This window comes from Enterobacter cloacae complex sp. 2024EL-00227 (genome assembly GCF_043945315.1).
Lineage (GTDB): Bacteria > Pseudomonadota > Gammaproteobacteria > Enterobacterales > Enterobacteriaceae > Enterobacter > Enterobacter roggenkampii.
This window is the reverse complement of sequence record NZ_JBIMQP010000014.1, coordinates 1-103,562: the sequence shown is the minus strand read 5'-3', so window position 1 is coordinate 103,562 and position 103,562 is coordinate 1. Positions and strand designations below refer to the sequence as shown.

The 103,562-nt window shown below is 56.1% G+C and carries 91 protein-coding genes, 1 rRNA gene and 1 riboswitch; of the genes, 45 read left to right on the top strand and 47 right to left on the bottom strand.

Annotation, left to right across the window (positions count from 1 at the left end):
• Positions 1-156 precede the first annotated feature (156 nt).
• Positions 157-660 (bottom strand): molybdopterin-guanine dinucleotide biosynthesis protein MobB, encoded by a 504-nt coding sequence (gene mobB, locus ACHH0Z_RS20805; protein WP_045408667.1) that lies wholly within the window; start codon positions 658-660, stop codon positions 157-159.
• Positions 657-1,241 carry a molybdenum cofactor guanylyltransferase MobA gene (mobA, locus tag ACHH0Z_RS20800; protein ID WP_045408670.1) on the bottom strand — a complete coding sequence of 195 codons (585 nt, stop codon included), beginning with the start codon at positions 1,239-1,241 and terminating at the stop codon, positions 657-659. Before mobA ends, mobB begins: the two co-directional genes overlap by 4 nt.
• 68 nt (positions 1,242-1,309) lie before the next feature.
• Between mobA and ACHH0Z_RS20795 the strand changes: the two genes are divergently transcribed.
• The 3 genes from ACHH0Z_RS20795 to dsbA all read left to right on the top strand — a co-directional run bounded on the left by ACHH0Z_RS20795 (position 1,310) and on the right by dsbA (position 3,291).
• On the top strand, positions 1,310-1,579 hold the full coding sequence (locus tag ACHH0Z_RS20795) for a YihD family protein (protein ID WP_008501866.1): 270 nt from the start codon (positions 1,310-1,312) through the stop codon (positions 1,577-1,579).
• A gap of 75 nt (positions 1,580-1,654) precedes the next feature.
• Positions 1,655-2,641 (top strand): serine/threonine protein kinase, encoded by a 987-nt coding sequence (locus tag ACHH0Z_RS20790; protein ID WP_045408673.1) that lies wholly within the window; start codon positions 1,655-1,657, stop codon positions 2,639-2,641.
• A gap of 26 nt (positions 2,642-2,667) precedes the next feature.
• Positions 2,668-3,291: a thiol:disulfide interchange protein DsbA gene (dsbA, locus tag ACHH0Z_RS20785; protein WP_008501864.1), complete on the top strand. Its 624-nt coding sequence runs from the start codon at positions 2,668-2,670 to the stop codon at positions 3,289-3,291.
• A gap of 23 nt (positions 3,292-3,314) precedes the next feature.
• Here dsbA and ACHH0Z_RS20780 read toward each other — a convergent pair whose 3' ends face one another.
• A complete protein-coding gene (locus tag ACHH0Z_RS20780) occupies positions 3,315-4,223 on the bottom strand; it encodes an acyltransferase (RefSeq protein ID WP_045408676.1) in 909 nt (302 codons plus the stop codon).
• Between the two features lie 440 nt (positions 4,224-4,663).
• Here ACHH0Z_RS20780 and polA point away from each other — a divergent pair, with 440 nt between their 5' ends.
• A complete protein-coding gene (polA, locus tag ACHH0Z_RS20775) occupies positions 4,664-7,456 on the top strand; it encodes a DNA polymerase I (protein ID WP_021242776.1) in 2,793 nt (930 codons plus the stop codon).
• Between the two features lie 311 nt (positions 7,457-7,767).
• Here polA and yihA read toward each other — a convergent pair whose 3' ends face one another.
• Positions 7,768-8,397 carry a ribosome biogenesis GTP-binding protein YihA/YsxC gene (yihA, locus tag ACHH0Z_RS20770; RefSeq protein ID WP_008501861.1) on the bottom strand — a complete coding sequence of 210 codons (630 nt, stop codon included), beginning with the start codon at positions 8,395-8,397 and terminating at the stop codon, positions 7,768-7,770.
• A 580-nt stretch (positions 8,398-8,977) separates the two neighbouring features.
• Here yihA and yihI point away from each other — a divergent pair.
• The gene (gene yihI / locus ACHH0Z_RS20765) at positions 8,978-9,493 is read left to right on the top strand and encodes a Der GTPase-activating protein YihI (RefSeq protein WP_008501860.1); all 516 of its coding nucleotides are present in this window, start codon (positions 8,978-8,980) and stop codon (positions 9,491-9,493) included.
• Between the two features lie 188 nt (positions 9,494-9,681).
• Positions 9,682-11,055: an oxygen-independent coproporphyrinogen III oxidase gene (gene hemN / locus ACHH0Z_RS20760; RefSeq protein ID WP_045408678.1), complete on the top strand. Its 1,374-nt coding sequence runs from the start codon at positions 9,682-9,684 to the stop codon at positions 11,053-11,055.
• Between the two features lie 100 nt (positions 11,056-11,155).
• Here the strand turns inward: hemN and ACHH0Z_RS20755 are convergent, their stop codons facing one another.
• The 4 genes from ACHH0Z_RS20755 to glnA form a co-directional block, all read right to left on the bottom strand.
• Positions 11,156-11,266: a YshB family small membrane protein gene (locus tag ACHH0Z_RS20755; RefSeq protein ID WP_032622955.1), complete on the bottom strand. Its 111-nt coding sequence runs from the start codon at positions 11,264-11,266 to the stop codon at positions 11,156-11,158.
• 110 nt (positions 11,267-11,376) lie between these two features.
• Entirely contained in the window at positions 11,377-12,789 is a 1,413-nt protein-coding gene (gene glnG / locus ACHH0Z_RS20750) for a nitrogen regulation protein NR(I) (RefSeq protein WP_008501858.1), read from the bottom strand.
• An 11-nt stretch (positions 12,790-12,800) separates the two neighbouring features.
• Positions 12,801-13,850 (bottom strand): nitrogen regulation protein NR(II), encoded by a 1,050-nt coding sequence (gene glnL / locus ACHH0Z_RS20745; protein WP_008501857.1) that lies wholly within the window; start codon positions 13,848-13,850, stop codon positions 12,801-12,803.
• A 170-nt stretch (positions 13,851-14,020) separates the two neighbouring features.
• A complete protein-coding gene (gene glnA / locus ACHH0Z_RS20740; protein ID WP_008501856.1) occupies positions 14,021-15,430 on the bottom strand; it encodes a glutamate--ammonia ligase in 1,410 nt (469 codons plus the stop codon).
• A gap of 376 nt (positions 15,431-15,806) precedes the next feature.
• Here glnA and typA point away from each other — a divergent pair, with 376 nt between their 5' ends.
• Complete coding sequence (gene typA, locus ACHH0Z_RS20735; RefSeq protein ID WP_008501854.1) at positions 15,807-17,630, top strand: ribosome-dependent GTPase TypA; 1,824 nt, start codon at positions 15,807-15,809, stop codon at positions 17,628-17,630.
• A gap of 80 nt (positions 17,631-17,710) precedes the next feature.
• Here typA and ompL read toward each other — a convergent pair whose 3' ends face one another.
• The 7 genes from ompL to yihU form a co-directional block, all read right to left on the bottom strand.
• Positions 17,711-18,397: a porin OmpL gene (ompL, locus tag ACHH0Z_RS20730; RefSeq protein WP_032637905.1), complete on the bottom strand. Its 687-nt coding sequence runs from the start codon at positions 18,395-18,397 to the stop codon at positions 17,711-17,713.
• A 74-nt stretch (positions 18,398-18,471) separates the two neighbouring features.
• Positions 18,472-19,896 carry an MFS transporter gene (locus ACHH0Z_RS20725; RefSeq protein WP_045408680.1) on the bottom strand — a complete coding sequence of 475 codons (1,425 nt, stop codon included), beginning with the start codon at positions 19,894-19,896 and terminating at the stop codon, positions 18,472-18,474.
• A 42-nt stretch (positions 19,897-19,938) separates the two neighbouring features.
• Positions 19,939-21,321: an MFS transporter gene (locus ACHH0Z_RS20720; protein WP_025912315.1), complete on the bottom strand. Its 1,383-nt coding sequence runs from the start codon at positions 21,319-21,321 to the stop codon at positions 19,939-19,941.
• Positions 21,322-21,366: 45 nt separating this feature from the next.
• Positions 21,367-23,391, bottom strand: coding sequence for an alpha-glucosidase (locus ACHH0Z_RS20715; protein ID WP_045408682.1), 2,025 nt, complete (start codon positions 23,389-23,391; stop codon positions 21,367-21,369).
• A gap of 16 nt (positions 23,392-23,407) precedes the next feature.
• Positions 23,408-24,649: a sulfoquinovose isomerase gene (yihS, locus tag ACHH0Z_RS20710; protein ID WP_045408684.1), complete on the bottom strand. Its 1,242-nt coding sequence runs from the start codon at positions 24,647-24,649 to the stop codon at positions 23,408-23,410.
• A 14-nt stretch (positions 24,650-24,663) separates the two neighbouring features.
• Complete coding sequence (gene yihT, locus ACHH0Z_RS20705) at positions 24,664-25,539, bottom strand: sulfofructosephosphate aldolase (RefSeq protein WP_045408686.1); 876 nt, start codon at positions 25,537-25,539, stop codon at positions 24,664-24,666.
• Between the two features lie 17 nt (positions 25,540-25,556).
• A complete protein-coding gene (gene yihU / locus ACHH0Z_RS20700) occupies positions 25,557-26,447 on the bottom strand; it encodes a sulfolactaldehyde 3-reductase (protein WP_045408688.1) in 891 nt (296 codons plus the stop codon).
• 155 nt (positions 26,448-26,602) lie between these two features.
• Between yihU and ACHH0Z_RS20695 the strand changes: the two genes are divergently transcribed.
• Together ACHH0Z_RS20695 and ACHH0Z_RS20690 are read left to right on the top strand one after the other, a co-directional pair.
• On the top strand, positions 26,603-27,499 hold the full coding sequence (locus tag ACHH0Z_RS20695) for a sugar kinase (RefSeq protein ID WP_045408691.1): 897 nt from the start codon (positions 26,603-26,605) through the stop codon (positions 27,497-27,499).
• A 34-nt stretch (positions 27,500-27,533) separates the two neighbouring features.
• Positions 27,534-28,328: a DeoR/GlpR family DNA-binding transcription regulator gene (locus ACHH0Z_RS20690; protein ID WP_045408694.1), complete on the top strand. Its 795-nt coding sequence runs from the start codon at positions 27,534-27,536 to the stop codon at positions 28,326-28,328.
• Between the two features lie 40 nt (positions 28,329-28,368).
• Here the strand turns inward: ACHH0Z_RS20690 and ACHH0Z_RS20685 are convergent, their stop codons facing one another.
• Positions 28,369-31,233 carry an autotransporter outer membrane beta-barrel domain-containing protein gene (locus ACHH0Z_RS20685; RefSeq protein ID WP_045408697.1) on the bottom strand — a complete coding sequence of 955 codons (2,865 nt, stop codon included), beginning with the start codon at positions 31,231-31,233 and terminating at the stop codon, positions 28,369-28,371.
• A gap of 71 nt (positions 31,234-31,304) precedes the next feature.
• The gene (locus ACHH0Z_RS20680) at positions 31,305-31,922 is read right to left on the bottom strand and encodes a hypothetical protein (RefSeq protein ID WP_045336247.1); all 618 of its coding nucleotides are present in this window, start codon (positions 31,920-31,922) and stop codon (positions 31,305-31,307) included.
• Positions 31,923-32,468: 546 nt separating this feature from the next.
• Between ACHH0Z_RS20680 and ACHH0Z_RS20675 the strand changes: the two genes are divergently transcribed.
• From ACHH0Z_RS20675 to fabY, 6 genes are all read left to right on the top strand, one after another.
• Positions 32,469-33,212 carry a winged helix-turn-helix domain-containing protein gene (locus ACHH0Z_RS20675; protein WP_045408700.1) on the top strand — a complete coding sequence of 248 codons (744 nt, stop codon included), beginning with the start codon at positions 32,469-32,471 and terminating at the stop codon, positions 33,210-33,212.
• The gene (locus ACHH0Z_RS20670) at positions 33,176-33,679 is read left to right on the top strand and encodes a hypothetical protein (protein WP_239519680.1); all 504 of its coding nucleotides are present in this window, start codon (positions 33,176-33,178) and stop codon (positions 33,677-33,679) included. The genes ACHH0Z_RS20675 and ACHH0Z_RS20670 overlap by 37 nt, the downstream gene beginning before the upstream one ends.
• Before the next feature lie 88 nt (positions 33,680-33,767).
• Positions 33,768-34,367, top strand: a complete 600-nt coding sequence (yihX, locus tag ACHH0Z_RS20665) for a glucose-1-phosphatase (RefSeq protein WP_008501839.1) — start codon at positions 33,768-33,770, stop codon at positions 34,365-34,367.
• The gene (locus tag ACHH0Z_RS20660; RefSeq protein WP_021242790.1) at positions 34,361-35,242 is read left to right on the top strand and encodes a virulence factor BrkB family protein; all 882 of its coding nucleotides are present in this window, start codon (positions 34,361-34,363) and stop codon (positions 35,240-35,242) included. Before yihX ends, ACHH0Z_RS20660 begins: the two co-directional genes overlap by 7 nt.
• Positions 35,239-35,676 carry a D-aminoacyl-tRNA deacylase gene (gene dtd / locus ACHH0Z_RS20655; protein WP_008501836.1) on the top strand — a complete coding sequence of 146 codons (438 nt, stop codon included), beginning with the start codon at positions 35,239-35,241 and terminating at the stop codon, positions 35,674-35,676. Before ACHH0Z_RS20660 ends, dtd begins: the two co-directional genes overlap by 4 nt.
• A 44-nt stretch (positions 35,677-35,720) precedes the next feature.
• Positions 35,721-36,662, top strand: a complete 942-nt coding sequence (gene fabY, locus ACHH0Z_RS20650) for a fatty acid biosynthesis protein FabY (RefSeq protein WP_023326334.1) — start codon at positions 35,721-35,723, stop codon at positions 36,660-36,662.
• Between the two features lie 8 nt (positions 36,663-36,670).
• Here the strand turns inward: fabY and ACHH0Z_RS20645 are convergent, their stop codons facing one another.
• The 5 genes from ACHH0Z_RS20645 to fdnG form a co-directional block, all read right to left on the bottom strand.
• Complete coding sequence (locus ACHH0Z_RS20645) at positions 36,671-37,591, bottom strand: alpha/beta hydrolase (RefSeq protein ID WP_045408703.1); 921 nt, start codon at positions 37,589-37,591, stop codon at positions 36,671-36,673.
• A gap of 219 nt (positions 37,592-37,810) precedes the next feature.
• Positions 37,811-38,740 carry a formate dehydrogenase accessory protein FdhE gene (gene fdhE, locus ACHH0Z_RS20640; protein ID WP_008501833.1) on the bottom strand — a complete coding sequence of 310 codons (930 nt, stop codon included), beginning with the start codon at positions 38,738-38,740 and terminating at the stop codon, positions 37,811-37,813.
• Positions 38,737-39,372: a formate dehydrogenase cytochrome b556 subunit gene (gene fdoI / locus ACHH0Z_RS20635; RefSeq protein ID WP_008501832.1), complete on the bottom strand. Its 636-nt coding sequence runs from the start codon at positions 39,370-39,372 to the stop codon at positions 38,737-38,739. Before fdoI ends, fdhE begins: the two co-directional genes overlap by 4 nt.
• A complete protein-coding gene (fdxH, locus tag ACHH0Z_RS20630) occupies positions 39,369-40,271 on the bottom strand; it encodes a formate dehydrogenase subunit beta (protein ID WP_008501831.1) in 903 nt (300 codons plus the stop codon). The genes fdoI and fdxH overlap by 4 nt, the downstream gene beginning before the upstream one ends.
• Before the next feature lie 12 nt (positions 40,272-40,283).
• Entirely contained in the window at positions 40,284-43,334 is a 3,051-nt protein-coding gene (gene fdnG / locus ACHH0Z_RS20625; protein ID WP_088728449.1) for a formate dehydrogenase-N subunit alpha, read from the bottom strand.
• A 371-nt stretch (positions 43,335-43,705) separates the two neighbouring features.
• On the opposite strand from fdnG, the gene fdhD reads away from it, so the two are divergent.
• Both fdhD and ACHH0Z_RS20615 read left to right on the top strand, forming a co-directional pair.
• Entirely contained in the window at positions 43,706-44,542 is an 837-nt protein-coding gene (fdhD, locus tag ACHH0Z_RS20620; protein ID WP_021242794.1) for a formate dehydrogenase accessory sulfurtransferase FdhD, read from the top strand.
• A gap of 114 nt (positions 44,543-44,656) precedes the next feature.
• The gene (locus tag ACHH0Z_RS20615) at positions 44,657-44,869 is read left to right on the top strand and encodes a DUF1471 domain-containing protein (protein ID WP_021242795.1); all 213 of its coding nucleotides are present in this window, start codon (positions 44,657-44,659) and stop codon (positions 44,867-44,869) included.
• A 40-nt stretch (positions 44,870-44,909) separates the two neighbouring features.
• On the opposite strand, the gene ACHH0Z_RS20610 is transcribed toward ACHH0Z_RS20615, so the two are convergent.
• Positions 44,910-45,233 carry an AzlD domain-containing protein gene (locus tag ACHH0Z_RS20610; RefSeq protein ID WP_045408705.1) on the bottom strand — a complete coding sequence of 108 codons (324 nt, stop codon included), beginning with the start codon at positions 45,231-45,233 and terminating at the stop codon, positions 44,910-44,912.
• On the bottom strand, positions 45,233-45,892 hold the full coding sequence (locus ACHH0Z_RS20605) for an AzlC family ABC transporter permease (protein WP_008501825.1): 660 nt from the start codon (positions 45,890-45,892) through the stop codon (positions 45,233-45,235). Before ACHH0Z_RS20605 ends, ACHH0Z_RS20610 begins: the two co-directional genes overlap by 1 nt.
• Before the next feature lie 102 nt (positions 45,893-45,994).
• On the opposite strand from ACHH0Z_RS20605, the gene ACHH0Z_RS20600 reads away from it, so the two are divergent.
• The 6 genes from ACHH0Z_RS20600 (at position 45,995) to yiiM (ending at position 52,622) form a co-directional block, all read left to right on the top strand.
• Positions 45,995-46,543: a helix-turn-helix domain-containing protein gene (locus ACHH0Z_RS20600; RefSeq protein WP_021242797.1), complete on the top strand. Its 549-nt coding sequence runs from the start codon at positions 45,995-45,997 to the stop codon at positions 46,541-46,543.
• Positions 46,544-46,560: 17 nt separating this feature from the next.
• Positions 46,561-47,556: a LacI family DNA-binding transcriptional regulator gene (locus ACHH0Z_RS20595; RefSeq protein ID WP_045408707.1), complete on the top strand. Its 996-nt coding sequence runs from the start codon at positions 46,561-46,563 to the stop codon at positions 47,554-47,556.
• Between the two features lie 103 nt (positions 47,557-47,659).
• On the top strand, positions 47,660-49,783 hold the full coding sequence (locus ACHH0Z_RS20590) for an alpha-galactosidase (protein ID WP_045408709.1): 2,124 nt from the start codon (positions 47,660-47,662) through the stop codon (positions 49,781-49,783).
• A gap of 44 nt (positions 49,784-49,827) precedes the next feature.
• Positions 49,828-51,093, top strand: a complete 1,266-nt coding sequence (locus tag ACHH0Z_RS20585; RefSeq protein WP_021242800.1) for an MFS transporter — start codon at positions 49,828-49,830, stop codon at positions 51,091-51,093.
• 162 nt (positions 51,094-51,255) lie between these two features.
• Entirely contained in the window at positions 51,256-51,876 is a 621-nt protein-coding gene (sodA, locus tag ACHH0Z_RS20580) for a superoxide dismutase [Mn] (RefSeq protein WP_003861999.1), read from the top strand.
• A gap of 71 nt (positions 51,877-51,947) precedes the next feature.
• Entirely contained in the window at positions 51,948-52,622 is a 675-nt protein-coding gene (gene yiiM, locus ACHH0Z_RS20575; RefSeq protein WP_045408711.1) for a 6-hydroxyaminopurine reductase, read from the top strand.
• A gap of 119 nt (positions 52,623-52,741) precedes the next feature.
• Here the strand turns inward: yiiM and cpxA are convergent, their stop codons facing one another.
• Positions 52,742-54,115: an envelope stress sensor histidine kinase CpxA gene (cpxA, locus tag ACHH0Z_RS20570; RefSeq protein WP_003862003.1), complete on the bottom strand. Its 1,374-nt coding sequence runs from the start codon at positions 54,113-54,115 to the stop codon at positions 52,742-52,744.
• Positions 54,112-54,810 carry an envelope stress response regulator transcription factor CpxR gene (gene cpxR, locus ACHH0Z_RS20565; protein ID WP_006179159.1) on the bottom strand — a complete coding sequence of 233 codons (699 nt, stop codon included), beginning with the start codon at positions 54,808-54,810 and terminating at the stop codon, positions 54,112-54,114. The genes cpxA and cpxR overlap by 4 nt, the downstream gene beginning before the upstream one ends.
• A 150-nt stretch (positions 54,811-54,960) precedes the next feature.
• On the opposite strand from cpxR, the gene cpxP reads away from it, so the two are divergent.
• The 6 genes from cpxP (at position 54,961) to ACHH0Z_RS20535 (ending at position 61,087) form a co-directional block, all read left to right on the top strand.
• On the top strand, positions 54,961-55,467 hold the full coding sequence (gene cpxP, locus ACHH0Z_RS20560) for a cell-envelope stress modulator CpxP (protein WP_045336228.1): 507 nt from the start codon (positions 54,961-54,963) through the stop codon (positions 55,465-55,467).
• A 152-nt stretch (positions 55,468-55,619) separates the two neighbouring features.
• Positions 55,620-56,513 carry a CDF family cation-efflux transporter FieF gene (fieF, locus tag ACHH0Z_RS20555; RefSeq protein ID WP_008501817.1) on the top strand — a complete coding sequence of 298 codons (894 nt, stop codon included), beginning with the start codon at positions 55,620-55,622 and terminating at the stop codon, positions 56,511-56,513.
• 174 nt (positions 56,514-56,687) lie between these two features.
• Positions 56,688-57,650, top strand: a complete 963-nt coding sequence (gene pfkA, locus ACHH0Z_RS20550; protein ID WP_008501816.1) for a 6-phosphofructokinase — start codon at positions 56,688-56,690, stop codon at positions 57,648-57,650.
• A 218-nt stretch (positions 57,651-57,868) separates the two neighbouring features.
• Entirely contained in the window at positions 57,869-58,858 is a 990-nt protein-coding gene (locus ACHH0Z_RS20545) for a sulfate ABC transporter substrate-binding protein (protein WP_021242803.1), read from the top strand.
• A 107-nt stretch (positions 58,859-58,965) separates the two neighbouring features.
• Positions 58,966-59,709 carry a CDP-diacylglycerol diphosphatase gene (locus ACHH0Z_RS20540; RefSeq protein WP_025912303.1) on the top strand — a complete coding sequence of 248 codons (744 nt, stop codon included), beginning with the start codon at positions 58,966-58,968 and terminating at the stop codon, positions 59,707-59,709.
• A gap of 73 nt (positions 59,710-59,782) precedes the next feature.
• A complete protein-coding gene (locus ACHH0Z_RS20535; RefSeq protein WP_045408712.1) occupies positions 59,783-61,087 on the top strand; it encodes an SLC13 family permease in 1,305 nt (434 codons plus the stop codon).
• Positions 61,088-61,168: 81 nt separating this feature from the next.
• Here the strand turns inward: ACHH0Z_RS20535 and tpiA are convergent, their stop codons facing one another.
• The gene (gene tpiA, locus ACHH0Z_RS20530; RefSeq protein WP_003862019.1) at positions 61,169-61,936 is read right to left on the bottom strand and encodes a triose-phosphate isomerase; all 768 of its coding nucleotides are present in this window, start codon (positions 61,934-61,936) and stop codon (positions 61,169-61,171) included.
• Positions 61,937-62,047: 111 nt separating this feature from the next.
• A complete protein-coding gene (locus ACHH0Z_RS20525) occupies positions 62,048-62,644 on the bottom strand; it encodes a DUF1454 family protein (protein ID WP_045408714.1) in 597 nt (198 codons plus the stop codon).
• A gap of 112 nt (positions 62,645-62,756) precedes the next feature.
• On the opposite strand from ACHH0Z_RS20525, the gene ACHH0Z_RS20520 reads away from it, so the two are divergent.
• Positions 62,757-63,176, top strand: coding sequence for a DUF805 domain-containing protein (locus tag ACHH0Z_RS20520; protein ID WP_023293600.1), 420 nt, complete (start codon positions 62,757-62,759; stop codon positions 63,174-63,176).
• On the opposite strand, the gene fpr is transcribed toward ACHH0Z_RS20520, so the two are convergent.
• The 4 genes from fpr to ACHH0Z_RS20500 all read right to left on the bottom strand — a co-directional run bounded on the left by fpr (position 63,177) and on the right by ACHH0Z_RS20500 (position 67,529).
• Positions 63,177-63,923, bottom strand: coding sequence for a ferredoxin--NADP(+) reductase (gene fpr, locus ACHH0Z_RS20515; protein WP_008501810.1), 747 nt, complete (start codon positions 63,921-63,923; stop codon positions 63,177-63,179). It lies immediately after the preceding gene.
• A gap of 96 nt (positions 63,924-64,019) precedes the next feature.
• Positions 64,020-65,030 carry a class II fructose-bisphosphatase gene (gene glpX / locus ACHH0Z_RS20510; RefSeq protein WP_008501809.1) on the bottom strand — a complete coding sequence of 337 codons (1,011 nt, stop codon included), beginning with the start codon at positions 65,028-65,030 and terminating at the stop codon, positions 64,020-64,022.
• 123 nt (positions 65,031-65,153) lie between these two features.
• Positions 65,154-66,662, bottom strand: a complete 1,509-nt coding sequence (glpK, locus tag ACHH0Z_RS20505; RefSeq protein ID WP_008501808.1) for a glycerol kinase GlpK — start codon at positions 66,660-66,662, stop codon at positions 65,154-65,156.
• 21 nt (positions 66,663-66,683) lie between these two features.
• On the bottom strand, positions 66,684-67,529 hold the full coding sequence (locus tag ACHH0Z_RS20500; RefSeq protein WP_014885705.1) for an MIP/aquaporin family protein: 846 nt from the start codon (positions 67,527-67,529) through the stop codon (positions 66,684-66,686).
• 410 nt (positions 67,530-67,939) lie between these two features.
• Between ACHH0Z_RS20500 and zapB the strand changes: the two genes are divergently transcribed.
• The gene (zapB, locus tag ACHH0Z_RS20495) at positions 67,940-68,179 is read left to right on the top strand and encodes a septal ring assembly protein ZapB (RefSeq protein WP_008501806.1); all 240 of its coding nucleotides are present in this window, start codon (positions 67,940-67,942) and stop codon (positions 68,177-68,179) included.
• Between the two features lie 583 nt (positions 68,180-68,762).
• Here the strand turns inward: zapB and rraA are convergent.
• The 7 genes from rraA to priA all read right to left on the bottom strand — a co-directional run bounded on the left by rraA (position 68,763) and on the right by priA (position 76,722).
• A complete protein-coding gene (rraA, locus tag ACHH0Z_RS20490) occupies positions 68,763-69,248 on the bottom strand; it encodes a ribonuclease E activity regulator RraA (RefSeq protein ID WP_008501805.1) in 486 nt (161 codons plus the stop codon).
• Between the two features lie 92 nt (positions 69,249-69,340).
• Positions 69,341-70,261 (bottom strand): 1,4-dihydroxy-2-naphthoate polyprenyltransferase, encoded by a 921-nt coding sequence (gene menA, locus ACHH0Z_RS20485; RefSeq protein WP_008501804.1) that lies wholly within the window; start codon positions 70,259-70,261, stop codon positions 69,341-69,343.
• 68 nt (positions 70,262-70,329) lie between these two features.
• Positions 70,330-71,664 (bottom strand): HslU--HslV peptidase ATPase subunit, encoded by a 1,335-nt coding sequence (hslU, locus tag ACHH0Z_RS20480; protein WP_008501803.1) that lies wholly within the window; start codon positions 71,662-71,664, stop codon positions 70,330-70,332.
• 9 nt (positions 71,665-71,673) lie between these two features.
• On the bottom strand, positions 71,674-72,204 hold the full coding sequence (hslV, locus tag ACHH0Z_RS20475) for an ATP-dependent protease subunit HslV (protein WP_008501802.1): 531 nt from the start codon (positions 72,202-72,204) through the stop codon (positions 71,674-71,676).
• A gap of 94 nt (positions 72,205-72,298) precedes the next feature.
• Positions 72,299-73,288 carry a cell division protein FtsN gene (gene ftsN, locus ACHH0Z_RS20470; RefSeq protein ID WP_032622950.1) on the bottom strand — a complete coding sequence of 330 codons (990 nt, stop codon included), beginning with the start codon at positions 73,286-73,288 and terminating at the stop codon, positions 72,299-72,301.
• A 93-nt stretch (positions 73,289-73,381) separates the two neighbouring features.
• Positions 73,382-74,407, bottom strand: coding sequence for a DNA-binding transcriptional regulator CytR (gene cytR / locus ACHH0Z_RS20465; RefSeq protein WP_023293597.1), 1,026 nt, complete (start codon positions 74,405-74,407; stop codon positions 73,382-73,384).
• A gap of 119 nt (positions 74,408-74,526) precedes the next feature.
• On the bottom strand, positions 74,527-76,722 hold the full coding sequence (gene priA / locus ACHH0Z_RS20460) for a primosomal protein N' (RefSeq protein ID WP_025912299.1): 2,196 nt from the start codon (positions 76,720-76,722) through the stop codon (positions 74,527-74,529).
• Between the two features lie 200 nt (positions 76,723-76,922).
• Here priA and rpmE point away from each other — a divergent pair, with 200 nt between their 5' ends.
• Positions 76,923-77,135, top strand: coding sequence for a 50S ribosomal protein L31 (gene rpmE / locus ACHH0Z_RS20455; RefSeq protein WP_003862040.1), 213 nt, complete (start codon positions 76,923-76,925; stop codon positions 77,133-77,135).
• 48 nt (positions 77,136-77,183) lie between these two features.
• Here rpmE and metJ read toward each other — a convergent pair whose 3' ends face one another.
• Positions 77,184-77,501 carry a met regulon transcriptional regulator MetJ gene (gene metJ / locus ACHH0Z_RS20450; RefSeq protein WP_003862042.1) on the bottom strand — a complete coding sequence of 106 codons (318 nt, stop codon included), beginning with the start codon at positions 77,499-77,501 and terminating at the stop codon, positions 77,184-77,186.
• Between the two features lie 276 nt (positions 77,502-77,777).
• On the opposite strand from metJ, the gene metB reads away from it, so the two are divergent.
• The 4 genes from metB (at position 77,778) to katG (ending at position 84,815) form a co-directional block, all read left to right on the top strand.
• Positions 77,778-78,938, top strand: coding sequence for a cystathionine gamma-synthase (gene metB / locus ACHH0Z_RS20445; protein ID WP_021242813.1), 1,161 nt, complete (start codon positions 77,778-77,780; stop codon positions 78,936-78,938).
• Positions 78,939-78,940: 2 nt separating this feature from the next.
• A complete protein-coding gene (locus ACHH0Z_RS20440) occupies positions 78,941-81,373 on the top strand; it encodes a bifunctional aspartate kinase/homoserine dehydrogenase II (RefSeq protein WP_032654099.1) in 2,433 nt (810 codons plus the stop codon).
• A 226-nt stretch (positions 81,374-81,599) separates the two neighbouring features.
• On the top strand, positions 81,600-82,487 hold the full coding sequence (metF, locus tag ACHH0Z_RS20435; RefSeq protein ID WP_008501796.1) for a methylenetetrahydrofolate reductase: 888 nt from the start codon (positions 81,600-81,602) through the stop codon (positions 82,485-82,487).
• A 147-nt stretch (positions 82,488-82,634) separates the two neighbouring features.
• A complete protein-coding gene (gene katG, locus ACHH0Z_RS20430; protein WP_023293593.1) occupies positions 82,635-84,815 on the top strand; it encodes a catalase/peroxidase HPI in 2,181 nt (726 codons plus the stop codon).
• Between the two features lie 91 nt (positions 84,816-84,906).
• Here katG and ACHH0Z_RS20425 read toward each other — a convergent pair whose 3' ends face one another.
• The 5 genes from ACHH0Z_RS20425 to argE form a co-directional block, all read right to left on the bottom strand.
• Positions 84,907-86,010: a glycerol dehydrogenase gene (locus ACHH0Z_RS20425; RefSeq protein ID WP_045408719.1), complete on the bottom strand. Its 1,104-nt coding sequence runs from the start codon at positions 86,008-86,010 to the stop codon at positions 84,907-84,909.
• A gap of 12 nt (positions 86,011-86,022) precedes the next feature.
• Positions 86,023-86,685 (bottom strand): fructose-6-phosphate aldolase, encoded by a 663-nt coding sequence (fsa, locus tag ACHH0Z_RS20420; protein WP_021242818.1) that lies wholly within the window; start codon positions 86,683-86,685, stop codon positions 86,023-86,025.
• Between the two features lie 128 nt (positions 86,686-86,813).
• The gene (locus tag ACHH0Z_RS20415; RefSeq protein ID WP_008501792.1) at positions 86,814-87,578 is read right to left on the bottom strand and encodes an AraC family transcriptional regulator; all 765 of its coding nucleotides are present in this window, start codon (positions 87,576-87,578) and stop codon (positions 86,814-86,816) included.
• Between the two features lie 94 nt (positions 87,579-87,672).
• Complete coding sequence (gene ppc, locus ACHH0Z_RS20410) at positions 87,673-90,324, bottom strand: phosphoenolpyruvate carboxylase (RefSeq protein ID WP_045408721.1); 2,652 nt, start codon at positions 90,322-90,324, stop codon at positions 87,673-87,675.
• 246 nt (positions 90,325-90,570) lie between these two features.
• Positions 90,571-91,722 carry an acetylornithine deacetylase gene (gene argE, locus ACHH0Z_RS20405; RefSeq protein ID WP_008501790.1) on the bottom strand — a complete coding sequence of 384 codons (1,152 nt, stop codon included), beginning with the start codon at positions 91,720-91,722 and terminating at the stop codon, positions 90,571-90,573.
• A gap of 88 nt (positions 91,723-91,810) precedes the next feature.
• On the opposite strand from argE, the gene argC reads away from it, so the two are divergent.
• The 4 genes from argC (at position 91,811) to oxyR (ending at position 96,289) form a co-directional block, all read left to right on the top strand.
• Positions 91,811-92,815, top strand: a complete 1,005-nt coding sequence (argC, locus tag ACHH0Z_RS20400) for an N-acetyl-gamma-glutamyl-phosphate reductase (protein WP_045408723.1) — start codon at positions 91,811-91,813, stop codon at positions 92,813-92,815.
• Positions 92,816-92,821: 6 nt separating this feature from the next.
• Positions 92,822-93,598 carry an acetylglutamate kinase gene (argB, locus tag ACHH0Z_RS20395; protein WP_102046713.1) on the top strand — a complete coding sequence of 259 codons (777 nt, stop codon included), beginning with the start codon at positions 92,822-92,824 and terminating at the stop codon, positions 93,596-93,598.
• A 105-nt stretch (positions 93,599-93,703) separates the two neighbouring features.
• Positions 93,704-95,077 carry an argininosuccinate lyase gene (gene argH, locus ACHH0Z_RS20390; protein ID WP_025912294.1) on the top strand — a complete coding sequence of 458 codons (1,374 nt, stop codon included), beginning with the start codon at positions 93,704-93,706 and terminating at the stop codon, positions 95,075-95,077.
• 294 nt (positions 95,078-95,371) lie between these two features.
• Entirely contained in the window at positions 95,372-96,289 is a 918-nt protein-coding gene (oxyR, locus tag ACHH0Z_RS20385; RefSeq protein ID WP_023326303.1) for a DNA-binding transcriptional regulator OxyR, read from the top strand.
• On the opposite strand, the gene sthA is transcribed toward oxyR, so the two are convergent.
• Positions 96,272-97,672 carry a Si-specific NAD(P)(+) transhydrogenase gene (sthA, locus tag ACHH0Z_RS20380; protein WP_008501785.1) on the bottom strand — a complete coding sequence of 467 codons (1,401 nt, stop codon included), beginning with the start codon at positions 97,670-97,672 and terminating at the stop codon, positions 96,272-96,274. The two genes, oxyR and sthA, sit on opposite strands and share 18 nt — an antisense overlap.
• 196 nt (positions 97,673-97,868) lie before the next feature.
• Here sthA and fabR point away from each other — a divergent pair, with 196 nt between their 5' ends.
• Complete coding sequence (gene fabR / locus ACHH0Z_RS20375; RefSeq protein WP_008501784.1) at positions 97,869-98,507, top strand: HTH-type transcriptional repressor FabR; 639 nt, start codon at positions 97,869-97,871, stop codon at positions 98,505-98,507.
• A 9-nt stretch (positions 98,508-98,516) separates the two neighbouring features.
• Positions 98,517-98,876, top strand: coding sequence for a YijD family membrane protein (locus ACHH0Z_RS20370; RefSeq protein WP_008501783.1), 360 nt, complete (start codon positions 98,517-98,519; stop codon positions 98,874-98,876).
• An 86-nt stretch (positions 98,877-98,962) separates the two neighbouring features.
• Here the strand turns inward: ACHH0Z_RS20370 and trmA are convergent, their stop codons facing one another.
• Positions 98,963-100,063 carry a tRNA (uridine(54)-C5)-methyltransferase TrmA gene (trmA, locus tag ACHH0Z_RS20365; protein ID WP_045408727.1) on the bottom strand — a complete coding sequence of 367 codons (1,101 nt, stop codon included), beginning with the start codon at positions 100,061-100,063 and terminating at the stop codon, positions 98,963-98,965.
• A gap of 104 nt (positions 100,064-100,167) precedes the next feature.
• Positions 100,168-100,344: riboswitch (cobalamin riboswitch) on the top strand.
• A gap of 65 nt (positions 100,345-100,409) precedes the next feature.
• Between trmA and btuB the strand changes: the two genes are divergently transcribed.
• From btuB to ACHH0Z_RS20350, 3 genes are all read left to right on the top strand, one after another.
• The gene (gene btuB, locus ACHH0Z_RS20360; RefSeq protein ID WP_045408728.1) at positions 100,410-102,257 is read left to right on the top strand and encodes a TonB-dependent vitamin B12 receptor BtuB; all 1,848 of its coding nucleotides are present in this window, start codon (positions 100,410-100,412) and stop codon (positions 102,255-102,257) included.
• Positions 102,202-103,053, top strand: coding sequence for a glutamate racemase (murI, locus tag ACHH0Z_RS20355; protein WP_045408730.1), 852 nt, complete (start codon positions 102,202-102,204; stop codon positions 103,051-103,053). The genes btuB and murI overlap by 56 nt, the downstream gene beginning before the upstream one ends.
• Positions 103,054-103,437: 384 nt before the next feature.
• A 16S ribosomal RNA gene (locus ACHH0Z_RS20350) occupies positions 103,438-103,562 on the top strand; the annotation flags it as partial.

The window sequence follows — 103,562 nt, the reverse complement described above, 5'->3', positions numbered from 1 at the left end:
ATGCCGAACTCAGAAGTGAAACGCCGTAGCGCCGATGGTAGTGTGGGGTCTCCCCATGTGAGAGTAGGGAACTGCCAGGCATCAAACAAGTGAAGAGGCCATCCGAAAGGATGGCCTTTTTGCGTTTATGCGCCAAAAAACGGTAGCCCGGGCAAGTCAGACCGCACTCCACGCCACAATAAACTGCGCAATCCCGTCCACATCATTTAAATCCAGCACCGGAACCTCAAGTTCCACTGCCACATCGCTAGCCACCGCAATGACATGCTCATCCAGCGTTAACTCGCTCAAATCATGCCCGGCATCGCTTCTGAAAAGTAGGATCTTAGGCACAGCCTCATGCTTAAACCCCTCAACCAGCACCAGATCCAGCGTGGAGTGATCCATCCGGTTAACCAGATAAGCGAGATTCAGCGGCGCCTCATCCGGCGTTTCTGTCATTAACGCCCAGCGCTGAGGACTTGCTACCATCGTTTGTGCTGCTCCGGCCTTACGCAGCTCATAGCTGTCTTTTCCGGGCGTATCAATGTCCATGTTGTGATGACTATGCTTAATCAAACCAGGGCGAAGCCCTCTGGCACAAAGCGCAGGAATGAGCTTTTTCAGCAGCGTGGTTTTCCCGGTCCCACTCCATGCGGAAATGGCTAAAAGGGGTATCATTTTTTCTCCTGCATCATCTGCAAATCTTCACTCGTATTTACGTTCACAAACGCTGATTTCACATCGCTAAAATCAACGGAATGGCCGCCAGACTCACGCATAAAGACCATCACTCTGCGCTCTCCCGCGGCCAGGTAGGCCAGCAGAGCAGGTGCAAGCGATCGATGCATCAACGCGACAGCAGGATGGTCACGTTCGCCGTCATGCACCCAAACCACAGGCGCTGTACCACGAAGCAGGAACAGACGCTCGACAAGACAGGACGGAATAAACGGGGTATCGCAGGGGCAGAAGATAAACCACTCACCCTGCGACTGTTGCATGACCGAAAGCATACCGGCAAGCGGGCCCGGGTAATTCTCAAGGCTATCCTGATAAACGGCGTAGCCGCTGCGCCGGTAAGTGTCGATATGCCGGTTAGCGCTGATGGCTATAGTCGTCACCTGACCTGCGAGCGTATCGGCGACATGCTGCCACAAGGGTTTTCCATTAAGAAGCTGAAGCCCCTTATCTTTTCCGCCCATTCGCGTTGCTCTGCCGCCTGCCAGAACGACCCCGATGATTTCCTGGCTAACATTCACGAATATCGCCTCTTTTATTGTGGGATTGACCCTGCTAACGTGTCACTCTAAATGAAAGGAGCACCACCATGAAATGTAAACGTCTGAATGAAGTTATTGAACTCCTCCAGCCCGCCTGGCAAAAAGAGCCAGAGCTCAATCTGATGCAATTTTTACAGAAACTGGCAAAAGAGTCAGGTTTTGACGGCGATCTGGCAGACCTTTCTGACGACATCCTGATCTACCACCTTAAAATGCGCGACTCTGCCAAAGATGCTGTTATTCCTGGTATTCAGAAAGATTATGAGGAAGATTTTAAGACTGCATTGCTGCGCGCCCGAGGCGTAATTAAAGAGTAAAAGCTTGTAAGCGGCGGCACCGAAATCGCCACAAGATGATATCCTGAATCATTCGTATAATTTCCGGATGATCGGATGAACGACCAGGCTTTTACTTTCCAGACATTACACCCGGACACCATTATGGATGCCCTGTTTGAACAGGATATTCGGGTGGATTCCGGGCTAACACCGTTAAACAGCTACGAAAACCGCGTCTATCAATTTCAGGACGAGGATCGTCAGCGCTATGTCGTAAAATTCTATCGTCCTGAACGCTGGTCCGCTGAACAAATTCAGGAAGAGCATCAGTTCGCTCACGATCTGCTGGATGACGATGTCCCCGTTGCCGCACCGCTAAAATTCAATAACCAAACGCTCCTTACGCACGAAGGGTATTACTACGCAGTATTCCCAAGCCTGGGGGGACGTCAGTTTGAAGCGGATAATATCGATCAGATGGAGTGGGTTGCCCGCTATCTTGGGCGTATACACCAGACGGGACGCAAAAAAGCCTTTATTGCCCGCCCGACTATGGGGATTCAGGAATACCTTCTTGAACCGCGCACAATATTCGAAACGTCTGCAATGATCCCCGCAGCGCTAAAGTATGATTTCCTCAACGCCACCGATAAGCTTATTGCTGCAGTGAAAACCTGCTGGCGCGATGATATTTCCGTCCTGCGCCTGCATGGCGATTGTCACGCCGGGAATATTCTCTGGCGTGACGGCCCGCTGTTTGTCGATCTTGATGATGCGCGTATGGGGCCAGCGGTTCAGGACCTGTGGATGTTGCTCAATGGCGACAAAGCCGAGCAGCGCATGCAGCTTGAAACCATTATTGAAGCTTATGAAGAATTTAGCCCGTTTAATTCAGACGAAATTGCCCTGATTGAGCCTTTACGTGCGATGCGTTTTGTTTATTATCTCGCATGGTTAATCAGGCGTTGGGACGATCCGGCATTTCCTCGTAATTTCCCGTGGCTTACCGGAGAGGATTACTGGCGTAGCCAGATATCTACATTTACTGAGCAGGTTAAGGTTCTTCAGGAGCCCCCTCTGCAATTAACGCCGATGTATTAATGGACACACCCAGGAGAGAGTTAATCATGAAAAAAATTTGGCTGGCGCTGGCAGGTATGATTCTGGCATTTAGCGCTTCTGCTGCACAGTTTACCGACGGCAAACAGTACATCACGCTGGAGAAGCCGGTCGCTGGCGAGCCACAGGTACTGGAGTTCTTCTCGTTCTATTGCCCACACTGTTACCAGTTCGAGCAGGTGCTGCATGTCTCTGACAACGTGAAGAAAAAGCTGCCGGAAGGCACCAAAATGACCAAGTACCACGTCGAGTTCCTGGGCCCATTGGGTAAAGACCTGACTCAGGCATGGGCGGTGGCGATGGCACTGGGCGTAGAAGATAAGATCACTTCGCCAATGTTTGAAGCCGTACAGAAAACCCAGACCGTTCAGACCACTGCGGATATCCGTAAAGTGTTCGTTGATGCCGGCGTGAAAGGTGAAGAGTACGATGCCGCATGGAACAGCTTCGTGGTGAAATCACTGGTTGCCCAGCAGGAAAAAGCGGCTGCTGACCTCCAGCTTCAGGGCGTTCCGGCGATGTTTGTTAACGGCAAATATCAGCTGAACATGCAGGGCATGGACACCAGCAGCATGGATATTTTCGTACAGCAGTATGCAGATACCGTGAAATACCTGGTTGAGAAGAAGTAATTTCGCTGATGTAAAAACGCCGGTCACTGACCGGCGTTTTTGTATGAAGACTTTATCTTGTCTATCTGTTCGTCTTTCTCTTTCCAGAGCGTATTAAGCCACTGCTGGAAACGACGTTTGAAGTTCTTATCGTTTACGTAATCACCGTGCAGTTCAGCGTCAATCGGGACCAGGTCGACGTGCACGACAATACGCGTCAGTTTGCCGCTGAGCATATCGAAGAACGGCGTCTTATCGTTTTCCGGATAGCAGAGCGTGACGTTAAGAAGTTTATCGAACTGTGCTCCCAGCACGTTAAGCGCCATCGCAATCCCCGCTGCCTTTGGCGGCAACAGATGCTGATAGGGAGAGCGCGTTTGCTGGCGCTTCTCTTCCGTAAACCGGGAGCCTTCAACAAAGTTCACGATGGTCGTTGGATGCGCACGAAACTTTTCACAGGAGCGGCGCGTGGTCTCCACATCCTTACCGCGACGTTCCGGATGACGAATCAAATAGCTGCGCGAATAGCGTTTCATAAACGGCATATCGAGCGCCCAGCAGGCCAGCCCGATAAAAGGCACCCAGGCGAGCTGCTGTTTCAGGAAATATTTGTTCATCGGGATGTGTTTGCGAAAAAGCACGCATAACACCACGATGTCCGCCCAGCTGTGGTGATTGCAGATCAGCAGGTACCAGTTCTTTTTGTTAAGGTTCTCCAGCCCTTTGACATCCCACTTCAGGTGCGGGTTAAGGCGCAACAGGATCGCCAGTCCTTCGCACCAGCAATACATCATGAAATTACAAAATGCGGACACGGCTCGCCACACCACGGATACAGGCAGCAGCAATTTAATGATCCCGGCGAGAATGATCGGTACGGAACAGGCGATCGTCACCAGGATAGTTAAAATGATGCTTAGCAGTAATGTTATTGCAGCGAGAAATCTCGACATGATGAGCTTTTTCAGGTAGTTAGCTGTAAGTGAGCGACCGGCTAGTCGACGCTGGGCGCTGATTTTACCAGAAAACAGACAAATGAATGGCGCTTTCACAGGGTGATTTGGCGGCTTTTACCCCGGCGCAGAAGATTTCGCTGTCGTTCTGCGTAAATCAAGGCTTATATCCACATAGACCAAACTGCCATCAGTTGGCCATATAGAGGCGATCTCATATCATAACAATCTGATAATTAAGATCTAAATATTGCCTTATATGTAATTTTTACGTCTGTTATTCATATGAAGTGAAAATACTCACAAACTTATCCACAGTTTGATTTTTACGAGCGATCCTCACGATCGCAAAATCTTTTCCTGTATCGGGCCTGAATAACTGATGTTTTCATCCTTCTGTGGCATCCTTTACGCATAAATTGATTAAAGGCACGGACATTATGGTTCAGATCCCAGAAAACCCTCTTATTCTCGTCGATGGCTCTTCTTACCTGTATCGGGCGTACCATGCGTTTCCTCCTCTGACCAACAGCGCAGGGGAACCTACCGGCGCAATGTATGGCGTGCTGAATATGCTGCGCAGCCTGATCCTTCAGTATCAGCCAACCCATGCGGCCGTCGTGTTTGATGCGAAAGGCAAAACGTTCCGCGACGAGTTGTTTGAACATTACAAATCCCACCGTCCGCCAATGCCTGACGATCTGCGTGCGCAGATAGAGCCGCTGCATGCGATGGTGAAAGCGATGGGTCTGCCGCTGCTGGCCGTTTCTGGGGTTGAAGCGGATGACGTCATCGGTACGCTGGCGCGTGAAGCTGAAAAGATGGGTCGTCCGGTACTGATTAGCACCGGTGATAAAGATATGGCGCAGCTGGTGACGCCAGGGATTACCCTGATTAACACCATGACCAACACCATTCTTGGGCCGGAAGAGGTGGTCGCAAAATATGGCGTGCCGCCAGAGCTGATTATCGACTTCCTCGCGTTGATGGGCGACTCCTCGGATAACATTCCTGGTGTCCCTGGCGTCGGTGAGAAAACCGCGCAGGCGCTGCTTCAGGGGCTGGGCGGGCTGGATACGCTCTACGCGGAATCAGACAAAATCGCCAGTCTCTCCTTCCGTGGTGCCAAAACCATGGCTGGGAAGCTGGAAGAGAACAAAGAGGTGGCTTATCTCTCCTATAAGCTGGCCACAATCAAAACCGATGTTGAACTTGAACTGGGCTGTGAACAGCTGGAAGTGCAGCAGCCTTCTGCGGACGAGCTTCTAAGCCTGTTTAAGAAATACGAATTTAAGCGCTGGACCACTGACGTGGAAGCCGGTAAATGGCTGCAGGCAAAAGGGGCAAAACCTTCCACAAAGCCGAAGGAGACGATTGTCGTTGATGCAGAAGAGCAGGCGGAAGAAGAAGCCGTGGCGCTTTCCTTCGACAATTATGAAACTCTTCTTGAAGAGTCACAGCTCATTGCCTGGATCGAGAAACTGAAAAAGGCGCCGGTCTTTGCCTTTGACACCGAAACGGACAGTCTCGATAACATCTCTGCCAATATGGTAGGCCTGTCATTTGCGACAGAGCCAGGTCATGCGGCCTATGTTCCCGTGGCGCACGATTACCTGGATGCGCCGGAACAGATCTCCCGTGAACGCGTGCTTGAACTGCTGAAGCCGATTCTGGAAGACGAAAAGGCGCTCAAGGTTGGGCAAAACCTCAAGTACGACCGCGGCATTCTGCAAAACTACGGCATTGAACTGCGCGGGATCGCCTTCGACACCATGCTTGAATCCTACATTCTGGACAGCGTCGCGGGCCGCCATGATATGGATTCTTTATCTGACCGCTGGCTCAAGCACAAAACCATCACCTTCGAAGAGATTGCCGGCAAAGGGAAAAATCAGCTCACCTTTAACCAGATCGCTCTTGAAGAAGCAGGGCGCTACGCGGCGGAAGACGCTGACGTTACGCTGCAGCTGCACCTGAAGATGTGGCCAAAACTGCAAAAGCACGAAGGTCCGCTGAATGTGTTCCAGCATATTGAGATGCCGCTGGTACCCGTGCTGTCCCGCATTGAACGCAACGGCGTGAAAATCGATCCAACGGTGCTGCATAACCACTCCGGGGAGCTGGCGCAGCGCCTGACCGAGCTGGAGCAAAAAGCGCATGAGCTTGCAGGCGAGCCGTTTAACCTCTCTTCACCGAAGCAGCTGCAAACCATTCTGTTTGAAAAGCAGGGCATCAAGCCGCTGAAGAAAACCCCTGGCGGTGCGCCTTCAACCTCTGAAGAGGTGCTGGAAGAGCTGGCGCTGGATTACCCGCTGCCAAAAGTGATTCTGCAGTACCGTGGTCTCGCGAAGCTGAAGTCTACCTACACTGATAAGCTTCCGCTGATGATCAACCCGAAAACGGGCCGCGTGCACACCTCATATCATCAGGCTGTCGCGGCGACCGGTCGTCTCTCGTCAACCGATCCCAACCTGCAGAACATCCCGGTACGTAACGAAGAGGGCCGCCGTATTCGCCAGGCTTTCATCGCACCAGAGGATTATCTGATTGTCTCTGCTGACTACTCGCAAATTGAGCTGCGCATTATGGCGCATCTGTCCCGCGACAAAGGCCTGCTGACCGCGTTTGCCGAAGGGAAGGATATCCACCGGGCAACCGCGGCGGAAGTCTTCGGCTTGCCGCTGGACAGCGTGACCAACGAACAGCGCCGCAGCGCTAAAGCGATCAACTTCGGTCTGATCTACGGCATGAGCGCGTTCGGCCTTTCACGCCAGCTCAATATTCCGCGTAAAGAGTCGCAGAAGTATATGGATCTCTACTTCGAGCGCTACCCGGGCGTGCTGGAATATATGGAACGTACCCGCGCGCAGGCGAAAGAGAAAGGTTACGTTGAAACCCTGGACGGCCGCCGTCTCTACTTACCGGACATCAAATCCAGCAACGCGGCGCGCCGCGCGGGCGCAGAACGTGCCGCGATCAACGCCCCCATGCAGGGGACCGCGGCGGACATTATTAAGCGTGCAATGATCGCCGTGGATGCCTGGCTCGAGAAAGAGAAACCGCGTGTGAAAATGATCATGCAGGTACACGATGAACTGGTATTTGAAGTGCACAAGGACGACCTCGACGCCGTGTCGAAGAAGATCCACGAACTGATGGAAAGCAGCATGACGCTGGACGTGCCGTTGCTGGTGGAAGTGGGAAGTGGTGAAAACTGGGATCAGGCTCACTAAGGGTTCTTCGCATAACGCGCTTTTTATGTAAGTTTGCAACATGGCAACGCGCTTTTTGTGACGATCATTAGAATTCCCTATGTAAAGAATGAAAAAAAACTACAAAAAGTGCTTTTTCTGCAACACAAAAAGGGGTAGAGTTATCGGCGTAGGGTACAGAGGTAAGATGTTCTATCTTTCAGACCTTTTACTTCACGTAATCGGATTTGGCTGAATATTTTAGCCGCCCCAGTCAGTAATGACTGGGGCGTTTTTTATTGCGGCAAAGAAATGTTCAGGCAAAAAAAGCGCGGCCATTGCCGCGCTCGGTATTACTCTTCTTCCGCTTCCGTCGCGGGTTCCAGCTCGCTAAACCAGGTGTCGAGCTTCTGACGCAGCTTGTCCACGCCCTGCTTTTTCAGCGAGGAGAACGGCTCAACCTGCACATCGCCGTTGAACGCCAGCACCGCTTCACGAACCATATTCACCTGCGCTTTACGCGCACCGCTTGCCAGCTTATCGGCTTTCGTCAGCAGCACCAGCACGGCGATATCGCTTGCCACCGCCCAGTCGATCATCTGCTGATCGAGATCTTTCAGCGGGTGGCGAATATCCATCAATACCACCAGACCTTTCAGGCACATGCGTTTTTCGAGGTATTCACCCAGCGCACGCTGCCATTTGATTTTCATCTCTTCGGGTACCTGCGCATAACCGTACCCCGGTAAGTCGACCAGGCGTTTGCCCTCTGCGACTTCAAACAGGTTGATCAGCTGGGTACGGCCAGGTGTTTTTGAGGTACGCGCCAGGTTCTTCTGATTGGTCAGCGTATTCAGGGCGCTGGATTTCCCCGCATTAGAGCGGCCAGCAAAGGCCACTTCAATACCGGTATCAGAGGGGAGGTGGCGAATATCGGGCGCACTGGTGACAAAATGCGTCTGTTGGTAGTTCCAGGTAGTCACGTGGTCGTCTCCAAAAATCGTAATCTGAGGGGGATTATACCTGAATGCGGGCAAAAGACTTTTTTCATTGCACTCAGCCTGTAGGCTTAAACCCTGGCCGCTGTGAGAGATTGGCTATACGTACTATGGGAGATTTCAGAGAAATCGCAGGAGCAAGAAAAAGGCAAACTGTTTTAAATCATCATCTTATTTCCAGGTAATTATCTGAAAATCCGTTTTTGTACCGTTTCGTTGCTTGTTAGTTTAAGCGAACACGGTAAAGTATGCGGCAAGGCGAGGAAGCCAACAGGATGATGACTTAAGGATAAGGGTCAGGAGCGCCAGGAGGCGAAGACGCAGGATTGTCAGGACGACCAGCGCCTGGAGGCGTTTTAACAGGAAATGGAACCGTATCACGGACGGTATTAGCCAAGGGATAAACAGGGTTTGTTGTTGGCAAACATGGAATGTCTGACCCGTTAAGGGTTGTGAGTCAGGAAAAAAGGCGACAGATTGCTCTGTCGCCTTTTTTCTTTGCTTGCTTTCTGCTAGATTTCGCCGCAATTCTATACTGAAGAAAACGACTTAAAGATAAAACATCATGAAAAAACCAACCTCCGCTGCGGGCGCGAAACGCCCTGCAAAAGCACGCCGCAAAACGCGCGAAGAACTGAACCAGGAAGCGCGCGACCGCAAACGCGACAAAAAACATCGCGGTCATGCTGCGGGTAGCCGTGCCAACGGTGGTGGTGCAGCGGGCGCTTCTGCAAAAAGCAAGCAGCAGAAAGATCCTCGTATCGGCAGTAAAACTCCCATTCCACTGGGTGTGACAGACACCCCGGTCACTAAGCAGCACAAACCAAAGAGCGAGAAACCTATGCTTTCACCGCAGGCTGAGCTGGATTTGCTGGAGAACGATGAGCGCCTGGACGCGCTGCTGGAACGTCTTGAAGAGGGTGAAACCCTGACCGCTGAAGAGCAGTCATGGGTGGATGCCAAACTGGATCGCATCGACGAGCTGATGCAGAAGCTGGGTCTGTCTTACGATGACGAAGACGACGAAGAAGAAGACGAAAAGCAGGAAGATATGATGCGTCTTCTGAAGGGTGGAAACTAACATTTGCACCCGGCAGGCACGATAGTCCTGCTTATAACCCTTCCGGTTATATGTTATCTGGTGTGGTTATTCGTTAAACTACGGCGGTTGTCGCGGCGACAGAAGTGGCTGCGCACCCGAATGATGTCCCGCAATGGGGTCAGAACGGGCCGCCGTATACGAACGCGACACCAACGGAAGGAGTGAGCATGTCAGCACCAACTATCGACTGGGATTTGGCCCTAATCCAGAAATATAACTATTCCGGGCCGCGTTATACGTCATACCCCACCGCGCTGGAGTTCTCCGATGCCTTCGGCGAGGAGGATTTTCAGCAGGCTGTCGCGCGCTATCCTGAGCGTCCGCTGTCGCTCTATGTCCATATTCCGTTCTGCCACAAGCTTTGTTACTTCTGCGGCTGCAATAAAATCGTGACCCGCCAGCAGCATAAAGCCGACCAGTATCTTGACGCGCTCGAACAGGAAGTTGTGCATCGCGCGCCGCTGTTTAAAGGCCGTCACGTCAGCCAGCTTCACTGGGGCGGCGGTACGCCAACCTATCTGAACAAAGCGCAAATAAGCCGCCTGATGACCCTGCTGCGCGGCAATTTCAGTTTTAACGTCGACGCTGAAATCTCGATCGAAGTCGATCCGCGTGAAATTGAGCTGGATGTGCTGGATCACTTACGCGCAGAAGGCTTCAACCGCCTGAGCATGGGCGTGCAGGACTTCAATAAAGAGGTTCAGCGCCTGGTGAACCGCGAGCAGGACGAAGACTTTATCTTTGCCTTACTCAACCATGCGCGTGACATCGGTTTCACGTCGACCAACATCGACCTGATTTACGGCCTGCCAAAGCAGACGCCGGAAAGCTTCGCCTTTACGTTGAAGCGCGTGGCTGAACTCAGTCCGGACCGCCTGAGCGTCTTTAACTACGCGCATCTGCCGACGCTCTTTGCCGCCCAGCGCAAAATCAAAGATGCCGATCTGCCTTCTGCCCAGCAGAAGCTGGATATCCTGCAGGAAACCATCACCTCGCTGACCGACACCGGCTATCAGTTTATCGGCATGGATCACTTTGCCCGTCCGGACGACGAACTGGCGGTCGCTCAGCGCGAAGGGGTCCTGCACCGCAACTTCCAGGGCTACACGACCCAGGGCGATACCGATCTGCTCGGCATGGGCGTCTCCGCCATCAGCATGATCGGCGACTGCTACGCGCAGAACCAGAAAGAGCTAAAGCTGTATTACCAGCAGGTGGATGAGACCGGCAACGCGCTGTGGCGCGGCATCGCATTAACCCGTGACGACTGCATCCGTCGCGATGTGATTAAGGCGCTTATCTGCAACTTCCGTCTCGATTTCAGGGACGTGGAAGCGCAGTGGGCGCTGAACTTCAGCGATTATTTCGCGGAAGACCTGAAGCTGCTGGCGCCGCTGGCGAAAGACGGGCTGGTGGACGTGTCGGAGAGCGCGATTGAGGTCACGCCGAAAGGGCGTCTGTTGATCCGCAATATCTGCATGTGCTTTGACGCATATCTGCGTCAGAAAGCGCGTATGCAGCAGTTCTCGCGGGTGATTTAAACGGTAATGCCGGGTGGCGGCTTCGCCTTACCCGGCCTACAAAAGTGCGAAATGTAGGCCGGGTAAGCGAAGCGCCACCCGGCTTTTCATCGCCAACTCGCTAGCTAAACAGCCCAACCAGCGCCGCACACAGCACCGCCGCAACGGCGGTTTGTGGCGTGTGGCTTTCAGCGGCTCCGCTAGAGAGCATATTCACGAATGTTTCCAGCATGATGTTCACCCCCAATTTCCGGGCACGATCATACAAAACTCATCGGAACAGTAAAGCGCAAAATAACGGCAATTTGCGCTCAATTAATAACCTTTACAAAAGCGCGGATATTACTCCATTCCCAGCTCTTTCAGCTTGCGCGTCAGGGTATTGCGTCCCCATCCTAACAGGCGAGCGGCTTCCTGCTTATGACCCTGGGTATGACGAAGCGCGGTGGTCAACAGCGTACGCTCCATCTCAGGCTGAGCCTCTGACAGCAGGTTTTGATGACCGGAACGCAGCGCGCGGTCAGCCCACTGCGCCAGCAGCGTCGCCCAGCTGTCCGGCAGCGCGTGTCCGCTACTGCTTTCCGGCGCGGTCGCCTCAAACAGCTCGGCCGGTAAATCCTGAATCAGCACTTCCTGACCGGCAGCCATCACGGTTAGCCAGCGGCAGGTATTTTCCAGCTGACGCACGTTGCCTGGCCACGCCAGACGCGTCAGAGCGGCATCGGTTTCGGGATGAAGCTGCTTAGCTTCCACACCCAGCTCGCGGGCAGCCACCTGCAGGAAATGACGCGCCAGGCGGGGAATATCTTCCCGGCGTTCACGCAGCGGCGGCAGATGAACGCGAATGACGTTCAGACGATGGAATAAATCCTCACGGAATTTGCCTTCCTGCACGCGCTGCTCCAGGTTCTGGTGGGTCGCGGCGATAATACGCACGTCCACCTTCACCGGCGCATAACCGCCCACGCGATAAAACTGCCCGTCGGCCAGCACGCGCAGCAGACGGGTCTGAACGTCCAGCGGCATATCGCCGATCTCATCCAGGAACAGCGTGCCGCCGTCAGCCTGTTCGAAGCGCCCCTGGCGAATGGTATTTGCGCCGGTAAACGCCCCTTTTTCGTGCCCGAACAGCTCGGATTCAATCAAATCCTTCGGGATCGCCGCCATATTCAGGGCGATAAACGGCGCTTTTGCCCGCGGGCTGTGGCGATGCAGGGCATGGGCCACAAGCTCTTTACCGGTCCCCGATTCGCCGTTAATCAAGACGCTGATGGAGGAGCGGGACAGACGGCCAATAATGCGAAACACGTCCTGCATCGCCGGCGCTTCGCCGATGATGTCGGTGGTTGGCCCAAAATCGGGCGCGTGGCGCGGCTGCTGCTGCTCCTGGTAATGGCTAATCGCGCGCTCAACCAGCGCCACCGCTTCGTCGATATCAAACGGTTTGGGCAGATAATCGAATGCCCCTTGCTGGTAAGCGCTCACCGCGGCATCCAGATCGGAATGAGCCGTCATTATGATGACCGGAAGCATAGGGTGGCGTTGTTTGATCTGCTTTAACAGCGCCAGCCCGTCCATGCCCGGCATACGGATATCCGACAGCAGAACATCGGGCGTTTTAGTGGTGAGTGCGTCGAGCACTTCGCTGCCGCTCTCAAACGTCGTGCAGCTTAATCCTGCCCCTGTGAGCGCGCGTTCAAGCACCCAACGGATGGAGCTATCGTCATCGACTACCCAGACTATCCCTCGTTGCATAAACGTCACCTTTATTTTTTAATCGGCAGGAAAACCGAAAACTCGGTATGTCCCGGCCAACTGGTAAATTCAATTTTTCCAGAGTGTTGGTCGATCAAACTGCGGGCAATGGATAAGCCCAGGCCGGTTCCGCCTTCGCGGCCGCTGACCATCGGGTAGAACAGAGTGTCCTGAAGATGCGATGGAATACCGGGGCCGTTATCCTCGACGTCGATACGGGCCGCAAGCCGATAGCGCACGCCGTGTAACGTGAGCTGGAAGGCGGTTCGGGTGCGCAAAATAATCTCGCCCCCTTCCGGTCCAAGCGCCTGCAGGGCATTGCGCACAATGTTCAACAGGACCTGCTCAATCTGATCCGGGTCATGGGCCAGTTCCGGCAGGCTTGGGTCGTAATCACGCACCAGCGTGACGTTCTCTGGCAGCTCCATGGAGACGAGCTTCACCACCCGCTCGGCCACTTTATGGATGCTTTCTGTGACGTGCATTCCCGGCTGCTGTGGCCCGAGAAGACGGTCAACCAGATTCCGCAGGCGGTCCGCCTGCTCGATGATGACGTTGGTGTACTCCGCCAGCGCAGGGTCGGGCAGCGCCTTGGTCAGAAGCTGCGCCGCGCCGCGTAACCCACCCAGCGGGTTTTTGATTTCATGCGCCAGGCCGCGCACCAGGTCTCGGGCGGCAATTTGCTGCGCATGCTGAAGCTGCTCCTGGCTCAGGCGACGCTGATTATCCATCGGCGCCATTTCCAGCAGGATCAAGCCTTCGGGAAGACGTTGCGCGGTCAGCGACAGAATGTGCGAGCGCCCGTCGATCACCAGCGTCACTTCGTTATCGGTGAAACCCTGGCCCGCCTGTAAACTTTCCTGCATCAGGCCAATATTCAGCGAAAAATAGCTCAGAAGTTCCGGAAGCGGGGTGCCGAACAGTTTGCGTGCGCTTTGGGCGAGCAGCTGCTGTGCCGCCGGGTTGGCGTAATGAACGGCCAGCTCGTCATCCACCAGCAAAATGCTGTTAATCAAAGAATTGAGGATCTGCCCAGCATCGGGCAGCGTGCCAGTTGCCATTCAGCAGTCTCCTGGAGTCGTTTGCACTAATTTAGTGCAGTATAGCGTTTTCGGCGTCAAAAGCGCGTGAGATCAGGTTGTTGGTGGAGAAAAAAGCCCATCCGGAGATGGGCTAAAAGTTTCCACGGCAACTACTCCCGGCGCTTGTCACGCCGGGTAAAACAACTTAATTAAACGCTGTAGTACAGTTCGAACTCAACCGGATGCGGCGTCATACGCACGCGGTCGTTCTCTTCAGTACGCAGGGCGATGTAGGCATCGATAGCGTCGTCAGTGAATACGCCACCTGCGGTCAGGAACTCGCGGTCTGCGTCCAGCGCCTGCAGGGCTTCTTCCAGAGAGCCAGCAACCTGTGGGATCTCTTTCGCTTCTTCTGGCGGCAGGTCGTACAGGTTTTTGTCCATCGCTTCGCCTGGGTGGATCTTGTTCTTGATACCGTCCAGACCGGCCATCAGCAGTGCTGCGAAGCACAGGTATGGGTTAGCCGCTGGATCCGGGAAGCGAACTTCGATACGACGCGCTTTAGGAGACGCCACCACCGGGATACGGATAGAAGCAGAACGGTTACGCGCAGAGTAAGCCAGCATCACTGGCGCTTCGTAGCCCGGGACCAGACGCTTGTAGGAGTTGGTGGTTGGGTTCGCCAGGGCGTTGATCGCTTTAGCGTGTTTGATTACGCCGCCGATGTAGTACAGCGCCTGCTCGGACAGACCGGCATATTTGTCACCAGAGAACAGGTTGGTACCGTTCTTGGACAGAGACATGTGGCAGTGCATACCGGAACCGTTGTCGCCAAACATTGGTTTTGGCATGAAGGTCGCAGTTTTACCGAAACGGTGCGCAACGTTGTGCACAACGTATTTGTAGATCTGAATTTCGTCCGCTTTTTTGGTCATGGTGTTGAAGCGGGTAGCCACTTCGTTCTGACCCGCAGTCGCCACTTCGTGGTGGTGAGCTTCAACAACCAGGCCCATCTCTTCCATCACCAGACACATGGTGGAACGAATGTCCTGTGCAGAGTCGACCGGAGGAACCGGGAAGTAACCGCCTTTCACGCCTGGACGGTGACCTTTGTTACCACCTTCGTATTTGGTGGAGGAGTTCCATGCGCCTTCGATGTCGTCGATAGCCACGTGGGAGCCAGAGATAGAGGCACCAAAACGGATGTCATCGAACAGGAAGAACTCTGGCTCTGGCCCGAACAGAACGGTGTCCGCGATGCCGGTAGAACGCAGGTACTCTTCAGCGCGTTTCGCGATAGAACGTGGGTCGCGGTCGTAGCCCTGCAGCGTGCCTGGCTCGAGGATGTCGCAACGGATGATCAGGGTAGGTTCTTCGAAGAACGGATCAATGACCGCAGTGGTTGCATCTGGCATCAGAACCATGTCGGATTCGTTAATGCCTTTCCAGCCACCAATGGAGGAGCCGTCAAACATTTTGCCTTCTTCAAAGAATTCGGCGTTCACCTGATGAGCAGGGATTGTGACGTGCTGTTCTTTACCTTTGGTGTCGGTGAAGCGGAGATCAACAAACTTCACTTCATGTTCGTTCAGCATCGTCAAAACGTGTTCAGCGGACATACTTAACTCTCCAGATTGGTCATTGTCGTCGTGGTAACGAGGTCTTCAGTTTCTGTTTGTACTGGCTGTTGCCATGTAATTTTTATAAAGCGAAATCTGTGCCAACTTTTAAAACACCCCAAAAAGGCGTTATCATGCGCACCATAGTGCAAAAGGGCTGCACCACAATGGTAATGTTGCACCAGTATAGTGCTTCAGTGTGAACACCGAGCACCATATTGGTGCAATTTTCGTTAAAGTGCCCTTTTTCGCTCCGTGAAAGCGATCACAAAGCATCTCTGCGATACTTGTTTGCGGAGGATGTTTGTGATCCTGTTTTGTAGTGCGATTAATCCGTGTACAATAACGCGCTATTTCTAATGCCTGAGGCAAAGTTGTGATCGAAAATTTGCGTAACATCGCCATCATCGCGCACGTTGACCATGGTAAAACTACCCTGGTTGATAAGCTGCTGCAGCAATCCGGTACGTTTGATGCACGTGCCGAAACTCAAGAGCGTGTGATGGACTCCAACGATTTGGAGAAAGAGCGTGGGATTACTATCCTCGCGAAAAACACCGCTATTAAATGGAATGACTACCGTATCAACATCGTTGATACCCCAGGGCACGCCGACTTCGGTGGTGAAGTTGAGCGCGTGATGTCCATGGTGGATTCCGTGCTGCTGGTGGTTGACGCATTTGACGGCCCAATGCCGCAAACGCGCTTCGTGACCAAAAAAGCATTTGCCCATGGCCTGAAACCAATTGTTGTTATCAACAAGGTTGACCGTCCTGGCGCACGTCCTGACTGGGTTGTTGATCAGGTATTCGACCTGTTCGTTAACCTCGACGCGACCGACGAACAGCTGGACTTCCCTATCATTTACGCTTCGGCGCTGAATGGTATCGCGGGTCTGGACCACGAAGATATGGCGGAAGACATGACCCCGCTGTATCAGGCGATTGTCGATCACGTACCGGCACCGGATGTTGATCTGGATGGTCCACTGCAGATGCAGATCTCCCAGCTGGACTACAACAACTACGTTGGCGTCATCGGTATCGGTCGTATCAAACGCGGTAAAGTGAAGCCAAACCAGCAGGTTACTATCATCGATAGCGAAGGCAAAACCCGCAACGGTAAAGTTGGTAAAGTGCTGACTCACCTGGGTCTGGAGCGTATCGACAGCGATCTGGCTGAAGCGGGCGACATCATCGCGATCACCGGTCTGGGCGAGCTGAACATCTCTGACACCATCTGCGACCCGCAGAATGTGGAAGCGCTGCCAGCCCTGTCTGTTGATGAACCAACCGTTACCATGTTCTTCAACGTCAACACCTCTCCGTTCTGTGGTAAAGAAGGTAAGTTCGTTACCTCTCGTCAGATCCTTGACCGCCTGAACAAAGAGCTGGTGCACAACGTTGCGCTGCGCGTTGAAGAAACCGAAGACGCTGATGCCTTCCGCGTATCCGGTCGTGGTGAGCTGCACCTGTCTGTTCTGATCGAAAACATGCGTCGTGAAGGTTTCGAGATGGCGGTTTCCCGTCCGAAAGTTATCTTCCGCGAAATCGACGGCCGTAAACAAGAGCCGTTCGAAAACGTGACGCTGGACGTTGAAGAGCAGCACCAGGGTTCTGTGATGCAGGCGCTGGGCGAGCGTAAAGGCGACCTGAAAAACATGAATCCAGACGGCAAAGGCCGCGTACGTCTCGACTACGTGATCCCAAGCCGTGGCCTGATCGGCTTCCGTTCTGAGTTCATGACCATGACCTCTGGTACCGGTCTGCTGTACTCCACCTTCAGCCACTACGACGACGTGCGTCCGGGCGAAGTGGGCCAGCGTAACAACGGCGTACTGATCTCCAACGGTCAGGGTAAAGCGGTTGCGTTTGCGCTGTTCGGTCTGCAGGATCGCGGTAAGCTGTTCCTGGGTCACGGCGCTGAAGTTTACGAAGGCCAGATCATCGGGATTCACAGCCGTTCTAACGACCTGACCGTAAACTGCCTGACCGGTAAGAAACTGACCAACATGCGTGCGTCCGGTACTGACGAAGCAACGGTTCTGGTTCCACCGATCAAGATGACCCTGGAGCAGGCTCTGGAATTCATCGATGACGACGAACTGGTAGAAGTGACTCCGCTGTCTATCCGTATCCGTAAACGTCACCTGACCGAGAACGATCGTAAACGTGCTATGCGCGGTGCGAAAGAAGAGTAATTCGGTTATGCCGTAGGCCGGGTATGCGCATGCGCCACCCGGCAACGAAAAAGCCGCTGAGCGATCAGCGGCTTTTTTTATTAGAACGAATACCGTAGCCCTAAACGGATCCGGTACTGCTCCCGGTTGTAATCATTCCATCGGTCCAGCCACTGCAGTTCGAGGTACGGCAGCCAGTTTCTGTCGATCTTATAGCTAAACTTATTGGTAATTTCCCAGTGATGGTCTTTGCCATTTTTGCTGTGATAATCATTCACCCGCTGGAAAAAGTGCGGTTCAAAGGTGTAGAAAAATGCATCCGTTACTTTGAAATTCCAGTAGTTGGCAAATTCATGCGTGTCGTTCTTATCCATCTGCCCGTTATAGTCCGGCGTATCGTAATTGTTATGGTTATAGCGATAGCGGAACGTCAGGTTAAACCAGTCTGTAAATTTGTAGTTGGTATCTAAATAGACCGCGCCACCCGAACCTGCGCTGCTGTCGTTAATCAACCCGCCGGGCTGGAAGGTGAGTTTATCGGTCGGCTTAAAGAGCGGATACCACCCCTCGATTTCGTTATAGCTGTGCTTAAGTTCATCCCATTTACCCACGTTATAGGCGTTGGTGAACATCAGTCCCGCGCCCATATCGAAGTTATAGCCCGCACGCAGGATCACCTCGTGCATCTCTGAGGCCGTATTGTAGGCTTCACGCGTTTCGACATAGGCCCCGGCAAATACCGGGCAGGACACAGACGACACGATCAGTACAGTGATGATTCTTTTCATAATTTGTCCATGTATCAGGTACAGAAAGGCCTCCCTCCTGATAAACAGGAAGGACATAGTGGCCGGATTTATTGTTATAAAGTGACTGCTGACGCTTTATTGTTGGCGGTTATCTCAGGGGTATTCGCGGTTTGTTTCTTCCGTTTTCCAATCTCCTCGATAATAAAGGCGAAGCGCGCTTCGTTGAGTTTATAAAACAGCCCCATGGTCACGGCAGCAACAATCGCCAGGCCGCACGGCCAGAGGAAAATCAGCTGACGCAACCCAAGCAGCGTGCCCGCGCTCTGCACGGCATGGGGAACGTAGCCAATCTGGGTCAGCATAATTCCAGGCAGGAAACCGGCGAGCGCGGCGGAGATTTTGCGCGAGAAGGTATAGCCGGTATACACCGACCCTTCGGCGCGAATGCCGGTTTTCCACTCGCCGTAATCAACGGTATCCGGCACCAGCGCCCAGTTCAGGCTATTAACAAACGCCGTGCCGAAGAAGGCCATGCAGGAAAACAGCACGAACAGCAGGGAACTGGTCCCCCAGAAGAAATTCAGCACGTCGCCCACCGCCCACAGCGCCAGCCCGCCCAGATAGACCTGTTTCTTGCCAAAGCGCTTTACCGCGCCGGGCACCAGAAACACGCCAATCAGAATGCAGCCCATGCTGAAAAAGCCCATCCACGACAGCAGATGCAGATCGTTCAGCACGTACTGGGTGTAATAGACCTGAATCGCCAGCTTGATGTTGAAGGCGGCGAGGGTACACAGGTTGGCGATGCACAGCACCAGCAGCGGCGGATTGCGGAAAATCGCGCAGAATGATTTCAGAATGCCGGGCTTATGGTGATCGGGCGTAAGCTCGACGTAGCGTTCTTTCACCCCGCTGTAGCACCACCACATGCAGAACAGGCCGCCGGTAACGAACACCAGCGCGGCCACCAGATAGCCAAGTGAGGGCTGGTGGACGAACAGCGCCTGAATGGGCATAAAGCCGACGGTGCAGAGCAACAGCCCTACCGTTGCGCCGCCCTGACGCCACGCCGCAAGCTGCGCGCGCTCGTTCGGGTTTTTGGTGATGGCCGGGACCATCGCACCGTAGGCGCAGTTCATCAGGCTATAGCAGAGGCCAAACATCATGAAGAGCACGGTGGCGAGGGCCGTTTTCACCGTCAGGCTAAAGTCGTTGGCCATAAACTGCGCCGTCGCGACCAGCGCCACCGGGACGGAGGCATAAAGAATAAACGGCCGGAACTTCCCCCGCGCGCCGATATTACGCCGTGAGTCGAGCAGCACTCCGGTCAGCATGTCGGTAAACGCGGTAAAAAACTTTGCCACCAGGAAAATAATGCCGCCATAGAACGCGGGCATGCCCAATTCATCGGTGTAAAACTTCAGCAGATACAGCGTGCCAATACACAGCATCAGGTTCGAGCCAAAATCGCCCATCCCGTAGGCGCACTTCTCTCGCAGGCTCAATTTGAGGGTTAACGGATCAGTATTATGTGTCATGGTCGATCCTCAAAGCGCCCCGCAGGGCGCTCTATCACGTCATTATGCCGTACGTTTGCGCAGTTCGATCTCTTCGACGATGCGCACATACATCTTCTCGTTGAGGTTGTAGAAGCAGCCCATCGCCACGATGGTGATAACCGCCAGCAGGCTCGGGTAGATAAATATCAGCTGCCGCAGCCCTTCAACCGTGCCACTCGATTGCACCACGTTGGGCACATAGCCGATCTGCGTGAGCATGATCCCCGGGAAGAAGCCCGCCAGCGCCTGGGAGACCTTCCTGAAGAAGGTAAAACCGGTATACACCGTTCCTTCGGAGCGCACGCCGGTGCGCCACTCGCCGTACTCCACGGTATCGGACACCAGCGCCCAGTTCAGGCTGTTCACGAACGCGGAGCCGAAAAAGGCCAGGCAGGAGAACGCCACAAAGCTCACCGAGCCGCCGCCGAAGAAGTAGTTGAGCAGATCGCCCGCCACCCAAATCATCAGCCCGCTGATGTAGACCTTTTTCTTGCCGAAGCGCCGCACCGCGCCGGGCATCATAAAGACGCCGATAAAAATACAGCCCATGCTGAAGAAGCCCATGTACGACAGCAGGATCGGGTCGTTCAGCACGTACTGCGTGTAGTAGACCTGAATAGCGAGTTTGACGTTAAAGGCGCCCAGCGTGCACAGGTTGGCGATGCACAGGATAAACAGCGGGCGGTTTCCGGCGATGGCGCGAAACGACTGCAGCAGCCCCGGTTTTTGCGCCGGGTTGGCGGGCTGCGCCTCGACGTAACGCTCGGTCACCCCCTTGTAGCACCACCACATAAAAAACAGTCCGAACAGCGAGAAGAGGGTGGCGGCAAAGATATAGCCAAGCTGGTCATTACCTTCAATCAGGTTCATCACCGGAACAAAACCCACGGTACAGAGCAGCAGGCCCAGCGTAGCGCCGCCCTGGCGCCAGGCGGCCAGCGAGGCGCGCTCGTCCGGGTTTTTGGTAATGGCGGGCACCATCGCGCCGTAGGAGCAGTTCATCATGCTGAAGAACAGGCCGTACAGCATGAACAGCACCGTCGCCATCACCGTTTTACCGGTGATTTCAAACGGCGTGCCAACGAAGTTGGCAATCGCCAGTAAGGTCACCGGGAACGCCGCATAGAGCACGAACGGGCGGAATTTTCCTTTCGGGCCGATCTTGCGCCGGGAGTCGAGCATGATCCCGGTGCCCATATCGGTGAAGGCGGTAAAGAACTTCGCAATCAGGAAGATAATTCCGCCGTAGGTGCCCGGCAGCCCCAGCACGTCGGTGTAAAACTTCAGCAGATAAAGCGTGCCGATATCCAGCAGGATGTTTGAGCCGAGATCGCCCATCCCGTAGGCGAGTTTTTCTTTAAACGGCAGGCGTAGGGTTGCCGGATCGGAAGTATGTTGACTCATTATTGTTCTCCGTCTGCCCGCAGGTGGCCCCGCGGGCGAGCCTTATCAGATATGACGTAAGGTGCTAAACAGATCTGCCCATTCGCTGTGCTGGCGGTAGAAGACCGGCGGCTTGCCGAGCGGGGCATCTACGGTCACGTCACCGCCCCGGCAGATTTCCCCGGTCCACGCATTCACCCAGCTGTCCTGCGGCAGATAGAGCGACCAGTCGCGGCGCCCCTCTTCATGAACCGGCGCCACCAGCAGGTCGCGGCCAAACAGGTACTGGTATTTCAGCGTGTAGGCGCGCGCGTCGTCCTCGTAGTGCAGGAACAGCGGACGCATCACCGGCAGGCCGCTTTTCGCGTTCTGCGCGACCGCAGCTTTGATGTACGGCTTTAGGGTGGTGAAGACGGTTGTCATGCGCGCGAAGTGCGCGATGGTTTCCGCGTCGCCGTCGAACTGCCAGTTGTCGCCGGGACGGTTGCCCTCATGGGTACGCATCATCGGCGTAAAGGCGCTGAAGTCGCACCAGCGCAGCAGCAGCTCTTTGCTGCGCTTCATCTCGAACAGGGTCGTATAGCCGCCGATGTCGCTGTGGTGCAGGCCGTGCCCGGTCATCGCCAGCGACAGCGCCGCAGGGATGACGGACGCCAGACCGTCGTCCAGGCTCCAGTCGACGTTCTGATCCCCCGCCCACATCATCACCGAGTGCTTCTGGCTGCCGGTATAGCCCGCGCGCATGAAGAACAGGATCTCGCCGAGCTTGCCGGTCTCCTGAAGCGCTTCGTAGTTACATTTGGCCCACAGGGCAGGCCAGGCGTTATGCATGATCTCCGCGCTCACGCCGTTGTGCAGGAAGGTATCGGTCGGCAGGTACTCCCCGAAATCGGCCATCCAGCCGCCGCAGCCCAGTTCGATCAGGTTCTTTTTGATGACCTCTTTGTACCAGTCGTAGGCTGCCGGGTTGGTCAGATCGATTACGCCCGCGTAGAACTCGCCGAACTCGACGTGGTAGTCCTTGCCGTCGGCGTTTTTGGTCAGATAGCCGCGTTTCGCGGCCTCTTCGCAGAGATCTTTATCGCTGGCGACGTACGGGTTGATATAGGAGAGGAACTGCACGCCTTCCTCTTTCCACTTCGCAATCCGCGCATCAAGCTGCGGATAGAGCGCGCTGTTCCACTTCCAGTTCCACATCACGCGCTTGCCGAAGGAGGTCATGCGAATGCCGGACCAGTCCTGCGCCCAGATGCCGTTGACCTTTACGCCGCCGTTACGCATGGCGTCGAGCTTCTGCTGGCACACCTCGGTGCCGCCCTGAATGCCCAGCGTCACGCCGTCGTACACCCAGTCCGGCAGCTCCGGCTGACGCCCCAGCAGGCCGGTCAGTTTTTCCAGCAGATCGACGTACGTTTGCGCACATTCGAAGCGCAGCGTGGCGTTATCTTCCCAGAACGCCAGCTCGTGGAACTCCGGCGCGCTGAAGTCGAAGTTCATATAACAGCTGTTATCCACGTGGCAGTAGTACTTCTGGGTGCTCACGAAGGTAGGCTGCGGGAAGAAGGTCCAGTAGTAGTCACCGCCCGCGTTCTCTTTGCAGTCGGCCTGCCAGGTGACGTAGGTTTGCTTATTGCGGCCCACGCCCTGCTCGCTGGTCCACAGCGGGAACGGCTTGCCGCGCAAATCGAAATACGAGAACTGCTCGCCGCAGCCGTAAATATGATCTTCCGGCTGAGCTGCCAGCCGCAGCCAGATGCGGTTATGGCTGGCGGCGTCATTTTTCAGCTTCAGCTCCAGACGGCCTTCCGCATCCACGCCCACCAGCAGCGTCGCGCTTACCGCATCGCCGCGGGTAAAGCGGATCGCCCAGCCCGCGCTTTGCTGCGTGACGGTCGCGTCCGTCAGGGCAATCTTTTCGTTGAGCTTGTCTTTGATGCTGAAGTTGCCGCGAAACATCTCGATATCCGCCTCGCCTGCGCCAATCCACAGGCAAGGGGCATCCGCGGTGTGGGATAAAATCAGACGGTCCTGCCAGCGCAGGGTGAAGCCACTTTCGTTATTTTTCAGGTCAATATTGTGTAGGGTACGCATAAACACTCCGTCTTTATTATTTGGCCAGGCTATCCAGTAATCCGGCGGCGACGGCAGGGGCTAAGCCCGGGGCCAGCGGCAGGCGGGGGATCACCAGGCAGTGCAGCAGGTGGTAAATATCCTGCTTGCCGTCCCAGACTTTGGTGGTCACTTCGTTGTTGGTGTCCAGCTCCTGCCACCAGGATCCGTTCTCGTAATCCATCAGGTATTTGATGCAGTAATCCCACCACTTCTGATACCAGGCTTCGTACTGCGCTTCGCCGGTGACGGTATAGAGGGCATAGGCCGTGCCCATCGCCTCGACGATTGGCCAGCGCACGCGTTCGCGGACGATTGGCTTGCCGTCCCAGCCCACGGAATAGACAAACCCGTCGGCGCCGTCGGGTGCCCAGGCGTCGCGGATGGTGGCGTGGAACAGGCCTTTCGCATCTTCCAGCAGCCATTCCGGCGGGGTCTCAAAGCGCGCTTCCAGGGCGGCGCGCAGGTGCAGCATCAGGCGGCCCCACTCGATCCAGTGTCCCGGCGTGCCACCGTAGGCGCGGAAGCGGTGGGCGGGGTTATCGATGTTGTAGTCGCGGATCGGGTTCCAGTCGGTGTCGAAATGCTCGTTAACGCGGTACTCCCCTTTGCGCGCCACGTCGTGAATAATCACCGAGGCGATGCGCAGGGCGCGGTCGAGCCATTTACGGTCGTGGGTCACGTCATAAACGATCAGGAAGGCTTCCACGGCGTGCATGTTGGCGTTACCGCCGCGATAGTCTTCCGTTTTGCTGAAGGCTTCATCCCAGGACTCCAGGCACATCTGCTCCTGTTCGCTCCAGAAGTAGCGCTCAATCACCTCGATGGCATCGTCCAGCAGCTTACGTGCCTGCGGGTGACCCGTGGTCACGGCGCTCGCCGCGCCCAGCAGGACGAAGAAGTGCTGATAGCCCTGCTTGGAGGCGTCAATGACGCCTTCATCGTTTACGCAGGCGTACCAGCCGCCGTGCTGCTTGTCGCGCAGCGGGCCGTTGAGGGCATTAATGCCGTGCTCAACCAGCGCATACGCGCCGGGACGGCCCATGTTCGCCGCCACCGCGTAAACGTGCAGCATTCGCGCGGTGATCCACAGGTGGGTGCCCATATCGCTGCGCACCTGGCCGTTATTGCCCAGCCAGCCAAAGCCGGTCGGTACGGCGGCGTTTTTACCGAAATCGAGAATGCGGTCGGTCTCTTGCTCGAGCCAGCGGTTATGGCTCAGGGTGTTAAACCATTTCATGTTCGGGTCCTTTCTTAACGGCGAGCCATCATTTCGTCGACGATCTCACCCAGACGCTGAAGTTTGGGGACGGAGATATCACGCAGCATCAGCTCGGTGTCCGGCAGGCCAATCACAGAGGACCAGACGGCGCGACCGGCTAAAAAGCCCGATGCCCCCGCCTGCATCGCCACGCTCACGGCGCGCGGGAAGAGCTTATCGTCCACGCCGGACGAGAGGATCACCCACGGCATGGCGATGTTCTCGTTCAGCTTTTGCGAGGCCGCCAGCAGCGCCTGCTGCGTGCCCTTGCCAAACAGCGGCATCTCCACCTTATAGAGGTCGGCACCGCTGTCGCCCAGCTCTTTCGCCGCATCGATAATCGCCTGTTCGCGGTTAAATTCGGCACCGCGACGCGGCGGACGCACCACCGGCTCGATAATGCTCAGCAGACCGTTATCGTGGCACAGCGTATTGAACGCTTTCACCATCTCCAGGCGCTGCTGCGGATCTTCATCGCTGCGCCACAGCACCAGCAGCTTCAGTGCTTTGCCGCCATCGCGTTTGACCGCCTGCGCGTCGACGTTCTTGTCGATCGCCACGCTGTCGACCGGAATACCGTTCCCCGGAATAAACTCGTCGGCGGCCACAATCATCGCGCAGCTGTTGGCCACGGCCTGCTGCTCGACAATCTGGCGATAGCAGAACTGCTGGTCGACGAGAATGGCAGAGGCGTACGGTGACAGAATTTTTGCCGCGTTGACCTTAAAATCGGTCAGGTGCTGGTCGGTTACCGGCACCGGCGCGCCTGCGGCGGCAAACATCAGGCGCATCGCTTCGCGCTGATCCACGGCCAGCATCGCAAAACCGCCGGAAGGTCGGGTGATATCTTTCAGGGTGTACATCGTCATTCCTCAGTCCTTTCGTATCAGTGTGATTTTTTCAGCCCGGCAGAAGCGCGAACCTGTTCAAGAATGGCCGTCCAGTCTTCGCGCCCGCGCCCGGCGGCGCGTGCCTGGTTGTAAACTTCGCGGGAGGCCGCGCCCAGCGGCATCGGAACGTGGAGCTGGTTGGCCACGTCGAGGGCGATCCCCAGGTCTTTATGCGCAAGGTCGATCATGAAGGCGGGAGAAAGATCCCCTTTCAGCACCTTGTTCGGCCAGGATGTCGTGAAGTGGCCTTTACCCGCAGGCGTACCGCTCATGACCTTGAGCGCCACGTCAAAGGAGAGGCCAAGCGCTTCGCACAGCACGGCGGCCTCGGCGGAAAGGGCGTTCAGGGCAATGCTCATGTAGTTATTGATAAGCTTCACGCGGATGCCCATGCCTGGCCCGCCGGCGTTAATCAGCTCATTGCCCATCGCCATTAAGACCGGGGTGGCGCGCTCAACCTGCTGCGCCGTGCCGCCTGCCAGCAGGAGCAGCGTGCCGGCGATGGCATGGTCTGAGGTGCGCCCGACGGGCACGTCCATCAGGCTGAAGCCACGCTCAGCCATGTCGCGTATCAGCTCGTCGGTTTGCAGCGGGTGAATGGTGGACATATCAATGACCAGTGCGTCGCGGGATAACCCTTCGCACACGCCGTGCTCGCCGAACAGGACGCTGCGTACCAGGTCGCCGTTTGGCAGCATGGTGATCACGAATTCGGCGTCCGTTGCTGCCTGCGCGGGCGTTGCCGCCGCCCGAGCGCCGCTTTCAACCAGCGCCTGAATCGCCTGCGGGTTTACGTCAAAGACGTTAAGCTGGTGACCTTGTTTCAACAGATTCTTCGCCATTGGCGCGCCCATCTGCCCTAAGCCGATAAATGCGATTGCTGACATGCCTTTCTCCTGTCACATCGTGTCAATTTTTGCGCGTTTATGTTGTCTGTTTTTGATCGTATTTGTAATTTATAGTCAAAAAATTGACACGGGTCACTTTTTAAACATTTGGTGAAATTAAAATGAAGGCATCAGAAATCGCAGAAGGAATCACCATGTCTCGCATCGTTTGTGTCGGCATTACCGTGCTGGATCGCATCTGGTATCTCGATGATTTACCAAAAGAAGGTGGGAAATATGTCGCAAAAGACTATACGGAGGTGGGCGGCGGCCCGGCGGCAACGGCGGCAGTGGCGGCGGCGAAACTGGGCGCGGAAGTGGATTTTATTGGCCGGGTGGGTGATGACGATACCGGCAGACGGCTGCTGGCGGAGCTGGAATCCCTGGGGGTGAAGACCCGCTACACGCGCGTGTTTAAGGGTGCCCGATCGTCACAATCGGCGGTGCTGGTGGACGCAGGCGGAGAGCGCGTGATTGCCAACTACCCCAGCCCCGATCTCCCTGCGGCGGCAGACTGGCTGCATGAAATCGACTTCTCTCAGTGGGATATTGTCTTAGCCGATGTGCGCTGGCATGACGGGGCAAAACAGGCATTTACCCTGGCCCGTCAGCAGGGCGTTCCGACGTTGCTGGATGCGGATGTCACCCCGCAGGACATCGCGGAGCTGATCGCCCTAAGCGATCACGCGGCTTTCTCCGCGCCGGGGCTGCGGCGCCTTACGCAGCGGGACGAAACAGAAAATGCCCTGAAAAAAGCACAAACGCTCACAAATGGACATGTGTATGTTACGCAGGGGCGAGACGGGTGCTTCTGGCTGGAAAACGGCGCATTGTGTCATCAGCCGGGCTTTGAGGTGAACGTGGTGGATACCACGGGGGCGGGCGACGTGTTCCACGGTGCGCTGGCGGTCAGCCTGGGGCAGCAATGGCCCGCCGCAGACGCCGTGCGTTTTGCCAGCGCCGTCGCAGCGCTGAAATGCACGAAGCCCGGTGGACGCGCGGGTATACCTGACTGTGATCAAACCCGCTCTTTTTTGTCACTTTTTGTATAAAATGCGGGGCGTGATGGTTTTCAGAGGACAGCCCATGAGCCTTACCGAACTGACCGGCAACCCGCGTCACGATCAGCTGCTGACGCTGATTGCCGATCGCGGCTATATGAACATTGATGAACTGGCGCAGCTGCTGGATGTCTCCACGCAAACCGTGCGCCGGGATATCCGTAAGCTCAGCGAGCAGGGGCTGATCACGCGTCATCATGGCGGGGCGGGCAGGGCATCCAGCGTGGTGAACACGGCGTTCGAGCAGCGTGAAGTCTCGCTTACCGAAGAGAAGCGGGCGATTGCCGAAGCCATTGCGGACTATATTCCCGATGGCTCGACTATTTTCATCACCATCGGCACGACCGTAGAGCACGTTGCCCGGGCGCTGCTCAACCATAACCACCTGCGCATTATCACCAACAGCCTGCGGGTGGCGCATATTCTGTATAAAAACCCGCGTTTTGAAGTGATGGTGCCTGGCGGCACGCTGCGCCCGCACAATGGCGGGATTATCGGGCCTGCGGCAACGGCGTTTGTGTCTGATTTTCGGGCGGATTATCTCGTGACCAGCGTGGGGGCAATTGAGCACGACGGCGCGATGATGGAGTTTGACGTCAATGAAGCCAGCGTGGTGAAAACCATGATCGCCCACGCTCGCCACATTCTGCTCGCGGCCGATCATACGAAATTTACCGCATCCGCTGCGGTAGAGATTGGCAACGTGGCGCAGGCCACGGCACTCTTCACCGATGAGATGCCTGGCTCGGCTCTGCAAACTCACCTGAAATCCAGTAAGGTTGAAATCATCCTGGCCAGTACCAGCGATGATATTGCCTGAAGCAAAAAAAGCCGCTGAGCAAACAGCGGCTTAAATATTGTTATTTAAAGCTGTATTTCACCCCTAACATCCCCTGCGTATCGCTGTAGCCTTTATCGCCTATCTGCTGAGCCACGTTGCCCCATACGCTAAGCTGCGGCGTAATCTGCCCCTCTACGCCGGTCTTGAGTTCACCGATATTGCGCGTACCACGCATGTCATTGCTGACGTCATCCATGCGGATACGCGTGGTCTGGGTGTTGTGGATCCAGTTCGCTTCGATAAACGGCTGGAAGGTCCGTGATTTACCGTCGTCAATCGCGTTATGTCCGCTGATGTAGGCCTTCACGCCGAGACGTGTCATCAGGTTGCCCTGAGTCTCGTCTTTCACCCGCGTGCCGTTGCGCTCGCGATGATCGTCAGCCTGCACGTCCATCCAAACGGCCTGCGCTTTCGGCTGGATCCAGTAGCTGTTGCGGCTGCTTTCGCCCACCTTAACGCTATAGCCCGCTTCGACAGAGGCGGTCACGCCGCTGGAACGATAACTCTCAGTGGCCTGATCCTGTCCCATTACCTTATTGTCGAACCAGTTATACAGCACCCAGCTATCAACGTAGGTGCCACTTTTATCCGCCTCGTTTGCGTACCAGGTACCATACAGACCGACGCTATAGCCATTCACTTCACCGCGTGAATGGTATCCGGTCAGGCTGGAAGCGCTCCGGCTCTGGCTGTTGCCGTAGCCCACCATCAGGCCGAGATGCCAACGGTCCAGGCCATCGGCGCTCCACTGGGCGACATCGCCACCCAGCTGCAGCACGTAGCGATTGGCGGTGGTTTTTAGCTGGCCGCTGCCGTCGTTAAAACGCGTATGACCGCCGACGTTACGCATCCACAGGCTCGTCACTTTCTGCTCGCCCGTAAGCATGTCGGTGTACTGCGTTTCACCCAGACGATCGTGCAGACGGGTCATAAACAGCGTATTGGCCGCATAGCTGTTTGCCAGATAGCTGCCAAATTCCGGGCGATACTGGTGCTCGCTTTTCGGTGGTGCGGCTGGGGGGACCGGCTCTTGCGGCGGGATCACCGGGTCAACGGGCGGATCTACCGGGTCCACTGGGTCAACAGGTGGATCTACGGGGTCGACCGGTGGGTCTACAGGATCAACGGGCTCGACCAGGCTGGTCAAAAACCAGTTTTTACCTTTTTGCACCACGTTATAGTCATATCCCCCCGCCACGATACGGCTGGCCTTCTCAAACGTCCCCTCAGAGTTGCCGCCAACGCTGACAATTTCAATCCCTTCTACGGTTTGCGCGCCGGCACCGCCAATGTTGTTCACTTCCACCCCGGTATGACCGGAGGTGTTGCCTTCAACGATCAGTTTGTCCGTTTCCGAAGTGTCGTCAAACAGCACGGTATTGAAGACCAGCTTGCCGCCGTTGCCGATAAAATCATCCTTGATGGTCAGCGTTTGCCACGCCGCATCCTCTGCATGCTGGAAATTAATCGTGCCGCCCGCATTCAGCGTCAGGCTGGTCAGCGTGGAGCTGTCGCGCAGATTCCAGACGGCATCATTCATCGTCAGTACGAGAGTACCGGTACCCGCGGCGTTGCTCTCAATGAAGGACGCTCCGTTCCACAGGGAGTTGTCATCCATAGTCAGCGTAATGGTACTGTTTTGTGCCGGAAGCGCGCTGGTGGCCGCGACGCCGCCTGCGGAAAGGATATCGCCGTTGAGGATGAACTTGCCTCCTGCGGACGCATCAATCACCCCGCCGTTACTGGCGTTCAGGGCATAGCTACCGCTGTCGCGCTGGCCTGCGGTGGTAATGGTTGCACCACCCGCGAGCGCTATCACGCCGCGCGACCAGGCATACATCCCATGCGGCGCCTGCGCGGAGCTGTTGGTTTTCTCGCTGCTGTTTACCGCAATGGTGACGTTATCTCCCAGATTCACCGCACCGGTGTACGCGTAGACGCCGTGCGCACTGGCACCGTTGGTCGTGATGGTGACGCCTTCATCAAGGGTGATGGTTGACGAGCCGGTAGAATAAACCCCGGAGGCACTGGCCGCGTCGGTGGTAATCGTCGCGCTTTCGCCTAGCTCAATTTTTGACGCAGAGCCCGCGTACAGGCCATAGGCCGATGTGCCGTACGTTTCGATGGTCGCCTCATCGCCCAGCCGGACGTATGAGCCGCTCTGGTTGGTACGAATGCCCTCAGCGTAAGTCCCGCGCGTCACAATATGCGCACGATCGCCGACGATAACGTTATTTTTTGCCTTTGAGGCATCATTCAGTGCATAAGCGCTAATCCCGCGCCCGGTGCTGCCCGTGGTTTCGATATAGAGATCGTCACCCACATAAATATTGGCGGAGCCGAGAGAACCCTGACTGAAGGAGCTGTACCCGGCATTGATGCCGTCACCGCTTTGGCCGTTAACGTAGATATGGGTGCGGTCGCCGGTAATGATAAATACCGGGTTGGCCGGCGTGTTCATCCCGTGGGTACGAATACCGTCGACGTCTTTACCATTATTGGCAGCCACTTTTGACTGGGTGCGAATAGTCAGATCGTCACCAAATATCACCCCCGGGCTGCCGGACGTGGAGTTCTGAATAACGGTAACGGAATGCTCAAAGGCTTCCGCCCCAGGCCCTTCGAGAGTGATCCCATCTCCGTAAATCGGGATATTCCCCGGGCTGTACTGGTAGACATAGTTAGGATCGCCGGTATTTTTGCTAAAGTTCGCGTTTGCCGTTGCGGGTATCAGCGCCTGTATTTCTGCAGGCAAATCCGTTACCGCTCCGGAGGCAGGTAAATTAGCAAAATCTATTACCGCTGCATGTGCGGTAAATAGCGCTGACGTTAACGCCAGCGAAATCGCAGCGGCGACTGGTGAGTGTTTCATTAAATATGGCATGACTGCCCCCTTTCTTTCAGGCGTAGAACATCCTCCACACCATTAAATGTGGGTAGGTAAACAGGTTGAAATTACAAAATAGAAACGAGAACTTTATGAATACTGGTGCCTAACTTCCTCTCAAGTCGTATTTTATGAACATAAATTTTTTTAACATCAATGCCGTCTGATTTTATAATCTCCTGGAGGCAAGCACCTGACAAAAATCTGTTCAGTAACGTAAATTCAACAGCGTTCAACATGCTGCCGCGTCTGCTATTTAACCGTCTCCCGGAGAAAAGATGGCTGATTTTTTCCTTTAATATAATGTCGTTGTCATTCGAATAAATAATTCCCTTTATTTCACTGCGCTGCATGAAAAAATAATTGGCCAATGCTTCCAGCTTGCGGTCTGTGATAATCACGATGTTCATGTTAGTTCTCACCAGACGTTCAATCCATTGCGGATCGGCAAGTACACGCAGGTTGCAAAACGAAAAGTCTACAAATATAAAGCCGCGTAATAAGTGATTCTTGTTTCCTTGCAATATTTTATTTTCTACTGCAATCTGCAGGAAATGGTTACCACCTGGCCAAACTGCGAATGAGGCATTTCCACAATATTGTGAACGTACTGCGTTATCTGGAAATAACTGACAGGACAATTCACAGCTCATACAGCGGACAACCTTATGCGACGATGTCATCATCCAGTCCACTCCTGTCTTATTTTCACTGTCAATATTTCACTGCCATCCAAATGTGTCAATCTTGAAACATATCCCGTGCCCCTCTCTTGTTTATGATAAATAGTGATGAAGAATATAAATTCCTGGTGATGTCTATTTTTTCAGGCCGTAGCCATAGCGAAAGGACATACTTTGGCCATCGTATTCCAGGACTATTCTTCAGCCCCTTAAGATTATTCAACAAAAAAATCCCGGAGGACGATTTACGAAATAGCACTAATAGCTAAAGATTCGTTTCTTAAATCGGCCGTAACGACAGTCTTTTCGCGACTTGGGGCTCAATATAATGAGTGGGCCAGGCGAAGTGTAATGAAATCTCATTATGTCGTTTTAGATGAGAGAAACCTAAGAAAACCGTCTTTTAACTGATTGAAAAATAATGTGTTATTTTTAATCTTAGTTGGGGTGGTATCGCGTCCTGATCCTTCTGACCTATACTGTTGTTAAATATACGTATATCTTTCTGGTGTATATAGTTAAGGGTTGTTATTGCTGAGGAAAGGAAAATTGTATCTTATTAACAAATTGGTCGAGTATGATCCAGAAAACAAAAACCTGGTAAATCATATTACCGGGCGCTCGATACAATTGCAGCTTCCTGCCAACCTCTGTTTTCTTTATCTCATCACCCATCCCGGAGAAATAATTTCGCAAAACCAGTTAATGGTGGTGGGATGGGGGGAGCGCAATGACGTCACTACGCCGAATACCTTTTACCAGGCTATTTTGACATTACGCAATGCCCTCGCTGAGGTGGGCTTACCGCGCGATACGGTAAAAACGATTTCGCGTCGCGGGCTTATGCTTTCCGAGGCTACCGAGGTTGAATTATTTGTCCCAACCGCTGAGCCAGTCATAGCCAATAAAGACGTGCTCGTTGCCAATGGCGCCGCGAGGCAGAGGCCAGCCTGGCTGATAATAACGACCGCAACGCTTTTGTTGATCGCGCTTATCAACGGGGGAATATTATATAAAAAGCACCAGAACATGCCGTTTAGTCACTACATTCCCCTTTCAACGGGCAGCACGACCCAGGCCTGCCAACTTTTTTATGCACCTAACGAACATATTCAGGATCATTACGTGCGCCTGCTAAACAATAATCCCGGTCTGTGTGCCAAAAAACGATACGTTTTTCTCGTCGGCTATAGTAAAACGGAGCGAATCGCGGCGTTTGTCTGTAATAACGATGCGCGAAGGGACGCGACGGCGTTATGTACTACCCATTATTTTTGGGCGCACGAAAAATGATGACTCTCCGGAACCGTATCATTTTGCTGGCGGCATTTCTGGCGGCCGCTGTCAGCAGTGGCTGGTTAGCTTATTCGCATTTATCGAGTACGCCGATACGCTGTACGGGAGATGTGGAATGGACGATTGGTAAAAACCGATTTGTGGGTACGGTTTCCTGGCGGATGCAGCATCGGGAGGGGTCTACGGTTATTAACGGTAAATTATTTGGTCAGACGGTTACTGAAGTTAATCGAACCATCTATTTTCACTACAGTGACCATGAGAACGCGCGCGTGTTAAATAATAATCGTATTGTTAAAACCTTTGCCGATAATGCGGATGAGGCTGATATCAACGCAACGCTACCGGGTTTTTACCGCACGCCGGGTAGGGAGCTGAGCCTGATGATCGATGAGTATCGGGGGGCCTGGATTTTTGCCGCGTCAAACGTCCCTTCGCTTTACTGTCGTAAAAACGCGCCGTAAAAATCGATCGCACACCTTAGACCGCATGCATAGTCAAATCTCTTTATTCCCGCTACAGTTACCTCTCCACGGCGAGCAGGAGATAAACATGCTTTATATCTTTGATTTAGGAAACGTCATCGTCGATATCGATTTTAATCGCGTGTTGGGTGCATGGAGCGATTTTAGCCGCGTGCCGCTGGCGACCTTAAAGCAGAACTTCGCGATGGGCGAGACCTTCCACCAGCATGAGCGCGGTGAAATCAGCGATGAAGCATTCGCTGAACGTTTCTGCCAGGAGATGGGGCTTTCGTTAAGCTATGAACAGTTTTCCCACGGCTGGCAGGCGGTATTTGTGGCGGTTCGCCCTGAGGTGATCGACATCATGCACAAACTGCGCGAGCAGGGGCATCGGGTCGTTGTGCTGTCAAATACCAACCGTCTGCACACCACGTTCTGGCCTGAGGAGTACCCTGAAGTTAAGGCGGCGGCGGATAAGATCTACCTCTCGCAGGAGATGGGGATGCGTAAGCCTGAAGCGCGAATCTATCAGGCTGTTCTGCAGGCAGAGGGATTCACCGCGGCCGATGCGGTCTTTTTCGACGACAACGCCGATAATATAGAGGGAGCTAACCAGTTGGGTATTACGTCAATTCTGGTGACCGGAAAAGAGACGATACCAGACTACTTTGCGAAGCAGCTATGCTAAAAACCGTTCATCAAAAAGCCACGCACCATACTCGCCCGCTGCGGGCCTGGCTGAAACTGCTCTGGCACCGGATTGATGAGGATAATATGACCACGCTGGCGGGTAACCTCGCCTACGTGTCGTTGCTCTCATTAGTGCCTCTGGTGGCAGTCATCTTTGCCCTGTTTTCCGCCTTTCCGATGTTTGCGGACGTCAGCCTGCAGCTTCGTCATTTTGTCTTCGCGAATTTCATTCCGGCAACCGGGGATGTCATCCAGAACTACATTGAGCAGTTTGTTGCTAACTCCAGCAAGATGACGGCAGTGGGGGCATGCGGTCTTATTGTCACCGCGCTGCTGTTGATGTACGCCATCGATAACGCGCTGAACACGATCTGGCGGAGTAAAAAAGCGCGGCCAAAGGTCTATTCCTTTGCCGTGTACTGGATGATCCTCACGCTGGGGCCGCTGCTGGCCGGGGCGAGCCTCGCGATCAGTTCGTATCTGCTCTCCCTGCGCTGGGCGAGCGATTTAAACGGCGTGATTGATAATGTGCTTCGCATCTTTCCGTTGATCCTGTCGTGGCTCTCGTTCTGGCTGCTCTATAGCGTGGTGCCGACCACGCGCGTGCCTAACCGCGATGCGGTCGTGGGGGCGCTGGTGGCGGCGTTGCTCTTTGAGCTCGGTAAGAAAGGGTTTGCCCTTTACATCACCATGTTTCCGTCCTATCAGCTGATTTACGGCGTGCTGGCGGTGATCCCCATTTTGTTTGTCTGGGTCTACTGGACCTGGTGTATCGTCTTGCTTGGTGCTGAAATAACTGTCACTCTCGGTGTATACCGCGAACTTAAAAAAGCAGCAGAAGCTGAAAAACAACAAGAAGCAGACCAACCATGATTGCATTGATACAGCGCGTAACCCGTGCCAGCGTCACCGTGGAGGGAGAGGTGACGGGTGAAATTGGCCCAGGACTTTTGGTGTTGTTAGGTGTCGAAAAGGATGATGACGAACAAAAAGCCAACCGCTTGTGTGAGCGCGTGCTGGGCTACCGTATTTTCAGCGATGCGGAAGGCAAGATGAACCTGAACGTCCAGCAGGCGGGCGGCAGCGTGCTGGTGGTTTCCCAGTTTACGCTGGCAGCGGATACCGAGCGCGGCATGCGCCCGAGTTTCTCGAAAGGCGCCGCGCCGGATCGTGCAGAAGCACTTTACGAGTACTTTGTTGAGCGTTGTCGCCAGCAGGAAATGAATACGCAAACCGGACGATTCGCTGCAGATATGCAGGTATCGCTGGTGAACGATGGCCCCGTCACATTCTGGCTCCAGGTATGAGCATACTTACGGCGTGGCCGCGGGTAACAAGAGAGAGTACAGCTATGTATCACCTTCGAGTACCGCAAACGGAAGAAGAGTTAGAAGCCTATTACCAGTTCCGCTGGGAAATGCTACGCAAGCCATTACATCAGCCAAAAGGCTCTGAGCGCGACGCCTGGGACGCGATGGCCCACCATCAGATGGTGATGGACGAAGAGGGCAACCTTGTGGCCGTCGGGCGTTTGTATATCAACGCCGATAACGAAGCGTCTATTCGCTTTATGGCGGTTCATCCCTCCGTGCAGGACAAAGGTCTGGGGACGCTAATGGCGATGACCCTGGAATCCGTCGCCCGTCAGGAAGGCGTTAAGCGCGTCACCTGTAGCGCCCGCGAAGATGCCGTGGAGTTCTTCGCTAAACTCGGTTTTGTGAATCAGGGTGAAATCACAACCCCGCAAACCACCCCGATTCGTCATTTTTTGATGATCAAACCCATCGCCACGCTAGACGATATTCTGCATCGCGCCGACTGGTGCGGACAGCTGCAGCAGGCCTGGTATCAGCACATTCCGCTCAGCGAAAAAATGGGCGTACGCATTCAGCAGTACACCGGACAAAAATTTATTACCACCATGCCGGAAACCGGCAACCAGAATCCGCACCACACCCTGTTTGCCGGAAGTCTTTTTTCACTGGCCACGCTCACCGGCTGGGGGCTTATCTGGCTGATGCTGCGCGAGCGCCATCTGGGCGGCACCATCATTCTGGCCGATGCCCACATTCGCTATAGCGCGCCGATAAGCGGCAAGCCGACCGCCGTGGCCGATCTGGGATCACTGGGTGGCGATCTTGACCGTCTGGCACGCGGTCGCAAGGCGCGCGTACAAATGCAGGTCGAACTGTTTGGCGATAAAACGCCGGGCGCGGTGTTTGAAGGCACCTACATTGTTCTTCCGGCGAAGCCTTTTGGCGCGTATGAAGAGGGCGGGAACGAGGAGGAGTAATCTCCTGTTTACGCTCCCCGGGCGTGCTGAATCCGCCCGGCGATATCCCGCATAACATCTCGCGCTGATTGGCTAATTCCACCAAGCTGGAAGAAGCCATGTATTACTCCCAGCCATCGCTGAGCGGTACACGTCACTCCTTGCTCCGTGAGGCGTTGAAACAGCGCCTCACCTTCATCGCATAACGGATCGTACTCAGCGGTAACGATATGGACAGCTGGCAGGCCGCTGAAGTCTTCTCGCCACAGCGGGCTAACCTCAGGATGCTTACGGTCGGCTCCAGCCAGATATATTTCATAGCCGCTCAGCAGGGTATCGCGAGTAATTACGTAATCCATGCCGTTGAGGGTATAGCTTTCAAAACTGGCCGTGGCGTCGAGCATGGGGTAGATAAGAATAAGCTGTACAGGCTGCCAGAGCCCTTTAGCCTTAAGCCGCAGCGCCGTTACCAGCGCCAGATGTCCCCCCGCGCTGTCTCCGCAAAAGGTGATCCGGTTTTTATCCACGCCCAGTTTATCCGCATATTGCCAGACCAGATCTGCACCTCTTTCCGCATCGTCATGTGCGGCGGGGAAGGTATGCTCCGGCGCCAGCCTGTATTGAATCGCAACCACCCGGCAGTTACTGTAGCAGGCTAACTGACGGAGCTGGTTGTCATGGGTATCAAAGCCGCCGCTGATAAAGCATCCGCCGTGGTAGTAGATGGCAGCAGGCAATAGTTCAGGCGCATTGAGAGGTGAAAATACCCGAATAGTAAGACCCTCAAGAACAAGCGTCTCCACCTGAACGCGCGTTTCGGTCTCCCCGGCAAGCCCTGTGCTGGCAATATAGCCTGCTCGTCGCACCTCAATGCTCTGGCGACGTGACGAGGGCCGCCCTGCAGCGATAAATCCCTGAACCAGCTGTGCAATACCCTTTTCCAGCGCCATGAATAATCCCTTTTACTGTATGGATGAACAGTTTTATAGCCTGGTTTGATTCAAAAGAAAACAAGAATAGTGTTGAAGGCAACAACCTGGAAAGCGGCTCGCAAAGGCGATAACGCGTCTCTCAACGAGAATGGAGAGTATCTGGCATGAAAGGCGGCGGGTATTGCTGTCGAATTACAGGCCGGGCAAGCACGCGCCGCCCGGCACTGTCACAGGGAATTACTCCCCTTCACCCGGGAACAGGAACGGGTTGATCGAGCTGCGGGCAAAGCCCTCCTGCTCCATCTTCGCGTCCAGAATCAGCGAGGCGAGATCGTCGGCCACCGCTTCGACTTTCGGGTCCTTTTCCTGATAGAGAATCTTCAGGTAGGTGCCGCAGTCGCCGCAGCTTTCGGCTTTCACCGCCGCGTCTTCATTCTCCAGCGACCAGTAGTTCAGATCGCGGGTCTGCTCGCAGTTGCTGCACTTAATGCGCACCACGTGCCACTCGGTTTCACACAGGTTGCAGTGCAGGTAGCGCAGCCCCTGAGTGGTGCCGATTTGCACCATGCTCGATACCGGCATAGAGCCGCATACCGGGCAGAACTGGCGCGCCTCGCCGTATTCGGCGCGAGCTTTGCCCGGGATCAGGCTTGCCATTTGTGCCCAGTAGAGCGACAGCGCAGCCCAGATAAACGGCGCTTTATCGCTGCTGACCAGCGAGAAGTCGGACGCGAACAGCGCGCTCGCCATCTCTTCAAGCTCTTGTTCGGACGCTTTTTCCAGATTCTCAATGACCGCCAGCGCGGTTCCGCTCATTTCCGGCTTCAGCTCGGCAATCAGCGAATGCAGCAGCTTTTGCCAGTGCTTGTCGCGCGGCAGGACGTGAATGTCCAGCGGCGGCTTACCCTGCGCGTTGGCTTCTTTGATCCGCGCGGTCAGGTCCATTTGCAGCGGGTGGTCGTACAGCACCACTTCCTGCGCGTGGGCGACCAGCGCGGCAAAGCGCAGAAAATCACCCAGCGGGTTGTTCTCTGCCAGCTCGCGCAGACGCTCTGCGCGGCGGTTGTAGAGGTTCTTGAGTCTGGGGAATAACAACGGCGGAATATAATCCGCCGTGCGTTTCTCGCTCGACCCCAGCTCATCTTGCGGGATTATGCGAATACTCATTCAGATGACTTTTCCTGTTTCTGGCGGACTTCACGGTACCAGCGCGGGTGATGTTTCTTCGCCCACGTGCTGGTGACCCATCCCTCCACCATCGCGGTAATGGTGCCTTTCACCCAGAGGGCGGCGTAGATATGCACCATGATAACCACAATTAACGCCACTGCGGCAAATGAATGCAGCATCAGCGCGAATCGGATCACCGGGATTGAGAAAGCAGGCGCAAAGTACGGACGCCAGATGATCACGCCGCTCACCAGCAACAGGACCAGGAAGATAATCGCCGCCCAGAATACGCATTTCTGGCCGAAGTTATAACGCCCGGTGTCACCCACTTCCTCGTTGACGACGATCTTACGAATATTCTTCGCCCAAAAGATATCATCCCGATTGATTAGGTTATGGTGCCAGTAGCGGAAAAACATGATGATGAACGACGCGAACATGATGACGCCCACAAACGGGTGCAGGATGCGCGCCAGCTGTGGTGTCCCCATGATCTGCATCAGCCAGTTGAAGGACGGGAAGAAGAACCCCAGCCCGCTTATCGCCGCCAGCATGAAGCAGAAGGCGGTGACCCAGTGGTTGATGCGTTCCGGCGCGGTGTAGCGCACGATGGTGTCACGTTTTCTCATTTGCGCACCTCGTCTTTCTCTTCATGCAGGTTGTCGTCTTCCTCTTCCGCGCGGTTCGGACCGACGCCGACGTAGTGGAAGATGCTCGCTGCGAAGGTGGCAGCAAAGCCCACCGCTGCCAGCGGTTTCCAGATGCCTTTCCAGAACTTCACGGTAGCGCTGATTTCCGGGTTCTCCGGCAGACCGTGATACAGATTCGGCTTGTCGGCGTGGTGCAGCACGTACATCACGTGCGTACCGCCCACCCCGGCCGGATCGTACAGGCCCGCGTTGTCGTAACCACGGGTCTTCAGCTCGCCCACGCGCTCTGCCGCCAGCGTTTTCATATCCTCTTTAGAGCCAAAGTGAATAGCACCGGTTGGACAGGTTTTCACGCATGCAGGCTCCTGGCCGACGGTAACGCGGTCCACGCACAGGGTGCATTTGTAGACGCGGTTGTCTTCCGGGTTCAGGCGCGGTACGTCGAACGGACAGCCCGCGATGCAGTAGCCGCAGCCAATGCACTGCTCGGACTGGAAGTCGACGATGCCGTTGGCATACTGAATGATAGCCCCTTCTGACGGACATGCCTTCAGGCAGCCCGGATCCGCACAGTGCATACAGCCGTCTTTGCGGATAAGCCATTCCAGCTTGTCGTTCTGCTCCACTTCCGAGAAACGCATCACCGTCCAGGACTTGGCGGTCAGGTCCGCCGGGTTGTCGTACACCCCGACGTTGTGGCCCACTTCGTCACGCAGATCGTTCCACTCAGAGCAGGCCACCTGACAGGCTTTACAGCCGATACAGGTGGTCACGTCGATAAGCTTCGCCACTTCCTGCTGGTGGTCCCGCGCCTGAGGCGCGGGCGTGAAACCGTTAGTCGCGGAACGACGGATGATGTCTTGAGATTGATAAGCCATAAGTCGTCTCCGTTACACCTTTTCCACGTTCACGAGGAAGGCCTTAAACTCCGGCGTCTGCGTGTTCGCATCACCGACGAACGGCGTCAGGGTGTTCGCAATGAACCCTTTCTTCGCCACGCCCTCATAGCCCCAGTGAATTGGAATGCCGATGGTATCCACCTGCTGACCGTGAACGTTCAGCGTGCGAATACGCTTGGTCACCACCGCCTTGGCCTTGATGTAGCCGCGGTTAGAGGAGACCTTCACGGTATCGCCATGGGCAATGCCGAGCTTGTTCGCCAGCTTCTCGCCGATCTCCACAAACTGTTCCGGCTGCGCGATGGCGTTAAGCAGCGCGTGTTTGGTCCAGTAGTGGAAGTGCTCGGTCAGACGGTAAGTGGTGCCCACGTACGGGAACTTGTCCTTTTTACCCAGCGCTTCAAAATCGCTCTTGAAGATACGGGCTGCCGGGTTAGAAACCACGTTCGGGTGCAGCGGGTTGGTGCCCAGCGGCGTCTCAAACGGCTCATAGTGTTCCGGGAACGGACCTTCCGCCATCTTATCAATAGCGAACAGACGTCCCATCCCTTCAGGCTGCATGATAAACGGCCCGACGTCGCTGCCTGGTGCGGCAGTGCTGTAGTCCGGAATATCCACGCCGCCCCATTTCGCACCGTCCCACTTCAGCAGCTGACGCTTCGGATCCCACGGGTTGCCCTGCGGGTCAGCGGACGCGCGGTTATAGAGGATACGGCGGTTGAGCGGCCATGCCCATGCCCAACCCAGCGTATTGCCCAGACCCGACGGGTCGGCGTTATCGCGGTTGGCCATCTGGTTGCCTTTCGGCGTCCAGCTACCGGCAAAGATCCAGCAGCCGCTGGAGGTGGTGCCGTCGTCACGCAGGTGCGCGAAGGTACTGAGCTGATCGCCTTTCTTCGCCAGCACGGTGCCGGTGGCCGGGTCGATAACGTCCGCCAGCGCCTTACCGTTGCTCTCCATCGCCACTTCTTCCGGCGCTGGGTTTTCCGGCGTCGAGTAGTTCCAGGTCATGTTCAGCACAGGCTCAGGGTTCGCGCCGCCTTCAGCCGCATACATCTTACGCAGGCGTAAGAAGATACCGGCCAGGATCTCGCCGTCGTTCATGGCGATGCCCGGGGCGTCCGCGCCTTTCCAGTGCCACTGCAGCCAGCGCCCGGAGTTGACGATAGAGCCGTTCTCTTCCGCAAAGCAGGTCGATGGCAGACGGAACACTTCGGTCTGAATCTTCGACGGATCGACGTCGTTCGATTCACCGTGGTTCTGCCAGAAGGTCGAGGTTTCGGTATTGAGCGGGTCAATCGTCACCAGGAACTTCAGTTTCGACAGCGACTCAACAACCTTGTTCTTGTTCGGGAACGAGGCAACCGGGTTAAAGCCCTGGCACAGATAGCCGTTCACTTTGCCCTGGTGCATCATCTCGAAATACTGCAGAACGTCGTAACCTTTATCCCACTTCGGCAGCCAGTCAAAGCCCCAGCTGTTTTCCGCCGTTGCTTTGTCACCGAAGAACGCTTTCATCATCGAGACGAAGAACTTCGGATAGTTGCCCCAGTAGTTCACCTGGCCTTCAAGCAGCGGTTTAGGCGTGCTGGCCGTCAGGTAGGTCTGCAGGTCGGTCTGTTTCTCGCTTGGCAGGTTCATGTAGCCCGGCAGGCTTTGGGACAGCAGGCCGAGGTCGGTCAGACCCTGAATGTTGGAGTGACCGCGCAGGGCGTTCACGCCGCCGCCTGCCATCCCCATGTTGCCGAGCAGCAGCTGCACCATCGCCATGGTGCGGATGTTCTGCGCGCCGATGGAGTGTTGCGTCCAGCCGAGGGCGTACAGGAACGACGCGGTTTTGTCTTTCGCGCTGGTTTCGGCGATCAGCTCGCACACCTTCAGGAAGTCCGCCTTCGGCGTACCGCAGATGTTTTCGACAACCTCCGGCGTGTAGCGGGAGACGTGCTCTTTCAGCAGGTTCCACACGCAGCGCGGGTGTTGCAACGTGGTGTCACGCTTCGCAAAACCTTTCTCATCCAGCTCGTAGTTCCAGCTGGTTTTGTCGTACTTGCGTTTTTCAGCGTCGTAACCGCTAAACAGACCATCTTCGAAGTGGTAATCCTCACGCACGATCAGGCTGGCGTTGGTATAGGCTTCGGTGTATTCGCGGTTGTATTTTTCGTTGGTCATCAGGTACAGCAGTACGCCTGACAGGAAAGTGATGTCAGTACCTGAACGAATAGGGGTGTAGAAATCCGCCACTGACGCAGTACGCGTGAAGCGGGGATCGATCACAATCAGTTTCGCACCGTTGTGGATTTTGGCTTCCATCGCCCAGCGGAACCCGACAGGGTGCGCTTCAGCGGCGTTACCGCCCATCACCACAATGAGGTTGGCGTTCTTGATGTCGACCCAGTGGTTGGTCATCGCACCGCGACCAAATGTTGGAGCAAGACTTGCTACCGTTGGTCCGTGTCAGACACGCGCCTGGTTGTCGACCGCGAGCATACCGAGTGCGCGCGTAAATTTCTGGGTTAAATAACCGGTTTCGTTGCTGGAAGCAGAGGCACACAGCATCCCGGTGGAGAGCCAGCGGTTGACCGTGACGCCGTCGGCGTTCTTCTCAACAAAGTTGGCATCGCGGTCTTCTTTAATCAGTTTAGCGATGCGGTCAAACGCCTCTTCCCAGCTGATTTGCTGCCATTTGTCGGAACCCGGCGCGCGGTATTCAGGGAATTTCAGGCGGCTTTCGGAGTGGATAAAGTCCACCAGACCGGCCCCTTTCGGGCACAATGCGCCGCGGTTAACCGGGTGATCCGGGTCGCCTTCGATATGGAAAATAGACGCTTTGGCGTTTTTAGCACCGTCGCCGAGGCTATACATCAACAGCCCGCAACCGACAGAGCAGTACGTACAGGTATTACGGGTTTCACGGGTGCGCAGCAGTTTATACTGCCGCGTTTCCGCCAGCGCTACGCCGGGCGCAAAGCCCAGTGCCGCTGCCGTGGTGCCTGCCATACCGCCAGCGCAGATCTTAAAGAACTGCCTTCTGCTGACCTGCATGGGTCACTCCTTGTTTCGACATTGCTTACATATGTAGTTTTGACTTCGCGGTTGAAGAATGACCGCAAAGGAAAAAATTTGCGTTAATCCCTCAATTCCACGAGGGATATCATCAGAATACCACATTGTCGGTACAGCTGTTCTAATGGCGTTAATACAAAGTGAACGTATTATCACCATGTTGATTATAAAGTGTGATATTGATCACGTTAACAGCTCTGCATGTTAAAGCGGTGTAGCCGGTGGCAGGTTGCACCCCTGCTAAATGAGTAGGAGAATGGTTGTCGAAAAGTTGATCCATACTATGCGTACAGCCTGTGGTTTATGCTGCAATAGCACGCTCGCTTCCGTGGTTGTTCAGGAATACCGCTGTGTCTAAACAAAACCGTGATCCCCACTCGTCACCCCTGCCTGCCGGCATTGTGGAACTGTCGGTACACCGACCGCCCCACATAACCGATGCCATACCCGATTTTCTGGCCGAAGAAGTGCCCGTTGCGCTCGTTTACAACGGCATATCGCATGTGGTGATGATGGCGTCTCCGAAAGATCTTGAGCTGTTCGCCATCGGTTTTTCCCTCTCGGAAGGCATCATTGAGCATCCGCAAGATATCTATGGCATGGACGTGGTGCAGGCCTGCAACGGCCTGGAAGTGCAAATCGAGCTCTCCAGCCGCCGCTTTATGGGGCTGAAAGAGCGTCGTCGCGCGCTGGCCGGGCGTACCGGCTGCGGCGTGTGCGGCGTTGAGCAGCTCAACGATATTGGCAAACCTGTTTCACCACTGCCGTTTACTCAGACCTTTAATCTGGCGCACCTCGACCCTGCGCTTGAGCACCTCAACGATGTACAGCCTATCGGCCAGCTCAGCGGCTGCACGCACGCGGCGGCGTGGGTATTGCCGTCGGGAGAGATTGCCGGTGGGCATGAAGACGTGGGCCGCCACGTGGCGCTGGATAAGCTGCTCGGTCGTCGTGCGCGTGAAAGTCAGATCTGGCAGCAGGGCGCGGCGCTCGTTTCCAGCCGGGCCAGCTACGAGATGGTGCAAAAGTCCGCCATGTGCGGTGTGGAAATTTTGTTCGCGGTGTCGGCGGCGACCACGCTGGCGGTAGAGGTAGCGGAGCGCTGTAACCTGACGCTGGTGGGTTTCTGCAAGCCGGGAAGGGCGACGATTTATACCCATCCTCAGCGATTAATAGTTGATCAGTAATTTTGAATGATAATAGCAAATCCTTCCGCTTTTAGTTGTTCGCGATGAGGTCTAGTATTTATCTCATCAAGGCACGGTGCCTTACCTAAACAACTTAATGAAAGGGTTTATATTATGAAAAGCATCAAAACTTTTGTCGCTGTAATCGCTCTGGCTGCTTCTTTCGGTTCTTTCGCTGCGCAGACTGTGACCGCAACCGCCTCTACCATTGATGGTGCAGAAGCGAAAATCGCGGCTCAGGCTCAGGAAGCGGGCGCGTCATCGTACAAAATTACCCAGGCATTCTCCGGTAACCGCGTACACATGACTGCTGAACTGAATAAATAAGCGAGTCACACCGTCGAAAGAGCGCCCCCGGGGCGCTTTTTTAGTTTATGCCCGCCACGCGCAGCAATGCCGTCACCACTGCCGCGGCCACAATGACCACGATTAACGGCATTTTCCGCCAGGCCAAAAACACCGCAAACGCCACGCCCAGCACGCGCGCCATGCCCGCGAAGTGGTCTCCCTCATAAAAGGTGGTCGCCAGCGCCACGGAGAACAGCAATACCGTTGCCGCATCTGACAGCAGCGCCTGAGAACGCTCCGACAGCGCCAGCCGGTTGCCGAGTTTGGCGCCGCCAAGGCGCATTAAATAGGTTCCGGCAGAAAGAATGGCGATGCCGAGAATAAAGATCGTCATGTTTTCCATTATTTTTTCCTCGCGGCAAGACCGAGTAAAGAGAGCAGTACCGGTAATCCCACCGGGGCAAACGGCACGGCGGCCAGCGATAACACGGCGCCGCTGCAGGCGCGGATCAGCGTGGTACGGTTTTTAAATGCGGGAACCACTAATGCCAGCAGAATGGCCGGAAATACCGCATCCAGCCCGATGGTCTCCGGGTCGGGCAACAATTTGCCGACCATGGCCCCCAGCAGTGCGCCAAGCGGCCAGACGATGGCGACGCCTAAGCCGCACAGCCAGTAGGCGGCTTTACGCTGCTCGGCGGTTTTTTGCGACAGGCCAAACACCACGCTTTCATCGTTCATGATGTGGCAGCCCAGCAGGCTCAGACCGCGCTTGCCCACCAGCTCTCGCACCGTCACGCCAAACGGCACGTGCCGGGCGTTGACCAGCAAACCTGCCGCCGCGGCCGCCAGCGGATTGCCGCCGCTCGCCACGATGCCGATAAACATGAACTCAGACGCGCCCGCCAGCACGGTAATGGAGAGCACAAACGGCACCCAGACCGGGAAACCGTAGGCCATCGCCAGCGAGCCGTAGGACATCCCGACCACGCCCACCGCCAGGCAGACCAGAATGATTGCTTTTATGGTGTCGCCTTTCAGACAAGAGAGATGATGCTTCATACAATTTTAGCCATATCGAACGTGTATCCATTATAATGAACGCAACGAAACTGATTTTCAAGACGAACGATTTGTTCGTTTTATAGAACGCGAGGCCGTTATATGACGCAGCCGATCAGCCTGATCGCCAAAAGTCTGGTGCGAGAACGCCTGCGAACCGGGCTTTCACTGGCGGAAATTGCCCGCCGTGCCGGGATCGCAAAATCCACGCTTTCCCAGCTGGAGTCCGGCAACGGTAACCCTAGCCTGGAAACGCTGTGGTCGCTCTGCGTGGCGCTGGATATTCCTTTCGCCCGTTTGCTTGAGCCGCAGCTACCGACCACGCAGGTGATCCGCCGTGGAGAAGGGACAAAAGTGGTCGCCGGAGAGGCTAACTATGAAGCCATTTTACTGGCGGCATGCCCTCCCGGCGCGCGCCGCGATGTCTATCTTCTGATGACCCAACCGGGCGCAGACCGTCTTTCTCAGCCGCATCCGCCGGGCTCGGTTGAACATATTATTGTGACGCAGGGGCGGGCGCTGGTCGGCCTGCTCGACGCGGCGGAAGAGCTCGGCGCAGGGGATTACATTTGTTATCCCGCCGACCAGCCGCATATCTTTAAGGCCCTGGAGCCAGACACTTACGCGCTGCTGGTGGCGGAACAAAACTAACAGAGATACGGAAACTCATGTCGCTTAAAGCCATTGCCAAAGAACTGGGGCTGTCAGTCACCACCGTCAGCCGCGCCCTCAACGGATATGACGACGTCTCCGCCGAGACGCGCGCTCGCGTGGAAGCAGAGGCCCAGCGCCGTGGTTACCGACCGAACACCTTCGCCCGCCGCCTGAAGATGGGCAAAATTGACGCCGTTGGGCTGGTGTTCCCGGTCCATCCTGTTCCGCTCAATAACAGCGTATTTATGGACATGGTCGGCGAAATTAGCCACGAACTGGCGCGACATGAAATCGATTTGTTGCTGATTGCCGATGACGATCTGGCCGATAAACACAGCTATATGCGCATGGTGCAAAGCCGCCGCGTGGATGCGCTGATCGTGGCCCACACGCTGGATCGCGATCCGCGACTTGAGCAACTGCAGGCCGCCGGTTTTCCTTTCCTGGCGCTTGGTCGCAGCCAGCTGCCGCAGCCGTACGCGTGGTTCGACTTCGACAACTATGCCGGTACGTACAATGCGACCCGCTGGCTGATCGGAAAAGGCCATCAGCGCATTGCCCTGCTGGGCGAAAGCAACAATCAGGCATTCATCACCCAGCGTCGTCAGGGCTATCTGGACGCGTTGCGGGAAGCCGGGCTTTCCAGCGAATGGCTGCGCGCCATGCCCCCTTCACGCCGGGTGGGGTATGGCACCACGAAAGAGCTTCTCTCGCTGTCGCAGCCGCCCACGGCCATCATTACCGACTGCAACACCCACGGCGACGGCGCGGCGATGGCGCTGGCGGAGCTGGGCCGCCTGACCGGCGAGAACGCCGTTGCGCTGGTGGTTTATGACGGGCTTCCGCAGGACAGCATCGTCGACGCTGACGTGGCGGCAGTGATCCAGTCCACCCGTCAGGGCGTCGGGAAACAGATTGCCGATATGGTTCGCCAGCTGATCAACGGCGAGGCGATTGAGCAGCTCCAGGTACTCTGGCAGCCCGAATTCTCTCCCGGCCAGACGGCCTGAATCTCTCCATTTTCTAAACCCGATCACAAATCCGAAACGTTTTGGTTTGTATCCGAAACGTTTCGGATCAAAACTCAAGGCATCCCATGACAGGAGATGTCTGATGCAAGATTCCATTTTACGACTCGAAAGCGCGACGGTGGATGTGGTGATAAAAACGCACCCGTTCGCCGAAATTATCTACTGGGGGCCGCATCTTCAGTACTTTTCGCCGCAGAATGTTGAAACCCTTTCCCGGCCAGTTGCCAACGGCAGGCTGGATGTTGATTCTCCGGTCACGCTGATGACCGAGTTGGGGCACGGCCTGTTTGGGTCGCCCGGTATTGAAGGGCATCGTCTGGGCCTGGACGGTTCGCCTGTCTTTGGCACCACAGACGTCCAGCAGCAGGGGCAAACCCTGACGATTACGGCAGAAGATGAACATGCGGGCCTGCGGCTGACCAGCGAGCTGGCGCTGGACGCCAGCGGCGTGCTGGCGGTGCGTCACGGCTTAACCAACCTGAAAGCGCAGGCGTGGCAGGTGGACCGTTTTGCCATAACGCTACCCGTGGCCGAACGCGCACGGGAGGTTATGGCCTTCCATGGACGCTGGATCCGGGAATTTCAGCCGCACCGCGTGACGCTTGAGCACGACAGCTTTGTGATTGAAAACCGCCGGGGTAAAACCTCCCACGAGCACTTCCCGGCGCTGATTGCCGGTACGCCGTCATTCAGCGAAATGCACGGCGACGTCTGGGGCGTGCATCTGGGCTGGAGCGGCAACCACCGCCTGCGTGCGGAAGCCAAAACCGACGGCCGCCGCTATCTGCAGGCTGAAGCCCTCTACCTGCCGGGCGAAATGGCGATTGAGGAGGGCGACACGCTCTGGACGCCGCGCCTGTATGCAAGCTACTCCGCACAGGGCCTGAACGGCATGAGCCAGCAGTTTCACCAGTACCTTCGCGACAACGTTATCCGCTTCCCCGAAAACAAACCGCGCCCGGTTCACCTCAATACCTGGGAAGGCATCTACTTTAACCACGACCCGGACTACATCATGCGCATGGCCGACGAGGCGGCCGCGCTGGGCGTGGAGCGCTTTATCATCGACGACGGCTGGTTCAAAGGTCGCAACGACGACTACGCCGCGCTGGGTGACTGGTATCTGGACGAGAAGAAGTACCCGAACGGCCTCACGCCGGTCATCAGCCATGTGAAACAGCTCGGCATGGCGTTTGGCATCTGGGTTGAGCCGGAGATGATTAACCCGGATTCCGATCTTTATCGTGCGCATCCCGACTGGGTGCTGGCGTTGCCCGGCTACAGGCAACATACCGGGCGGCACCAGCTGGTGCTTAACCTGAACATTCCGCAGGCGTTTGATTATCTGGTGGAGCGCATGAGCTGGCTTCTGGGTGAACATGAGGTCGACTACGTGAAGTGGGACATGAACCGTGAGCTGGTACAGCCGGGTCACGACGGGAAGGCCGCCGCCGACGCGCAAACCCGCCAGTTTTATCGCCTGCTGGACGTGCTGGGCAAGCGTTTCCCGCACGTCGAATTTGAATCCTGCTCCTCCGGCGGGGGGCGAATTGATTATGAGGTGCTGACGCGCTGCCACCGCTTCTGGGCCTCGGACAACAACGATGCGCTGGAGCGCAACGCTATCCAGCGCGGCATGAGCTACTTCTTCCCGCCGGAGGTGATGGGGGCGCATATCGGTCATCATAAATGTCACGCCACCTTCCGCCAGCACAGCATTGAATTTCGCGGTCTGACGGCGCTGTTTGGCCATATGGGGCTGGAACTGGATCCCCTCACCGTTGATGAGCAGGAGCGCGAAGGTTATCGCCGTTACGCCGCGCTGTATAAGCAGTGGCGCGAGGTTATCCATCAGGGCACCCACTGGCGCGTGGATATGCCGGATGCCACTACGCTGGCACAGGGTATTGTGAGCGAAGATAAAACGCAGGGACTGTTTATCGTGAGCCAGCTCGCCATGCCGGACTACACGTTGATGATGCCGCTGCGCATGCCGGGGCTTGAGGCCAGCGCGCAGTATCGTATTTCGCTGCTCGATCACCCTGAGATTCGCATCACCGGTGAGGGAGGCCATACCATGCGCAAGCTGCCGGCATGGATGGAGGCCCCGCAAACGGCGAGCGGTGAGTGGCTGATGCAGGCGGGCATTGCGCTGCCGATTCTCGATCCGGAAAGCGCCATCCTGATTGGCGTGGAACGCGTGTAAAGGTGACGGGCCGGGAAACTGGCCCTCCGTTGAGGATAAAAATAATGAACACAACAACCTGTACCCACAAAGACAACCCTAATTTCTGGATTTTCGGGCTGTTCTTCTTTCTCTACTTTTTCATCATGGCCACCTGCTTTCCGTTCCTGCCGATCTGGCTGTCGGATATCATCGGCCTCAATAAAACCCATACCGGCATCGTCTTCTCCTGCATCTCACTCTCGGCCATTGCCTTCCAGCCGGTGCTGGGGGTGATCTCGGATAAACTGGGGCTGAAAAAACACCTGCTGTGGATCATCTCCGTGCTGCTGTTCCTGTTTGCCCCTTTCTTCCTCTACGTCTTTGCGCCGTTACTGAAAGCTAACATCTGGCTGGGCGCGCTGAGCGGCGGCATTTATATCGGCTTTGTCTTTTCGGCGGGCTCAGGGGCCATTGAGGCCTACATTGAACGCGTGAGCCGTAACAGTTTCTTTGAGTACGGCAAGGCGCGCATGTTTGGCTGCCTCGGCTGGGGGCTGTGCGCCTCAACGGGCGGGATCCTGTTCGGCATCGATCCGTCGTATGTTTTCTGGATGGGTTCGGGGGCGGCGCTGCTGTTGATGCTATTGCTGGTGGTCGCAAAGCCAAGACCCAACCAGACGGCGCAGGTGATGAATGCGCTGGGTGCCAACCAGCCGCAGATCACCGCGAAAACGGTCTTTAGCCTGTTCCGCCAGCGCAGAATGTGGATGTTTATTCTGTACGTGATTGGCGTGGCCTGCGTCTACGACGTCTTCGACCAGCAGTTTGCTACCTTCTTCAAAACGTTCTTCGCCACGCCGCAGGAGGGCACTCGCGCCTTTGGTTTTGCGACCACTGCCGGGGAAATCTGCAACGCGATCATCATGTTTTGTTCACCGTGGATCATTAACCGCATCGGCGCGAAAAACACGCTGCTGATCGCCGGGGTGATTATGGCGACGCGCATTATCGGCTCGTCGTTTGCCACCACCGCCGTAGAAGTGATTGCCCTGAAGATGCTGCACGCGCTGGAGGTGCCGTTCCTGCTGGTGGGGGCCTTCAAGTACATCACCGGGGTGTTTGATACGCGTCTTTCGGCGACTATCTATCTGATTGGCTTCCAGTTTGCCAAACAGTCGGCGGCAATCTTCCTCTCCGCGTTTGCCGGGAATATGTATGACCGGATCGGTTTCCAGGAGACGTACCTGATGCTGGGCTGTTTCGTGCTGGCGATTACGGTGGTGTCGGCGTTTACGCTCAGCAGCAGGGAGGAGATTGCGGCAGGCAATAAGGCGCTAGAAGTCCATTAACACCCTGAACCCATTCACTATTCCGGCGTTGGTCAAAAAATGAATAACCTTATAAAAACTACGGCATTGATAATCATTTTCAATATCATTTAATTAACTATAATGAACCAACTGCTTACGCGGCATTAACAGCTGTGCCGCCCGACAATAATGGAGAGGATTATGAGTTATACACTGCCATCCCTGCCGTATGCCTACGACGCACTGGAACCGCATTTCGACAAGCAGACGATGGAAATCCATCATACTAAACACCACCAGACCTACGTGAACAACGCGAACGCCGCGCTGGAAAGCCTGCCTGAGTTCGCTAACCTGCCTGTTGAAGAGCTGATCACCAAGCTGGACCAGCTGCCAGCGGACAAGAAAACCGTGCTGCGCAACAACGCGGGCGGTCACGCTAACCACAGCCTGTTCTGGAAAGGCCTGAAAACCGGTACTACCCTGCAGGGCGACCTGAAAGCGGCTATCGAGCGCGACTTCGGTTCCGTTGACAACTTCAAAGCGGAGTTCGAGAAAGCCGCTGCAACCCGCTTCGGCTCTGGCTGGGCGTGGCTGGTACTGAAAGGTGACAAACTGGCCGTGGTTTCTACCGCGAACCAGGACTCCCCGCTGATGGGTGAAGCGATCTCTGGCGCATCCGGCTTCCCAATCCTGGGTCTGGACGTGTGGGAACACGCTTACTACCTGAAATTCCAGAACCGTCGCCCGGACTACATTAAAGCGTTCTGGGACGTGGTGAACTGGGACGAAGCAGCAGCGCGTTTCGCCGCTAAAAAATAAGGTTGCATTGACGCCTGTGAGAAGCGAGTCTGATGGCTCGCTTTTTTTGTATCTGCGTAATGGAGGCAGCGATGCATTATCCGGTGAATGTATTTACAGGCAAGGTAAGGGAGTACGACGGCAGCCGCCCGAGCGCCATCGCCAAAATTCAGGTCGACGGTGAGCTGACGTTAACCGACCTCGGGCTTGCGGGTGACGAGCAGGCCGAAAAGAAGATCCACGGCGGGCCGGAGCGCGCGCTGTGCCACTATCCGCGCGAGCACTATCAGCACTGGAAGGCGGAGTTCCCCGAGCAGGCGGATCTCTTCGTTGCTCCCGCGTTTGGTGAAAATCTCTCCACTGAAGGGCTCACCGAAAAGAACGTGTTTATTGGTGATATCTACCGCTGGGGCGATGCCCTGATTCAGGTGACGCAGCCGCGCTCGCCGTGCTTCAAGCTCAACTACCATTTCGGCATTCATGACATGTCGGCTCAGATGCAAAGCGCGGGTAAAACCGGCTGGCTGTACCGGGCGGTGCTGGCTGGGCAGGTTTCAGCGGATGCGCCGCTTGAGCTGGTATCACGCCTGAGTGAGGTGTCTGTTTACGACGCCTGCGCCATTGCGTGGCATATGCCGTTTGATGACGAGCAGTATCATCGCCTGCTGTCGGCGGCGGGGCTGTCGACCAGCTGGACAAGAACGATGCAGAAACGGCGTTTAAGCAGCAAGATCGAGGATAATTCGCGGAGGTTGTGGGGGAAATAGACCTCCGTAAAAAGTAGGCCGGGTAAGGCGAAGCCGCCACCCGGCTTTTTTGCCTCTGCGCCTGTTATTGCCCGGTGGCGCTGCGCTTACCGGGCCTACAATAGGATGCCAGAGGAAAACTAAGAACGCTTATACAACGGTAGCCACAGCGTTAACCGCAGCCCACCCAGCGGGCTGTCGTCGGCTTTCACCCAGCCGCGGTGCTGCTGCATGGCGGTTTCCACAATCGCCAGCCCCAGTCCCGTACCGCCCGATTCCCGGTCGCGCGCCTCGTCGGTGCGGTAGAACGGACGGAATATCTGCTCGCGGTCTTCCGGGCTGACGCCAGGACCGTCGTCGTCGACAATGACGGTGATCCCGTCTTTATCCACCGAGAACGCCACCTCAATCTTCGTGTGCGAGTAGCGCAGGGCGTTACGCACGATATTTTCCAGCGCGCTTTCCAGCGCGTTGGGGTTACCGTACAGCGGCCATGGACCCGGCGGGAAGTTAACGGTGAAGGATTTGCCCATCTGCTCCGCTTCGAACGCCGCGTTATCCAGCACTTCATGCCACAGATGATTGGCTTTCACCGTTTCGCTCACCAGCGCGTTTTTCTGCTGATTGCGCGACATGACCAGCAGATCGTTGATCATGCTGTCCAGACGATGCGCTTCGGTTTCGATGCGCTCCAGCTCTTTGCTTTCTCCGCTGCGGCGGCGCAGCAGGGCGGTGCCAAGCTGTAAGCGCGTGAGCGGGGTACGCAGCTCGTGCGAGATATCCGACAGCAGGCGCTGCTGGGCCGTCATCATGCGATCGAGCGCGCTCACCATCTGGTTAAAACTGGTCCCGGCGGCCAGGAACTCCTGCGGTCCGGACTCCAGTTCCGGGTGCTGCCTCAGGTTGCCCTGCGCCACTTCGTCGGCGGCGTTTTTCAGCTTACGTGCGGGTTTTGCCAGGCTCCACGCCAGCCATAACAGCAGCGGCGAGCTGACCAGCATCGTGACAATCAGCAGCAGGAGAGGGCGGTCAAACAGCAGGTTGATAAAATCGGACTGGGAGCTGCTCGCGGGGCGAATCAGGTAGAGCTGATAGTTATCCTCGCCATCTCTGACGGAGAACGGCCCCACCATCTCTACGCGGCCATATTTTTTCTTCTGGGGGTGATCGGCATTATCTGCCTGGCCAATGAAGTTGCGGATGATCTGCATTTCATTGCGATCGGCGCCAATCACGCGGCCTTCGCTGGTCACCAGCAGCAGGCGTTGTCCGGGCGGCGCCCACTTGTCGATAGCGCGAAATAGCCTGCGCCACCACATCAAATCGTTTGGCGGATCGTTTGCCAGCTCGGCTTCCACGTGCTGCTCGATCATCACGCCCTGACGTTGCTCGCTGTCGAGCAGCTCCGTCATCTGGCGTGAGTCGAGTTTTGGCAACATCAGTACGAGCATTAAAACCAGTGCCAGCGTCAACCAGAAGATGGCGAAGATGCGGGCGGTTAAGCTTCCTATCATGAAGCGGAAACCATCAGATAACCGCGACCACGCAGGGTTTTAAACCATGGGTGACCGTCTTTACGCTCCGGCAGCTTACGGCGCAGGTTAGAGATGTGCATGTCGATGGCGCGGTCAAACGGGGTAAGACGCTTGCCCAGCACTTCCTGACTTAAATGTTCACGCGATACCACTTGGCCGAGGTGCTGTGCCAGCAGATACAGCAGGGTGAACTCGGTGCCGGTGAGTTCGAGCGTCTGGCCATCAAAGCTCGCTTCCTGGCGGCCCGGATTCAGGCTCAGGGAGTCGACTTCAAGGGTCGGTGAACTGTTGTCTGTATTCTGCTGCTGCTCGCTCCAGTGGGAACGACGCAGGATCGCGCGAATACGGGCGACCAGTTCGCGGTCGTTAAACGGCTTCGGTAAATAGTCATCCGCGCCCAGCTCAAGGCCGAGTACGCGGTCGAGTTCGCTGCCGCGCGCGGTCAGCATGATAACGGGAGTCTGGTGTGTCTGGCGAAGCTCTTTCAGCGTATCAATGCCGTTTTTCTTCGGCATCATCACGTCGAGCAAAAGTAAATCGATGCTGTCGTCAAGGAGACTCAGCGCCTGCTCGCCATCATGGGCAACCAGGACGTTGAAACCTTCCATGTCGAGCAACTCCTTTAAAAGGGATGTGAGCTCTCGGTCATCATCAACTAACAGGATTTTATTCATTGTTTAAATACCTCCGAGGCAGAAATTACGACATCAAGGCTGTCTAATCCATGACTTTACGTTGTTTTACACCCCCTGACGCATGTTTGCAGCCTGAATCGTAGACTGTCTCTCGTTGAATCGCGACACGAAAGATTTTGGGAGCAAGTGATGCGCAAAGTTACCGCTGCCGTCATGGCCTCAACGCTGGCGTTCAGTGCGTTTAGCCAGGCTGCTGTAGCTATCATCAGCGATAACGGTTCCTCACAAGAGGACACAACGCAGCACAGTAGCCAAAGCCATATGTTTGACGGCATAAGTTTAACCGAACATCAGCGTCAACAGATGCGAGATCTGATGCAGAGGGCGAGACACGACCAGCCCCCTGTTAATGTTAGCGAAATGGAGACAATGCATCGCCTTGTCACCGCAGAAAATTTTGACGAAAGCGCTGTGCGCGCTCAGGCCGAAAAAATGGCACAGGAACAGGTTGCTCGCCAGGTAGAAATGGCGAAGGTCCGCAACCAGATGTTCCACCTGCTAACGCCGGAGCAGCAAGCGGTTTTGAACACCAAACATCAGCAGCGTATGGATCAGCTGCGTGAGGTTGCACGGATGCAGCGAAGCTCAGAAACCTCGTTTTTCAGTAGCAATAGCAGTACCCGTAGTAACCAGTAAACCCTGTTTTCCTTGCCATAGACACCATCCCTGTCTTCCCCCACATGATGTGGGGGTTTTTTTTGCCCCACATTCTGTTTGTTAACCGTTTATTCATCCTTCGACTCCACATGCTTCCGTTATACTACCGGCATGACATGACAGGAGCGTTTATGAATCAATCCTATGGAAGACTGGTCAGCCGGGCCGCCATCGCGGCGACCGTCATGGCATCCAGCCTGTTACTGATTAAAATCTTTGCCTGGTGGTATACCGGCTCGGTCAGTATTCTGGCGGCGCTGGTGGATTCGCTGATGGACATTGCCGCCTCATTGACCAACCTGCTGGTCGTGCGTTACTCGCTGCAGCCAGCGGATGAAGAGCACACCTTTGGGCACGGTAAAGCGGAGTCGCTGGCCGCGCTGGCGCAAAGCATGTTCATATCCGGTTCTGCGCTGTTCCTGTTTCTCACCGGCATTCAGCATCTCGTCTCGCCGACGCCGATGAACGATCCCGGCGTCGGCGTCGTTGTGACGGTCGTTGCACTTATTTGCACACTTGTTCTGGTAACGTTCCAGCGCTGGGTGGTACGCAAAACGCAAAGTCAGGCCGTACGGGCGGATATGCTTCATTATCAATCTGATGTTATGATGAATGGGGCTATTCTTATTGCGCTCGGTCTGGCCTGGTATGGCTGGCATCGGGCCGATGCGTTGTTTGCGTTAGGGATTGGTATCTATATTTTATATAGCGCCCTGCGGATGGGGTATGAAGCAGTGCAATCGCTGCTTGACCGCGCCCTCCCGGACTCAGAACGTAATGAAATTTTTTCTATCGTGACCGCCTGGCCCGGCGTCAGCGGTGCACACGATCTTCGAACGCGGCAGTCAGGGCCGACCCGCTTTATTCAGATTCATATTGAAATGGAAGACAACCTGCCACTGGTTCAGGCTCACGTGATTGCTGAGCAGGTCGAGCAGGCGATTTTGCAGCGTTTTCCTGGTTCAGACGTCATCATTCACCAGGATCCCTGCTCGGTTGTACCCGGACATGTTGGGCTTTCGTAATTCGTTGTAAAAAAGTGAGCCAGGCCAGCATTTTGTGTATAAATTACCGCCATTTGGTCTGACCTGAATCAATTCAGCTGGAAGGGATTGATATACTATTTGCAGTATTCGTTGGTCGATAAGTTTCTTCCGGCAACAGATTTCAATTTTGCATTCCTAAGTTCAGAGGTAGTCATGATTAAGAAAATCGGTGTGTTGACAAGCGGCGGTGATGCGCCGGGCATGAACGCGGCAATTCGTGGGGTTGTCCGCGCGGCGCTGACGGAAGGTCTGGAAGTTTTTGGTATCTATGATGGTTACCTGGGTCTGTATGAAGACCGTATGGTTCAGCTCGACCGTTACAGCGTGTCTGACATGATCAACCGTGGCGGTACCTTCCTTGGGTCTGCGCGCTTCCCGGAATTCCGTGATGAACACGTTCGTGAAGTGGCTATCGAGAACATGAAAAAACGTGGACTGGACGCCCTGGTGGTTATCGGCGGTGACGGCTCGTACATGGGTGCAAAACGTCTGACTGAAATGGGCTTCCCGTGCATCGGCCTGCCGGGCACCATCGACAACGACATCAAAGGCACCGACTACACCATCGGTTACTTCACCGCGCTGGGCACCGTTGTGGAAGCGATTGACCGCCTGCGTGACACCTCTTCTTCCCACCAGCGTATCTCTATCGTTGAAGTGATGGGACGTTACTGCGGTGACCTGACCCTGGCTGCGGCAATTGCGGGTGGCTGTGAGTTTGTCGTGGTTCCGGAAGTGGAATTCAGCCGTGAAGATCTGGTAGCTGAAATCAAAGCGGGCATCGCGAAAGGCAAAAAACATGCGATCGTGGCTATCACCGAGCACATCTGTGACGTTGACGAGCTGGCGAAGTACATCGAAACCGAAACCAAGCGTGAAACCCGTGCAACCGTACTGGGGCATATCCAGCGTGGCGGTTCCCCTGGCCCGTACGACCGTATTCTGGCGTCCCGTATGGGTGCGTATGCAATCGAACTGCTGCTGCAGGGCCACGGCGGCCGCTGCGTCGGTATTCAGAACGAGAAACTGGTTCACCATGACATCATCGACGCGATTGAAAACATGAAGCGTCCGTTCAAAGGTGACTGGCTGGACTGCGCGAAAAAACTGTACTGATTGGCGTTTGGTTTGTGCCGGGTGGCGGCTACGCCTTACCCGGCCTACAAAAGCACGGTTCGTAGGCCCGGTAAGCGAAGCGCCACCGGGCTTTTTTTGTCCGCGCCATTTGCCTTTTTATTCCACTACGTTATAGCCAATCTTTTTTTATTCTTTAATCCTCGATTCGCTTTCTGGCACGCTGCATTCATCAAAACACTACACAAGAGAGCTGGGCGATGAATAAATGGGGCGTGGGTTTAACATTATTGCTGGCATCGACCAGCGTTCTGGCTAAGGATATCCAGTTACTGAACGTGTCATACGACCCGACGCGTGAACTGTATGAACAATACAACAAAGCGTTTGCGGCACACTGGAAGCAGGAAACCGGCGACAATGTCGTGGTTCGCCAGTCTCACGGTGGTTCTGGCAAGCAGGCGACCTCCGTCATCAACGGTATTGAAGCCGACGTGGTGACCCTGGCGCTGGCCTACGATGTTGACGCGATCGCCGAGCGTGGCCGTATCGACAAAAACTGGATCAAACGCCTGCCGGATAACTCCGCGCCCTACACCTCGACCATCGTTTTCCTGGTACGTAAAGGCAACCCGAAACAGATCCATGACTGGAATGACCTGATTAAGCCGGGCGTGTCAGTTATTACCCCTAACCCGAAAAGCTCCGGCGGCGCACGCTGGAACTATCTGGCCGCCTGGGGTTATGCATTGCACCACAACAACGGTGACCAGGCTAAAGCCCAGGAGTTCGTGAAAGCGCTGTACAAAAACGTCGAAGTGCTGGACTCCGGCGCGCGCGGTGCAACCAACACCTTCGTGGAGCGCGGCATTGGTGACGTGCTGATTGCGTGGGAAAACGAAGCCCTGCTGGCGACCAACGAACTGGGTAAAGATAAGTTTGAGATCGTGACCCCAAGCGAATCTATTCTGGCTGAGCCGACCGTCTCTGTTGTCGATAAAGTGGTTGAGAAGAAAGACACCAAAGCGGTGGCGGAAGCCTACCTGAAGTACCTCTACTCGCCGGAAGGTCAGGAGATTGCAGCGAAGAACTTCTACCGTCCACGCGATGCGGCTGTGGCGAAGAAATATGACGGCGAATTCCCGAAACTGAAGCTCTTCACCATTGATGATGTTTTCGGTGGCTGGACGAAAGCGCAGAAAGAGCACTTCTCTAACGGCGGCACCTTTGACCAGATTAGCCAGCGCTGAACATAAATAAACGACACGGTGACCCGGCGTGAGAAATCCGCCGGGTTTTTTATTTGGTCATCATTTTGCGTTACTCTTTTGCCTCTATTGAAAACAGGGAACGCGTTGTGAAAAAAATTATCTTATTGATCCTCATTGTCATCGCCCTTGCCGCTGGCGGCTGGTACTGGATGAAAGCGGGTAATCCGAATGCGTTGCGACATATCGTTCTCGACCAGTGCCTGCCGAATCAACTGCAACACCGTAACCCGGCACCGTGTGCGCAGGTGAAGCCTGACGCAGGCTATGTAGTCTTTAAAGACCGCAACGGGCCGCTGCAATACCTGCTGATGCCGACATATCGCATCAACGGCACCGAAAGCCCGCTATTGACCGAAGCGCATACGCCGAACTTTTTCTGGCTGGCCTGGCAGTCGCGTAGCTTTATGACCCTGAAGCGTGGAAGCGAGGTGCCCGACAGCGCCATTTCACTGACGATTAACTCGCCGACAGGGCGCACGCAGAACCATTTTCACATTCATATCTCCTGCCTGCGCCCGGACGTGCGCGAGAAGCTGAACGCGGCACAGGGAGACATCAGCACCCAGTGGCTGCCCCTTCCTGGCGGCCTGGAAGGGCATGAGTATCTTGCTCGTCGGGTGACGGAGAATGAACTGGTGCAGCGCAGCCCGTTCATGATGCTGGCTGAAGAGCTGCCGGAAGCGCGCGACCATATGGGGCGCTTCGCGCTGGCAATGGCGCAGCAGTCAGATGGTTCGTTTGTGTTGCTGGCCACCGAGCGCAACCTGCTGATGCTTAACCGCGCGTCGGCTGAGGAACTGCAGGATCATCAATGCGCTATCCTGAATTGACCCCACCATAAATAGCGTTTACTCGCCCTGCCTGTCGCCGTAGACTTGCTGAAAAATTCTACAGGAGACAGGTATGTCGCTCTGGTCAACGTATCCTCTGTTGCTGCCTTCACTGATTGTGGGCGTCACCATCGTACTATGGGCGACGTCGCTATTGCCGGAGTTCATTACCGCGCTGCTGTTCTTCACGGCGGCAATGACTGCGAAGATCGCCTCGCCGGAGGTGATTTTCGGCGGTTTTGCCTCGTCGGCTTTCTGGCTGGTCTTCAGCGGATTCGTGCTCGGCGTGGCGATACGTAAAACCGGGCTGGCGGACCGGGCCGCCCGGGCGCTGTCAGCAAAGCTCACCGACTCCTGGGTATTAATGGTAGCGAGCGTGGTGCTGCTGAGCTATGCGCTGGCGTTTGTGATGCCGTCGAATATGGGACGTATTGCGCTGCTGATGCCGATTGTCGCCGCAATGGCGAAACGCGCCGGTATCGCTGACGGCTCCCGCGCCTGGTTTGGTCTGGCGCTGGCGGTAGGGTTCGGGACGTTCCAGCTTTCGGCGACGATTCTGCCCGCTAACGTGCCTAACCTGGTGATGAGCGGTGCGGCAGAAGGTTCGTACGGCATCCACCTGAACTATGTCCCGTATCTGCTGCTGCACACGCCGGTGCTGGGCATTCTCAAAGGCCTGATCCTGATTGGCCTGATCTGCTGGCTTTTTCCCGGCAGCCCAAAACCGCCTCAGGAACAGGTGCCGTCTGAACCCATGGGCCGGGACGAAAAGCGTCTTGCCTGGCTGCTGGCGGTGGTGCTGGGGATGTGGGTGACGGAGAGCTGGCACGGCGTGGGGCCCGCCTGGACCGGGCTGGCGGCGTCGGTCATCGTTATGCTGCCGCGCATCGGTTTTATCACCGGGGAGGAGTTTTCTGCGGGTGTGAATATGCGCACCTGTATCTACGTTGCCGGTATTCTGGGGCTGGCGATCGTCGTGACGCAAACCGGTATCGGAACGGCGGTGGGCGAGGCGTTGCTCCGTATTATGCCGCTCGATGCAGACCGACCGTTCACCAGCTTCCTGGCGCTGACCGGTATTACCACCGCACTCAACTTCATCATGACCGCCAACGGCGTTCCGGCGCTGTATACCACCCTGGCGCAGAGCTTCTCGGATGCGACCGGCTTCCCGCTGCTGTCGGTGATCATGATTCAGGTGCTGGGCTATTCTACGCCGCTGCTGCCGTATCAGGCGTCGCCGATCGTGGTGGCGATGGGGTTAGGAAAAGTGCCTGCCAGGGCGGGGATGGTGCTCTGTCTGGCGCTGGCGGTGGCAACGTATCTGGTGCTGCTGCCGCTGGATTATCTGTGGTTTAGCCTGCTGGGACGGCTGTAAAAAAGCCCGGTGGCGCTGACGCTTACCGGGCCTACAGAACCGTAGGGCGGGTTAGCAAAGCGCCACCCGCCACAAAGGCAATTACGCCTGTTTAGCCGCTTCTGCCGCTTTAACGATCACCGCGAAAGCGTCCGCTTTCAGGGATGCACCGCCAACCAGCGCGCCATCGATGTCTGGCTGGGTGAACAGCTCAGCAGCGTTAGACGCGTTAACGGAACCACCGTACTGGATGATCACTTGCTCAGCCACTTTGGCGTCAGCTTTCGCAATGTGGTCACGGATGAATTTGTGAACCGCCTGAGCCTGCGCAGGGGTGGCTGATTTGCCGGTACCGATCGCCCAGACTGGCTCGTAAGCGATAACCGCGCCTTCGAACGCTGCTGCGCCCTGCGTTTTCAGCACTGCGTCGATCTGACGTGCGCACACTTCTTCAGTTTTGCCCGCTTCGTTTTCTGCTTCGGTTTCACCGATGCACAGAACCGGGATCAGACCCTGCTCTTTCAGCACGGCGAATTTCTTCGCGATGAACTCGTCGGATTCTTTGTGATAGGTGCGACGCTCGGAGTGGCCGATGATGATGTATTTCGCGCCGATATCTTTCAGCATTTCAGCGGACGTTTCACCGGTGAACGCGCCAGACAGGTTAACGTCAACGTTCTGCGCGCCCAGAATGATGTGGCTGCCGTCAGCGGCACGTTTAGCCAGATCCAGGTACATATCCGGCGGAGCGATAGCAACCGCGCAGCCGGTCACGCCAGCCAACTCTTTACGCAGGTTCGCAACCAGTTCGTTTACCATGTGGCGGCTGCCGTTCAGTTTCCAGTTACCCATCACTAAAGGATGTCGCATTTCAATTCTCCACGCTCAATAAGCGAATTAAGGAATATGGCCACCCTGTCGGGCAGCATGGTCTGTGAATCAGTATAGAGATTTTCCCTCGAAAGGCTTTGCTTTTTGTCATTAATTCGCCCCGCCGAGGGTGTCAGATAGTGCCAGCTTAATCGGTTCAACAGCGAAGGTCAGTCCTTTTTCGCCGTTGTCCGCCACCACATAGCGGATCGCGCCTTCGGTATCGGCGTAGTAACGCTTATTTTTACCGGCGGTGAGGAGTTTTTGCAGCTTTTGCTGGCTTTGCTTTTTCGTCAGCGCAGGGGTAAACGCCTGCAGGACCGCGCCCATGTACTCCAGCGCTTTCGCCTTCGCGGCTTTCTGCTCTGGCCCTTGTATCGGCAGCCAGGTGATTTGCATGCTTTTGATTTTTAACGTCCCGCGCTCCAGCGCCGTGGAGGCATACAAATTCTCGTTAATCTTGCTTGCCGCACGGGTCAGGGTAGGCGTGTCGCGGGGGCCATCAATGGCACGAAACTCATCCAGTTGCAGCGTGGGGTTGGCCTGATTGAAGGCTTCGCGAAACTGGCTGATGGACTGATCGAACGACGGTGCGCCCGCCAGCAGGTACGGTGCTGTGGTCGGGGCTGTGGTTTCGGCGGCGTGCAGGGTAAAACCCGCGCTGAGCAGCGCTAAACACAGGAAAAGAGAATGTGCCGAACTTTTCATCAACATTGCCCCTGGCCGTAAGTGCTCATGATTAAAACGATATCTGGTCGGCTTGTCAAAAGGTCACAACTCCAGGGTAAAATGCGGGCTAAACGATAATAAGGAACCTTACATGACCATACAGCAGTGGCTGTTTTCATTCAAAGGGCGTATTGGACGCCGTGATTTCTGGATCTGGATGGTGACGTGGGTTGTCGCCATGCTGCTTCTGTTTTTCGTCGCCTATAACGCGTGGCTGAGCACGCAAACGGCGGCCTTCGCGCTGGTCTGCCTGCTCTGGCCAACGGCGGCTGTCGTGGTGAAACGCCTGCACGATCGCGGTCGTTCCGGCGCGTGGGCATTTCTGATTATTCTGGCGTGGATGCTGGTGGCGGGAAACTGGGCGATGCTTCCATCCATCCTGCCGTGGGTGGTGGGCAGGCTGCTGCCGTCGGTCATCTTCGTGATGATGATTGTCGATCTGGGCGCGTTTATTGGCACCCAGAGCGAAAACAAATACGGTAAAGACACCGTTGAGGTGAAATACCGCTGATCACCAGTAGTGTTCGGCGGTCATATGGCCCGGTCGGCGGCGAAGATGTTTCGTCATCTGCCGGGTATCCTTCAGAAGCTGCTGCGTGTCGCGTACCATCTGCGGGTTGCCACACAGCATGACGTGGCTGGTTTCAGCCGTCATCGGTAAACCCACCGCCTCTTCCAGGGCACCATTCTCAATTAACGCCGGCACGCGACCGGTCAGCGTTCCTGCTACGGTTTCGCGGCTGACCACCGTCTGAATCTTTAACTTTCCGCCGTACTGCTGTTCCAGCGCCTGCATCTGCGGCAGGTAGCTCAGGTCTGCGGCGTAGCGCGCAGCGTGAACCAGCACGATGTTTTTAAAACGCTCCAGGTCTTTGCCGTACTGCAAAATAGAGAGATAAGGGCCGATGGCCGTACCGGTTGCCAGCATCCAGAGCGTGTCACAATCCGGGATCTCTTCGAGCACAAAGAAGCCTGCTGCTTCACTCACGATTTGCACCTCGTCGCCGGGCTTTAGGGCGGCAAGGCGCGGGCTGAGTTTACCGTCAGGAACGGTGACCAGATAGAACTCGAGATCCGGGTTATCAGGCGCGTTAACGTAAGAGTAGGCGCGCTGCACGCGCTCGCCGTCGACATCCAGCCCCAGCTTCGCAAATTGCCCGGCTTTAAACGGGTGGACGGGAGCATGCAGGGTGAGACTAAATAGCGCATCGGTCCAGAACTGTATCTTTGTGACTTTACCTGTTACCCAGTCCGCCATGATCTTCTCCTGTGCTGTTTCTCTGTTCTATCTTCCGTACTTAACGGGGAGATTTCCAGCCCATTTGGGCCGGAAAGCTCTATCGATCAAACGGTTTTACAGAATGTGCGTCTGTACGTCCGGGTCTTTGCGGTCGAGATAGTGGATAGACTGGATGCGGCGAATGGTGCGTGATTTTCCGCGGATCAGCAGCGTTTCAGTGGTGGCCATATTGCCCTTGCGGCTGATACCGTCCAGCAGATCGCCTTTGGTGATACCTGTCGCCGAGAAGACCACGTTATCGCTACGGGCCATATCATGCAGCGCCAGCACTTTGTTGGCCTCGATGCCCATCGCTTCGCAGCGTGCCAGCTCGTTTTCTCCGATACGGCGGTTCTCTTCGCTGTCGCCTTTCACCTCGTGGCGGGGCAGCAGACGAGCCTGCATATCGCCGTCCAGCGCGCGGATCACTGCCGCAGAGACTACGCCTTCCGGCGCGCCGCCGATGCCGTACAGCACGTCTACTTCGCTGTCCGGCATGCAGGTCAGGATCGAGGCGGCAACGTCACCATCCGGAATGGCAAACACGCGCACGCCGAGCTTTTGCATCTGCGCGATGGTGGCGTCGTGGCGCGGTTTGGCCAGAATAGTGACGGTGAGTTCGCTCAGCGGTTTGTTCAGCGCGCTGGCGACGTTACGCAGGTTCTCTTCCAGCGGCAGGCTGAGGTCGATTGCGCCTTTCGCGCCGGGACCGACAATCAGCTTTTCCATGTACATATCCGGCGCGTTAAGGAAGCAGCCCTTATCGCCCACGGCCAGCACCGCCAGGGCGTTGGCCTGACCCATCGCCGTCATTCGGGTGCCTTCGATCGGGTCGACGGCAATATCCACGGCATCGCCGTTGCCGGTACCGACTTTTTCACCGATATAAAGCATCGGCGCTTCGTCGATCTCGCCTTCGCCGATCACGATGGTGCCGTCGATGTTGACCTGGTTAAGCACAATGCGCATGGCATGGACGGCTGCGCCGTCTGCGGTATTTTTGTCACCACGACCCAGCCACTTATAGCCTGCAAGGGCAGCCGCTTCGGTGACGCGGGAAAACTCGATAGCAAGTTCACGTTTCATGAGGTACTCGTACAATCAAAAGGAATTGCACGAAGTTTATCACAGAGTGGGGAGGGGCGAGGGGACCGGTGCGGTCCGGGCCCCTCACCCTGACCCTCTCCCCAGGGGAGAGGGAATATATGATTACTCTTCGTGCTCTTCCCACGCCAGTGCGCGTTTCACCGCTTTCTTCCAGCCGCTGTAGCGGAAATTACGCTCGGTGGTTTCGATGCCAGGGCGGAATTCGCGTTCGATCACCGCTTTTTCCTGCAACTCGTCCAGGTTCTGCCAGAAGCCTACCGCCAGACCGGCAAGGTATGCCGCGCCCAGCGCCGTGACTTCACGCACTTCAGGACGCTCAACGCGGGTACCCAGAATGTCGGACTGGAACTGCATCAGGAAGTTATTCGCGACCGCACCGCCGTCCACGCGCAGGGCGTGCAGACGAATGCCGGAGTCCGCCTGCATCGCTTCCAGCACGTCGCGCGTCTGGTAGGCGATGGATTCCAGGGTGGCGCGAATAATGTGGTTAGAGTTAACGCCACGCGTCAGGCCAAAAATTGCGCCGCGTGCATACGGATCCCAGTACGGCGCGCCCAGACCGGTGAATGCAGGCACCACGTACACGCCGTTGGTGTCTTTCACTTTGGTCGCGAAGTACTCGGAGTCGAACGCATCGCTGATCAGCTTCATCTCGTCGCGCAGCCACTGGATAGACGCACCGGCCATGAACACCGCACCTTCCAGGGCATAGTTCACTTCGCCGCGTGGTCCACAGGCGATGGTGGTCAGCAGGCCGTTTTCTGATTTCACCGCTTTCTCGCCGGTGTTCATCAGCATAAAGCAGCCGGTGCCGTAGGTGTTCTTCGCCATCCCTTCTTTGACGCACAGCTGGCCGAACAGCGCCGCCTGCTGGTCACCGGCAATACCGGCGATAGGAATACGGGTGCCGCCTTTACCGCCGATGTTGGTCTGGCCGTAAACCTCAGAAGACTTGCGCACGTCAGGCAGCATCGCACGTGGGATATCCAGCGCGTCCAGCATCTTGTCATCCCACTCCAGGGTGTTGATGTTGAACAGCATGGTACGCGAGGCGTTGGTGTAGTCGGTGACGTGGACGCGTCCCTGGGTCATCTTCCAGATAAGCCAGGTGTCGACGGTGCCGAACAGCAGCTCGCCGCGTTTTGCACGCTCGCGTGAACCTTCCACGTGGTCGAGGATCCACTTCACTTTGGTGCCGGAGAAATACGGGTCAACCACCAGACCGGTGGCGCTGCGCACGTACTCTTCCATGCCGTCGCGCTTCAGCTGCTCGCAGATCTCAGAGGTACGGCGGCACTGCCAGACGATGGCGTTGTAAATAGGCTTACCGGTTTCACGTTCCCAGACAATCGTCGTTTCACGCTGGTTAGTGATACCAATCGCGGCAATCTCGTCGGAACTGATATCGGCTTTTGCCAGCACTTCGACCAGCGTGGAGCTTTGTGACGCCCAGATCTCCATTGGGTCGTGTTCGACCCAGCCTGGACGAGGATAAATTTGCTCAAATTCGCGCTGTGACACGCTGACGATGTTCGCGTCATGATCCATTACGACAGCGCGGGAGCTGGTAGTGCCCTGGTCGAGCGCAACGATATATTTTTTTTCGGTCATGGTATGTGTCCCGTAGTCAGATTACAGCGAAGCTTTTTGTTGTGCGGTAGAAGTCGTTTCCTTCTCCTCTTCCACACAGGTATCGCACGGTAAATGGCGACCAATTAATTTGCGGTAGCTGAACGCACCCAGCGCAGCCCCGACAACTGGCGCAAACAGCGGTACCAGGAAGTAAGGAATGTCTTTGCCACCGGTGAAGGCGACGTCGCCCCAGCCTGCGATAAAGGCGAACGCTTTAGGTCCGATATCACGCGCCGGGTTCATCGCGAAGCCGGTCAGCGGGCCCATGGAGGCACCAATCACCGCAATCAGCAGGCCAATCAGCAGTGGGGCCAGCGGGCCGCGCGGAATGCCGTTTCCGTCGTCGGTCAGCGCCAGGATAACGCCCATCAGAATAGCGGTAATCACCATTTCAACTGCGAACGCCTGCACAAAATTGATATGCGGGTTTGGATAGGTTGAGAAGATGCCTGCCAGATCCAGACTTTCGACGCTGCCGCGCACCATATGATGCGTCTGTTCGAAGTCGATGAAAAGATTGTAATAAAGCCCGTAAACTAACGCCGCTGCGCAAAACGCGCCGGCAAACTGAGAAAGAATGAAAGGAACTACTTTGCGTCCGTCGAAGCACGCGAACAGCCACAGTGCGATAGTCACCGCCGGGTTAAGATGTGCACCAGACACTCCTGCAGTCAGGTAGATGGCCATCGCCACGCCCAGACCCCAGATGATACTGATTTCCCACTGACCAAAACTGGCACCCGCCACTTTCAGTGCAGCGACACAGCCCACTCCGAAGAATATCAACAACCCGGTACCAAGGAACTCGGCAATGCACTGGCCTTTTAAGGTTGATGTCTGACTCATAATCGGAATCCTGAAGAAATTGATGTTTATTGTTAGCATGGCCGCCCGTGACAGCCACGATGCCCTGTAGACATAGTGTTAATTTATCGTTAACGAGCAAAAACGAGAAATATCGAAATCGAAATGTGTGGTCTGCGTCAATAAAATGAGCGTTTTCGCGCCATAAAGCACATTTTTGCAGCAGTACAGGATCAGTACAGGAATGTGAGCTGAATCATTTCATTAACGAATCAGTTAACAATTTAGGGGTATATGACGCGAACGCACCAGGACCAGACCTAAAAGTGTTGCAAACCGCGATCTGCGCGGTGTGTCGCTGGACACAGAGCGCCGCGCTCCATACAATCGACGGTATATGTCGTGCGCGTTTATGTTAAAGCGTCGCCTTGCAATTCAGGAGAGGTAGCATCATGTCTTTAGAAGTGTTTGAGAAACTGGAATCGAAAGTACAGCAGGCGATTGACACCATCACCCTGCTGCAGATGGAAATTGAAGAGCTGAAAGAGAAGAACAACAGCCTGGCGCAGGAAGTACAGAACGCGCAGCACAGCCGCGAAGAACTGGAGCGCGAAAACAACCAGCTGCGCGAACAGCAGAACGGCTGGCAGGATCGCCTGCAGGCGCTGCTGGGACGTATGGAAGAGGTTTAATTCCCATTGGGATTAATGAGTAGGCCGGGTAAGGCGAAGCCGCCACCCGGCTTTTTTTATGGTTTGATGTCAGTCGGCGATCACCATAAAAAAGGCCGCCAGAGGCGGCCTTAACGCTACTTGTCCTGCGCTATCATAGTAAAAGCAACGAACACATTCGGTTCATCACTCTTTACAACGAGTACGCTGGCGACAATGAACGCGATACATAAATAGCGTTTCATTATGCGGTCCCTGCAGCTAACCGCTCCACCGTTCACCACCGGTGATAAGTCGGTGGACACAAGCCTGATCAAGGGTTGCTTTACGGTTGTGAAGACACCTTTCCCTGGACCGATGCCCATGTGCGAGATGGCGGAAAGGGACGCAGCATCATAGTCAGCAACAGTAGCGTAGTTAAGGTCTGTATAGATAATTAGGAATTTATAAAGGGTCGAGGGGATTACCTGAGATTTGAATCAGGGTAAGATAAAAACCCTGGTCAAAGGTTGCAAGCCTTCCCAACGGACCGCGAATCCCGAGGGACAAAAAAACCGCCACATTGCTGTTGGCGGTTTTTTTATGGTCCACGCTTACGGTTTTATTACTCGATATCCAGCGGATCTTCGGAAAGGATAATGCCGGTATTATCGGCGTAGAGATGGTCGCCGGAGAAGAAGGTCACGCCGCCGAAATTGACGCGCACGTCGCTTTCGCCGATGCCGTCACCTGCCGCCCCTACCGGTATGGCTGCGATGGCCTGAATCCCGATATCCAGGTCTTCCAGATCGTCCACCTGACGCACGGAACCGTACACCACAATGCCTTCCCACTCGTTTTGTGCGGCAATACCGGCCAGCTCAGCATCAATCAATGCGCGGCGTACGGAACCACCGCCATCGACCACCAGTACGCGGCCACGGCCGTTCTGTTCGAGCAGATCGTACAACAACCCGTTATCCTCGAAACATTTCACCGTGACGATCTGTCCGCCAAACGACGACCGCCCACCAAAGTTGGAGAACAGCGGTTCAACGACGTTGACATCTTCCTGGTAGATGTCACAAAGCTCGGAGGTATCGTATTTCATAGGTTTAACGCTCAGTTGCTGCGAATGTGTTCAGTATATCGTGCGAAATGCGTTGTTGGCAAAATCATCAATTGTTAATTGATATTTGTCAGCTAACTGAGCGTCTGGCTTAAGACAATCCCGATGACGAACAACAGGTTAGTCAGCAGCGCGCCTTTTACCGTGCGTTCCAGCATTGGCGGCATGGCGGCCGGGCTGCGTTCGCGCATTACAAAACGGGCCTGCTTAATCAGCAGCGGCGCGGCAAGCACAAACAGCCAGCCCCACAGACTGTGCAGGGAAATAAGGTTAAACAGCGCCAGGCAGACCAGGGCACCCATCAGCAGGCAGGCATGGTAGCGACGCGCATTCACCGGCCCCAGACGGACCGCCAGGGTGTTTTTGCCGTTCTCCCGGTCGCTGTCGATATCGCGCAGGTTGTTGATGTTGAGCACCGCGGTCGCCAGCAGACCGCAGGCGGTCGCAGGCAGGAACAGCGCAGGGATCACCGTATGCGCCTGTAAGTACCAGCTTCCCATCACGCTCAGCCAGCCGAAGAACACCAGTACGGAGATATCCCCGAGCCCAATGTAGCCGTAAGGACGCGTGCCGACGGTGTAGGTGATGGCTGCGATAATGGCCAATAAACCCAGCACCAGGAAGCCAATAAAATCGCTGGGGGTCTTAGACGCCACTGTCACCAGCGCCAGACCCGATAAACAGATCAGCACCACGGTGATAATCAGCGCGCGCTTCATCTGCGCCTGAGTAATCACCCCTTTTTGCATCCCACGCAGCGGCCCGATACGGTCAGGTTTGTCGCTGCCTTTCACCGCGTCGCCATAGTCGTTGGCGAGGTTGGAGAGAATTTGCAGCAGGCCGGCGGTAATCAATGCCAGCGCGGCAACCAGCGGATCGAAATAACCCTGCCACCAGGCAAGCGCCGTACCGACGATAATCGCGGCAAAGGCCAGAGGGAGTGTTTTAGGGCGCAGACTTTCGAGCCACGCCTGAGTACGGCTGATGTCAGTCATAAGTATTTAGCCAATAAAAATGGGGGCATTAGCCCCCATTAAACGTGATGAGAATCCAGTAACCGCGATTATAGGATAAAACGGCTCAGATCTTCATCTGCCACTAACGCATCCAGATGTTTACTCACATATTCTGCGTCAATGGTAACGGTTTGACCGTTCAGATCGCTCGCGTCGTAAGAGATATCTTCCACCAGGCGTTCCAGCACGGTATGCAGACGACGCGCACCGATGTTTTCGGTGGTTTCGTTCACCTGCCATGCAGCCTGGGCAATACGTTTGATACCGTCTTCAGTGAACTCGAGGTTCACGCCTTCGGTCGCCATCAGCGCTTTGTACTGAACGGTTGCAGAGGCGTTTGGCTCGGTCAGGATACGTTCGAAGTCTTCGGTCGTCAGCGCCTGCAGCTCAACGCGGATAGGCAGACGGCCCTGCAGTTCCGGGATCAGATCCGACGGGCTGGCAACCTGGAAGGCACCTGATGCGATAAACAGGATGTGGTCCGTTTTCACCATGCCGTGCTTGGTGGAGACGGTGCAGCCTTCTACCAGCGGCAGCAGGTCGCGCTGAACGCCTTCGCGGGACACGTCCGGGCCGGAGCTGTTGCCGCCGCGCTTACAAATTTTGTCGATTTCGTCGATAAACACGATACCGTGCTGCTCAACCGCGTCGATAGCGTCCTGCTTCAGCTCTTCCGGATTCACCAGCTTCGCCGCTTCTTCTTCAATCAGCAGCTTCATCGCGTCTTTGATTTTCAGCTTACGTGTTTTTTGCTTCTGACCGCCCAGGTTCTGGAACATGGACTGCAGCTGGCTGGTCATCTCTTCCATGCCCGGAGGTGCCATGATTTCCACACCCATTGGCGCGGCAGCGAGATCGATCTCAATCTCTTTATCATCCAGCTGGCCTTCACGCAGTTTTTTGCGGAACGCCTGACGCGCAGCGGACGGTTCCGCCTGCTGTTCAGCCTGACCCCAGTTGTTTTTTGCCGGTGGGATCAGCACGTCGAGAATGCGCTCTTCGGCCATCTCTTCCGCGCGATAGCGGTTTTTCTCAATGGCCTGGACGCGCACCATTTTGATCGCCGAGTCGGTCAGATCGCGGATGATGGAGTCCACTTCTTTACCCACATAGCCCACTTCGGTGAACTTGGTGGCTTCAACTTTGATGAACGGTGCGTTAGCCAGCTTCGCCAGACGACGGGCGATTTCGGTTTTACCGACGCCGGTCGGGCCGATCATCAGAATGTTTTTCGGCGTCACTTCGTGGCGCAGCTCTTCGTCAAGCTGCATACGACGCCAGCGGTTACGCAGGGCGATAGCCACGGAACGCTTGGCGTTATCCTGGCCGATAATGTGTTTGTTCAGTTCGCTGACAATTTCGCGTGGGGTCATTTCAGACATGGGAGATCCTTACGCTTTGGAGGTCAATTCTTCGATGGTGTGGTTGTGGTTGGTATAGATGCAGATATCACCTGCAATATCCAACGCCTTCACCGCGATATCACGCGCGTTCATGTCGGTATTTTCCAACAGTGCGCGGGCAGCAGCCTGGGCATAAGGGCCGCCAGAGCCGATGGCAATCAGGTCATTTTCCGGCTGAATTACGTCACCGTTACCGGTGATGATAAGCGAAGCGGTTTCATCGGCGACCGCCAGCAGCGCTTCGAGCTTGCGCAGCATGCGGTCGGTACGCCAGTCTTTCGCCAGCTCAACGGCGGCTTTCACCAGATGACCCTGGTGCATTTCCAGTTTACGTTCAAACAGTTCAAACAGCGTGAAGGCATCTGCCGTGCCGCCTGCAAAACCGGCGATCACTTTGTCGTTGTAGAGACGACGCACTTTCTTCACGTTGCCTTTCATGACGGTATTACCCAGCGTGGCCTGGCCATCACCGGCGATTACCACATGGCCGTTACGGCGTACACTTACTATTGTTGTCACGAGCAGACCCCCTGGTTACAGAATCGGGAAACAGAAGCCCTGAGCCTGTGCCCAGGGCTGAATTAAATGATAGATGGGGGGGATTTTGGGGGTTTCAACCCCCGGAGGCGAGTCGAATGCAGTTTGTGTGACCGGCGATTTTCAAACGAGAAAGGGTGCCATCGGCATTTTCTTTGCCTTTGACCGGACCAATCACCACGCGATTCCAGCCGTTATTGGTGGTAATACGCGAATCAAACCCTTCAAAGGCCAGCTGCGCGCGCACCGTTTCCGCCTGCTCCGCACCTTTGAACGAACCGCACTGTACCATCCAGCGACGTTCGTCTTTTTTCTCCGCCGTCTGCTTCGGCGCTTCGGTCTCTTTCGTGACCGGCGCGGCCTGCTGCGTTTTCGGCTGCTGCGCAGTGGTATGCGCTGGCGTCTGGAGCAGATCCTGATACGGCTGAGCCGCCTGCTTCTGCTGCTGCGCTTTAGGCTGCTGCTGGACAGGCTGAGACTGCACCGTACGCGTCGGCTGCTGATACGGCTGTTCCGTTACCCGCGGCTGTGCCTTCGGCTGCTGTACCGGCTGGGTTTGCGCCCACTGCTGTTGCTGCTGAATCTGCTGTTGTGCCTGGCGACGCTGCAGCGTTTGCTGACGCTGTTCCGGCGTCTGCTCATTCCACGGCACTTCGTTCAGCTGCGTAGGCTGCTGGCGCATATCGGCCTGCATTTGTGCCAGCAGCTGACGCTGTTCATCCGTCAGCTGATTCGCATTCTGTACTTCACCACCCGCAGAAGGTTCCGTTGGCGCACGTACCCCAGGCTGACGGCTTTCCAGCTCTTTGATATAGCGCCAGCGCTCTTCAGGCTTCGGAGGGAGGCCATTTCCGGCGACTTTACTGGCCTGAAGCGCCTCAGACTCTTCTTTTTTATGGTGCGTGATAAAGTACAGGCCACCAATAAAGGCGACGACTACAGCCGCAGCAATAGCGACCATTGCTGGCGAGACAGCAGGCAGGTTACGTTGCTTTTTTCTTGAGCTACTCTTTTTGCGTCGCGAAGGTGCCGGCTGGCCGCGACGTACATAATCTCGTTGTGCCACTATCGTTTCGCTGTATTTATTCGTTCGTCAGTCCGCCATGTTACTTAAGCGGCGGGGCTTTGACCAGATAAGGGTATCCGAAAGACGTTTACTTTAAGTCAATGCCTGGGTCGTGCCGCGGACGATCAGTTCGCAGTCCAGCAACCGTGAACCGCTGCTAACTGTTTGACCGTGAAGCTGATCCAGCAGAAGCAGCATCGCTTCGCGACCGATTTGATAGCGCGGCTGAGCGACCGTTGAGAGCGGTGGATCGCAAAACTCCGAAAGCGAAATATTATCGAAACCGATGATGGATAAATCTTTCGGTATGCGAAGGCCGCGGCGTTTGGCATACGATAATGCGCCCAGCGCCATCACGTCGCTGTGGCAAAATACGGCGGTTGGCGGCTCAGGCAGGTCCAGAAGTTTCTCCAGCGCCTGTCCACCGGCTGCGAAGGTAAAATCACCGCGCGCAATGTAATGCGGATCGACGGTCACGCCGGTACGTCGCAGCGCCTGAACGTATCCCTGCAGGCGGTAGTGACACAGCGGCATCTCTTCCGGTCCGGCGATGCAGCCAATACGCTTATGCCCCAGCTCCTGGAGATAGTTTACGGCGTTGAACGCGGCGGTAAGGTTATCGATATGGACCGTCGGCAGCTCCAGCTCTGGCGCAAACTCGTTGGCCATGACCATCGGCGGTAAATTACGCTGCTCTTCGATGCTGGCATCAAACGGCAGGCGAGAGCCAAGCAGCAGCATGCCGTCGATCTGCTTGGTGATAATGAGGTCGATGAAGGTTTTTTCCTGTTGGTTCTGATGGGCGCAGTCGCCAATCAGCACCAGGTACCCCTGTTCCGCCGCCGTGACTTCTATGCCGCGGATAATCTCGCTAAAGAAAGGGTCACAGATGTCCGGCACAATCACCAGGATGGTGCGCGACTCGTTGCGTTTGACGTTACGTCCCATTGCCTGCGGAAAATAGCCCACTTCAAGCGCAGCCTGCTCCACCCGGTTACGGGTCGCCTGGGAGACTTTATCCGGGTTCATTAATGCGCGGGATACTGTTGCCGTAGAGACCTGTGCTTTCTGGGCAACGTCTTTCATGGTCGCAGCCGCAACCTCTTTCCTGGACTTCAACGTCTTCTCCTCGCCTGAACACCGAACTTCTGACATCACCATTTTTACAGATAGTTAATGGAATCGGTTACAGAATTTTCATAAAAAGTGTGAGGAGCGTTAAATTTTTCGATCCAGCTTCAGCCTTCGATAGGGTCGACGTCCAGGACCCACTTCACTTTTCGCGCTTCGGGCAGGGTGTTAATCAGCACCAGCGCGCCGCTAACAATATGCTGAAGACGAATACGCGAGGGGTGCTGGAGCAAGATCTGCCAGCGGAAACGGCCGCCGCGTTTTGGCGCGAGGGCAGGCACCGGGCCCAAAATCCACAGCTGACTATCCACCAGCGGGCTGGCCTGCAGGAGGTTTCTCAGCTGCTGCAGGAAAAGTGGCGCCTGCTGATTGTTATGATCTTCCGCGCGGATGATGACGTGGCTGGTCCACGGCGGTAGCTGCATGGTCTGGCGTTCGGCCAGCGCCTGCTCGGCAAAGGCGTCATAGCCTTTGTGCAGCAGGGTTTGCAGCAGCGGGTGCTCCGGGTGGTGCGTTTGCAGCACCACTTCGCCCTGTTTACCGGCGCGTCCTGCACGTCCGGCAACCTGGGTGTAAAGCTGGGCGAAGCGCTCGGCGGAGCGGAAATCTGCCGAGAACAGCGCGCCGTCCACGTCCAGCAGGGCGACCAGCGTCACGTCCGGGAAGTGGTGGCCTTTGGCCAGCATCTGGGTGCCAATCAGGATGCGCGCGCCACCGCGATGCACTTCCGCCAGCTGCTGTTCGAGTGCGCCTTTGCGGCTGGTGGTGTCCCGGTCGATACGCGAAATCGGCACGTCCGGGAAAAAGGGCCCAAGCGCCTGCTCCAGCTGTTCCGTCCCCAGACCGACCGGCACAATATGCGTTGAGCCACACGACGGGCACTGGCGCGGCACCGGACGCTGGCTGTCGCAGTGGTGGCAGCGCAGATGACGCTGGGCCTGATGGAAGGTGTAGTAGTGATCGCAGCGCGGGCATTCGGCAATCCAGCCGCAGTCGTGGCACAGCAGTGCAGGTGCAAATCCGCGACGGTTGAGGAACAGAATGACCTGATTCCCCGCCTGCAAATGCTGGCGCATGCGGGTAATAAGCGCGGGCGCTAGCCCCGCCTGGACCTGCTGACCTTTCAAATCCAGCACGTGCTGAATGGCCGGACGGGCATTCCCCGCGCGACGCGTCAGGCGCAGCATGTGGTATTTACGCTGGCGCACGTTGTGCAGCGTTTCGAGCGCAGGCGTGGCGGATCCCAGAACAATAGGAATTTGCTCGCTGTGCGCGCGGTAGACGGCCAGATCGCGGGCGTGATAGCGCCAGCCTTCCTGCTGTTTATAGGAGCTGTCGTGCTCTTCGTCGATCACGATAACGCCAAGATTTTTAAACGGCGTGAACAGCGACGAGCGGGTGCCGATCACAATCGCCGCTTCGCCGTTTTTCGCTTTCAGCCAGGCGCTGAGTCGCTCGCTGTCATTCAGGCCGGAGTGCAGAACCTCAACCGGCGCGTTAAAGCGCTCGCGGAATCGGGCGATGGTTTGCGGCGTCAGGCCAATTTCCGGCACCATCACCAGCGCCTGTTTCCCCTGCGCGAGCACGTTTTCCAGCACGCTCAGGTAAACTTCGGTCTTGCCGGAACCGGTGACCCCCGCCAGCAGCCAGGCAGAGAAACGATCGGAGGCGCTATGAATCGCGCCTACCGCGGTGGCCTGCTCGGTATTCAGACGCAGGCGATCCCCTGAAACGGAGAAACTCTCCCGCCAGTCGTTAAGGGCAGGCGCCTCGCTTGCCAGGTCGCTCAGCCCTTTTTTTCTTAATGCCTGTAGCGCCGTTTCGCTGACCTCAAGCTCGTCGACCTGATGCCGCCAGATTTTCCCCTGACGCAGCGCCGCCAACGCCTGCTGCTGTTTCTGCGAGCGCTTCAGGCTGTTGATGTCGACGGCCTGGCCTTCCTCCGTGGCAAACCAGTACCACATTGGCGCATGGCTGGCGCTCTTGCCCTGACGCAGCATAATTGGCAGGGCGTGGAACAGGACGTCGCCGATGGGGTGATGATAATAATCCGCCGCCCACAGCAGCAGTCGCCAGGTGCTGGTGGAGTAGACGGGCTCGCTGTCCAGCACCTCAACGACCGATTTCAGTTCATTAAGCGGCAGTTCGCTCTTATCGCTGACGGAGACGACGATCCCCACGCGCTGCTGTTTGCCAAACGGCACGGTCACGCGACAGCCCGCTTTGGCGCTCATGCTGTCGGGCAGCAGATAGTCAAAGGTGCGGGGAAGCGGAACGGGCAGGGCAACGTGAGCGACGGGCATCGAATCTTCCTGACTTGAAAAGTGGCGCGTTAGTATACACATTAGTAAAAGCGGCGTGCGGATCAGTTTGCATACGTTGGTCAAATTCTGTATGATTCGCCGCCTTTGGTGTACTTTACGCCAAAGAACTTACAATCAACATCGCGTGGTGTCTGGCGTTAGGGCTGGAAGAGCGACGCGGCCTTAACTGAGGTTCTCCCATGAAAAAAGATATTCACCCGAAATACGAAATGATTACTGCAAACTGTTCTTGCGGTAACTCTATCCAGATCCGCTCTACCGTGGGTCACGATCTGAACCTGGACGTGTGCGGCAAATGCCACCCGTTCTACACTGGTAAGCAGCGTGATGTTGCAACCGGTGGCCGTGTTGACCGCTTCAACAAGCGTTTCAGCATCCCGGGCGCTAAATAAGTTTCCCGAAAAAAAGGCACCGCAAGGTGCCTTTTTTGTATCCGCTTCTCAGTATTCCCACGTCTCCGGGTCAATACCCAGTTCACGCATGATCACCTTCGCCTCTTCCGGGATTTCGTCACTACGCTCTTTGCGCAGATCGTCATCGTTCGGCAACGGTTGACCGGTAAACGCATGCAGAAACGCTTCGCACAGCAGTTCGCTGTTGGTTGCGTGGCGCAGGTTGTTCACCTGACGACGCGTACGTTCATCGGTGAGGATCTTCAACACCTTCAGAGGAATGGAAACCGTAATTTTCTTTACTTGCTCACTCTTCTTACCGTGCTCAGCGTATGGGCTGATATATTCGCCGCTCCATTCAGCCATGAGATACCTTTAATCCTCTCAGTCATTTATCTAAAGGTGCAAAACCGTTAACCACCCGTTTTGAACCGCAATCTTGCCTAGTTTACCGTAGAGACGATACCGTGGCACGGATATTGCCGCTGCAGCGTGCACTAAAGCATATAATTTTAACGGCTATTTGCGCATTGCTCAATCTATACGCAAAGAAGTTTAGATGTCCAGATGTATTGACGTCCATATTTTCAATGTTTACTCTGGTGCCTGACTTTTCACCTCATTCGCCAGGAAGCCCTCACCATGACGCGTAAACAGGCCACTATCGCAGTGCGTAGCGGATTAAATGATGACGAGCAGTACGGCTGCGTTGTCCCGCCCATTCATCTTTCCAGTACCTACAATTTCACCGGATTTAATGAACCCCGTGCGCATGACTACTCGCGTCGTGGCAACCCTACGCGTGACGTGACCCAGCGCGCGCTGGCCGAACTGGAAGGTGGCGCAGGGGCAGTATTAACCAATACCGGCATGTCTGCCATTCATCTGGTGACCACGGTGTTCCTGAAGCCTGGCGACCTGCTGGTTGCGCCGCACGACTGTTACGGCGGCAGCTATCGCCTGTTTGATAGCCTGGCAAAACGCGGCTGCTATCGCGTGCTGTTTGTCGATCAAAACGATGAACAGGCGCTGAAACAGGCGCTGGCAGAGAAACCGAAGCTGGTTCTGGTAGAAAGTCCAAGCAATCCATTGTTGCGCGTTGTCGATATTGCGAAAATTTGTCAGCTCGCAAGGGATGCGGGAGCGATAAGTGTAGTGGATAATACGTTCCTCAGTCCGGCCCTTCAGAACCCACTCGCACTGGGTGCCGATCTGGTATTGCATTCATGCACTAAATATCTGAACGGCCATTCTGACGTGGTAGCAGGCGTGGTGATTGCCAAAGATCCTGACGTTGTCACCGAACTGGCATGGTGGGCCAATAATATTGGCGTCACCGCAGGCGCCTTCGACAGCTACCTGCTGTTGCGCGGCATCCGTACGCTGTCGCCGCGTATGGACGTGGCGCAGCGTAATGCTCAGGCGATTGTCGACTTCCTGAAAACCCAGCCGCTGGTGAAGAAGCTGTATCACCCGTCGCTGCCGGAAAACCAGGGGCACGAGATTGCCGCGCGCCAGCAGAAAGGGTTTGGCGCGATGTTAAGTTTTGAACTGGACGGTGACGAGCAAACGCTGCGTCGCTTCCTGAGCGGGCTGTCATTGTTTACGCTGGCGGAATCCTTAGGTGGGGTTGAAAGCTTGATCTCCCACGCCGCGACCATGACGCACGCAGGTATGGCACCCGAAGCACGTGCCGCCGCCGGGATTTCTGAGACGCTGCTGCGGATCTCAACCGGTATCGAAGATTCTGAAGATTTAATTGCCGATCTGGAAAATGGCTTCCGGGTCGCAGCCAAGGGGTAATCATGAGTGTGATAGCGCAGGCAGGGGCGAAGGGTCGTCAACTGCATAAGTTTGGTGGTAGTAGTCTTGCTGATGTGAAATGTTACCTGCGTGTCGCAGGGATCATGACGGAATATTCACAGCCGGGTGACATGATGGTTGTCTCGGCGGCGGGCAGCACCACCAACCAGTTGATTAGCTGGCTGAAACTGAGCCAGACCGATCGCCTTTCTGCGCATCAGGTGCAACAGTCATTACGTCGCTATCAGAGCGAATTGATTGCCGGCCTGCTGCCTGCGGACGTGGCGGACGGGCTGATCAGCGCCTTCACGCACGATCTTGAGCGTCTGGCCGCTCTGCTGGACAGCGGCATTACCGATGCGGTGTATGCCGAAGTGGTGGGCCACGGTGAAGTATGGTCCGCGCGCCTGATGGCTGCGGTTCTGCAACACCTGGGTGTGGACGCCGCCTGGCTTGACGCGCGTGATTTCCTGCGTGCCGAACGCGCCGCGCAGCCGCAGGTGGATGAAGGCCTGTCCTACCCGCTGCTGCAGCAGCTGCTGGTGCAGCATCCGGGCAAACGCATTGTGGTCACCGGCTTTATCAGCCGCAGCAACGCGGGTGAAACCGTGCTGCTGGGCCGTAACGGCTCCGACTACTCGGCGACGCAAATCGGTGCTTTGGCGGGCGTGTCCCGCGTCACCATCTGGAGCGACGTGGCCGGTGTTTATAGCGCGGACCCGCGCAAAGTAAAAGATGCCTGCCTGCTGCCGCTGCTGCGCCTGGATGAAGCCAGCGAGCTGGCGCGTCTGGCGGCACCGGTGCTGCACGCCCGTACGCTGCAGCCGGTTTCCGGTAGCGATATCGACCTGCAGCTGCGCTGCAGCTACACCCCGGATCAAGGCTCCACGCGCATTGAGCGCGTGCTGGCCTCTGGTACCGGGGCGCGTATTGTTACCAGCCACGACGACATCTGCCTGATTGAGTTCCAGGTTCCTGCGGGCCAGGACTTCAGGCTGGCACATAAAGAGATCGACACGATCCTGAAACGCGCCCAGGTGCGTCCGCTGGCCGTGGGTGTGCATAATGACCGCCAGCTGCTGCAGTTCTGCTATACCGCAGAAGTGGCGGACAGCGCGCTGAAAATTCTGGATGAAGCAGGCCTGCCGGGCGAACTTCGCCTGCGTCAGGGGCTGGCGCTGGTGGCGATGGTGGGCGCGGGCGTCACCCGTAACCCGCTGCACTGCCACCGCTTCTGGCAGCAGCTGAAAGGCCAGCCGGTAGAGTTCACCTGGCAGTCGGAAGAGGGCATCAGCCTGGTTGCCGTTCTGCGCAAAGGGCCAACCGAAAGCCTGATTCAGGGTCTGCATACCTCTCTGTTCCGCGCGGAAAAACGCATCGGCCTGGTGCTGTTTGGTAAAGGCAACATCGGTTCCCGCTGGCTGGAGCTGTTCGCCCGCGAACAGGTCACGCTCTCGGCGCGTACCGGGTTTGAATTTATTCTCGCAGGCGTGGTGGACAGTCGCCGCAGCCTGCTGAACTACGAAGGGCTGGATGCCAGCCGCGCCCTTGCCTTCTTTAATGATGAAGCCGTTGAGCAGGATGAAGAGTCGCTGTTCCTGTGGATGCGCGCGCACCCGTATGACGATCTGGTGGTGCTGGACGTTACCGCCAGCGAACAGCTTGCCGATCAGTATCTTGATTTCGCCAGCCACGGTTTCCACGTCATCAGTGCGAACAAACTGGCGGGGGCAAGCAGCACCGATAAATACCGCCAGATCCACGACGCGTTTGAAAAAACCGGCCGTCACTGGCTGTATAACGCCACCGTGGGCGCGGGCCTGCCGGTAAACCACACCGTGCGCGACCTGATTGAAAGCGGTGACAGCATTCTGGCGCTGAGCGGTATCTTCTCCGGTACGCTCTCCTGGCTGTTCCTGCAGTTTGACGGCACCGTGCCGTTCACTGACCTGGTGGATCAGGCGTGGCAGCAGGGCTTAACGGAACCCGATCCGCGCGTTGACCTCTCCGGTAAAGACGTGATGCGTAAGCTGGTGATCCTGGCGCGCGAAGCCGGTTATGACATCGAGCCGGATGCCGTCCGCGTCGAGTCGCTGGTGCCTGCCGGCTGTGAAGAGGGTTCTGTGGATCATTTCTTTGAAAATGGTGAAGAGCTTAACGAGCAGATGGTGCAGCGTCTGGAAGCGGCGAACGAGATGGGGCTGGTGCTGCGCTACGTGGCACGTTTTGAGGCCAACGGAAAAGCGCGCGTCGGTGTCGAGGCGGTGCGTCCTGAACATCCGCTGGCGGCGCTGTTGCCGTGCGATAACGTCTTCGCCATCGAAAGCCGCTGGTACCGCGATAACCCGCTGGTGATCCGCGGCCCGGGCGCCGGGCGCGACGTCACCGCAGGAGCGATCCAGTCCGACATCAACCGTCTGGCTAAGCTGCTGTAAAAATTCAATTTCCCTCTCCCTGTGGGAGAGGGTTAGGGTGAGTGCAGTCTGATGCACTCACCCCCATCATGAATTTCCCTCATCTTCCCTGAGCAAACCTCACCGTTATTGTTGATTATTTCTATTGACGTCCCTCCGCTTTTCCGTCATTTTTACATCTGGACGTCTAAACGTATAGAAGTTCACAAAACAACAGACAATGACACGCGATTGATAGGGGTAGGGTATGAGCTTTTTTCACGCCAACCAGCGGGAAGCACTGAACCAGAGCCTGGCCGAAGTAAACGGTCAGATTAACGTCTCTTTTGAATTTTTCCCGCCGCGCACCAGTGAAATGGAGCAAACCCTTTGGAGCTCTATCGATCGTCTCAGCAGCCTGAAACCAAAGTTTGTCTCCGTGACCTACGGTGCGAACTCTGGCGAGCGTGACCGTACGCACAGCATCATTAAAGGCATCAAAGATCGTACCGGTCTGGAAGCGGCGCCGCACCTCACCTGTATCGACGCTACCCGCGACGAGCTGCGTGCCATCGCCCAGGACTACTGGAATAACGGCATCCGTCATATTGTCGCACTGCGCGGCGACCTCCCGCCCGGCAGCGGCAAGCCAGAGATGTATGCGGCCGACCTGGTCGGGCTGCTGAAAGAGGTGGCAGATTTCGATATCTCCGTGGCTGCTTACCCTGAAGTTCACCCGGAAGCGAAAAGCGCCCAGGCGGATCTGCTTAACCTCAAGCGTAAAGTGGAGGCCGGTGCCAACCGCGCCATTACCCAGTTCTTCTTTGATGTCGAAAGCTACCTGCGCTTCCGTGACCGCTGCGTCTCCGCGGGCATCGACGTTGAAATTATCCCGGGCATTCTGCCGGTCTCTAACTTCAAACAGGCGAAGAAATTCGCCGATATGACCAACGTGCGCATCCCGCTGTGGATGTCCAAAATGTACGAAGGTCTGGATGATGACCCGGAAACCCGCAAGCTGGTGGGGGCCAATATCGCGATGGACATGGTGAAAATCTTAAGCCGTGAAGGGGTGAAAGACTTCCACTTCTACACGCTAAACCGCGCGGAGATGAGCTATGCCATCTGCCATACTCTGGGCGTTCGCCCCGCGTAAAACACCAAAAGCCCTCTTAAATAGAGGGCTTTTTAACAGGGTAAAAAGTTAAAAGGTATCAGCTATCGAATCTGTGGATTAATTCAACTATAACTTATTGCTAGTGGTGTATATCGTAACGGTAACACTGTAAAAGGGAGCATAGCGATGAGCACGTCAGACGAGACCAATAAAGCGGCATCAGTCGGCAAATGCCCGTTCCATCAGGGCGGCGTCGATCACAGCGCGGGCGCAGGTACAGGCAGCCGCGACTGGTGGCCAAAACAACTCCGCATCGATCTTCTTAACCAACATTCCAATCGTTCGAACCCGCTGGGTGAAGACTTCGACTACCGCAAAGAATTCAGCAAGCTTGATTACTCTGCCCTTAAAGGCGACCTCAAAGCACTTTTAACCGACTCTCAACCGTGGTGGCCTGCCGACTGGGGCAGCTATGCGGGCCTGTTTATCCGTATGGCGTGGCACGGTGCGGGTACCTATCGCTCCGTGGACGGGCGCGGTGGGGCAGGACGCGGTCAACAGCGCTTTGCGCCACTGAACTCCTGGCCGGATAACGTAAGCCTGGATAAAGCGCGCCGTCTGCTGTGGCCTATCAAGAAAAAATACGGACAAAAAATCTCCTGGGCCGACCTGTTTATCCTCGCGGGTAACGTGGCGCTGGAGAACTCCGGCTTCCGTACCTTTGGTTTTGGTGCCGGGCGTGAAGACGTCTGGGAACCGGATCTGGACGTGAACTGGGGTGATGAAAAAGCCTGGCTGACCCACCGTGACCCGGAAGCGCTGGCTAAGCGTCCTCTGGCAGCCACCGAAATGGGCCTGATCTACGTGAACCCGGAAGGGCCGAACGCCAGCGGTGAACCTCTGTCAGCGGCGGCTGCGATTCGCGCAACCTTCGGCAACATGGGCATGAACGACGAAGAGACCGTCGCGCTGATTGCAGGCGGCCACACCCTCGGCAAGACTCACGGCGCGGGTGAAGCCACCCACGTGGGTACCGACCCCGAAGCCTCACCGATTGAAGCACAGGGCCTGGGCTGGGCCAGCACGCACGGCACGGGGGTTGGTGCTGATGCCATTACCTCCGGGCTGGAGGTCATCTGGTCACAAACCCCGACCCAGTGGAGCAACTACTTCTTCGAGAACCTGTTCAAATACGAATGGGTACAGACCCGCAGCCCGGCAGGGGCGATTCAGTTTGAAGCCGTGGATGCGCCGGAAATCATGCCCGATCCGTTCGACCCGTCGAAAAAACGCAAGCCTACCATGCTGGTCACCGACCTGACGCTGCGCTTCGATCCGGAATTCGAGAAGATTTCCCGCCGCTTCCTGAACGACCCGCAGGCTTTCAACGAAGCCTTCGCGCGTGCCTGGTTCAAGCTGACCCACCGTGATATGGGGCCAAAATCGCGTTACCTTGGCCCGGAAGTGCCGAAAGAAGATCTGATTTGGCAGGACCCGCTGCCGCAGGCGGTGTTCAATCCGACGAAAGAAGACATTGAAAGCCTGAAGGCGGAAATCGCTGCCTCTGGTCTCTCCGTGAGCGAACTGGTTTCCGTTGCCTGGGCGTCAGCCTCGACCTTCCGCGGTGGCGATAAGCGTGGCGGTGCCAACGGCGCGCGTCTGGCGCTGGCGCCTCAGCGTGACTGGGACGTGAACGCTGCGGCGGTTCGCGCGCTGCCAGCCCTGGAAGCTATCCAGCGCACCACCAACAAAGCCTCTCTGGCCGATATCATCGTGCTGGCGGGTGTGGTAGGCGTTGAGCAGGCCGCAAAAGCGGCAGGTGTGTATGTCACCGTACCGTTCACGCCGGGCCGCGTTGATGCGCGTCAGGATCAGACGGATATCGAGATGTTTAACCTGCTCGAACCGATTGCCGATGGTTTCCGCAACTACCGTGCGCAGGTAGATGTGTCCACCACGGAGTCTCTGCTGATTGATAAAGCCCAACAGCTGACGCTGACTGCGCCAGAACTGACGGTGCTGATTGGCGGCCTGCGCGTACTGGGTGCCAACTTTGATGGCAGTAAAAACGGCGTGTTCACCAACCGCGAAGGCGTGCTGAGCACTGATTTCTTCGTGAATCTGCTGGACATGAACACGCAGTGGAAGGCGACCGACGAATCTAATGAGCTGTTTGCCGGAAGCGATCGCACCAGCGGTGAAGTGAAATATACCGCCACCCGCGCCGATCTGGTCTTCGGCTCTAACGCCGTCCTGCGCGCGCTGGCCGAGGTTTACGCCAGCGATGATGCGCATGAGAAGTTTGTCCGCGACTTCGTTGCCGCCTGGGCGAAGGTCATGGATCTGGATCGGTTTGACGTGAAGTAGCCAGTGTGCCGGGTGGCGGCTACGCCTTACCCGGCCTACAAATTAAAGTGCCATGTAGGCCGGGTAAGCGCAGCGCCACCCGGCTTTTTTATTACTCCCACTCCTGCAGGAATCGCTGTCCATACTGGTCTGCTACCAGCAGCGCCGCATACACCTGATCCGGCGTGACGCCCCCCGGCATGTTGTGGATCGTTTCTCCTTCCGCACATGAGGCTTCGGCGATCAGACGCATTTTGGCCGGAATATCCTCTTTGATGTTCAGCTGTGCCAGGGTGATCGGCAGCCCTACGCTGTGGCAAAGCGCCGCGACGGTCTCAATTTCTTCTACCGGCGCGTTTTCCAGCACCAGCTGCGTCAGCGTACCAAACGCCACTTTCTCCCCATGATAGAAGTGATGCGCGTCCGGCACCGCCGTCATGCCGTTATGAATAGCGTGTGCAGCCGCTAGCCCGCCACTTTCAAAGCCGACGCCGCTGAGATAGGTGTTGGCTTCGATAATGCGTTCCAGCGCAGGCGTCACCACATGCTGTTCCGCCGCCAGCATCGCTTTTTCACCCTCTTCAACCAGCGTGTTGTAGCACAGCTCGGCGAGCGCTAATGCCGCCTGTGTGCATTTACCCCCGGCCATAGTGGTCGCGCCGCTGCGCGAGCAGGCGCGTGCTTCAAACCAGGTCGCCAGCGCGTCGCCAATCCCGGCGGCCAGCAGACGTGCAGGCGCACCTGCTACCACTTTCGTATCCACAATGACCATGTTCGGGTTGTGTGGCAGCATCAGGTAGCGTTCGAACTCGCCGCTGTCGGTGTAGATAACGGAAAGGGCGCTGCACGGCGCGTCGGTGGACGCGATAGTCGGCGCAATGGCGACCGGCACGTCCATAAAGTGAGCCAGCGCTTTCGCGGTATCCAGCGTTTTACCGCCACCAATACCCAGCACCGCCAGGCAGTCGGCGCTGTCGGCCAGCTTTTTCAGGCGATCGATTTCATTTTGCGAACATTCGCCGCCAAACGGCGCAATTTCGGCATGCAGTTCGGCTTTTTTAAAACTCTGAAGCAGGGTCTCTTCGGCAAAACCCAGCACAAACTTATCGCCGACGACCAGCCAGCGGTTTGCCAGGGGTTTCAGATAGTCGCCGAGACGGGTCAGCACATCCGCGCCCTGGATATATTTCCCCGGCGATTGAATGATACGGTCCATAACAGTTCTCCCTTAGAGGTTGAGGTTACCAAACGCGTTTTTCCAGTCCTGCTCGAACTTCTCTATGGCTGACTCTACCGCCGGCGTACCGAGCATGTGTTGCGCTACGTCTAAGGGAAGCGTGATTGCTTCACATCCTGCCAACAGGCAGTCGAGCGCCTGACGCGGCGTTTTGAAGCTGGCGGCCAGCACTTTACTGTCCGGCGCGTGCAGCTCCAGCAGGGACTGCAGTTCCTGAACCATGCGAATGCCGTCACCGCCCTGCGCGTCGACGCGGTTGACGTACGGCGCGACATATTTCGCCCCTGCGAGTGCGGCGAGCAAGCCCTGCGCCGCGCTGTAAACGGCGGTGCCCAGCGTGGTTATCCCCTCTTTTTTCAAGGCCTTAATTGCGATAAGTCCCTGAGCAGTCACCGGGATTTTCACCACAATGCCCGGAATAGCGTTACTCAGACGTTTGGCTTCCGCCACCATGCCTTCGGCATCGCGGCTCATGGTTTGAGCAAACAGCGTACCTTCCGGCCCGATGGCTTGTTGCAGGCGCGGCAGCACGTCCCAGATGGATTCACGGCTGGCGGCAATGATGCTCGGGTTGGTGGTGACGCCCGCTATGGGAAAAATGCGCGCCAGGCGTTCAACTTCCGCCACGTTGGCGGTATCCAGGTACAGTTCCATTATTTTTCCTTAAGTCAGAAAGGTTGAATAAAGGATACGGCGCACCCAGGCGCGGCGAATACAGGTCAATTTTGCCAAATACTGGACAAATGTAATGTCCTTGGCGAAGTGAGAGAGCGATCACAATGCTACTTTTTGGCGATCAGCTGGCTGTGGTACTGGCGTCGATATTCGGAAGGGGAACGTTCGGTGTGCTTGCGAAAGAGACGGCAAAAGTAGTTGCTGTCCGTAAATCCACAGCGTGTGGCGATATCTTTAATTTTGAGATCGTAGCCTTTCAGCAGCTGACGCGCATGTTCCAGGCGCGTTTTTGTTAAATATTCATTGAATCCGACGCTGCCGACTTTCTGGAATAGATGGGAAAGGTAGTTTGGTGAGATGTAGAACGCCTGTGCCACGGATTCGCGAGTTAACAAAGAGGCATAATTTTCTTCGATATAGCTCCGAACGGCTTCGAACAGTGCCCGGCTGCGGCTGTCGGTGTGAATTTCGCTTCCAAGCAGATCCCGGCAGTGGCTGAGCAGGCTTAAAACCACCAGCCTTGCTGTGTCCTGCTCTTCTGGCTGCATCTGTAATTCGGTGAGCGTTTGCAGAAGAAAAGCCCCCGTTCGCGGACCACGTCGGGCAACCTGGAGTTGTTGTAAGAGCACATTGTCATGCTGTAACTCGATTGTAAGCTGCTGCTTACCGAAATGTATGCTCAGGGCGTGAGGCGCAGGATGCGTAATTTGTCCAAAAAAAGAAAAAATCGCCTCGCAGGGTGTGTCAAGGGTAATGCCGAGGCAGGGAGAGGTTCGGGGATGCTGTTCAGCCAGCGCTGAGAAATGAATCTGACCCAGCGGTAACGTGCGGTTCACCAGGTCTGTCAAAATCTGGGTGATATCGGAATGCATAAGGAGACTACCGAAATTTGCCGGGTGGCGCTAACGCTTACCCGGCCTACTTATCGTAGGCCCGTGCAAGCGCAGCGCCGCCGGGCGTAAAGCATTAGCCGGTGTTACGCATACCTGCCGCAACGCCCGCAATCGTCACCATCAGCGCCTGTTCAACGCGTGGATCCGGCTCTTTCCCTTCTTCTTCTGCCAGACGCGAACGGTGCAGCAGCTCTGCCTGCAGGACGTTCAGCGGGTCGGTGTAGATGTTACGCAGCTGGATAGACTCGGCAATCCACGGCAGGTCCGCCATCAGGTGTGAGTCGTTAGCGATGTCCAGCACCACTTTGATGTCGCCTTCCAGCAGTTCGCGCAGCTCTTTGCCCAGCGCCCACAGGTCTGGCTTCACCAGGCGCTGATCGTAGTATTCCGCCAGCCACAGGTCGGCCTTCGAGAAGACCATCTCCAGCATTCCCAGACGGGTAGAGAAGAACGGCCAGTCGCGGCACATGGTTTCCAGTTCGCTCTGTTTGCCATCTTCCACCACTTTTTGCAGTGCGGCACCGGCACCCAGCCAGGCGGGCAGCATCAGACGGTTCTGCGTCCAGGCAAAGATCCACGGGATTGCACGCAGGGATTCAACGCCGCCGGTCGGACGACGCTTGGCAGGACGCGAGCCCAGCGGCAGTTTACCCAGCTCCTGCTCAGGCGTGGCTGAACGGAAGTAAGGAACGAAATCTTTGTTTTCACGCACATAGCCGCGATACAGATCGCAGGAGATGCCTGACAGCTCGTCCATGATGCGGCACCAGGATTCTTTTGGCTCCGGCGGTGGCAGCAGGTTGGCTTCCAGGATCGCGCTGGTATAAAGCGACAGGCTGCTGATGGTCACTTCCGGCAGGCCGTACTTGAAGCGGATCATCTCGCCCTGCTCGGTCACGCGCAGGCCGCCTTTCAGGCTTCCCGGCGGCTGTGACAGCAGTGCTGCGTGAGCAGGCGCGCCGCCACGGCCAATTGAGCCACCGCGTCCGTGGAACAGGGTCAGCTCGATACCGGCTTTTTCGCAGGTTTTGATCAGTGCATCCTGCGCCTGATACTGCGCCCAGGATGCCGCCATCACGCCCGCATCTTTTGCGGAGTCGGAATAGCCGATCATCACCATCTGTTTGCCCTGAATAAAGCCGCGATACCAGTCGATGTTCAGTAGCTGGCTCATCACGTCGTTGGCGTTGTTCAGGTCGTCGAGGGTCTCAAACAGCGGGGCGACAGGCAGGGCGTAGTCGATGCCCGCTTCTTTCAGCAGGAGGTGAACGCCCAGCACGTCGGATGGGGTTTTCGCCATGGAGATCACATAGGCCGCGACCGATCCTTTCGGTGCGTCCACGATCGCTTTACAGGTGTTGAGCACTTCGCGGGTATCGTTGCTTGGCTCCCAGTTGCGCGGCAGCAGAGGGCGCTTGGAGTTCAGCTCGCGGATCAGGAACGCCTGCTTGTCGGCTTCGGACCAGCTTTCATAGTCACCGATGCCGAGATAGCGGGTCAGCTCGCCCAGCGCTTCGGTATGGCGGGTACTTTCCTGACGCACGTCGATACGCACCAGCGGCACGCCGAAACACTTCACGCGACGCAGGGTGTCGAGCAGTTCACCGTTGGCGATGATGCCCATCCCGCAGGCCTGGAGTGATTTATAACAGGCGTAAAGCGGCTCCCAAAGCTGTTCGTTCTGGCTGAGCAGGCCTTCTGGTTTTGGCAGACGCTGGCCTTTCAGGCGCGCTTCCAGCCAAGCCTGAGTGGCCATCAGCTGACCACGCAGTTTTTTCATCAGGAAACGGTACGGCTCGCTGGCGCCTTCTTCACCGGCCAGCGCGCGCAGTTCCGGCGTCGCTTCTACCATCGACAGCTCGGAGATCAGCACCTGAATGTCTTTCAGGAACAGATCGGTCGCTTTCCAGCGGCTCAGCAGCAGGACGTGACGGGTGATTTCTGCGGTGACGTTTGGGTTGCCGTCGCGGTCGCCGCCCATCCAGGAGGTAAAGCGGACCGGCACAAAGTCGACCGGCAGACGGTAGCCCAGGTTCGCTTCCAGCTGTTCGTTCAGCTCGCGCAGGTAGTTCGGTACCCCTTCCCACAGGCTGTTTTCCACCACCGCAAAGCCCCATTTAGCTTCGTCGACCGGGCTTGGGCGATGCTTACGAATTTCATCGGTGTGCCAGGACTGAGCAATCAGCTGGCGCAGGCGGCGCATCAGCTGGTTGCGTTCATAGTCGGCAATGTCTTTGTTATCCAGCTGCTTCAGGCAGTTGTTCACTTCCACCATTTTGTGGATCAGGGTGCGACGGGTGATCTCGGTTGGGTGAGCGGTCAGTACCAGCTCCAGCGAAAGTGACTCCACCGCTTTTTTGATGGTGGCTTCGTTGAGGTCTGGCTGGTCTTTCAGTTTACGAAGGGTGCGGGCAATGACTTCCGGGTTGCTGGCCGCTTCGCCGTTTGGCGAAATGCTGTGGTATTGCTCAGCGGTATTTGCCAGGTTCAGGAACTGGCTGAATGCGCGTGCAACGGGCAGCAGCTCGTCGTTCGAGAGGTTCTGCAAGGTGGTGAGCAGCTCCTGACGACTGGCCTCGTTACCGGCACGGGAAGATTTAGACAGCTTGCGGATGGTTTCAACGCGGTCGAGGATGTTCTCCCCCAACGCATCTTTGATGGTATCTCCAAGCACTTTGCCGAGCATACTGACATTACTACGCAACGCGGAATATTGTTCGTTCATAAAAACCCAGTCACCCCATCATTTTTGTTTATGCCCAGGCGAAAATCTTCTGGACATTATTTTGTCATCTCCCTTTATAAAGCCACGTAAAACCCCCGTCGTCAATTGCTGCGAAAACGGTTCAGCAAACGAATAAATGTGGGCAATTTACGAAATTTAATTCGCATTGCGTCAGATAAGAGATGCTTATGGAAATGTGACGGAGATCGCGGGATTTTCCCCTCTCTTCCGAGAGGGGAAAGGTCATTAATGCCAGCAGAAATGATGTACAACCTGGGTAATCAGTTCGCGGGTGGGCTTGATAAAGCGGGTTTCAAGATACTCATCCGGCTGGTGCGCCTGGTTGATGGAGCCAGGGCCAAGAACCAGCGTCGGGCACAGCGTCTGAATAAACGGCGCTTCGGTGCAGTAATTCACCACGTCAGTTTTTTCACCGAGCAGCTTTTCCACCACTTCGACCAGCTGATGGTCCGGCGGGCATTCATAACCCGGGATCGGCGGGTGCAGTTCCGAGACCGTCAGACGGCCCGGCCAGCGCTCACTCACCGGGGCCAGCGCTTCGTTCAGTAAACCATCCAGATCGCTCAGGGTCATGCCCGGCAGCGGTCGGATGTCCATGTGCAGCTCGCAGCAGGCGCAGATACGGTTCGAGGCATCACCGCCGTGCAGGCTGCCGAGATTGAGCGTTGGATACGGCACGGTGAACGCCTCATAGTGGTAACGCTCTTTCAGATCGTCGCGCAGGGTCATGATGCGGCCGATGGCGTCATGCATCAGCTCAATGGCGTTGACGCCCCGCGCCGGATCGCTGGAGTGGCCGGACTGGCCGAGCACGCGCACGGCGGTAGAGATATGGCCTTTATGTGCGCGAATCGGTTGCAGAGACGTCGGCTCGCCGATGATCGCGCAATCCGGACGAATCGACGTGTTTTCTGAGAAGTAGCGCGCGCCCGCCATGCTGGTTTCTTCATCAGCGGTCGCCAGAATGTAGAGCGGTTTTTTCAGCTTCGTCACGTCCACGTCACGCAGCGCGTCGAGGATAAAGGCGAAGAAGCCTTTCATGTCGGCGGTGCCCAGACCGTAGAGCTTGTTGTCGTGCTCGGTCAGGGTGAACGGATCGCGCGTCCAGCGGCCATCGTCGAACGGCACGGTGTCGGTATGACCGGCCAGCAGCAGGCCGCCCGCACCGGTTCCGGTACTGGCGAGCAGGTTAAATTTGTGGCGAGTGCCGGGGACGGGCTGAACCTCAACGTTAAACCCAAGATCGCTAAACCAACCCGCCAGCAGATTGATTAAAGACTCATTGCTCTGATCCAGCGCTTCTTCCGTTGCGCTGATGGACGGTGTGGCAATCAGGGCGCGGTAGATCTCGATAAATGGCGGTAAGTTCATTTTCATTGTTGACACACCTTAGGTCGTGATAGTATCAATATTCATGCAATAAATGTGAATAAAAATACATTAACGTTGAGCATAAAGGAACCCGATGTTGAATACGCTGATTGTAGGCGCTAGCGGTTATGCGGGCGCAGAGCTTGTAAGCTACGTGAATCGCCATCCACATATGACCATAACCGCTTTGACCGTGTCAGCGCAAAGCAATGATGCAGGAAAGTTAATTTCCGATTTGCATCCGCAGCTTAAGGGGCTGGTCGATCTGCCTTTGCAGCCCATGTCTGACATCAGCGAGTTTACCGACGGCGTCGACGTGGTGTTTTTAGCCACCGCGCACGAGGTCAGCCACGACCTGGCGCCGCAGTTCCTGGCGGCTGGCTGCGTGGTCTTCGACCTCTCCGGCGCGTTCCGCGTTAACGACGGCGCGTTCTACGAAAAATATTACGGTTTCACCCATCAGCATCCGGATCTGCTTGAAAAAGCGGTGTACGGCCTGGCGGAGTGGAGCGCTGACAAACTGAAAGAAGCGGATCTGATTGCTGTCCCGGGCTGCTACCCGACGGCGGCGCAGCTTTCCCTGAAGCCGCTGATCGACGCCGGGCTGCTGGATCTGAACCAGTGGCCGGTGATCAACGCCACCAGCGGCGTGAGCGGAGCAGGGCGCAAGGTCGCCATCTCCAACAGCTTCTGCGAAGTGAGCCTTCAGCCGTATGGCGTGTTTAACCACCGTCATCATCCTGAAATCACGACGCATCTGGGCGCGGACGTCATTTTCACCCCGCACCTGGGCAGCTTCCCGCGTGGGATCCTCGAAACCATTACCTGCCGCCTGAAGCCGGGCGTGACCAAAGAGCAGGTGAATGAGGTCTTCACGCAGGCGTATGCGGACAAACCGCTGGTGCGCCTGTACGACAAAGGCGTGCCGGCGCTGAAAAATGTGGTCGGCCTGCCGTTCTGCGATATCGGCTTTGCCGTGCAGGGTGAGCATCTCATCGTGGTGGCCGCAGAAGATAACTTACTGAAAGGCGCTGCCGCTCAGGCAATGCAGTGTGCAAATATTCGTTTCGGTTTCCCGGAAACGCAGGCTCTTATTTAAGGTGTGATGATGAACCCATTAATTATCAAACTCGGTGGTGTACTGCTGGACAGCGAAGAAGCGCTGGAGCGTCTGTTTACCGCGCTGGTGAACTATCGCGAATCACACCAACGTCCGCTGGTGATTGTGCACGGCGGCGGCTGCGTGGTGGATGAGCTGATGAAAGGGCTCAACCTGCCGGTGATCAAGAAAAACGGCCTGCGCGTGACGCCTGCGGACCAGATTGACATTATCACCGGTGCGCTGGCGGGTACAGCGAACAAAACCCTGCTGTCCTGGGCGAAGAAACACCGCATTGCTTCCGTTGGCCTCTACCTGGGCGATGGCGACAGCGTAAAAGTGACCCAGCTCGACGAAGCGCTCGGTCACGTTGGACTGGCGCAGCCGGGTTCGCCTAAGCTGATTAACACGCTGCTGGAAGGCGGTTTCCTGCCGGTGGTGAGCTCTATCGGCGTGACCGAAGAGGGCGACCTGATGAACGTTAACGCTGACCAGGCGGCAACTGCACTGGCGGCAACGCTGGGTGCGGACCTGATCCTGCTTTCCGACGTGAGCGGCATTCTGGACGGAAAAGGCCAGCGCATTGCAGAAATGACGGCTGAGAAAGCCGAGCAGCTGATTGCTCAGGGCATTATTACCGACGGCATGATCGTCAAAGTGAACGCCGCGCTGGATGCGGCGCGCACGCTGGGCCGCCCGGTTGATATCGCCTCCTGGCGTCACGCGGAGCAATTGCCGGCGCTGTTTAACGGCACGCCGATTGGCACGCGTATTCTGGCTTAAGATTCTGTGCCGGATGGCGCTTCGCTTATCCGGCCTACGTGAATTTTGTAGGCCCGGTAAGCGCAGCGCCACCGGGCAAAAATATCATCATTAAGGAAATTCGTTATGGCACTTTGGGGTGGGCGTTTTACACAGGCAGCGGATCAGCGGTTCAAACAGTTCAACGACTCTTTGCGCTTCGACTACCGCCTGGCCGAACAGGATATTGTCGGCTCTGTGGCCTGGTCCAAAGCGCTGGTGACCGTTGGCGTACTGACCGCAGACGAACAGCAGCAGCTGGAAGAGGCGCTGAACAATCTGCTGGAAGAAGTGCGTCTGGATCCGCAGCAAATTCTGCAGAGCGATGCCGAAGACATTCACAGCTGGGTGGAAGGCAAGCTGATCGACAAGGTCGGTCAGTTGGGTAAAAAGCTCCACACCGGGCGTAGCCGTAACGACCAGGTCGCCACCGACCTGAAGCTGTGGTGTAAAGATACCGTCGCGGAGCTGCTGGCGGCTAACCGTCAGCTGCAGACCGCGCTGGTGGAGACCGCGCAGAACAATCAGGACGCGGTGATGCCGGGTTATACCCACCTGCAGCGCGCGCAGCCGGTGACCTTTGCGCACTGGTGTCTGGCCTACGTTGAGATGCTGGCGCGTGACGAAAGCCGTCTGCAGGATACCCTGAAGCGTCTGGACGTCAGCCCGCTGGGCAGCGGCGCGCTGGCGGGTACCGCTTACGAAATCGACCGTGAACAGCTGGCAGGCTGGCTGGGCTTTGCCTCCGCCACCCGTAACAGCCTGGACAGCGTCTCTGACCGCGACCATGTGCTGGAGCTGCTCTCCAATGCTTCTATCGGGATGGTGCACCTGTCGCGCTTTGCTGAAGATCTGATCTTCTTTAACTCCGGTGAAGCGGGCTTCGTTGAGCTGTCCGATCGCGTGACGTCAGGCTCATCCCTGATGCCGCAGAAGAAAAACCCGGACGCGCTGGAGCTGATCCGCGGGAAATGTGGCCGCGTGCAGGGCGCGCTGACCGGCATGATGATGACCCTGAAAGGGCTGCCGCTGGCGTACAACAAAGATATGCAGGAAGACAAAGAGGGGCTGTTCGACGCGCTCGACACCTGGCTCGACTGTCTGCATATGGGCGCGCTGGTGCTGGACGGCATTCAGGTGAAGCGTCCGCGCTGTCAGGAAGCGGCGCAGCAGGGCTATGCGAACTCTACCGAGCTGGCGGATTATCTGGTGGCGAAGGGCGTACCGTTCCGTGAAGCGCACCATATTGTCGGTGAAGCGGTAGTGGAAGCCATTCGTCAGGGTAAACCGCTGGAAGATCTGGCGCTGGCCGATCTGCAAAAATTCAGCGCGGCTATCGGGGATGATGTGTATCCGATTCTGGCGCTGCAGTCCTGCCTGGATAAGCGTGCGGCGAAAGGCGGCGTGTCGCCTAAGCAGGTGGCGCAGGCCATTGCGGAGGCGAAAAACCGCCTGATTTGATGCCTGAAACGTCGGGTGGCGGCTTCGCCTTACCCGACCTACAAAACCCCAGCCCAACCCTGAGTTGGGCTTTTTTACGCAAAAAAAAGCGGACCACGGGGTCCGCAAAAGTTCACGTTGGCTTTAGTTGTTCGAGTTTTGAGAGAAACTCGCTGACGGTGCGGGGACGTCAAGGGTCAAACACGTGCCGCCTCGTCTATGTGGTGTATTATTCAACAGAATGCTTGATAGGGATAATCGTTCGTTGCTATGCTATCTATCGCCATGAACTATCGTGGCGACGGAGGATGAATAATGAATATTCGTGATCTTGAATACCTGGTAGCGTTAGCCGAGCATCGTCACTTTCGCCGCGCGGCAGATTCCTGCCACGTCAGCCAGCCCACGCTGAGCGGCCAGATCCGCAAGCTTGAAGACGAGCTGGGCGTGATGCTGCTGGAGCGCACCAGTCGTAAGGTTCTGTTCACACAGGCAGGTCTTCTGCTGGTGGATCAGGCGCGCACCGTGCTGCGCGAGGTCAAAGTGCTCAAGGAAATGGCAAGCCAGCAGGGGGAGGCCATGTCCGGCCCGCTGCATATTGGCCTGATCCCAACCGTTGGCCCGTACCTGTTACCGCACATCATTCCGATGCTGCACCAGACGTTCCCGAAACTCGAAATGTACCTGCATGAAGCGCAGACGCATCAACTGCTGGCGCAGCTGGACAGCGGCAAGCTCGACTGCGCCATTCTGGCACTGGTAAAAGAGAGTGAAGCCTTTATTGAAGTGCCGCTGTTCGATGAGCCGATGATGCTGGCGATCTATGAAGATCACCCGTGGGCGAACCGCGATCGCGTGCCGATGGCCGATCTGGCGGGTGAAAAGCTGCTGATGCTGGAAGATGGCCACTGCCTGCGCGACCAGGCGATGGGCTTCTGTTTCGAAGCGGGTGCTGATGAAGATACCCACTTCCGCGCAACCAGCCTGGAAACGCTGCGAAATATGGTCGCGGCGGGAAGTGGTATTACGCTGCTGCCTGCGCTGGCGGTGCCGCACGAGCGTAAACGTGATGGCGTGGTCTACTTGCCGTGCATTAAGCCAGAGCCGCGTCGTACAATTGGCCTGGTTTATCGCCCGGGTTCACCGCTGCGCAGCCGCTATGAGCAGCTGGCAGAGGCCATCCGCGGTGCGATGGATGGCCATTTTGACAACGCGTTAAAACAGGCGGTTTAAGCCGTTCAGCGCGGCTACCCGATAGGCTTCCGCCATGGTCGGGTAGTTAAAGGTGGTGTTGACGAAGTACTCAATGGTGTTACCACCACCTTTCTGCTCCATGATCGCCTGGCCGATATGAATGATTTCCGCGGCGCGTTCACCAAAGCAGTGAATCCCAAGGATCTCTTTCGTCTCGCGATGGAAAAGAATTTTCAGCGTACCCACGCTCATCCCCACGATTTGCGCCCGCGCCAGATGTTTAAACTGCGCACGACCCACCTCGTAAGGCACCTTCATTGACGTCAGCTGCTGCTCGGTTTTGCCGACTGAGCTGATTTCCGGGATGGTGTAGATACCCGTCGGGATATCTTCGATCAGATGCGCCGTCGCTTCGCCCTTCACCAGCGCCTGAGCCGCAATGCGTCCCTGGTCGTAAGCGGCGGAGGCCAGGCTTGGGTAGCCAATCACGTCGCCGACCGCGTAAACGTGCGGCAGGGCGGTCTGATACATGCTGTTGACCTTCAGCTGACCGCGGCTGTCGGTTTCAAGCCCGATATTTTCCAGCTGCAGGGAATCGGTGTTGCCGGTACGGCCGTTTGCGTACAGCAGGCAGTCCGCTTTCAGCTTCTTGCCGGACTTGAGGTGCATGATCACCCCGTCGTCGCAGCCTTCGATCTTCTCGTACTCTTCGTTGTGGCGAATGACCACGCCGCTGTTCCAGAAGTGGTAGGAGAGGGAGTCCGACATCTCCTGATCGAGGAAGGCCAGCAGGCGGTCGCGAGTGTTGATCAGGTCAACTTTGACGTCCATTCCGCGGAAGATCGACGCATATTCGCAACCAATGACCCCTGCGCCATAGATAATGACGTGGCGGGGTTCATGGTGCAGGCTGAGAATCGAGTCGCTGTCGTAGACGCGCGGGTGCGAGAAGTCCACGTCGGCCGGATGGTACGGGCGTGAACCACAGGCAATCACAAATTTTTCAGCGGTGATGGTTTCAACCGATCCGTCGTGGCATTCGAGTGCCAGGGTGTGTTCATCAACAAAATGCGCGTTGCCCTGCAAAATTTCACAGTGGTTACGCTCATAAAACCCCTGACGCATGCGCGTCTGCTGGTTAATGACGGTATCCGCGTGATTCAGGATGTCGGCAAAAGAGGAACGAAGAAGTCGGGAGTGGTCGCTGTAAAGAGGATTCTGGTTAAATTCGATAATGCGGCTAACGGCGTGGCGGAGGGCTTTCGAAGGGATGGTGCCCCAGTGGGTGCAACCGCCGCCGACATTATGGTAGCGCTCAATGACCGCTACTCTGGCTCCCTGTTTCACCAGACCCATAGCAGCGCCTTCGCCGCCGGGGCCGGAACCAATAACTATTGCGTCGTAATCGTAGGAATGTGGCATGGTAAGGCTTACCTGTTCTTATACATAAAAGCAACAGAATCATAACATCATTGCCAGAGTAACCCAATTATCGTTGTGCTTTTTTCCGGCAGTGGAGCACAAACCGCACGTAAACAATCATTCACAAAGCCAGGTAAACAGATTAATTTTATTCTCTGGTATAGTGCCATCAGGCCTTTGGAAGGATTCAACTATCGTGATGGGCGTAAGAGCACAACAAAAAGAGAAAACCCGGCGTTCGCTGGTGGAAGCCGCATTTAGTCAACTGAGTGCTGAGCGAAGTTTTGCCAGTTTGAGCCTGCGCGAGGTTGCACGCGAGGCCGGGATTGCGCCAACGTCCTTCTATCGTCACTTCCGTGATGTGGATGAACTGGGCCTGACCATGGTCGACGAGAGCGGTTTGATGCTGCGCCAGCTGATGCGCCAGGCGCGTCAGCGTATCGCCAAAGGGGGCAGCGTGATCCGTACCTCCGTGTCGACCTTTATGGAATTTATCGGCAATAACCCCAACGCGTTTCGTCTGCTTCTGCGCGAGCGTTCGGGCACATCGGCGGCGTTTCGTGCCGCCGTCGCGCGCGAAATTCAGCACTTCATCGCGGAACTTGCCGACTATCTTGAACTCGAAAACCATATGCCGCGTGCGTTTACCGAAGCACAGGCCGAGGCGATGGTGACGATTGTTTTCAGCGCAGGTGCCGAAGCGCTGGATGTCAGCATTGAACAACGCAAGCAGCTTGAAGAGCGACTGGTATTGCAGCTCAGGATGATCTCCAAAGGCGCGTACTACTGGTATCGCCGTGAACAAGAGAAACTGGCACATCAAACCGAAGAGTGAAGGTGAGTAATGAAACAGTCAGGTCAGGATAAAGGGACGCTGTTGCTGGCATTGATCGCTGGCTTATCCATTAATGGTACGTTCGCCGCTATTTTTAGCTCCATCGTGCCGTTTTCGATTTTCCCGCTGATTGCGCTGGTGCTGACGGTGTACTGCCTGCATCAACGCTACCTGAACCGCACCATGCCGGTGGGGTTACCGGGGCTGGCCGCCGCCTGCTTTATTCTGGGCGTATTGCTTTACAGCACGGTGGTGCGCGCGGAGTATCCGGATATCGGCTCTAACTTCTTCCCTGCGGTACTGTCTGTTGCGCTGGTGTTCTGGATTGGCTCGCGCATGCGTAGCCGTAAGAGCCAGTTACCGGAGTAGATAAGGGTTTTGTAGGCCGGATAAGCGAAGCGCCATCCGGCTTTTTGGCAGGTGGCGCTTCGCTTACCTGCCCTACAAGGTCTTCATTACTTCGCCGTGAGTAAAACGCCGCACTCCATATGGTGCGTATACGGGAATTGATCGAACAGCGCCAGACGTTCAACCTTGTGCGTCTGGCCTAACGTTTCCAGGTTTTTGCACAGCGTCTCCGGGTTACAGGAGATGTACAAAATACGCGGGTACGCCTGCACCATCTTCTCGGTTTCGCTGTCCAGGCCACTGCGCGGCGGGTCGACAAAAATCGTCTCACACTGGTAGCTCTTCAGATCGATTCCTTCCAGACGGTTAAACTGGCGTACGCCGTTCATTGCCTGCGTGAACTCTTCTGCGGCCATACGAATGATCTGCACGTTGTCGATATGGTTGGCGGCAATGTTGTACTGCGCGGCGGCCACCGACGGTTTGGCAATTTCGGTTGCCAGAACGCGATCGAAGTTACGCGCCAGTGCCAGCGAGAAGTTGCCGTTACCGCAGTAGAGTTCAAGCAGATCGCCCTTAGACCCTTCCGTCGCCTTCAGCGCCCACTCCAGCATCTGCACGTTCATCGCGGCGTTCGGCTGGGTAAAACTGTTCTCCACCTGACGATAGACCATCTCTTTACCCGCCACCGACAGGCGCTCGTCGACGTAGTCCTGATCCAGCATGATTTTGGTTTTTGTCGCACGGCCAATCAGGTGAACGTTGATGTTCTGCGCACGCAGCGCATCACGCAGGGCTTCGGCCTGCTCGCGCCACTCGTCGTTCAGGGCTTTGTGGTATAGCAGGGAGACAATCGCCTGGTTACTTTGCGTGGTCAGGTAGTCAATCTGGAACAGCTTATGGCGCAGCACCGGGTTGTTACGCACGCCTTCAACGATCAGCGTCATCAGCTGATTGATAAGCTCGCTCGCTGCCGGGAAGCTGTCCACGCGAATGCGGGATTTCGTCTGCTGATCGAAAATGATGTGGTACAGGTCGTCACCGTCGTGCCAGATGCGGAACTCTGCACGCATGCGGTAGTGGCTGACAGGAGAGCGGAACACCTCGGGAACGGGCGCGTTGAAAGGCGTCATCATACTTTGCAGGCGGACGACTTTTTCTGCCAGCTGCGCGTCGTACTGTTCTGTCGGGAGGTGTTCTGGGGTCATGATGCGTCCTGAGTGATAAAGAATTACGCGGCGATTGTAGGCATTGTTCAGGGGATGTCCAGAGTTAATGGCCAATAGCTGTCTGGACATCCATACGTGTCTAATTGTAGCATTCTGTTTCCGGTCTCCTGAGAGTGAAAAGGGAATCCAGTGTAAATCTGGAGCTGACGCGCAGCGGTAAAGACTGGCGGGATGAGCGTTGTAGACACTGTGAAAATGGGAAGTCTTCATCCTTATATAGCCACCTAGCCCGAAGACCTGCCGGGATCACGTCGCATTTGGTTTCATCATCGCGTGCTATCGATGAGGCCTGCGGCATCCTTCTTATATTGTGGATGCTTTAACAATGATTAAAAAAGTATCGCTGCTGACGGCGTTGTCCGTCACGGCATTTTCGGGCTGGGCGCAGGATAGCGCAGACTCGTTGGTGGTGACGGCAAATCGTTTTGAACAACCTGAAAAAACTATTCTGGCTGCAACCTCGGTTGTGACGCGTGCCGATATTGACCGTTGGCAGTCGACCTCGGTGGTGGACGTTATGCGTCGCCTGCCCGGCGTGGATACGGCGCAAAGTGGTGGGATGGGGCAACTCTCCTCTCTCTTTATCCGTGGCACCAACTCCAGCCACGTCCTGATCCTTGTAGATGGGATCCGCCTTAACCAGGCGGGCGTCACGGGGTCGTCCGATCTCAGCCAGTTCCCAATCTCCCTGGTGCAGCGAATCGAATATGTTCGTGGACCGCGTTCGGCGGTATACGGCTCAGATGCGATTGGTGGTGTCGTAAACATTATTACTACTCGTGCGAAGGACGGTACCACGCTGAATGCTGGCGTAGGCTCGCACGGCTACCAGAATTATGGCGGCAGTACTCAGCAAACACTGGGCGACAGCACGCGCGTCACGCTTGCGGGTGATTACACCTATACCAAAGGGTTTGATGTGGTTGCGGACGGCAACAATGGTGGCCTTGCCCAGACCGATCGCGACGGCTTTATGAATAAAACACTCTACGGCGCACTGGATCACGCATTCTCAGACCAGTGGAGCGGTTTTGTGCGCGGCTTTGGCTACAGCAACCGTACGGCCTACGACGGCTACTACAGCTCCTTTACCCCTGACGTACTGGTCGATACCCGCCAGCTCTATAGCCAGACCTGGGATGCAGGATTGCGCTTCAACGATGACATCTTCCATTCGCAGCTGCTCACCAGCTATAGCTACAGCAAGGACTATAACTACGACCCAAATTTAGGCCGCTACGATTCGACAGCCACGCTGGATGAAATCAAACAGTACAACGTCCAGTGGCTCAACTCCGTTGATGTTGGCCATGGGAACATTGGCGCGGGCGTTGACTGGCAGAAGCAGAGCACCGAGCCGGGTACAAACTACGTGACCAACGGCTACGACCTGCGTAACACCGGCGTCTACCTGACCGGGCTGCAGCAGTTTGGTGACTTCACCCTGGAAGGGGCGGTTCGCAGCGATGACAACTCTCAGTTCGGTCGTCATGGCACCTGGCAAAGCAGTGCGGCCTGGGAGTTCGTGGAGGGTTACCGTTTCGTTGCTTCTTATGGTACGGCCTATAAGGCACCGAATCTGGGTCAACTCTACGGTTTCTATGGCAATGACCATCTTGATCCAGAAGAGAGCAAGCAGTGGGAAGGTGCGTTTGAAGGCCTGACGGCGGGCGTGAGCTGGCGCGTATCCGGCTACCGTAATGACGTTGATAATCTCATCGACTTCGATAATAACCTTCAGCAATATTACAACGTCGGTAAAGCGCGCATTAAAGGCGTGGAAGCGACAGCATCGTTTGATACGGGTCCGTTGACGCATACTGTTGGCTATGACTACGTAGATGCCCGAAATGCCGCAACCAACGAACTTCTGGATCGTCGTGCTAAGCAGCAGGTGAAATATCAGCTCGACACGCAGATCTATGATTTCGACTGGAGCCTGACTTATCACTATCTCGGTACGCGTTACGACACTGACTTTGGTACTTACCCGTCTGAGAAAGTAAAAATGGGCGGTGTAAGCCTGTGGGATGTCGCAGTTTCGTATCCTGTCACCTCACACCTTACAGTTCGTGGTAAAATAGCCAACCTGTTCGATAAAGATTACGAGACAGTTTATGGCTACCAAACTGCAGGACGGGAATACACCTTGTCTGGCAGCTACACCTTCTAATCCGCGCCCTACCGTGCTGGTGTTTGATTCCGGCGTCGGTGGGCTTTCGGTCTATGATGAGATTCGGCATCTCCTGCCGGATCTCCATTACATCTACGCCTTCGATAACGTCGCTTTCCCGTATGGGGAAAAGAGCGAAGATTTTATTGTCGAGCGCGTGGTGGAAATCGTCACTGCGGTACAAAAGCGCTATCCCCTTGCGCTGGCCGTTATTGCGTGTAATACGGCGAGCACCGTTTCTCTTCCCGCCCTGCGTGAAAAATTCCAGTTCCCGGTTGTGGGCGTCGTCCCGGCAATAAAGCCTGCCGCGCGTCTGACGGCGAACGGCATTGTGGGCCTGCTGGCCACGCGAGGTACGGTAAAGCGTCCTTATACCCGCGAGCTGATCGACCGTTTCGCCAACGAATGCCAGATTGCGATGCTCGGTTCGGCTGAGCTGGTAGAGATGGCGGAAGCGAAGCTGCATGGCAAGGCGGTATCACTCGACGAGCTGCGTCGTATTCTTCGTCCGTGGCTGCGGATGCCTGAACCCCCGGATACCGTTGTGTTGGGCTGTACCCACTTCCCGCTACTCCAGGAAGAGCTATTAGAGGTGCTGCCGGAGGGGACACGCCTGGTGGATTCCGGAGCGGCTATTGCCCGTCGTACGGCATGGTTGCTGGAGCATGAAGCCCCGGATGCGAAATCTACGGATGCGAATATCGCGTTTTGTATGGCGTTAACAAAAGAAACTGAACAACTTTTACCCGTTTTACGCCGTTATGGCTTTGAAACGCTCGAAAAACTGGCGCTATAGCACGGTTTTGAGCAAAAAAGAGACGGTTGAAAGTTTTTTTTAAAAGAGGGGTTGTCAACGTCTGAGAACTCCCTATAATGCGCCTCCACTGACACGGAACAACGGCTTACAGGCCGCCGGGTTAGCGGGGTTCAGAGATGAACGCCAACAGAGAAAAGCGAAAATAATCACTTGACTCTGAATGAGGAAAACGTAATATACGGGACCTCGCAACGGTGAGCGAAAGCCGCGTTGCACTGCTCTTTAACAATTTATCAGACAATCTGTGTGGGCACTCAAAGTGACATGGATTCTTAACGTCCTCGGACGAAAAATGAATACCAAGTCTCAACGAGTGAACACGTAATTCATTACGAAGTTTAATTCATTGAGCATCAAACTTTTAAATTGAAGAGTTTGATCATGGCTCAGATTGAACGCTGGCGGCAGGCCTAACACATGCAAGTCGAGCGGCAGCGGAAAGTAGCTTGCTACTTTGCCGGCGAGCGGCGGACGGGTGAGTAATGTCT

What these genes read in the sequence shown, in the direction of transcription:
- rraA (WP_008501805.1), bottom strand. Translation starts at nt 69,248, where the DNA reads ATGAAATACGATACCTCCGAGCTTTGTGACATCTACCAGGAAGATGTC.
- ACHH0Z_RS20415 (WP_008501792.1), bottom strand. Translation starts at nt 87,578, where the DNA reads ATGCATTCCGATATCACCCAGATTTTGACAGACCTGGTGAACCGCACG.
- fdoI (WP_008501832.1), bottom strand. Translation starts at nt 39,372, where the DNA reads ATGAGAAAACGTGACACCATCGTGCGCTACACCGCGCCGGAACGCATC.
- fsa (WP_021242818.1), bottom strand. Translation starts at nt 86,685, where the DNA reads ATGGAACTGTACCTGGATACCGCCAACGTGGCGGAAGTTGAACGCCTG.
- tpiA (WP_003862019.1), bottom strand. Translation starts at nt 61,936, where the DNA reads ATGCGACATCCTTTAGTGATGGGTAACTGGAAACTGAACGGCAGCCGC.
- ACHH0Z_RS20500 (WP_014885705.1), bottom strand. Translation starts at nt 67,529, where the DNA reads ATGAGTCAGACATCAACCTTAAAAGGCCAGTGCATTGCCGAGTTCCTT.
- ACHH0Z_RS20525 (WP_045408714.1), bottom strand. Translation starts at nt 62,644, where the DNA reads ATGAAAAGTTCGGCACATTCTCTTTTCCTGTGTTTAGCGCTGCTCAGC.
- oxyR (WP_023326303.1), top strand. Translation starts at nt 95,372, where the DNA reads ATGAATATTCGTGATCTTGAATACCTGGTAGCGTTAGCCGAGCATCGT.
- cpxA (WP_003862003.1), bottom strand. Translation starts at nt 54,115, where the DNA reads ATGATAGGAAGCTTAACCGCCCGCATCTTCGCCATCTTCTGGTTGACG.
- argC (WP_045408723.1), top strand. Translation starts at nt 91,811, where the DNA reads ATGTTGAATACGCTGATTGTAGGCGCTAGCGGTTATGCGGGCGCAGAG.
- fdxH (WP_008501831.1), bottom strand. Translation starts at nt 40,271, where the DNA reads ATGGCTTATCAATCTCAAGACATCATCCGTCGTTCCGCGACTAACGGT.
- pfkA (WP_008501816.1), top strand. Translation starts at nt 56,688, where the DNA reads ATGATTAAGAAAATCGGTGTGTTGACAAGCGGCGGTGATGCGCCGGGC.
- ppc (WP_045408721.1), bottom strand. Translation starts at nt 90,324, where the DNA reads ATGAACGAACAATATTCCGCGTTGCGTAGTAATGTCAGTATGCTCGGC.
- rpmE (WP_003862040.1), top strand. Translation starts at nt 76,923, where the DNA reads ATGAAAAAAGATATTCACCCGAAATACGAAATGATTACTGCAAACTGT.
- yihX (WP_008501839.1), top strand. Translation starts at nt 33,768, where the DNA reads ATGCTTTATATCTTTGATTTAGGAAACGTCATCGTCGATATCGATTTT.
- polA (WP_021242776.1), top strand. Translation starts at nt 4,664, where the DNA reads ATGGTTCAGATCCCAGAAAACCCTCTTATTCTCGTCGATGGCTCTTCT.
- ACHH0Z_RS20610 (WP_045408705.1), bottom strand. Translation starts at nt 45,233, where the DNA reads ATGGAAAACATGACGATCTTTATTCTCGGCATCGCCATTCTTTCTGCC.
- argH (WP_025912294.1), top strand. Translation starts at nt 93,704, where the DNA reads ATGGCACTTTGGGGTGGGCGTTTTACACAGGCAGCGGATCAGCGGTTC.
- ACHH0Z_RS20595 (WP_045408707.1), top strand. Translation starts at nt 46,561, where the DNA reads ATGTCGCTTAAAGCCATTGCCAAAGAACTGGGGCTGTCAGTCACCACC.
- glpX (WP_008501809.1), bottom strand. Translation starts at nt 65,030, where the DNA reads ATGAAACGTGAACTTGCTATCGAGTTTTCCCGCGTCACCGAAGCGGCT.
- ACHH0Z_RS20440 (WP_032654099.1), top strand. Translation starts at nt 78,941, where the DNA reads ATGAGTGTGATAGCGCAGGCAGGGGCGAAGGGTCGTCAACTGCATAAG.
- ACHH0Z_RS20680 (WP_045336247.1), bottom strand. Translation starts at nt 31,922, where the DNA reads ATGATGACATCGTCGCATAAGGTTGTCCGCTGTATGAGCTGTGAATTG.
- fabY (WP_023326334.1), top strand. Translation starts at nt 35,721, where the DNA reads ATGTATCACCTTCGAGTACCGCAAACGGAAGAAGAGTTAGAAGCCTAT.
- trmA (WP_045408727.1), bottom strand. Translation starts at nt 100,063, where the DNA reads ATGACCCCAGAACACCTCCCGACAGAACAGTACGACGCGCAGCTGGCA.
- fdhE (WP_008501833.1), bottom strand. Translation starts at nt 38,740, where the DNA reads ATGAGTATTCGCATAATCCCGCAAGATGAGCTGGGGTCGAGCGAGAAA.
- dtd (WP_008501836.1), top strand. Translation starts at nt 35,239, where the DNA reads ATGATTGCATTGATACAGCGCGTAACCCGTGCCAGCGTCACCGTGGAG.
- ACHH0Z_RS20605 (WP_008501825.1), bottom strand. Translation starts at nt 45,892, where the DNA reads ATGAAGCATCATCTCTCTTGTCTGAAAGGCGACACCATAAAAGCAATC.
- ACHH0Z_RS20545 (WP_021242803.1), top strand. Translation starts at nt 57,869, where the DNA reads ATGAATAAATGGGGCGTGGGTTTAACATTATTGCTGGCATCGACCAGC.
- ACHH0Z_RS20790 (WP_045408673.1), top strand. Translation starts at nt 1,655, where the DNA reads ATGAACGACCAGGCTTTTACTTTCCAGACATTACACCCGGACACCATT.
- ompL (WP_032637905.1), bottom strand. Translation starts at nt 18,397, where the DNA reads ATGAAAAGAATCATCACTGTACTGATCGTGTCGTCTGTGTCCTGCCCG.
- ACHH0Z_RS20670 (WP_239519680.1), top strand. Translation starts at nt 33,176, where the DNA reads ATGTACTACCCATTATTTTTGGGCGCACGAAAAATGATGACTCTCCGG.
- zapB (WP_008501806.1), top strand. Translation starts at nt 67,940, where the DNA reads ATGTCTTTAGAAGTGTTTGAGAAACTGGAATCGAAAGTACAGCAGGCG.
- ACHH0Z_RS20520 (WP_023293600.1), top strand. Translation starts at nt 62,757, where the DNA reads ATGACCATACAGCAGTGGCTGTTTTCATTCAAAGGGCGTATTGGACGC.
- hemN (WP_045408678.1), top strand. Translation starts at nt 9,682, where the DNA reads ATGTCAGCACCAACTATCGACTGGGATTTGGCCCTAATCCAGAAATAT.
- ACHH0Z_RS20370 (WP_008501783.1), top strand. Translation starts at nt 98,517, where the DNA reads ATGAAACAGTCAGGTCAGGATAAAGGGACGCTGTTGCTGGCATTGATC.
- ACHH0Z_RS20755 (WP_032622955.1), bottom strand. Translation starts at nt 11,266, where the DNA reads ATGCTGGAAACATTCGTGAATATGCTCTCTAGCGGAGCCGCTGAAAGC.
- priA (WP_025912299.1), bottom strand. Translation starts at nt 76,722, where the DNA reads ATGCCCGTCGCTCACGTTGCCCTGCCCGTTCCGCTTCCCCGCACCTTT.
- mobB (WP_045408667.1), bottom strand. Translation starts at nt 660, where the DNA reads ATGATACCCCTTTTAGCCATTTCCGCATGGAGTGGGACCGGGAAAACC.
- ACHH0Z_RS20720 (WP_025912315.1), bottom strand. Translation starts at nt 21,321, where the DNA reads ATGAGTCAACATACTTCCGATCCGGCAACCCTACGCCTGCCGTTTAAA.
- ACHH0Z_RS20425 (WP_045408719.1), bottom strand. Translation starts at nt 86,010, where the DNA reads ATGGACCGTATCATTCAATCGCCGGGGAAATATATCCAGGGCGCGGAT.
- ACHH0Z_RS20690 (WP_045408694.1), top strand. Translation starts at nt 27,534, where the DNA reads ATGAGCCTTACCGAACTGACCGGCAACCCGCGTCACGATCAGCTGCTG.
- fieF (WP_008501817.1), top strand. Translation starts at nt 55,620, where the DNA reads ATGAATCAATCCTATGGAAGACTGGTCAGCCGGGCCGCCATCGCGGCG.
- btuB (WP_045408728.1), top strand. Translation starts at nt 100,410, where the DNA reads ATGATTAAAAAAGTATCGCTGCTGACGGCGTTGTCCGTCACGGCATTT.
- ACHH0Z_RS20780 (WP_045408676.1), bottom strand. Translation starts at nt 4,223, where the DNA reads ATGTCGAGATTTCTCGCTGCAATAACATTACTGCTAAGCATCATTTTA.
- ACHH0Z_RS20715 (WP_045408682.1), bottom strand. Translation starts at nt 23,391, where the DNA reads ATGCGTACCCTACACAATATTGACCTGAAAAATAACGAAAGTGGCTTC.
- glpK (WP_008501808.1), bottom strand. Translation starts at nt 66,662, where the DNA reads ATGACCGAAAAAAAATATATCGTTGCGCTCGACCAGGGCACTACCAGC.
- ACHH0Z_RS20725 (WP_045408680.1), bottom strand. Translation starts at nt 19,896, where the DNA reads ATGACACATAATACTGATCCGTTAACCCTCAAATTGAGCCTGCGAGAG.
- metB (WP_021242813.1), top strand. Translation starts at nt 77,778, where the DNA reads ATGACGCGTAAACAGGCCACTATCGCAGTGCGTAGCGGATTAAATGAT.
- ACHH0Z_RS20585 (WP_021242800.1), top strand. Translation starts at nt 49,828, where the DNA reads ATGAACACAACAACCTGTACCCACAAAGACAACCCTAATTTCTGGATT.
- glnG (WP_008501858.1), bottom strand. Translation starts at nt 12,789, where the DNA reads ATGCAACGAGGGATAGTCTGGGTAGTCGATGACGATAGCTCCATCCGT.
- ACHH0Z_RS20590 (WP_045408709.1), top strand. Translation starts at nt 47,660, where the DNA reads ATGCAAGATTCCATTTTACGACTCGAAAGCGCGACGGTGGATGTGGTG.
- sodA (WP_003861999.1), top strand. Translation starts at nt 51,256, where the DNA reads ATGAGTTATACACTGCCATCCCTGCCGTATGCCTACGACGCACTGGAA.
- yihT (WP_045408686.1), bottom strand. Translation starts at nt 25,539, where the DNA reads ATGACGATGTACACCCTGAAAGATATCACCCGACCTTCCGGCGGTTTT.
- ACHH0Z_RS20645 (WP_045408703.1), bottom strand. Translation starts at nt 37,591, where the DNA reads ATGGCGCTGGAAAAGGGTATTGCACAGCTGGTTCAGGGATTTATCGCT.
- yihS (WP_045408684.1), bottom strand. Translation starts at nt 24,649, where the DNA reads ATGAAATGGTTTAACACCCTGAGCCATAACCGCTGGCTCGAGCAAGAG.
- metF (WP_008501796.1), top strand. Translation starts at nt 81,600, where the DNA reads ATGAGCTTTTTTCACGCCAACCAGCGGGAAGCACTGAACCAGAGCCTG.
- ACHH0Z_RS20695 (WP_045408691.1), top strand. Translation starts at nt 26,603, where the DNA reads ATGTCTCGCATCGTTTGTGTCGGCATTACCGTGCTGGATCGCATCTGG.
- ACHH0Z_RS20535 (WP_045408712.1), top strand. Translation starts at nt 59,783, where the DNA reads ATGTCGCTCTGGTCAACGTATCCTCTGTTGCTGCCTTCACTGATTGTG.
- yihU (WP_045408688.1), bottom strand. Translation starts at nt 26,447, where the DNA reads ATGTCAGCAATCGCATTTATCGGCTTAGGGCAGATGGGCGCGCCAATG.
- katG (WP_023293593.1), top strand. Translation starts at nt 82,635, where the DNA reads ATGAGCACGTCAGACGAGACCAATAAAGCGGCATCAGTCGGCAAATGC.
- glnL (WP_008501857.1), bottom strand. Translation starts at nt 13,850, where the DNA reads ATGGCAACTGGCACGCTGCCCGATGCTGGGCAGATCCTCAATTCTTTG.
- fpr (WP_008501810.1), bottom strand. Translation starts at nt 63,923, where the DNA reads ATGGCGGACTGGGTAACAGGTAAAGTCACAAAGATACAGTTCTGGACC.
- ACHH0Z_RS20615 (WP_021242795.1), top strand. Translation starts at nt 44,657, where the DNA reads ATGAAAAGCATCAAAACTTTTGTCGCTGTAATCGCTCTGGCTGCTTCT.
- sthA (WP_008501785.1), bottom strand. Translation starts at nt 97,672, where the DNA reads ATGCCACATTCCTACGATTACGACGCAATAGTTATTGGTTCCGGCCCC.
- glnA (WP_008501856.1), bottom strand. Translation starts at nt 15,430, where the DNA reads ATGTCCGCTGAACACGTTTTGACGATGCTGAACGAACATGAAGTGAAG.
- metJ (WP_003862042.1), bottom strand. Translation starts at nt 77,501, where the DNA reads ATGGCTGAATGGAGCGGCGAATATATCAGCCCATACGCTGAGCACGGT.
- yiiM (WP_045408711.1), top strand. Translation starts at nt 51,948, where the DNA reads ATGCATTATCCGGTGAATGTATTTACAGGCAAGGTAAGGGAGTACGAC.
- cpxR (WP_006179159.1), bottom strand. Translation starts at nt 54,810, where the DNA reads ATGAATAAAATCCTGTTAGTTGATGATGACCGAGAGCTCACATCCCTT.
- menA (WP_008501804.1), bottom strand. Translation starts at nt 70,261, where the DNA reads ATGACTGACATCAGCCGTACTCAGGCGTGGCTCGAAAGTCTGCGCCCT.
- dsbA (WP_008501864.1), top strand. Translation starts at nt 2,668, where the DNA reads ATGAAAAAAATTTGGCTGGCGCTGGCAGGTATGATTCTGGCATTTAGC.
- cpxP (WP_045336228.1), top strand. Translation starts at nt 54,961, where the DNA reads ATGCGCAAAGTTACCGCTGCCGTCATGGCCTCAACGCTGGCGTTCAGT.
- argB (WP_102046713.1), top strand. Translation starts at nt 92,822, where the DNA reads ATGATGAACCCATTAATTATCAAACTCGGTGGTGTACTGCTGGACAGC.
- murI (WP_045408730.1), top strand. Translation starts at nt 102,202, where the DNA reads ATGGCTACCAAACTGCAGGACGGGAATACACCTTGTCTGGCAGCTACA.
- argE (WP_008501790.1), bottom strand. Translation starts at nt 91,722, where the DNA reads ATGAAAATGAACTTACCGCCATTTATCGAGATCTACCGCGCCCTGATT.
- ACHH0Z_RS20660 (WP_021242790.1), top strand. Translation starts at nt 34,361, where the DNA reads ATGCTAAAAACCGTTCATCAAAAAGCCACGCACCATACTCGCCCGCTG.
- yihI (WP_008501860.1), top strand. Translation starts at nt 8,978, where the DNA reads ATGAAAAAACCAACCTCCGCTGCGGGCGCGAAACGCCCTGCAAAAGCA.
- hslU (WP_008501803.1), bottom strand. Translation starts at nt 71,664, where the DNA reads ATGTCTGAAATGACCCCACGCGAAATTGTCAGCGAACTGAACAAACAC.
- ACHH0Z_RS20685 (WP_045408697.1), bottom strand. Translation starts at nt 31,233, where the DNA reads ATGCCATATTTAATGAAACACTCACCAGTCGCCGCTGCGATTTCGCTG.
- ACHH0Z_RS20795 (WP_008501866.1), top strand. Translation starts at nt 1,310, where the DNA reads ATGAAATGTAAACGTCTGAATGAAGTTATTGAACTCCTCCAGCCCGCC.
- ACHH0Z_RS20600 (WP_021242797.1), top strand. Translation starts at nt 45,995, where the DNA reads ATGACGCAGCCGATCAGCCTGATCGCCAAAAGTCTGGTGCGAGAACGC.